This is a genomic window from Streptomyces sp. NPDC093221, from assembly GCF_044753885.1.
GTDB lineage: Bacteria > Actinomycetota > Actinomycetes > Streptomycetales > Streptomycetaceae > Actinacidiphila.
The window spans coordinates 362718-475218 of sequence record NZ_JBIVOA010000005.1; the positions used below are offsets into that span (position 1 = coordinate 362718).

The 112501-nt window shown below is 72.4% G+C and carries 96 protein-coding genes, 3 tRNA genes and 2 pseudogenes (2 of these 101 only partly in view); 45 read left to right on the forward strand and 56 right to left on the reverse strand.

The genetic code is table 11. The annotated features are described in order from the left end of the window. Nucleotides 1-9: the 5' portion of an iron uptake transporter deferrochelatase/peroxidase subunit gene (gene efeB, locus ACIQCJ_RS21990; protein ID WP_355344867.1), read on the reverse strand. 1242 nt of this gene lie to the left of the window's left edge; 9 of the gene's 1251 nt are visible here — the first part of the coding sequence; it begins with the start codon at nucleotides 7-9; its stop codon lies beyond the left edge, outside the window. Between the two features lie 131 nt (nucleotides 10-140). Beyond that, nucleotides 141-2297, reverse strand: coding sequence for an iron uptake transporter permease EfeU (efeU, locus tag ACIQCJ_RS21995; RefSeq protein ID WP_402712275.1), 2157 nt, complete (start codon nucleotides 2295-2297; stop codon nucleotides 141-143). A 247-nt stretch (nucleotides 2298-2544) separates the two neighbouring features. Here efeU and ACIQCJ_RS22000 point away from each other — a divergent pair, with 247 nt between their 5' ends. From ACIQCJ_RS22000 to ACIQCJ_RS22010, 3 genes are all read left to right on the forward strand, one after another. Then, entirely contained in the window at nucleotides 2545-3351 is an 807-nt protein-coding gene (locus tag ACIQCJ_RS22000; protein WP_401304310.1) for an SDR family NAD(P)-dependent oxidoreductase, read from the forward strand. 236 nt (nucleotides 3352-3587) lie between these two features. Then, entirely contained in the window at nucleotides 3588-4556 is a 969-nt protein-coding gene (locus ACIQCJ_RS22005) for an SDR family oxidoreductase (RefSeq protein WP_401715264.1), read from the forward strand. 162 nt (nucleotides 4557-4718) lie between these two features. Then, nucleotides 4719-5561 carry a helix-turn-helix transcriptional regulator gene (locus tag ACIQCJ_RS22010; protein WP_402712276.1) on the forward strand — a complete coding sequence of 281 codons (843 nt, stop codon included), beginning with the start codon at nucleotides 4719-4721 and terminating at the stop codon, nucleotides 5559-5561. 68 nt (nucleotides 5562-5629) lie between these two features. On the opposite strand, the gene ACIQCJ_RS22015 is transcribed toward ACIQCJ_RS22010, so the two are convergent. After that, nucleotides 5630-5806, reverse strand: coding sequence for a hypothetical protein (locus ACIQCJ_RS22015; RefSeq protein ID WP_355344748.1), 177 nt, complete (start codon nucleotides 5804-5806; stop codon nucleotides 5630-5632). A gap of 507 nt (nucleotides 5807-6313) precedes the next feature. Here ACIQCJ_RS22015 and ACIQCJ_RS22020 point away from each other — a divergent pair. The 4 genes from ACIQCJ_RS22020 to ACIQCJ_RS22035 all read left to right on the forward strand — a co-directional run bounded on the left by ACIQCJ_RS22020 (nucleotide 6314) and on the right by ACIQCJ_RS22035 (nucleotide 8887). After that, nucleotides 6314-7426, forward strand: a complete 1113-nt coding sequence (locus tag ACIQCJ_RS22020) for a hypothetical protein (RefSeq protein WP_402712277.1) — start codon at nucleotides 6314-6316, stop codon at nucleotides 7424-7426. A 140-nt stretch (nucleotides 7427-7566) separates the two neighbouring features. Then, a complete protein-coding gene (locus ACIQCJ_RS22025; RefSeq protein ID WP_355344864.1) occupies nucleotides 7567-8007 on the forward strand; it encodes a phage holin family protein in 441 nt (146 codons plus the stop codon). Beyond that, on the forward strand, nucleotides 8004-8624 hold the full coding sequence (locus tag ACIQCJ_RS22030; RefSeq protein WP_402712278.1) for a DUF3618 domain-containing protein: 621 nt from the start codon (nucleotides 8004-8006) through the stop codon (nucleotides 8622-8624). The genes ACIQCJ_RS22025 and ACIQCJ_RS22030 overlap by 4 nt, the downstream gene beginning before the upstream one ends. Further along, nucleotides 8621-8887, forward strand: a complete 267-nt coding sequence (locus ACIQCJ_RS22035) for a DUF4235 domain-containing protein (RefSeq protein ID WP_355344736.1) — start codon at nucleotides 8621-8623, stop codon at nucleotides 8885-8887. Before ACIQCJ_RS22030 ends, ACIQCJ_RS22035 begins: the two co-directional genes overlap by 4 nt. A 237-nt stretch (nucleotides 8888-9124) precedes the next feature. Here the strand turns inward: ACIQCJ_RS22035 and ACIQCJ_RS22040 are convergent. The 3 genes from ACIQCJ_RS22040 to ACIQCJ_RS22050 form a co-directional block, all read right to left on the reverse strand. Further along, nucleotides 9125-9198, reverse strand: a tRNA-Ile gene (locus ACIQCJ_RS22040). A 156-nt stretch (nucleotides 9199-9354) separates the two neighbouring features. Then, nucleotides 9355-9427, reverse strand: a tRNA-Asn gene (locus tag ACIQCJ_RS22045). A 5-nt stretch (nucleotides 9428-9432) separates the two neighbouring features. Further along, a tRNA-Asn gene (locus tag ACIQCJ_RS22050) sits at nucleotides 9433-9505 on the reverse strand. A gap of 210 nt (nucleotides 9506-9715) precedes the next feature. Here ACIQCJ_RS22050 and ACIQCJ_RS22055 point away from each other — a divergent pair. The 5 genes from ACIQCJ_RS22055 (at nucleotide 9716) to ACIQCJ_RS22075 (ending at nucleotide 17498) form a co-directional block, all read left to right on the forward strand. Beyond that, nucleotides 9716-10015 (forward strand): YtxH domain-containing protein, encoded by a 300-nt coding sequence (locus ACIQCJ_RS22055; protein WP_355344861.1) that lies wholly within the window; start codon nucleotides 9716-9718, stop codon nucleotides 10013-10015. Nucleotides 10016-10131: 116 nt separating this feature from the next. Beyond that, nucleotides 10132-11577, forward strand: a complete 1446-nt coding sequence (locus tag ACIQCJ_RS22060) for an FGGY family carbohydrate kinase (protein WP_355344733.1) — start codon at nucleotides 10132-10134, stop codon at nucleotides 11575-11577. A 204-nt stretch (nucleotides 11578-11781) separates the two neighbouring features. Beyond that, complete coding sequence (locus ACIQCJ_RS22065) at nucleotides 11782-13515, forward strand: ABC transporter ATP-binding protein (protein WP_355344731.1); 1734 nt, start codon at nucleotides 11782-11784, stop codon at nucleotides 13513-13515. Between the two features lie 50 nt (nucleotides 13516-13565). Next, nucleotides 13566-15485 carry an ABC transporter ATP-binding protein gene (locus ACIQCJ_RS22070; protein ID WP_402712370.1) on the forward strand — a complete coding sequence of 640 codons (1920 nt, stop codon included), beginning with the start codon at nucleotides 13566-13568 and terminating at the stop codon, nucleotides 15483-15485. 207 nt (nucleotides 15486-15692) lie between these two features. Then, nucleotides 15693-17498, forward strand: coding sequence for a phosphatidylglycerol lysyltransferase domain-containing protein (locus tag ACIQCJ_RS22075; protein ID WP_402712371.1), 1806 nt, complete (start codon nucleotides 15693-15695; stop codon nucleotides 17496-17498). Nucleotides 17499-17526: 28 nt separating this feature from the next. Here ACIQCJ_RS22075 and ACIQCJ_RS22080 read toward each other — a convergent pair whose 3' ends face one another. Both ACIQCJ_RS22080 and dnaG read right to left on the reverse strand, forming a co-directional pair. Continuing rightward, nucleotides 17527-18705, reverse strand: coding sequence for a sigma-70 family RNA polymerase sigma factor (locus ACIQCJ_RS22080; protein WP_391160217.1), 1179 nt, complete (start codon nucleotides 18703-18705; stop codon nucleotides 17527-17529). Nucleotides 18706-18825: 120 nt separating this feature from the next. Next, nucleotides 18826-20769, reverse strand: coding sequence for a DNA primase (gene dnaG, locus ACIQCJ_RS22085; RefSeq protein ID WP_355344725.1), 1944 nt, complete (start codon nucleotides 20767-20769; stop codon nucleotides 18826-18828). Between the two features lie 151 nt (nucleotides 20770-20920). Here dnaG and ACIQCJ_RS22090 point away from each other — a divergent pair, with 151 nt between their 5' ends. Next, complete coding sequence (locus ACIQCJ_RS22090) at nucleotides 20921-22849, forward strand: glycoside hydrolase family 9 protein (protein ID WP_402712279.1); 1929 nt, start codon at nucleotides 20921-20923, stop codon at nucleotides 22847-22849. 36 nt (nucleotides 22850-22885) lie between these two features. Here ACIQCJ_RS22090 and ACIQCJ_RS22095 read toward each other — a convergent pair whose 3' ends face one another. The 4 genes from ACIQCJ_RS22095 to ACIQCJ_RS22110 all read right to left on the reverse strand — a co-directional run bounded on the left by ACIQCJ_RS22095 (nucleotide 22886) and on the right by ACIQCJ_RS22110 (nucleotide 27089). Beyond that, nucleotides 22886-23374, reverse strand: a complete 489-nt coding sequence (locus ACIQCJ_RS22095) for a GNAT family N-acetyltransferase (RefSeq protein ID WP_355344719.1) — start codon at nucleotides 23372-23374, stop codon at nucleotides 22886-22888. A 53-nt stretch (nucleotides 23375-23427) separates the two neighbouring features. Further along, nucleotides 23428-24690, reverse strand: a complete 1263-nt coding sequence (locus tag ACIQCJ_RS22100; RefSeq protein ID WP_355344716.1) for an FAD-dependent oxidoreductase — start codon at nucleotides 24688-24690, stop codon at nucleotides 23428-23430. A gap of 302 nt (nucleotides 24691-24992) precedes the next feature. Further along, nucleotides 24993-26243, reverse strand: a complete 1251-nt coding sequence (locus ACIQCJ_RS22105) for a deoxyguanosinetriphosphate triphosphohydrolase (RefSeq protein ID WP_402712372.1) — start codon at nucleotides 26241-26243, stop codon at nucleotides 24993-24995. 414 nt (nucleotides 26244-26657) lie between these two features. Further along, on the reverse strand, nucleotides 26658-27089 hold the full coding sequence (locus ACIQCJ_RS22110; RefSeq protein WP_402712280.1) for a gamma-glutamylcyclotransferase: 432 nt from the start codon (nucleotides 27087-27089) through the stop codon (nucleotides 26658-26660). A 140-nt stretch (nucleotides 27090-27229) separates the two neighbouring features. Here ACIQCJ_RS22110 and ACIQCJ_RS22115 point away from each other — a divergent pair, with 140 nt between their 5' ends. From ACIQCJ_RS22115 to ACIQCJ_RS22130, 4 genes and pseudogenes are all read left to right on the forward strand, one after another. After that, nucleotides 27230-27955, forward strand: coding sequence for an ElyC/SanA/YdcF family protein (locus tag ACIQCJ_RS22115; RefSeq protein ID WP_355344852.1), 726 nt, complete (start codon nucleotides 27230-27232; stop codon nucleotides 27953-27955). Nucleotides 27956-27959: 4 nt separating this feature from the next. Then, nucleotides 27960-28181 (forward strand): annotated as a pseudogene (locus tag ACIQCJ_RS22120) (nitrite reductase); the annotation flags it as partial. A 47-nt stretch (nucleotides 28182-28228) separates the two neighbouring features. Next, the gene (locus tag ACIQCJ_RS22125) at nucleotides 28229-28864 is read left to right on the forward strand and encodes a GntR family transcriptional regulator (protein WP_402712281.1); all 636 of its coding nucleotides are present in this window, start codon (nucleotides 28229-28231) and stop codon (nucleotides 28862-28864) included. 23 nt (nucleotides 28865-28887) lie between these two features. Next, nucleotides 28888-29370, forward strand: a complete 483-nt coding sequence (locus tag ACIQCJ_RS22130; RefSeq protein WP_391047407.1) for an OsmC family protein — start codon at nucleotides 28888-28890, stop codon at nucleotides 29368-29370. An 8-nt stretch (nucleotides 29371-29378) separates the two neighbouring features. Here ACIQCJ_RS22130 and ACIQCJ_RS22135 read toward each other — a convergent pair whose 3' ends face one another. Beyond that, nucleotides 29379-30098 carry a hypothetical protein gene (locus ACIQCJ_RS22135; protein WP_402712282.1) on the reverse strand — a complete coding sequence of 240 codons (720 nt, stop codon included), beginning with the start codon at nucleotides 30096-30098 and terminating at the stop codon, nucleotides 29379-29381. A gap of 238 nt (nucleotides 30099-30336) precedes the next feature. Here ACIQCJ_RS22135 and ACIQCJ_RS22140 point away from each other — a divergent pair, with 238 nt between their 5' ends. The 6 genes from ACIQCJ_RS22140 to ACIQCJ_RS22165 all read left to right on the forward strand — a co-directional run bounded on the left by ACIQCJ_RS22140 (nucleotide 30337) and on the right by ACIQCJ_RS22165 (nucleotide 36971). Then, on the forward strand, nucleotides 30337-31446 hold the full coding sequence (locus ACIQCJ_RS22140) for a LacI family DNA-binding transcriptional regulator (protein ID WP_355344695.1): 1110 nt from the start codon (nucleotides 30337-30339) through the stop codon (nucleotides 31444-31446). A gap of 283 nt (nucleotides 31447-31729) precedes the next feature. Next, entirely contained in the window at nucleotides 31730-33172 is a 1443-nt protein-coding gene (locus ACIQCJ_RS22145; RefSeq protein ID WP_402712283.1) for an endo-1,4-beta-xylanase, read from the forward strand. Nucleotides 33173-33415: 243 nt separating this feature from the next. After that, complete coding sequence (locus ACIQCJ_RS22150) at nucleotides 33416-34024, forward strand: isochorismatase family protein (RefSeq protein ID WP_391047414.1); 609 nt, start codon at nucleotides 33416-33418, stop codon at nucleotides 34022-34024. Continuing rightward, nucleotides 34021-34947 (forward strand): DJ-1/PfpI family protein, encoded by a 927-nt coding sequence (locus ACIQCJ_RS22155; protein ID WP_355344686.1) that lies wholly within the window; start codon nucleotides 34021-34023, stop codon nucleotides 34945-34947. Before ACIQCJ_RS22150 ends, ACIQCJ_RS22155 begins: the two co-directional genes overlap by 4 nt. Nucleotides 34948-35218: 271 nt before the next feature. Further along, entirely contained in the window at nucleotides 35219-36136 is a 918-nt protein-coding gene (locus tag ACIQCJ_RS22160) for an oxidoreductase (RefSeq protein ID WP_401853276.1), read from the forward strand. Nucleotides 36137-36248: 112 nt separating this feature from the next. Then, nucleotides 36249-36971: a DUF4230 domain-containing protein gene (locus ACIQCJ_RS22165; protein ID WP_402712284.1), complete on the forward strand. Its 723-nt coding sequence runs from the start codon at nucleotides 36249-36251 to the stop codon at nucleotides 36969-36971. 272 nt (nucleotides 36972-37243) lie between these two features. Here the strand turns inward: ACIQCJ_RS22165 and ppdK are convergent, their stop codons facing one another. Both ppdK and dusB read right to left on the reverse strand, forming a co-directional pair. Beyond that, nucleotides 37244-39967 carry a pyruvate, phosphate dikinase gene (gene ppdK / locus ACIQCJ_RS22170; RefSeq protein WP_355344623.1) on the reverse strand — a complete coding sequence of 908 codons (2724 nt, stop codon included), beginning with the start codon at nucleotides 39965-39967 and terminating at the stop codon, nucleotides 37244-37246. 412 nt (nucleotides 39968-40379) lie between these two features. Further along, nucleotides 40380-41537 (reverse strand): tRNA dihydrouridine synthase DusB, encoded by a 1158-nt coding sequence (gene dusB / locus ACIQCJ_RS22175; RefSeq protein ID WP_402712285.1) that lies wholly within the window; start codon nucleotides 41535-41537, stop codon nucleotides 40380-40382. Between the two features lie 154 nt (nucleotides 41538-41691). On the opposite strand from dusB, the gene ACIQCJ_RS22180 reads away from it, so the two are divergent. From ACIQCJ_RS22180 to ACIQCJ_RS22190, 3 genes are all read left to right on the forward strand, one after another. Continuing rightward, nucleotides 41692-43113: an MFS transporter gene (locus ACIQCJ_RS22180; protein ID WP_402712286.1), complete on the forward strand. Its 1422-nt coding sequence runs from the start codon at nucleotides 41692-41694 to the stop codon at nucleotides 43111-43113. After that, nucleotides 43110-43709 carry a MarR family winged helix-turn-helix transcriptional regulator gene (locus ACIQCJ_RS22185; RefSeq protein ID WP_402712287.1) on the forward strand — a complete coding sequence of 200 codons (600 nt, stop codon included), beginning with the start codon at nucleotides 43110-43112 and terminating at the stop codon, nucleotides 43707-43709. The genes ACIQCJ_RS22180 and ACIQCJ_RS22185 overlap by 4 nt, the downstream gene beginning before the upstream one ends. 121 nt (nucleotides 43710-43830) lie before the next feature. Next, the gene (locus ACIQCJ_RS22190) at nucleotides 43831-44646 is read left to right on the forward strand and encodes a DeoR/GlpR family DNA-binding transcription regulator (RefSeq protein WP_402712288.1); all 816 of its coding nucleotides are present in this window, start codon (nucleotides 43831-43833) and stop codon (nucleotides 44644-44646) included. A gap of 90 nt (nucleotides 44647-44736) precedes the next feature. Here the strand turns inward: ACIQCJ_RS22190 and ACIQCJ_RS22195 are convergent, their stop codons facing one another. The 13 genes from ACIQCJ_RS22195 to ACIQCJ_RS22255 all read right to left on the reverse strand — a co-directional run bounded on the left by ACIQCJ_RS22195 (nucleotide 44737) and on the right by ACIQCJ_RS22255 (nucleotide 61358). Next, nucleotides 44737-47652 carry an FAD-binding and (Fe-S)-binding domain-containing protein gene (locus ACIQCJ_RS22195; RefSeq protein WP_402712289.1) on the reverse strand — a complete coding sequence of 972 codons (2916 nt, stop codon included), beginning with the start codon at nucleotides 47650-47652 and terminating at the stop codon, nucleotides 44737-44739. Nucleotides 47653-47824: 172 nt separating this feature from the next. Beyond that, nucleotides 47825-48037: a hypothetical protein gene (locus ACIQCJ_RS22200; protein ID WP_402712290.1), complete on the reverse strand. Its 213-nt coding sequence runs from the start codon at nucleotides 48035-48037 to the stop codon at nucleotides 47825-47827. A 159-nt stretch (nucleotides 48038-48196) separates the two neighbouring features. Beyond that, nucleotides 48197-49657 (reverse strand): aldehyde dehydrogenase family protein, encoded by a 1461-nt coding sequence (locus ACIQCJ_RS22205; protein WP_402712291.1) that lies wholly within the window; start codon nucleotides 49655-49657, stop codon nucleotides 48197-48199. Nucleotides 49658-49840: 183 nt separating this feature from the next. After that, complete coding sequence (locus tag ACIQCJ_RS22210) at nucleotides 49841-50902, reverse strand: cyclase family protein (protein WP_402712292.1); 1062 nt, start codon at nucleotides 50900-50902, stop codon at nucleotides 49841-49843. Beyond that, nucleotides 50899-51930 (reverse strand): alcohol dehydrogenase catalytic domain-containing protein, encoded by a 1032-nt coding sequence (locus ACIQCJ_RS22215; protein WP_402712293.1) that lies wholly within the window; start codon nucleotides 51928-51930, stop codon nucleotides 50899-50901. Before ACIQCJ_RS22215 ends, ACIQCJ_RS22210 begins: the two co-directional genes overlap by 4 nt. Then, nucleotides 51930-52817 carry a shikimate dehydrogenase family protein gene (locus tag ACIQCJ_RS22220; protein ID WP_391047439.1) on the reverse strand — a complete coding sequence of 296 codons (888 nt, stop codon included), beginning with the start codon at nucleotides 52815-52817 and terminating at the stop codon, nucleotides 51930-51932. The genes ACIQCJ_RS22215 and ACIQCJ_RS22220 overlap by 1 nt, the downstream gene beginning before the upstream one ends. After that, nucleotides 52814-54271 carry an FGGY family carbohydrate kinase gene (locus ACIQCJ_RS22225; RefSeq protein ID WP_402712294.1) on the reverse strand — a complete coding sequence of 486 codons (1458 nt, stop codon included), beginning with the start codon at nucleotides 54269-54271 and terminating at the stop codon, nucleotides 52814-52816. Before ACIQCJ_RS22225 ends, ACIQCJ_RS22220 begins: the two co-directional genes overlap by 4 nt. Nucleotides 54272-54360: 89 nt before the next feature. Continuing rightward, nucleotides 54361-55305, reverse strand: a complete 945-nt coding sequence (locus ACIQCJ_RS22230) for a 2-deoxy-5-keto-D-gluconate 6-phosphate aldolase domain-containing protein (RefSeq protein WP_402712295.1) — start codon at nucleotides 55303-55305, stop codon at nucleotides 54361-54363. A 50-nt stretch (nucleotides 55306-55355) separates the two neighbouring features. After that, nucleotides 55356-56441, reverse strand: a complete 1086-nt coding sequence (locus ACIQCJ_RS22235; RefSeq protein ID WP_402712296.1) for an ABC transporter permease — start codon at nucleotides 56439-56441, stop codon at nucleotides 55356-55358. After that, nucleotides 56438-58012, reverse strand: coding sequence for a sugar ABC transporter ATP-binding protein (locus ACIQCJ_RS22240; RefSeq protein WP_402712297.1), 1575 nt, complete (start codon nucleotides 58010-58012; stop codon nucleotides 56438-56440). The genes ACIQCJ_RS22235 and ACIQCJ_RS22240 overlap by 4 nt, the downstream gene beginning before the upstream one ends. Beyond that, nucleotides 58009-59193 (reverse strand): sugar ABC transporter substrate-binding protein, encoded by a 1185-nt coding sequence (locus ACIQCJ_RS22245; protein ID WP_401853306.1) that lies wholly within the window; start codon nucleotides 59191-59193, stop codon nucleotides 58009-58011. Before ACIQCJ_RS22245 ends, ACIQCJ_RS22240 begins: the two co-directional genes overlap by 4 nt. Before the next feature lie 59 nt (nucleotides 59194-59252). Next, nucleotides 59253-60047 (reverse strand): DeoR family transcriptional regulator, encoded by a 795-nt coding sequence (locus ACIQCJ_RS22250; RefSeq protein ID WP_391047450.1) that lies wholly within the window; start codon nucleotides 60045-60047, stop codon nucleotides 59253-59255. Between the two features lie 372 nt (nucleotides 60048-60419). Beyond that, nucleotides 60420-61358 carry a helix-turn-helix transcriptional regulator gene (locus tag ACIQCJ_RS22255; RefSeq protein WP_402712298.1) on the reverse strand — a complete coding sequence of 313 codons (939 nt, stop codon included), beginning with the start codon at nucleotides 61356-61358 and terminating at the stop codon, nucleotides 60420-60422. A gap of 245 nt (nucleotides 61359-61603) precedes the next feature. Here ACIQCJ_RS22255 and ACIQCJ_RS22260 point away from each other — a divergent pair, with 245 nt between their 5' ends. The 3 genes from ACIQCJ_RS22260 to ACIQCJ_RS22270 all read left to right on the forward strand — a co-directional run bounded on the left by ACIQCJ_RS22260 (nucleotide 61604) and on the right by ACIQCJ_RS22270 (nucleotide 64984). Further along, nucleotides 61604-63082, forward strand: coding sequence for an MFS transporter (locus tag ACIQCJ_RS22260; protein ID WP_402712299.1), 1479 nt, complete (start codon nucleotides 61604-61606; stop codon nucleotides 63080-63082). Nucleotides 63083-63291: 209 nt separating this feature from the next. After that, nucleotides 63292-64293 (forward strand): aldo/keto reductase, encoded by a 1002-nt coding sequence (locus ACIQCJ_RS22265; protein ID WP_402712300.1) that lies wholly within the window; start codon nucleotides 63292-63294, stop codon nucleotides 64291-64293. Nucleotides 64294-64399: 106 nt separating this feature from the next. Beyond that, nucleotides 64400-64984: a TetR family transcriptional regulator gene (locus ACIQCJ_RS22270; protein WP_355344569.1), complete on the forward strand. Its 585-nt coding sequence runs from the start codon at nucleotides 64400-64402 to the stop codon at nucleotides 64982-64984. A gap of 76 nt (nucleotides 64985-65060) precedes the next feature. On the opposite strand, the gene ACIQCJ_RS22275 is transcribed toward ACIQCJ_RS22270, so the two are convergent. Continuing rightward, nucleotides 65061-66443: a glycine--tRNA ligase gene (locus ACIQCJ_RS22275; RefSeq protein ID WP_355344566.1), complete on the reverse strand. Its 1383-nt coding sequence runs from the start codon at nucleotides 66441-66443 to the stop codon at nucleotides 65061-65063. A 172-nt stretch (nucleotides 66444-66615) separates the two neighbouring features. On the opposite strand from ACIQCJ_RS22275, the gene ACIQCJ_RS22280 reads away from it, so the two are divergent. The 4 genes from ACIQCJ_RS22280 (at nucleotide 66616) to ACIQCJ_RS22295 (ending at nucleotide 69807) form a co-directional block, all read left to right on the forward strand. Beyond that, entirely contained in the window at nucleotides 66616-67605 is a 990-nt protein-coding gene (locus ACIQCJ_RS22280; protein WP_401304396.1) for a metal ABC transporter substrate-binding protein, read from the forward strand. Between the two features lie 14 nt (nucleotides 67606-67619). After that, complete coding sequence (locus ACIQCJ_RS22285; protein ID WP_402712301.1) at nucleotides 67620-68429, forward strand: metal ABC transporter ATP-binding protein; 810 nt, start codon at nucleotides 67620-67622, stop codon at nucleotides 68427-68429. Beyond that, nucleotides 68429-69328 (forward strand): metal ABC transporter permease, encoded by a 900-nt coding sequence (locus ACIQCJ_RS22290; RefSeq protein ID WP_355344557.1) that lies wholly within the window; start codon nucleotides 68429-68431, stop codon nucleotides 69326-69328. Before ACIQCJ_RS22285 ends, ACIQCJ_RS22290 begins: the two co-directional genes overlap by 1 nt. A gap of 65 nt (nucleotides 69329-69393) precedes the next feature. Further along, complete coding sequence (locus ACIQCJ_RS22295; protein ID WP_355344554.1) at nucleotides 69394-69807, forward strand: Fur family transcriptional regulator; 414 nt, start codon at nucleotides 69394-69396, stop codon at nucleotides 69805-69807. Between the two features lie 329 nt (nucleotides 69808-70136). Here the strand turns inward: ACIQCJ_RS22295 and ACIQCJ_RS22300 are convergent, their stop codons facing one another. From ACIQCJ_RS22300 to leuA, 6 genes are all read right to left on the reverse strand, one after another. After that, the gene (locus ACIQCJ_RS22300) at nucleotides 70137-70967 is read right to left on the reverse strand and encodes an isoprenyl transferase (RefSeq protein WP_188280782.1); all 831 of its coding nucleotides are present in this window, start codon (nucleotides 70965-70967) and stop codon (nucleotides 70137-70139) included. 29 nt (nucleotides 70968-70996) lie between these two features. Beyond that, the gene (gene recO, locus ACIQCJ_RS22305) at nucleotides 70997-71746 is read right to left on the reverse strand and encodes a DNA repair protein RecO (protein WP_355344550.1); all 750 of its coding nucleotides are present in this window, start codon (nucleotides 71744-71746) and stop codon (nucleotides 70997-70999) included. A 70-nt stretch (nucleotides 71747-71816) separates the two neighbouring features. Next, complete coding sequence (locus tag ACIQCJ_RS22310; RefSeq protein WP_355344548.1) at nucleotides 71817-72509, reverse strand: response regulator transcription factor; 693 nt, start codon at nucleotides 72507-72509, stop codon at nucleotides 71817-71819. Beyond that, complete coding sequence (locus tag ACIQCJ_RS22315) at nucleotides 72506-73729, reverse strand: sensor histidine kinase (RefSeq protein ID WP_402712373.1); 1224 nt, start codon at nucleotides 73727-73729, stop codon at nucleotides 72506-72508. Before ACIQCJ_RS22315 ends, ACIQCJ_RS22310 begins: the two co-directional genes overlap by 4 nt. Before the next feature lie 343 nt (nucleotides 73730-74072). Then, nucleotides 74073-74789, reverse strand: coding sequence for a TerB family tellurite resistance protein (locus tag ACIQCJ_RS22320; RefSeq protein WP_355344543.1), 717 nt, complete (start codon nucleotides 74787-74789; stop codon nucleotides 74073-74075). A 173-nt stretch (nucleotides 74790-74962) separates the two neighbouring features. After that, complete coding sequence (gene leuA / locus ACIQCJ_RS22325; protein WP_401853322.1) at nucleotides 74963-76726, reverse strand: 2-isopropylmalate synthase; 1764 nt, start codon at nucleotides 76724-76726, stop codon at nucleotides 74963-74965. A gap of 303 nt (nucleotides 76727-77029) precedes the next feature. Between leuA and ACIQCJ_RS22330 the strand changes: the two genes are divergently transcribed. Then, on the forward strand, nucleotides 77030-78148 hold the full coding sequence (locus ACIQCJ_RS22330) for a M4 family metallopeptidase (protein ID WP_402712302.1): 1119 nt from the start codon (nucleotides 77030-77032) through the stop codon (nucleotides 78146-78148). An 8-nt stretch (nucleotides 78149-78156) separates the two neighbouring features. Then, a complete protein-coding gene (locus ACIQCJ_RS22335; RefSeq protein ID WP_355344843.1) occupies nucleotides 78157-78420 on the forward strand; it encodes a protealysin inhibitor emfourin in 264 nt (87 codons plus the stop codon). Between the two features lie 175 nt (nucleotides 78421-78595). Here the strand turns inward: ACIQCJ_RS22335 and ACIQCJ_RS22340 are convergent, their stop codons facing one another. Continuing rightward, complete coding sequence (locus ACIQCJ_RS22340; protein ID WP_355344534.1) at nucleotides 78596-79411, reverse strand: transglycosylase SLT domain-containing protein; 816 nt, start codon at nucleotides 79409-79411, stop codon at nucleotides 78596-78598. 300 nt (nucleotides 79412-79711) lie between these two features. Then, nucleotides 79712-81187: a DHA2 family efflux MFS transporter permease subunit gene (locus ACIQCJ_RS22345; protein ID WP_391047476.1), complete on the reverse strand. Its 1476-nt coding sequence runs from the start codon at nucleotides 81185-81187 to the stop codon at nucleotides 79712-79714. A 177-nt stretch (nucleotides 81188-81364) separates the two neighbouring features. Here ACIQCJ_RS22345 and ACIQCJ_RS22350 point away from each other — a divergent pair, with 177 nt between their 5' ends. Further along, nucleotides 81365-82408 (forward strand): Lrp/AsnC family transcriptional regulator, encoded by a 1044-nt coding sequence (locus tag ACIQCJ_RS22350; protein ID WP_401715448.1) that lies wholly within the window; start codon nucleotides 81365-81367, stop codon nucleotides 82406-82408. A 47-nt stretch (nucleotides 82409-82455) separates the two neighbouring features. On the opposite strand, the gene era is transcribed toward ACIQCJ_RS22350, so the two are convergent. Then, on the reverse strand, nucleotides 82456-83397 hold the full coding sequence (gene era, locus ACIQCJ_RS22355; protein ID WP_355344525.1) for a GTPase Era: 942 nt from the start codon (nucleotides 83395-83397) through the stop codon (nucleotides 82456-82458). A 212-nt stretch (nucleotides 83398-83609) separates the two neighbouring features. Here era and ACIQCJ_RS22360 point away from each other — a divergent pair, with 212 nt between their 5' ends. Both ACIQCJ_RS22360 and ACIQCJ_RS22365 read left to right on the forward strand, forming a co-directional pair. Continuing rightward, on the forward strand, nucleotides 83610-84935 hold the full coding sequence (locus tag ACIQCJ_RS22360; RefSeq protein ID WP_391047480.1) for an ammonium transporter: 1326 nt from the start codon (nucleotides 83610-83612) through the stop codon (nucleotides 84933-84935). Then, nucleotides 84932-85270, forward strand: coding sequence for a P-II family nitrogen regulator (locus tag ACIQCJ_RS22365; RefSeq protein WP_355344523.1), 339 nt, complete (start codon nucleotides 84932-84934; stop codon nucleotides 85268-85270). Before ACIQCJ_RS22360 ends, ACIQCJ_RS22365 begins: the two co-directional genes overlap by 4 nt. Before the next feature lie 68 nt (nucleotides 85271-85338). On the opposite strand, the gene ACIQCJ_RS22370 is transcribed toward ACIQCJ_RS22365, so the two are convergent. Then, nucleotides 85339-85689, reverse strand: a complete 351-nt coding sequence (locus ACIQCJ_RS22370) for a cytidine deaminase (RefSeq protein ID WP_355344520.1) — start codon at nucleotides 85687-85689, stop codon at nucleotides 85339-85341. A 139-nt stretch (nucleotides 85690-85828) separates the two neighbouring features. Between ACIQCJ_RS22370 and ACIQCJ_RS22375 the strand changes: the two genes are divergently transcribed. After that, a complete protein-coding gene (locus ACIQCJ_RS22375) occupies nucleotides 85829-86023 on the forward strand; it encodes a hypothetical protein (RefSeq protein ID WP_355344517.1) in 195 nt (64 codons plus the stop codon). Nucleotides 86024-86246: 223 nt separating this feature from the next. On the opposite strand, the gene ACIQCJ_RS22380 is transcribed toward ACIQCJ_RS22375, so the two are convergent. Continuing rightward, nucleotides 86247-87071, reverse strand: a complete 825-nt coding sequence (locus ACIQCJ_RS22380; protein ID WP_401715844.1) for a helix-turn-helix transcriptional regulator — start codon at nucleotides 87069-87071, stop codon at nucleotides 86247-86249. 163 nt (nucleotides 87072-87234) lie between these two features. Between ACIQCJ_RS22380 and ACIQCJ_RS22385 the strand changes: the two genes are divergently transcribed. Next, complete coding sequence (locus ACIQCJ_RS22385) at nucleotides 87235-88716, forward strand: MFS transporter (protein WP_391047484.1); 1482 nt, start codon at nucleotides 87235-87237, stop codon at nucleotides 88714-88716. 11 nt (nucleotides 88717-88727) lie between these two features. Here ACIQCJ_RS22385 and ACIQCJ_RS22390 read toward each other — a convergent pair whose 3' ends face one another. Beyond that, nucleotides 88728-89081 (reverse strand): YybH family protein, encoded by a 354-nt coding sequence (locus ACIQCJ_RS22390; protein WP_402712303.1) that lies wholly within the window; start codon nucleotides 89079-89081, stop codon nucleotides 88728-88730. A gap of 107 nt (nucleotides 89082-89188) precedes the next feature. Here ACIQCJ_RS22390 and ACIQCJ_RS22395 point away from each other — a divergent pair, with 107 nt between their 5' ends. Then, the gene (locus ACIQCJ_RS22395) at nucleotides 89189-90085 is read left to right on the forward strand and encodes a LysR family transcriptional regulator (protein ID WP_402712304.1); all 897 of its coding nucleotides are present in this window, start codon (nucleotides 89189-89191) and stop codon (nucleotides 90083-90085) included. A gap of 116 nt (nucleotides 90086-90201) precedes the next feature. Here the strand turns inward: ACIQCJ_RS22395 and ACIQCJ_RS22400 are convergent, their stop codons facing one another. The 4 genes from ACIQCJ_RS22400 to ACIQCJ_RS22415 all read right to left on the reverse strand — a co-directional run bounded on the left by ACIQCJ_RS22400 (nucleotide 90202) and on the right by ACIQCJ_RS22415 (nucleotide 95483). After that, a complete protein-coding gene (locus tag ACIQCJ_RS22400) occupies nucleotides 90202-91494 on the reverse strand; it encodes a CNNM domain-containing protein (protein WP_391047492.1) in 1293 nt (430 codons plus the stop codon). A 19-nt stretch (nucleotides 91495-91513) separates the two neighbouring features. Then, a complete protein-coding gene (ybeY, locus tag ACIQCJ_RS22405; RefSeq protein ID WP_355344834.1) occupies nucleotides 91514-92008 on the reverse strand; it encodes an rRNA maturation RNase YbeY in 495 nt (164 codons plus the stop codon). A gap of 13 nt (nucleotides 92009-92021) precedes the next feature. Beyond that, complete coding sequence (locus ACIQCJ_RS22410) at nucleotides 92022-94145, reverse strand: PhoH family protein (RefSeq protein WP_402712305.1); 2124 nt, start codon at nucleotides 94143-94145, stop codon at nucleotides 92022-92024. A 207-nt stretch (nucleotides 94146-94352) separates the two neighbouring features. Next, complete coding sequence (locus tag ACIQCJ_RS22415) at nucleotides 94353-95483, reverse strand: PfkB family carbohydrate kinase (protein WP_391047496.1); 1131 nt, start codon at nucleotides 95481-95483, stop codon at nucleotides 94353-94355. A 153-nt stretch (nucleotides 95484-95636) separates the two neighbouring features. Between ACIQCJ_RS22415 and ACIQCJ_RS22420 the strand changes: the two genes are divergently transcribed. Together ACIQCJ_RS22420 and ACIQCJ_RS22425 are read left to right on the forward strand one after the other, a co-directional pair. After that, nucleotides 95637-96950 (forward strand): 6-phospho-beta-glucosidase, encoded by a 1314-nt coding sequence (locus tag ACIQCJ_RS22420; protein WP_402712306.1) that lies wholly within the window; start codon nucleotides 95637-95639, stop codon nucleotides 96948-96950. A 213-nt stretch (nucleotides 96951-97163) separates the two neighbouring features. After that, nucleotides 97164-97964: an HAD family acid phosphatase gene (locus tag ACIQCJ_RS22425; protein ID WP_401304435.1), complete on the forward strand. Its 801-nt coding sequence runs from the start codon at nucleotides 97164-97166 to the stop codon at nucleotides 97962-97964. A 14-nt stretch (nucleotides 97965-97978) separates the two neighbouring features. Here ACIQCJ_RS22425 and ACIQCJ_RS22430 read toward each other — a convergent pair whose 3' ends face one another. From ACIQCJ_RS22430 to ACIQCJ_RS22440, 3 genes are read right to left on the reverse strand one after another with little or no spacing between them, the layout of a single operon-like run. Beyond that, nucleotides 97979-98992, reverse strand: a complete 1014-nt coding sequence (locus ACIQCJ_RS22430; protein ID WP_355344496.1) for an adenosine deaminase — start codon at nucleotides 98990-98992, stop codon at nucleotides 97979-97981. Between the two features lie 29 nt (nucleotides 98993-99021). Next, the gene (locus ACIQCJ_RS22435) at nucleotides 99022-99927 is read right to left on the reverse strand and encodes a ribonuclease Z (protein WP_391160282.1); all 906 of its coding nucleotides are present in this window, start codon (nucleotides 99925-99927) and stop codon (nucleotides 99022-99024) included. Nucleotides 99928-99937: 10 nt separating this feature from the next. Continuing rightward, nucleotides 99938-100294: a histidine triad nucleotide-binding protein gene (locus tag ACIQCJ_RS22440; protein ID WP_355344491.1), complete on the reverse strand. Its 357-nt coding sequence runs from the start codon at nucleotides 100292-100294 to the stop codon at nucleotides 99938-99940. Nucleotides 100295-100912: 618 nt separating this feature from the next. On the opposite strand from ACIQCJ_RS22440, the gene ACIQCJ_RS22445 reads away from it, so the two are divergent. Further along, nucleotides 100913-101938 carry a hypothetical protein gene (locus tag ACIQCJ_RS22445; protein ID WP_402712307.1) on the forward strand — a complete coding sequence of 342 codons (1026 nt, stop codon included), beginning with the start codon at nucleotides 100913-100915 and terminating at the stop codon, nucleotides 101936-101938. Nucleotides 101939-102135: 197 nt separating this feature from the next. Further along, nucleotides 102136-102690 carry a hypothetical protein gene (locus tag ACIQCJ_RS22450; RefSeq protein ID WP_402712308.1) on the forward strand — a complete coding sequence of 185 codons (555 nt, stop codon included), beginning with the start codon at nucleotides 102136-102138 and terminating at the stop codon, nucleotides 102688-102690. Nucleotides 102691-102696: 6 nt separating this feature from the next. Here ACIQCJ_RS22450 and ACIQCJ_RS22455 read toward each other — a convergent pair. The 8 genes and pseudogenes from ACIQCJ_RS22455 to hrcA all read right to left on the reverse strand — a co-directional run. Beyond that, nucleotides 102697-103499: pseudogene (locus ACIQCJ_RS22455) on the reverse strand (transposase); the annotation flags it as partial. A 154-nt stretch (nucleotides 103500-103653) separates the two neighbouring features. Continuing rightward, nucleotides 103654-104181 (reverse strand): NUDIX domain-containing protein, encoded by a 528-nt coding sequence (locus tag ACIQCJ_RS22460; RefSeq protein ID WP_402712309.1) that lies wholly within the window; start codon nucleotides 104179-104181, stop codon nucleotides 103654-103656. Between the two features lie 323 nt (nucleotides 104182-104504). After that, nucleotides 104505-107843: a S41 family peptidase gene (locus tag ACIQCJ_RS22465; protein WP_402712310.1), complete on the reverse strand. Its 3339-nt coding sequence runs from the start codon at nucleotides 107841-107843 to the stop codon at nucleotides 104505-104507. A gap of 22 nt (nucleotides 107844-107865) precedes the next feature. Continuing rightward, nucleotides 107866-108210: a hypothetical protein gene (locus ACIQCJ_RS22470; protein ID WP_402712311.1), complete on the reverse strand. Its 345-nt coding sequence runs from the start codon at nucleotides 108208-108210 to the stop codon at nucleotides 107866-107868. Between the two features lie 137 nt (nucleotides 108211-108347). Then, entirely contained in the window at nucleotides 108348-109082 is a 735-nt protein-coding gene (locus ACIQCJ_RS22475; protein ID WP_402712312.1) for a 16S rRNA (uracil(1498)-N(3))-methyltransferase, read from the reverse strand. Further along, nucleotides 109079-110143, reverse strand: a complete 1065-nt coding sequence (locus ACIQCJ_RS22480) for a nitronate monooxygenase (protein ID WP_391116785.1) — start codon at nucleotides 110141-110143, stop codon at nucleotides 109079-109081. Before ACIQCJ_RS22480 ends, ACIQCJ_RS22475 begins: the two co-directional genes overlap by 4 nt. 280 nt (nucleotides 110144-110423) lie before the next feature. Further along, nucleotides 110424-111557: a molecular chaperone DnaJ gene (dnaJ, locus tag ACIQCJ_RS22485; RefSeq protein ID WP_355348854.1), complete on the reverse strand. Its 1134-nt coding sequence runs from the start codon at nucleotides 111555-111557 to the stop codon at nucleotides 110424-110426. Continuing rightward, nucleotides 111558-112501: the 3' portion of a heat-inducible transcriptional repressor HrcA gene (hrcA, locus tag ACIQCJ_RS22490; RefSeq protein WP_355348857.1), read on the reverse strand. Its footprint extends 73 nt past the window's final position; only the last 944 of its 1017 coding nucleotides appear in the window; its start codon lies off the right edge, out of view — the gene reads right to left on this strand; it ends in the stop codon at nucleotides 111558-111560. It abuts the gene before it with no gap.

Here is a 112501-nt window from a genome sequence, read left to right on the forward strand (position 1 = left end):
CGCGCCCATCGGGCAGGTGCCGCCGCCCGCCGCGTCACCCCCGTAGCCCTCGTGGCCTTCGGGTCGGGTGGAGTCGGCGGGCATCTGCTGCTTCCCTTCGGGGAGTTGTTCGGGTCCTGGCGCCGTACGGTCCTCGCGCCTCATGCGGACTTCCGGATTTCGAGCAGGTCGGGGACGGGCGCGAGGTCTTCCAGGAGCTGACCGGTCGCGCCGTCGATCGTCGCGCGGGCCGCCGCGTCGAGCGAGCCGACCGGGGTCCAGGCGGCGCCCTTGTGCGCGCCGTCGAGCAGCCTCTGGAGGCGGGCGATGTCCGCGTCGATCAGGGCCAGTTGCCGCGGGTCCCGCCGGGTGATCAGCGGCCGCAGCACCGTCAACAGCTCTTTCGTACCGGCCAGGTTGGCGTTCGCGGTCGCCAGATTCGTCCCGCTGCCCTCGTCGGTGTCGCCGGTCAGCTCGAACTGGAGGGTGTTCTCCAGGATCTCGTGGCTGCGCAGCGGCAGGTCGGACGGGTCGAAGTCCTGCGTGGGGAACGCCTTGCGCAGGCCCGCCACGTCGGCGCCGAGCCGGACGGCGAGCGGCTTGAGCGAGGCCGCGGACTCGCCGTGCCACAGCCCGTACTCGATGCGGTGGAAGCCGGTGAAGGACGGGTCCTTCTCACCGCCCGGCAGCCCGTCCTTGCGGCCATTGATCTTCGCGTCGAAGTCGGCGAAGGTCCCGTAGGCGGCGCCGAGCGCGGAGTACGTGTCGTGCGCGGTGAGCCAGTCGGCGCGCGCCGCGGTGAGGTCGCCCGCCGCGAGGTCGGCCGTCAGTGTGCCGGTCTGGCCGACCAGCGTGCCGAGCCCGCTGTTCACATAGGCGCGGTACGACGCGAGCGGCGGCTGGAGTTCGGACGCGGCCAGCGGCAGGACGGCCTTGGTGGTACTGCCGCCGGAGACCCGTACGGACGCCGAGGTGACCGCCTTGCCGCTGGTCGGCACACAGCGCCAGGCGTATTCGCCGCTGCCGACGGTGGCGACCAGGTCGCGGGTGGTGCCGGGGGCCAGGCCCTCGATCTCGCCGTAGACGGCGTTGGTGGCGGGGTTGATCAGATAGACCTCGGACGCCTTGTCGCCGGTGTTGCGCATCGAGAAGGTCCGGCGGCCGGGCTGGGGGGCGCTGAAGCCCTTGCCGCACTCGGTCGGCGAGACGGCGACGGTCTGCGCTCCCGCGGGCTTGCCGTCGCCGAAGGCCACGACCAGGCCGCCGATCACGGCGGGGATCGCGACGACGGCGGCCGGGAGCAGCCATACGGGACGGGAGCGGGTGCGGGCGGGCGCCGCCGTGACAGCGGGCACAGGGGCGGGGGCCGGTGCGGAAGCGGGGTCCGGTGCGGAAGCGGGGGCCGGTGCGGAAGCGGGGGCCGGTGCGGAAGCGGGCGCCGTCTCCGCCGCCGTCGGCTCGGCCGCCGGTGCCTCGGCCGCCTTCTTGGACACGGGCGCGGGCGCGGGCTTGCGCAGGCCGCGTACGAACAGCGTCATAACGATCGCGAGGTAGCCGACGTAGGCGGCGACCTGGAGCCAGGTCATGGCCGGGGTGAGGTTGAGGACGCCCTGGAGGAGGGCGGCGTACCAGGAACCGGCGTCGATGTGCGCGCTGAGGTCGAAGGCGTACGCCGTCTTCCCGGCGATCACGCCGCCCTCCTGGAGGTCGCGCAGGCCGTAGCCGAGGACGCCCGAGGCGATGACGATCAGGACGGCGCCGGTCGCGGTGAAGAAGCGGCTCAGATTGATCTTGAGCACCCGCCGGTACAGGCCCCAGCAGAGCCCCGCGGCCAGCACCAGGCCGATCGCGGCGCCGGCCAGCGGGCCGCCGGACTCCCCCGCGGCGCGGGCGGTGGTCCACAGGAAGAGCGCGGTCTCCAGGCCCTCGCGGCCGACCGCGAGGAAGGACGTGAGGATCAGCATGCCGCCGCCCATGGCGAGCGCGGCCGTCACCTTCTCCCGGATCTCACCGGACAGATTGCGGGCCGAGCGGCGCATCCAGAAGACCATCGCGGTGACGAAGGCGACGGCCACGACGCTGAGCGTGCCGCCGAACGCCTCCTGCGCGGTCGCCGACAGATTCGCGGCGGTGAAGGTGAGGACCGCCCCGAAGCTCATCGACAGGGCGATGGCGGCCAGGACGCCCGTCCACACCTGCGGGAGCCGGGACTTGGCGTCGCCGCGCACCAGGGTGGCCACCAGGATCGAGACGATCAGCCCGGCTTCGAGACCTTCCCTGAGTCCGATCAGGAAGCTCGGAAACGCGTCGTCCCACATCGATGTTCGTCCTCCCGGACCCGTGCTTAGGTGTGCCTGGCCTGACTTAGGCATACCTATCCTGCGGATCGGGGCCCGCGAAGTCTCTATGCTCCGGTTCCGTATTGGGTAAAAAGGACACCACGTGACACCGGATGACACCGGATGTGCGCGGGCCGCGCGGGCCGCTCCCCGCTCAAGGTGGGATCGGCGATCCCTGGACAAGTGGGGCCTTCATCCGGCCGTCGCCGCCGCCCACGCTGGAGTCATGACCACGCACACGGACACGACCACCGGCACGACTACGGACAGCACCGCACCGGCCAGGATCGCGATCGTCACCGGCGCCAACCGCGGGCTCGGCCGCGCCACCGCGCTGCGGCTCGCCGCGGACGGCGTCGATCCGATCATCACCTTCCGGTCGCACGAGGACGAGGCGGCGGCCGTGGTCGCCGAGGCGAGGGCGCTCGGCCGCACCGCGTACGCGCTCCGCCTGGACACCGCCCGGACCGCCGGATTCGCGGACTTCGCCGACGAGGTGCGGCGGCTGCTCAAGGAGGGCTGGGGGCGGTCGGACTTCGACTACCTCGTCAACAACGCGGGCTCCGCCGTGACGGAACCCTTCCTCGAAGCCACCGAGGAAGGCTTCGACACGATGCTGAACGTCCACTTCAAGGGCGTCTACTTCCTCACCCAGCGGCTGGTCCCGCTGCTCGCCGACGGCGGCCGGATCGTCAACCTCTCCACCGGGCTGACCCGCTTCACCAGCGAGGGACTGTCGGCGTACGCGTCGATGAAGGGCGCCGTGGAGGTGTTCACCCGCTATCTGGCCAAGGAGCTGGGCCCGCGCGGCATCACCGTGAACGCCGTCGCGCCCGGCCCCACCGGCACCGACTTCGGCGGGGGCTTCATGCGGGACGACGAAGGCGTCAGGGCCGCGCTCTCCGGCCAGGCAGCGCTCGGCCGGGTCGGGACCGCCGAGGACATCGGCGGGGTGATCGCCGCGGTGCTGTCCGACGGGACCGGGTGGATCACGGGACAGCGGATCGAGGCGTCGGGCGGGTTCCTGCTCTGACCCGACGGGTTCCCGCTCTGACCCGATGGGTTCCCGCTCTGACCCGGCGGGTTCCCGCTCCAGCCGGGCGGGTTGCTCCTCCGACCGGGCGGTTCCCTCGCCCGCCGCACGGGATACGTATCCGCACGCCGTCCCTTTGTGTTCCTCCCCACCCCTCCCCCTCCGCTGGAAAGCACTCGCCCGCCCCCGCGAATGCGGCATCGCCCGCCCCCACTCACCGTCAGGAGCGAACCGTCATGACACGTAAGAACGCACTGGACACCGCGGTGCCCGATCTCAGCGGAAAACTCGCCGTCGTCACGGGCGGGAGCGACGGGATCGGGCGGGGGCTCGGCGGGCGGCTGGCGCGGGCGGGCGCGGAGGTCGTGCTGCCGGTGCGGAACGCGGCGAAGGGCGCGGCGGCCGTGGAGCGGATCAGGGCCGAGGTGCCCGGCGCGCGGGTGTCGACGCGGGAGCTTGACCTGGCGTCGCTGGAGTCGGTCGCCGCGCTCGGCCGGACGCTGGTCGCCGAGGGCAGGCCGGTCGACATCCTCGTCAACAACGCGGCGGTGATGACCCCGGCGACCCGGCAGACCTCCGCGGACGGCCTGGAGTTGCAGTTCGCGACGAATCACCTCGGGCACTTCGCGCTGACCGCGCATCTGCTCCCGCTGCTGCGCGCCGCGGGCGGCGCGCGGGTGGCGACCCAGTCGAGCATCGGCGCCCGCCAGGGGGCGCTGGCCTGGGACGACCTCCAGGCGGAGCGCGGCTACGCGCCGATGAAGGTCTACAGCCAGTCGAAGCTGGCGGTGCTGATGTTCGGCCTGGAACTGCACCGGCGCAGCGTCGCGGGCGGCTGGGGCATCACCAGCACCCTCGCGCATCCGGGCCTGACCTCGACCAATCTCCAGACGGCCGGGCCGAATCTGGGCCGCGCGAAGCGGACGACCTGGATGGACCGTGCCTTCCGCTGGCAGTCCAGGCTCGGGCTGTTCGTGCAGACCGTGGACGACGGGCTGCGGCCGGTGCTGTACGCGGCGACCGCGCCGGGGGCGGTCGGCGGCGCCTTCTACGGCCCCGGCGGCCTCGGGCATCTGACCGGCCCCGTGGTGGAGCAGCCGCTGTACCGGTCGGCGCGGAGCGAGGAGGAGGCGCGGCGGGTCTGGCAGGTGTCGGAGGAGCTGGCCGGGGTGCGCTTCCCGGACGACGTGGCCGCCGAGAGCTGAGCCGCGGACGTACGGGGGGAAGCCGTGGCCGTGCGGGCGGGAGGGCGCGGACGTACAGGCGGGAGGGCGCGGACGTACAGGCGGGAGACCGGGACCGGACAGGCGGGAGACCGGGGACGTACAGGCGGAAGACCGCGACCGGACAGGCGGGAGACTGGGGTCATGGACCGAGAACAGCTGGCGGACTTCCTGCGCACCCGGCGTGAGGCGCTGCAACCCGAGGACGTGGGGCTGCCGCGCGGGCCGCGGCGGCGTACGCGGGGGCTGCGGCGCGAGGAGGTCGCCGCGCTGTCCGGCATGTCGACCGACTACTACAGCCGGATCGAGCAGGCCCGCGGCCCGCAGCCGTCCGCGCCGATGCTGGGCGCCATCGCGCGCGGCCTGCATCTCTCGCTCGACGAGCGCGACCACCTCTTCCGGATGGCGGGGCACAGCGCCCCGGAGCGCGGATCGGGCAGCGACCACGTCAGCCCCGGCCTGATGCGGATTCTCGGGCGTCTGGACGACACTCCCGCGCAGGTCATGACGGATCTCGGCGAGACGCTGACGCAGACCCGGATGGCGCTCGCCCTGCTGGGCGACGAGACCGGGCACACCGGGATGGCCCGCAGCTTCGGCTACCGCTGGTTCACCGACCCCGTCACCCGCCGCATCTACCCCGAGGCCGACCACCCCACCCACAGCCGGATCTTCACCGCCGGGCTGCGCGAGACGCTTTCCCGCCAGGGCCCCGGCTCGCGGGCCGCCGCCCTCGTCGACGCCCTGCTCCCCGTGAGCCCCGAATTCGCCACCCTCTGGAGCGCCCACGAGATCGGCGTCCGCCACCCCGACGACCTCAAACGGATCCGTCACCCCGAGGTCGGCATCCTCCACCTGCACTGCCAGGTCCTCCAGGACCCCGCCCAGTCCCAGACCCTCCTGGTCTTCACCGCCACCCCCGGCACCGACTCCTACGAGAAGCTCCAGCTGCTGTCGTCGCTGGGCGAGCGCGGCGCGACGGCGTAGTCAGGGAGTCACGTACGGGTACGTCACGTACGGGTACGGGTACGGTCCCGTACCGCCGCGGTCCGGGGTCAGACCTGTTCCGACTCGCCTTCCACCGCGAGCTGCCACTCCGCCTGGAGGCGGGCCAGTTCCGTCAGCTCGTCCGGGGTCCACGAGGTGCGACCCGCGCTGAGCCGACGTATCCGGGCATTGAGCTCGGCCGCGTCGGCGAACGCGGAATCGGGAGCCGGAGGCGTGCTGGGCATGGGCGCAAACATATCCACGATCCGATAAACGCCCGGTATACGCCGAGCCCATCCCCCGGACCCCCCGGGTGTAATCCATCCCACTCCGGGGCAGACGCGCGGCCGGCCCCTCCGCGCCCCCGGACGGCGCCTCTCAGCGCCGGTCGGCCCTCGGTCGGCGGCGGCCCGGCAGGGGCACCGAGGCCAGGGCGGGTGAGCCGCGCGGACACGGGGCTCGTTGGCCAGGTTTTTACGTTCCGCCGGGACGGCGTTCCGGATCATGGCCGCCCCGGCCTCGCGAGCCCGAACCGGACCTGCGGGGGCCCGCATGAGGCGGCGGCGCCGGGCCGTACTCCGCTTGCCGGGCCGGAGGACAACGGCGGGCGGACCGGGGGCGGTCGCGGTCTTGTCGGCCGCCGGGGCCCGGCCTAGCGTCGGGGCCTCATCCACTCGTCACGCGTTCGGTACGCCGACCACGGGGTCCGTCGTGCCGCGTGACGGGGTGCGAAGCCGAGGAGCGTGGCCGTCATGCCCGCCGAACACGTCACGCACAGCGCCGGAACCGGACCCAGCCGCCGGGGGCTGCTGCGCGCGGGGGCGGGCCTCACGGCCGCCGGGGCGCTCGGCGCGGCCGGAGTCCTCGCCGCCGCGGGACCGGCCGCCGCCGACCTGCCGGTCACCCCGCCCTTCTCGCTGGAGGGCGGCGGGGACCAGGTGTTCTGGCGCAAGCCGCTGCACGAGACGTCCTGGGCCATGCAGTCCTTCGCCTACGACAACGTCAACGGCCACATCTACTTCGCCCAGCACCGCCCCGGGGACAACGAGAACGAATCCGACGACGGGGACCCGTCAAAGGCGCACATCCACTACGGCGACATCTGGATCGTCCGCACCGACCTGGCGGGCAACGTGCTCGGCACCATGGCGCTGCACCAGTTCGGCCACGGCTCCTCGATGGCCGTCGAACCCACCGGCGCCGGTTCCGCGCCGTACCTGTGGATCGAGGGCGACAACTACAACGTCGCCAAGGGGGCGTACGAGGACAGCGGCTACCGGCTCACCCGGTTCCGTTACACCGAGGGCATCACCCTCACCTACGGCAACCCGTCGGTGATCCCGATCCAGGACCGTACGCCCACCATCACCACCTACGCGGGCCTGCCCCGCCCCGCGATCGACCCCGTCAACAACATGCTGCTGGTCCGCTACGCCACCCAGTCCACCTCGCCCAACCCCTGGCGGCTGGTGGTCTTCCCGCTGGCGGACGCGGTGGCGGGGCGGCTCTCCCAGGACGACAGGAAGGCCGAACGCGCGCTGCCCACCAACGCCCAACTGAAGATCCCGGACGACGCCGCCTTCCAGGGCGTCACCCTGTACGGCGAGTACGCCTACCTCCTCTACGGCAGGTCGGGCGGCCCGTCCTACCTCGCCGCCGTGAGCATGAACGACGCCGGGGGCGGGCACGGCGAGGTCTTCCACACCACCGCGGGGGCGACGATCCCGGGCCGCGAGCCGCAGGGCTGCGCGATCTGGGTGGCCGACGGCCAGCCCCGCCTCGCCTTCGGCTTCTCCGGCAAGACCGGCACCACGACCGACCCCAGCTTCGACGCGAGCCTCTTCTACAAGAACACCTTCGCCTGAGGGTGCCCGCGCCTTCCCTGTACGTCCCCCGCCCGAGCCGAACCGATGTGCCTGGCACGCGGCCGCCTGCCGAAGCGCGTGTGCGCCCGTCCGGCCCGGGTAGCCGGGCGCGTAGGAGACGGAAGGACCGGTGAGTGGTGATGGATCCCGTCGGAACTCGGGCGGCAGGGGACGGCTCCGGAGCGGCGGACGGCTCGGGCGAGCCGTCGGTCGGTGAGCTGGTGTCGCGCGCGACACAGCAGATGTCGCAGCTCGTGCGCGAGGAAATGCGGCTCGCCCAGGCCGAGATGGCCCAGAAGGGCAAACGGTTCGGCATGGGCGGCGGGCTGTTCGGCGGTGCGGGGCTGCTGGCCTTCATCGGTCTGGAGGCGCTGGCCGCCACGGCGGTCGCGGCGCTCGCCCTCACGTTCTCGGTGTGGCTGTCGGCGCTGATCGTCGCGGTGGCGCTGCTGGCGCTCGCCGCCACGCTGGCGCTGGCGGGGAAGAAGGAAGTGAGCCGCGCGACGCCGCCGGCTCCCGAGCAGGCGATCGCCGGTGTCAAGGCCGATGTCGCCACCATCAAGGAAAAGACGAAGCGATGACCATCGACCCGCATGACGAGAAGGACCCGTCCACCCCCGAGGAACTGCGCGCCCAGGTGGAGAGCACCCGTGAGCAGCTCGGCGAGACGGTGGAGGAACTGGCCGCCAAGGCCGACGTGAAGGCCCGCGCCAAGGACAAGGCCGCCGACATCAAGGACGAGGTCGGCGACAAGGCCGCCGAGGCGAAGGACAAGGCCGCCGAGGTCAAGGACAAGGTCGGCGACAAGGCCGCCGAGGTCAAGGACAAGGTCCAGAGCAAGGTCACCGAGCTGAAGGACCGCGCCCAGACCACGAAGGACGAGGCCCAGGACACCGCTCAGGACACGGCGGCCGACGCGTCGGCCTCGGCCCGGGCGAAGGCGGCCGAAGTCGGCGCGCTGGTCCGTGACAAGACGCCGGAACCGGTGCGGGAGAAGGCCGCCGCCGCCTCGGCCAAGATCGCTGAGGGCACCGCGGCGGTGGCCGCCAAGGTCAGCGAGAAGACCCCCGAGCCGCTGGCCGAGAAGACCCAGCAGGCCGCCGACGCCGTCAAGCGCCGCCCCGGCGCGGCCGTCGCCGCGGCGATCGGCGCCGCCGTGGTGTTCTTCACCGTCCGCTGGAAGAGGGGCCGCAAGTGAACGCCGCGAAGATCGTCTACCGCCCGGTCGGCCTGCTGCTCAGCGTGGCCAGTGGCGCGTTGGCCGGAGCCGCCTTCAAGCAGACGTGGAAGGTGGTCGGGCACGACGACGACACCCCGGACGCGCTGGACGAGGAGCGCGCCTGGAAGGAGGTCCTGATCGCGGCCGCGCTGCACGGGCTGATCTTCGCCGTCGTGAAGGCGGCGGTCAGCCGGAGCGGCGCCACCGCCACCCGGCGGCTCACCGGCACCTGGCCGGCCTGACCCGCGCCCCGCGCCCCGCGCACGCGGAAAGCGGGGCCGCGCCGCGCGGTCTCACGCCGATCAGCCCTGTCCCCCGCCGAGTTGTGCCACGAGGCCGCCAGGGCGACCTCACCCGGCCCCGTCAAGGACGTGCCGCGGACGCCACTCGGACGGATGCTCGCGCGGGGGGTGTCGGCACCATGATCGCCGCCCCCGGAGACCGTCCGCGAAGTGCCGGCTTCGCGGCACGGCGCAGGGTGGGGCGGGTGGGACTCGAACCCACGACCGACGGATTATGAGTCCGCTGCTCTAACCGGCTGAGCTACCGCCCCGTACGGTGCGCCTCGCGCGCCGTCTGCCGCAGCATAGCTGCTCATACGATCTGTCGCCCTCGCGGGTCACAGACGCGTCATTGGGTGGACTCGCGGGGGCGGGGAGTTGGTTCCCCGGGACATGAAAAAGGACCCCAACGGGGTCCTGATCCGGCGCTCCCCCGACTGGACTCGAACCAGTAACCTGCCGGTTAACAGCCGGCTGCTCTGCCAATTGAGCTACAGGGGACCGAGCTCCCCCGACTGGACTCGAACCAGTAACCTGCCGGTTAACAGCCGGCTGCTCTGCCAATTGAGCTACAGGGGATCGCTCTGCGTGCACCGAATGCACTCGTCAGGGTGTCCCCGGACGGCGCGCGTTCGCTGCGACACATACATTAGCGCAAGTGAGGGGGTGCTCCGCCAACCAGTTGCGCCAGGGTTGTCACCCGGGTGCACAGGGTAGGCGCGCAGCACACGGCACCTTGGCCCGACTTGTCCTATGCCTGACGTGTCCGACGGAAAGAGGGTGGAGCCCATGCGCTACCGGCTGACGTTCATCAGTGGAGCCGTCGTCGGCTATGTGCTCGGCGCGCGCGCCGGGCGCGAGCGGTACGAGCAGTTGCGCAAGAGCGCGCAGCGCGTCGCGCAGAACCCGGCGGTGCGCAACGCGGCGGAGAGCGCCGCGCAGACCGGCAGGAACGCCGCGGTGAAGGCCGCGGACACGGTGACGGCGAAGGTCGGCGACCGGCTGCCGGAGTCGGTGACCGAGCGGGTGAAGGCACTGCGCGACCGCAGCGCGCCGCCCGAGGACGACTGGGGCACCTCCAACACCTGAGGAAGGGCATCCCCGCCCGCATCCCGCCCGCACCCCGCCCGTTTCTCGAACACCTGACGCAACCTGATGCACAGCTGTCACCCCGCACCCGCCCCCCGTGGGGCATCATCTCGTCCATGGGGAAAGTCGCGGGCATAGACAGCTCCACCACCGGTACGACCGTCGTCGTGTGCGACAGCGAGACCGGGGCGGTACTCAGGCAGGGCCATGCGCCGCACCCTCTGGACGACGGCGAGAAGCCGACCGAGATCGACCCGCAGGCGTGGCTGCTGTCGCTGGGCGAGGCGGCCAAGGACGGCGTCCTCGAAGGGGTGCAGGCGATAGGCATCTCCGGGCAGCAGCACGGGCTGCTGGCCCTGGACGCGGGCGGGGTGGCCGTACGCCCGGCGCTGCTGCGCGGCGACAAGCGGGCGCAGGCGCAGGCCGTGGACCTCACCGACGAACTGGGCGGGGCGGCCGGGTGGGCCGAGGCGGTCGGCTCGGTGCCGCAGGCCGCGTATCCGGTGGCGAAGCTGCGCTGGATCGCGCAGCACGAACCGCAGACGGCCACGCGCATAGCGCAGGTGATGCTCCCGCACGACTGGCTGGTGTGGCAGTTGCTGGGGCGGCCCGCGCGCCGTACGACCGACCGCGGCGACGCCTCGGGCACCGGCTACTGGTCGGCGGCCACCGGCGAGTACCGCACGGATCTGGTCGAGCGGGCGCTCGGCCACCAGGTGGCGCTCCCCGACGTACTGGCCCCCGCCGAACCCGCGGGACAGACCCCCGAGGGCCTGCTGATCTCCGCGGGCACCGGCGACAACATGGCCGCCGCCCTGGGCCTGGGCCTCGGCCCCGGCGACGCGGTGGTCTCCCTGGGCGCGGCCGGCACCGTCTTCGCCGTGCACCACGAGGCGCTGAAGGACCCGACGGGTACGGTCACCGCCTTCGCCGACGCGACCGGCCGCCATCTGCCGGTGGTGCAGGTGCGCAACGCCGTCCGTACGCTGCGCGGCACCGCCGATCTGCTCGGCACCGACCTGGCCGGGCTGTCCGAACTGGCGCTCCAGTCCACGCCCGGCGCGTACGGACTGGTGCTGCTGCCGTATCTGGAGGGCGAGCGGACGCCCGATCTGCCGCACACCGCGGGGACGCTGGCCGGGCTGCGGCGCGACTCGATGAAGCCGGAGCACCTGGCGCGGGCCGCCTTCGAGGGCATGCTGTGCGGGCTGACGGACGCGCTGGACGTGCTGCGCAACAAGGGCGTCGAGGTGCGCCGGGTGTTCCTGCTGGGCGCGGCGGGCGAGCTGCCCGCGGTGCGCGCCATCGCGCCCGCGCTGTTCGGCACGCAGGTCGTCGTCCCGCCGGCCGCCGAGTACGCGGCGCTGGGCGCGGCGCGGCAGGCCGCCTGGTCGCTGGGCGCGGTGCTCGGCTCGCAGTCGCAGACCGAGCCGCCGCCGTGGGCCGAGGCGGCCACGCAACTGCTGGAGCCGGGCGACGACTCGGCCGTGGGGTCAGCGGTGCGTCAGCAGTACGTCGCGGTGCGCGAGCAGACTCACCCGGGGGCCTTTGCCTCGCTTTAATCCCATCTCGCTTTAATCCCATGCGGCCCGGCGGTGTCGGAAGATAAGATCCTCCGCCGATCAAGACGGGCAAAGGGCGGGCAAAGCTCGGCGGGCCGGGGCAACGTCCCCTCCCCCGCGCTGCGTCTCCGTACGCGCCTTCCGCCGCCTGCGTACGTCCCGCCGGGTACGCGGCACCCGTACCGCCGACACCGAGGTTTCAGTGTGCTGATCAGACTCCTGCGGGCCCACCTGGGCCCGTACAAGCGACCCATCGGTCTCTTGGTACTGCTCCAACTCGTCCAGACCATAGCCACGCTCTACCTGCCCACGCTCAACGCCGACATCATCGACAACGGGGTGGTGAAGGGCGACACCGGCTACATCGTGGGGCTGGGCGGCGTCATGATCGGGGTGACCGTCGTCCAGGTCTGCTGCGCGATCGGCGCGGTCTTCTTCGGCGCCCGGACCTCGATGGCGGTCGGCCGTGACATCCGCGCGTCGGTCTTCGACCGGGTGCAGAGCTTCTCGGCCCGCGAGGTCGGGCAGTTCGGGGCGCCGTCGCTGATCACCCGCACCACCAATGACGTGCAGCAGGTGCAGATGCTGGTGCTGCTGACGTTCACGCTGATGGTGTCCGCGCCGATCATGTGCGTCGGCGGCATCATCATGGCGCTCGGCCAGGACGTGCCGCTGTCGTCTCTGCTACTGGCCGTGGTGCCGCTGCTCGGCATCGTGATCAGCCTGATCATCCGCAGGATGCGCCCGCTGTTCCGCACGATGCAGACCCGCGTGGACACCGTGAACCGGGTGCTGCGCGAGCAGATCACCGGCATCCGCGTGATCCGCGCCTTCGTCAAGGACGACTACGAGCAGCGCCGCTTCGCCGAGGCCAACGACAGTCTGACCGATGTGTCGCTGGCCACCGGAAAGCTGATGGCGCTGATGTTCCCGCTGGTGATGGGCGTGGTGAACATCTCCAGCGTCGCCGTGCTGTGGTTCGGCGCGCACCGCATCGACAGCGGCGGGATGCAGATCGGCGCCCTGACGGCGTTCCTGAGCTATCTGATGCAGATCCTGATGTCGGTCATGATGGCCACCTTCATGTTCATGATGGTGCCGCGCGCCGAGGTCTGCGCCGAGCGCATCGAGGAGGTGCTGGGCACCGAGTCCAGCGTCGTCCCGCCGACCGCGCCCGTGCTGACCCTGCGCCGCCACGGCGACCTGGAGCTGACCGGCGTGGAGTTCGCCTACCCCGGCGCGGAGGCGGCCGTCCTGCGCGGGGTCGACCTGGTCGCCAGGCCCGGTGAGGTGACCGCGATCATCGGCTCCACCGGCAGCGGCAAGTCGACGCTGCTCGGCCTGATCCCGCGGCTGTACGACGCGACGGGCGGCCGGGTGCTGGTCGACGGCGAGGACGTCGCGGAGCTGGCCCCCGCGCTGCTGGCCGAGACCGTCGGCCTCGTACCGCAGAAGCCGTATCTGTTCTCCGGCACCGTCGCGACCAACCTGCGGTACGGCAAACCGGACGCCACCGACGAGGAGCTGTGGCACGCGCTGGAGGTGGCGCAGGCCAAGGACTTCGTGGAGCGGCTCGACGGCGGGCTCGACGCGCCCATCGCGCAGGGCGGCAGCAATGTCTCCGGCGGGCAGCGGCAGCGCCTGGCCATCGCGCGGGTCCTGGTCCGCAAGCCGGAGATCTACCTCTTCGACGACTCCTTCTCGGCGCTGGACTACGCGACGGACGCGGCGCTGCGCCGCGCGCTGCTGCACGAGACCGCCGCCGCGACCGTGCTGATCGTCGCCCAGCGGGTGTCCACCATCCGTGACGCGGACCGGATCGTCGTCCTGGACGAGGGCCGGGTCGTCGGCACCGGCACGCACACCGAGCTGATGACCGACAACGAGACCTACCGGGAGATCGTCCTGTCCCAGCTCACGGAAGCCGAGGCCGCCTGATGAGCGACGACGAGCACAAGCCCGCCGCCGCGCAGCGCCCGCCGCGGCCGATGGGCGGGCCCGCGCGCTTCATGAGCGGCGGCCCGGTCGAGAAGCCGATGGACTTCGGCGGGTCGCTGAAGCGGCTGCTGGGTCTGATGCGTCCCGACCGTTTCCTGCTCTGCCTGGTGCTGGTCCTCGGCACGGCGAGCGTCGCGCTCGCGGTGACCGGGCCGCGCATCCTCGGTCACGCCACCGACCTGATCTTCGCCGGGGTGATCGGACGGCGGTTCCCCGGCGGCACCAAGCAGCAGGCGCTCGACACGCTGCGCGCGCACGGTGACGGCCGGGTCGCCGACATGCTCAAGGGCATCGGTTTCACGCCGGGCCAGGGCATGGACTTCGACGCCATCGGCAAGGTGCTGCTGGTGGTCCTCGCGGTGTACGTGGCCGCGGCCGTCTTCAGCGTCTTCCAGATGCGCACCGCGACCAAGGTGATCAACCGGGCGATGTTCCGGATGCGCTCCGACGTCGAGGACAAGCTGGCGAAGCTGCCGCTGTCGTACTTCGACCGGCAGCCGCGCGGCGAGGTGCTGAGCCGGGCCACCAACGACATCGACAACATCGGCCAGACGATGCAGCAGACCATGGGCCAGCTGGTGAACTCGCTGCTGACCATCGTGGGCGTGCTGGCCATGATGTTCTGGATCTCCTGGCTGCTGGCGCTGATCGCGCTGGTCACCGTGCCGCTGACGCTGCTGGTGGCCACGCGGGTCGGCAAGCGCGCGCAGCCGCAGTTCATCCAGCAGTGGAAGACCACCGGCAAGCTCAACGCGCACATCGAGGAGATGTACACCGGCCACTCGCTGGTGAAGGTCTTCGGGCGCGCGGAGGAGTCGGCGGCGGCCTTCGAGGAGCAGAACGAGGCGCTGTACCGCTCGGGCTTCAAGGCGCAGTTCATCTCCGGCACGATCCAGCCGATGATGATGTTCATCGGCAATCTGAACTACGTGCTGGTGGCCGTCGTCGGTGGCCTGCGGGTCGCGTCGGGCGCGCTGTCCATCGGTGACGTCCAGGCGTTCGTGCAGTACTCGCGGCAGTTCAGCCAGCCGCTGACGCAGGTGGCGAGCATGTCGAACCTGATCCAGTCCGGCATCGCGTCGGCCGAGCGGGTCTTCGAACTCCTCGACGCCGAGGAGCAGTCGGCGGAGCCGGCGAAGCGGGACGTCCCCCGGGTGCCGGTGCGGGGCCGGGTAGCGTTGGAGGACGTGAGCTTCCGCTACGACCCGGACAAGCCGCTGATCGACCACCTGTCGCTGAAGGTGGAGCCGGGCCACACCGTCGCGATCGTCGGCCCGACCGGCGCGGGCAAGACCACGCTGGTCAATCTGCTGATGCGGTTCTACGAGGTGTCCGGCGGCCGGATCACCCTGGACGGCACCGATGTGGCCACGCTCTCCCGCGAGGAGCTGCGCTCCTCGATCGGCATGGTCCTCCAGGACACCTGGCTGTTCGGCGGCACGATCGCGGAGAACATCGGCTACGGCAGCGAGGGGGCGACCGCCGAGCAGATCGAGGAGGCGGCGCGCGCCGCGCACGCGGACCGCTTCATCCGCACGCTGCCCGAGGGCTACGACACGGTGATCGACGACGAGGGCGCGGGGGTCAGCGCGGGTGAGAAACAACTCATCACCATCGCGCGGGCGTTCCTGTCCGATCCGACGATCCTGGTACTGGACGAGGCGACCAGCTCCGTCGACACCCGTACCGAGGTGCTGATCCAGCGGGCGATGGCCAAGCTCAGCCACGGCCGTACCAGCTTCGTGATCGCGCACCGGCTGTCCACGATCCGCGACGCCGACGTCATCTTGGTGATGGAGTCCGGCGCGATCGTCGAACAGGGCACGCACGAGGAGCTGTTGGCGGCCAAGGGCGCGTACGCGCGGTTGTACGCGGCGCAGTTCGCGCAGGCCGTGGCGGAGGTCGACTGAGGTACGAGGGCCGGCCGGGACGGGTGTTCCGTCCCGGCCGACCGGCCGGAGCGGGGGGCCGGAAAACCCGAGGAGCCAGCGGGTACGGCGGCGCGCGGCGTTGGTAGCCTGTGCCGCCGTACCTCCGGAAGGGCAGAAGTGATGAGCAGCGCCACCACCGCGGCGTCGGTCGCGGGTACCGGCACGCGGGCGGGTACGAGTACCCGTATGGGTACGAGCACGGATTCGGGTACGGGTACGAGTACGGCCGAGGGGCCGCGGCAGGGGCGACCGGGCGGTTCCGACCCGGTGCGCTGCCCCGCGCGGCGCGAGACCTCGACGCTGGCGCGGCGCAGCGCGCGGGTGCCGATCTGGTACCTGCGGGTGATCGGCGTCGTCGATCTGCTGTCCGCCGTGTCCCTGACGATCCGTCAGGAGATGTCGAACCACAACACCGGTGAGCTGTTCACGCCGTTCATGCTCTTCGCGGGCTTCGGCTCGGCCGCCGCGACGCTCTTCATGGCCATGATGCTGGCCCGCCACAAGCGCGTGGCCTGGATCGTCTTCATGGCGCTGTGCGGCGGCTACGCGGCCCTGTCGGTGTGGGCGCTGTGCTACGACGACCTGCGACGGCACCCGTTCAACTGGGTCTCCACCGCGCTCACTTTGACCGTGCTGTGCTTCGGCGCGCTCGGCCGCCGCGAATTCCACGGCAAGGGCGACCGCACCAACCCGCAGCTCGCGCTCGCCGTCCTCGGCGTCGGCGCGCTGCTGTCGGTCCTGGTCGGCACCACCCTGGTCACGGCCGTCGGCCCGGAGCGCGCCAGCGTCGGCGACCGCGTCTGGTACGTGGCGCTGCGGCTGACGACCCTGAGCCGCGACTCCGACATCGAGCCGAATCTGCACATCAGCCCGTGGGTCAGCAGCGGCCTCAACCTGGCGGGCCTCGGCCTGCTGCTCGCCGTGCTCTACGCGCTCTTCCGCTCCCCGCGCGGCCGGGACCTCCAGAGCCGCGACGACGAGGACCGGCTGCGCGAACTGCTCGCCCGGCACGGCGCCCGCGACTCGCTCGGCTACTTCGCGCTGCGCCGCGACAAGTCCGTCATCTTCTCGCCCAGCGGCAAGGCCGCCGTCGCCTACCGCGTGGTCGGCGGTGTGGCCCTGGCCTCCGGCGACCCGATCGGCGACGTCGAGGCATGGCCGGGCGCCATCGACGCCTGGCTGGTGGAGACCCGCGACCACGCCTGGATCCCCGCGGTGATGGGCGCCAGCGAGGAGGGCGGCACCGTCTACGCCCGGCACGGCCTGGACGCGCTGGAACTGGGCGACGAAGCCATCGTGGAGACCGACGAGTTCACCCTGGACGGCCGGGCGATGCGCGGCGTGCGGCAGGCGTACAACCGGGTGCGGCGCGCCGGTTACACCACCCGTATCCGGCGGCACCGCGACATCCCGGCCGACGAGACGGCCGCGCTGATCGAGGCGGCGGACCGCTGGCGGGACGGCGCCACCGAGCGCGGCTTCTCGATGGCGCTCGGCAGGCTCGGCGACCCGGCCGACGGCGACTGCGTGATGACCGAATGCCTCGACGGCGAGGGCGAGTTGAAGGCGCTGCTCAGCTTCGTGCCGTGGGGCCCGAAGGGGCTGTCGCTGGACTTGATGCGGCGCGACCGGGACAGCGAGAACGGCCTGGTCGAGTTCATGGTCCTCGACCTGATCGAACGCGCCGCCGACGTCGGCGTGGAGCGGGTGTCGCTCAACTTCGCGATGTTCCGGTCGGTGTTCGAGGACGGCGCCCGGCTGGGCGCGGGCCCGGTGCTGCGGCTGTGGCGCTCGGCCCTGATGTTCTTCTCCCGCTGGTGGCAACTGGAGTCGCTGTACCGCGCGAACGCCAAGTACCGGCCCATCTGGGAGCCGCGCTTCCTGCTCTTCGCCAAGAGCGCGCATCTGCCGCGGATCGGGCTGGCGAGCGCGCGCGCCGAGGGGTTCGTGGTGGCGCCGAGGCCGCTGGCGCGGCTGCGCAGGGACGGCTAGGGCCTGGGGGGCTCCGCCGCGGGGGGTCTCAGTCGAGGTAGCCGCGGAGCTGGTCGGCGAAGGCGTGGTCGCGGAGCTTGTTGAGGGTCTTGGACTCGATCTGGCGGATGCGTTCGCGGGTCACGCCGAAGATGCGGCCGATCTCCTCCAGGGTGCGGGGGCGGCCGTCGGCGAGGCCGTAGCGGAGCTGGACGACCTTGCGCTCGCGCTCGCCGAGCGTGGACAGCACCGCTTCCAGGTGCTCGCGCAGCAGCAGGAAGGCCGCGGACTCCACGGGCGAGGCGGCGTCGCCGTCCTCGATGAGGTCGCCGAGCGCGACGTCCTCCTCCTCGCCGACCGGCGCGTGCAGCGACACCGGCTCCTGGGCCAGCCGCAGCACCTCGCTGACCCGCTCCTCCGGCAGGTCGAGCTGGGCGGCGACCTCCTCGGTGCTCGGCTCGTAGCCGCGCTCCTGGAGCAGCCGCCGCTGCACCCGCACCACCCGGTTGATCAGCTCCACCACGTGCACGGGGACCCGTATCGTCCTGGCCTGGTCGGCCAGCGCCCGCGACATCGCCTGGCGGATCCACCAGGTCGCGTACGTCGAGAACTTGTAGCCGCGCGCGTAGTCGAACTTCTCCACCGCCCGGATCAGCCCGAGATTGCCCTCCTGGACCAGGTCGAGCATGGTCAGGCCGCGGCCGATGTACCGCTTGGCGACCGAGACGACCAGCCGCAGATTGGCCTCGATGAGGCGGCGCTTGGCCATCCGGCCGAGCACCACCAGGCGGTCGAGGTCGACGGCGAGCTGCGAGTCCAGGTCGGGAAAGGCGCCGAGCTTCTCCTCGGCGAAGAGTCCGGCCTCCACCCGGCGGGCCAGGTCCACCTCTTCGGCCGCCGTGAGCAGCGGGATACGGCCGATCTCGCGCAGATACTGCCGGAAGAGGTCGGCGGACGGGCCCGCGGACTCCTCGCGCGGCGGCCGTACCGGCACCGCGTCCTCGTCGTCCCGCTCGTCGGTGACCACGCGTTGCTCCGGCACCCGCGACCCCGTGAGGTTCCCTGGCGGTTCCGCCTGGGGCTCCATCGCCACCACCTCGGCCGCGGTCGTGAGGGTCTGGATCTGGGTGTGGATCTGGGTCTGGGTCTGCACGGAAGCGACCTCCAGAAGTGAGCGCGTCCTCGGGCTCGCAGCGCGTCTTGCCGGACAGGCCCTGGGCGCCGTCACCCAGTGTGGCCCACGACGCGGCTCCGCTACGAGGGGCGTGCGCTCCCTTTTTCACACAAGGTCACCGCTCAGGTCCGTGCGGTGACGCAAGGCATATGCCCGGGCGTACGCCCGCGGCGGTTACAGCCCCGCCGCGCCCTGTTCGCGCAGCCGCTGGCCGTACTGCTGGAGCGCCCACAGCTCGCCCAGCGACGCGGTGACCTCGGGCGAGTCCTGCGGGACGCCCTGGGCGGCAAACCGCGCCTGCGTGGCGTGCACCTGGGCCACGCGCCGCTCCACCGCGTTGATCCGCACCCGGACCAGCACCTCGCCCGCGTAGAACTCGGGCGACTTGTGCATCACCGGCTCGACGGCCAGTTCGGTGACCATCATCCGTACGGTGTCGTCGGGCGCGGCCTCGCGGACCCGTACGAGATAGTCGCCGTCGGCCGCCTCGACGCCGCCCGCCTCGGCGATCACCCGGCGCACGGCGGCGTAGGGCGGTCCGGTGAACTCGTCCTCGCCGTACGCGTCGAAGGCCGGGGAGACCAGCTTCGGGTACTGGAGGGCGAGCTTGAGCAGCTCGCGCTCGACGCGGTGGGCGGGGCTGCGCAGGTCCAGGCGGGGGCCGCGCGGCGCGTTCTGCGCGGGGACGCCGGAGGACTGCCGGTCGCCGCCCGCGTACGGACCACCCTGGCCCTGGCGGCCGTACTGCGGGCGGTTGTCGGTGCTGCCGCCGCCCGCCGCGCGGGCCCTGGCCATCGCGCGGACCCGGCGGATGATCGACTGCTCCTCGGACTGCGTGCCGATCCCGGCCATGCCGACCAGCCGGATCGCGTAACGGTCGCGCAGCGCCTGGTTCTTGATCGCGGCGACCACGGCGACCCCCGCGTCCACGGCCGCGACCCGGCCCTCGTCGGTGTCCAGGTTGTAGCGGGACACGATGGAGCGCAGCGCGAAGGCGAACAGCGGGGTGCGGCCGTCGATCAGCCGCTGGATGGCCGCGTCGCCCTCGGCGAGCCGCAGTTCGCACGGGTCCATCCCGCCGGGCGTGATCGCGATCGACGTCTCGGCGGCGAATTTCTGGTCGTCCTCGAACGCCCGCAGCGCGGCCTTCTGGCCCGCCTCGTCGCCGTCGAAGGTGAAGACCACCTCGGCGGTCGAATTGTCCATCAGCAGCCGGCGCAGGATCTTGATGTGGTCGCCGCCGAAGGAGGTGCCGCAGGTGGCGATGGCCGTGGTGACCCCGGCGAGATGGCAGGCCATCACGTCGGTGTACCCCTCGACGACCACCGCCCGCCCGGTCTTGGCGATCTCCTTCTTGGCCAGGTCGATGCCGTACAGCACCTGGGACTTCTTGTAGAGCGGCGTCTCGGAGGTGTTCAGGTACTTCGGCCCCTGGTCGTCCTCGCGCAGCTTGCGCGCGCCGAAGCCGATCACCTCGCCGGTGATGTCCCGGATCGGCCAGATCAGCCGCCCCCTGAAGCGGTCGATCGCCCCGCCCCTGCGGCTCTCGGAGGCCAGCCCCGCGGTGATCAGCTCCTTGTCGGTGAAGCCCTTCCCCCGCAGATACCGCACCAGGTGGTCCCACCCGGCGGGCGCGTACCCCACCCCGAAGTGCTCCGCCGCCGCCTGGTCGAAGCCGCGCTCGGCCAGGAACCTCCGGCCGATCTCCGCCTCCGCCCCGCCCAGTTGCTCCACATAGAACTGCGCGGCGGCCTTGTGCGCCTCGACCAGCCGGATCCGCTCGCCCTGCTGCCGCCCGGGGACATGGCTGCCCTCCTCGTACCGCAGCGTGATCCCGGCCTGCCCGGCCAAGCGCTCGACGGCCTCGGTGAACGACAGATGGTCGAGCTTCATGACGAACGCGAGGGTGTCCCCGCCTTCCCCGCAGCCGAAGCAGTGGTAGAGGCCCTTGGAGGGGCTGACCTGGAAGGAGGGGGATTTCTCGTCGTGGAAGGGGCACAGGCCCTTGAGATTGCCGCCGCCGGCGTTTTTGAGCTGGAGGTATTCGGAGACGACGGCGTCGATCGGGACCGCGTCCCGTACCGCCTTCACGTCTTCGTCTCTGATCCTGCCCGCCACTCGCGCAAGTCTACGGCGCTGGTGGGACAGCGGAGCGCCGGGCGGTGGGTGGCGACGAAGGTCTTGACCCGGGCGGGGGTGAGGACTAGCTTCGCCAATCGTTAGGAACCTTTCCTATTGGGGTTCCGAAGTCGTGGGGAGACACAGCCGCATGCCCGAGCTTCGCAGAAGGCCGCTCCGCAGATGGACCACCGCCGCGGCGACGGCTGTCACCGCGACCGCCGTGCTGGCGGCGCTGTCGCTGGCGGGCGGCGCGGACACCGCCCAGGCCGCGACCACCGGCGAGGTCCGGGTGAACCAGGTCGGCTACGCGGGAAGCGGCGCCAAAGAAGCGTTCCTGCTGGCCAAGAGCGCGGTCGGCGAGGCGTCGTGGAAGCTGGTCGGCCGCGGCGGCCGGGTCGTCGCGCACGGCAGCACGGGGGCGAGCCTGGGCCGCTGGAACAGCGCGTATCCGGCCGTCTACCTGATCGACTTCAGCGCGGTGCGCACGCCCGGCACCTACCGGCTGGTGGTCGGCGGCACCGCCACCGCCTCCTCCCCCGCCTTCACCATCGGCTCGGCGAAGGCCGTCTTCGGCCGTCCCGCCGCCGACGCCACCGCCTTCTTCCAGGCCCAGCGCGACGGCGCGAGGACGATCCCCGGGCAGCTGCGGCGCAAGCCGTCGCATCTCAACGACGCGCACACCGCCGTCTACGCGTGGCCGTCGTTCACCGACCCCGACGGCGACACGATCAAGGCCACCCCGAAGAAGATCGCGGGCGCGGCCCCGGTGGACGTCTCCGGCGGCTGGTTCGACGCGGGCGACTACCTGAAGTTCACCGAGACCACCTCGTACGCCGTCGCCGCGCTCCAGATCGCCGCCCGGCAGACCGGCGCGGGCCCCGCCTCGGCTCTCGGCGGCGAGGCGCAGCACGGCCTGGACTGGCTCGACAAGATGTGGGACGGCACAACGAAGACGCTGTACATCCAGGTCGGCCTCGGCTCCGGTACGGACAGCGGCAGCGTCGTCGGCGACCACGACGTATGGCGGCTGCCGGAGAAGGACGACAAGGACTCCGCGCACCCGTTCCTGAAGAACCGCCCGGTGTTCAGGGCGGGCGCCCCCGGCGCGAAGCTCAGCCCCAACCAGGCGGGCCGGCTCGCCGCCGACTTCGCGCTCGCCGCCCAGCGGTACGCGGCCACCGCGCCCGCCAAGGCCCGCGCGTATCTGAACACCGCGGCGCAGATCTACGGCCTGGCCGACACGCGCCCTGGCACGCTCGTCACCACCGTGCCGTACGGCTACTACCCCGAGACGAGCTGGAAGGACGATCTGGCCTTCGGCGGGGCCGAGTTGGCGCTGGCGGCGCAGCGGCTGCACGACCGGCGCGGCGCGGACTGGCTGAAGCAGGCGGCGAGTTGGGCGAAGGCGCACCAGAGCGACGCGGGCGCGGACACGCTGAACATGTACGACACCAGCGCGCTCGCCGACCTCGACCTGGCGCGGGCGATCAGGGCGGCCGGGCACCCGCGCGGCCTCGCGGTGACGTACGCCGACCTGGTCGGTTACGTGAAGGGCCAGATCGCCGCCGGGCAACGGCGGGCGGCGGCTGACCCGTTCCACGCGGGCGCGGTCTACGACGACTTCGACGCGGACTCGCACACGCTGGGTCTCGCGGCCACCACGCGGCTGTACCGCTCGGTGACCGGCGACACCTCGTTCGACCGCTTCGCGGTGCAGCAACTCGACTGGCTGCTGGGGGCGAACGCCTGGGGCACGTCCTTCATGGTCGGCCAGGGGCAGACCTTCCCGCGCTGCACGGCGGGCGAGTTGGGCAACCTCGCGGGGAGCCTGACCGGTTCACGACCGCTGGAGGTGGGCGCGATCGTCAACGGGCCCAACGGCGCGGAGCAGTTCAGCGACGGCCTCGGCGACTACCTGGACGGCATGCGGCCGTGCCCGCCCGGCGGCGCGGACCCGTACAGCGCCTTCAACGGGCGCGGCAGCCGGTACGTGGACGACGTGCGGTCGTGGCAGAGCTCGGAGCCGGCGCTGGACATGGACGCGTCGGGGCTGCTGGCCTTCTACCTGTCGAAGTAGCGTTCGGGGACAGGCGGAGAGGCGCTGGGCGACGGCCTACGCGGGACCCCGCGCGAGGTCCTTGGTGACGAACACGTAGTGCGGGCCGATCGGTTCCACGACGAATTCCTCGCCGATCGCCGTGAAGCCGAAGTGCTCGTAGAAACCGGCGGCGGACGTACGGCCGTTGCACCAGGCCAGTTCGGCGCCGCGGGCCGCGGCCTCGCGCAGTCCCGCGATCAGGGCCGCGCCGCCGAACCCCTGGCCGCGGACCTCGGGCGCGCTGCCCATGCCGCGGAAGCGGTACGCGGACGCCCCGGCCGTATCCGCGTCCGCGAGGGCGTCGTCCCCCGACAGCGGCTCGGGGAAGAAGGTGGCGCAGCCCCGTACCGCGCCTTCCTCGTCGTAGGCGGCGATGTGGAACGTGCCGTCGCGCGAGTCCTCCGGATAGACGGCGGTCTCGCGCGGCAGGCCGGTCCGCAGCACCGCCCAGCGCAGGGCGAAGATCTCCTCGACGGGCACGACGGCGGTACGGGTGACGGGCACGGCGGGGTGTCCCTTCCTGGTCGGTCCGGCCGGTCCAGGAAGGAAGCTCCTGGTCAGTCCAGGAACGAGGTTAGTGGCACCGCCGGGTCGGACAGCCGCTCGGGGTCGACCGCGCGGCCGGAGCGGATGAGCTGCTGGATCGGCTCGGTGACGTCCCACACATTGACGTTCATCCCCGCCAGCACCCGCCCCTCGTTCAGCCAGAAGGCGATGAACTGCCGCTTGCCCACATCGCCGCGGCACACCACCTGGTCGTACGAGCCGGGCGCCGCGTTCCCCGAGAACTCCATGCCCAGGTCGTACTGGTCGGAGAAGAAGTACGGAACCCGGTCGTACGACACCGGGCGGCCGAGCATGGCGCGGGCCGCGGCGGGGCCGCCGTTCAGCGCGTTCGCCCAGTGCTCGACGCGCAACCGGCCGCCGAGCAGCGGGTGTTCGGCGTTGGCGACGTCGCCCGCGGCGAAGATGTCGGGGTTCGAGGTGCGCAGCGAGGCGTCCACGGCGATGCCGCCGCCCTCGGCCGGGTCGACCAGGTCGAGTCCCGCGCTCTCGGCCAGCGCGGTGCGCGGGGCGGCGCCGATCGCGGCGAGCACGTCGTGCGCCGGGTGCTCCTCGCCGTCGTCGGTGAGGGCGGCGAGCACCATGCCGTCCTGGCCGGTGATCTCGGTGAGCCGGGCGCCGAAGTGGAAGCGGACGCCGTGCTCGGCGTGCAGGTCGGTGAAGACCGCGCCCAGTTCGGGGCCGAGCACCGAGTGCAGCGGGGTCGGCGCGGACTCCACGACGGTGACCTCAGCGCCGTAGCCGCGGGCCGCGGCGGCGACCTCCAGGCCGATCCAGCCCGCGCCCGCCACCACCAGGTGGCCGTTCTCCCGGCCGAGGCTGGTCAGCACGTGCTTGAGCCGGTCGGCGTGCGCGAGCCTGCGCAGGTGGTGCACCCCGGCCAGGTCGGTGCCCGGGATGTCCAGGCGGCGCGGCTCGGAGCCGGTGGCGAGCAGCAGCTTGTCGTACATCAGCGTCGTGCCGTCGCCGAGGCGGACGAATTTGGCGGCCGGGTCCAGGTGCACGACCGGCTGGCCCAGGTGCAGCTCGATGTCGTGCTCGGCGTACCAGGAGGTGTTCTGCACGAAGACCGAGTCGCGCTCGTCGGCGCCGGTCAGATAGCCCTTGGACAGGGGCGGGCGTTCATAGGGGTGGTCGCGCTCGTCGCCGATCAGTATCACCCGGCCGGTGAAACCCTCGGCCCGGAGCGTTTCGGCCGCCTTCGCCCCGGCGAGCCCTGCTCCGACGATCACGAAGGTTTCGTGTGCGTCCACCACGGTGGCCCTCCAGGCGGGTCGGCGATCGGTACGTGTGCGAGCGTACGTGTACGTGTCGTGCGGTGCTGCGTGCGTGGTGCTTGTGCGTGGTGCTTGTGCGTTCTGTTCGTGCGTCGTGCGGTGCGTCTGAGGGCGCGTCGTGCTCGTGCGTCCTGCTTGTGCGTACATACGAGCGTCCCGCACGTCAGGGCCGTCCGGAAGAGCGCCGCGCCGTCCATCCCCTCGTGCTTCTTCTGCCCAGTGGGCATCCGGCCATATGCCGGGCGGGTATCCCGGCGTACCGGACGCCCCGTTTCCGGCGGTTACGCGTGCAGCCGGGCGTGCAGGGCGGTGGCCGCCGCGTCGGTGAGGGAGGCGATCTGGTCGACGACGGCGCGGCGGCGGGCGCGGTCGTCGGGGGCGGCGTCGAAGATCCCGCGGAACTGCGGGTCAAGGCCCTCGGGGGCACGCGCCAGCAGCCGCTGCGCCAGCTCGCCGATCACCACGCGCTGCTCGGCCCGGCGCTTGGCCTGCGCGGCGCGCTGCATGACGTACCGGTCGGCGACCGCCTTGAGAACGGCGCATTCGAGCCGCTGCTCGCGCGGCACGACCAGCTCCGCGCGGTAGCGGGTGAGGCGGCCGGTGCCGTAGCGCTCGCGGGTGGCGCTCTCGGCCGCCAGGCAGAAGCGGCCGATGAGCTGGGAGGCGGCGTCCTTGAGCCGCGCCTGGGCGAGGGCGGTGCCGTCGTAGCCGTGCGGCCACCAGGGTTGGTCGAGCAGCCGGTCGAGGGCCGCGGCCAGCTCGGCCGGGTCGGTGCCGGGCGGCACATAGCGGGCGGCGGCGCAGCCGAACACCTCGGCGCGCTCGGGGGCGGAGGTCAGCGCGCCGGGGTCGATGTGCCCGGCCTGGAGGCCGTCCTCCACGTCGTGCACCGAATACGCGACGTCGTCGGCCCAGTCCATGACCTGCGCCTCGAAGCACTGGCGGCCGTCGGGCGCGTCCTTCCGGAGCCAGCCGAAGACCGGCAGGTCGTCCTCGTACGCGCCGAATTTGGGGCTGCCGGGCGTGGTGGGGTGGCCGCCGCGCGCCCACGGGTACTTGGTCGCCGCGTCCAGCGCGGCGCGGGTGAGATTGAGGCCGACGCTGACCAGCGCGTCGCCGCCCGCCGGGTCCGGCACGAATTTCTTCGGCTCGATCCGGGTCAGCAGCCGCAGGCTCTGCGCGTTGCCCTCGAACCCGCCGCAGTCCTCGGCGAATTCGGCCAGGACCAGCTCGCCGTTGTGCCCGAACGGCGGGTGCCCGAGGTCGTGCGCCAGGCACGCCGTCTCCACCAGGTCGGGGTCGCAGCCGAGCGCCGCGCCCAGTTCCCTGCCGACCTGCGCGCACTCCAGCGAGTGCGTCAGCCGGGTGCGCGGGCTGGTGTCGATCGCCGCCGCGCTGTTGACGCCCGGGTCCACGACCTGTGTCTTCCCGGCCAGCCTGCGCAGCGCCGCCGAGTGCAGCACCCGCGCCCGGTCGCGCTGGAACGCCGTACGGCCCGGCCTCTTGTCCGGTTCCGCGACATACCGCTCCATATCGGCCTCGCCGTAGGGCCCGTACCGCTCGTACGGGCCCAGGTGCGCGGATGCCGCCCGCTGTGACCGGTCCTTCTCTTCCATACCCGTGACGGTAACCGGCCCCGGTGACCGGCGGCGTACGCGCGGGTGGCGGACCGGGCGCGCGACCGGCGCCCGGGCCGCCGTGGCCCGCGCTGACCTGCCCCGACGGCGGGCGTCGGCGCCCAGGAGCGTTCCGTCGTAGCGGAGGGCTTCGTCGTACCGGCGCAGTACGAGCTCGGCCATCACGTCGTGCGCGCCGAGCGGGGCCGCGGCGATCCAGGGCGCGGCGGCCGAGGTCTGCGCGGCGAAGCGGCCGGGTGCGGTGAAGTACGAGGCGCGCGCCGGATTGCCTCGTCGTTCGCGCGGGCGCGACAGCCGGTTGCGGTGCTCTCACCCGGCCGCGGGTCCGCTGTGAAGCCACCGGCCGCCGGAGACCCGCTCGCCGGAGAGCAGCAGCTCACGGGCGGTGCGGTCGGCCGCGAAGTACACCCAGGCGGGGGCCGGTCCGCCCGCCGTGCGCACGTGCGTACGGCGGCGCTCGTAGAGGTTGGCGGGGGCGCCCGGCGCGTACTCCTCCAGCCGGTCGAGGTCGGCGAGGACGTCCGCGTACGCCTCGGGGCCGACCGCCGCCAGCGCCCCGTGGACGACGCCCTCGCCCGCCGGGTCGGGGACGGCGTACGGGTAGCCGGGGCCGTGGAAGAGCAGCGCGCCGGGCAGTTCGGCCGGTGTCCAGGTCCGGGCCCGGCCGCGCAGCACGCCGTGGTTGCGCCTGCCGGGCAGCAGCGTGCCGTAGAGGAAGAAGGGGAGGCGGGGGTCGGTCACGCGGGCGCTCCGGGGGCGTTGTCAGTGGCGGGTCTTACTGTGATCCATAACGCAACCGGGCGGGGGTGTCCGGCGTCGGTCACGGAGGGGGCACGGGTCGGCGAGGGGCGGGGGCGATGGCGGGTCAGGGGGTGGACGGTATGACGTGGGCGCGGACGTGGGGGGCGCGGGTCCGGGGGTGGAAGCCGTCATGGGCGCGGTTGCCGCGCACGCGGCGGGGGTGGCGGCGGCTGCTGCGGTGGAGCGTGGCCGTGTGCGTGCTGGCTCTGCTGCCCGCGACGTGGCTGCGGCTGGCCGACGGCGGGCGCGTCCGCACGCTTGCCGACGTGCCGAAGGAGCCGGTGGCCGTGGTCTTCGGCGCCGGGCTCTGGGACGGTAAGCCGTCGCCGTATCTGGCGCACCGGCTGGACGCGGCGGCGACGCTGTACCGGACGGGCCGGATACGCGTGGTGCTGGTCACCGGCGACAACAGCCGCACGTCGTACAACGAGCCGGGTGCCATGCGCACCTACCTGGCCGCGCACGGCGTGCCCGCCGACAAGGTCGTCCTGGACTACGCGGGCTTCGACACCTGGGACTCGTGCAGCCGCGCCAAGCGCGTCTTCGGGGTCGACCGGGCCGTCCTGGTCAGCCAGGACTTCCACATACGCAGGGCCCTGGCGCTCTGCGAGGCCGCCGGGATCGACGCCTACGGGATCGCCGTCGACGAGCCGCACGACGCCACCTGGTACGCGGGCGGCGTACGGGAGTTGCTGGCCGCGGGCAAGGCGGCGGCGGACGTGGTGATTCGCCCGAACCCGCACTTCCTGGGGCCGCGCGAGCCGGGGGTCGCACGCGCCCTCACCGCGGGCGGGGCCGTGCGCTGAGGCGGACGGGCCGGAGGTGGTGGAGCGGACGGCGTTCCCGGTGAACCGGGGGGCGTTGTGCGGCGAGGGCCGCGCCTCGACGGAGGTGCTGTCCACGGCGGTGCGGCTGACCGGGCCGCTGGTACGGGGCGCGGACGGCGAGTCGGCGCCCGCGAGCTGGGAGGAGGCGCTGGACCGGGTCGCGGCGGGGCCGCTGCGGGTCCGGGCGGAGAAGCACGCCCCGGCCTTCTGCATGCATTGCATGCAATGCATGCAGAAGCTAGCCTCGGCCGTGTGCAGCAGACCGATGCCGCCCGCGTGCGGCTGCGTGACCTGATCCTGGACGGCGCCTACGCGCCGGGCCAGCGGCTCACCGAGACCGAGGTCGCGCTGTCGCTGGAGATGAGCAGGACGCCGGTGCGCGAGGCGTTCCGCGCGCTGGTCGCCGACGGGCTGGTCCACTCGGCGGGGCGCGGTGTGCGGGTGGTCGCGCTGGACGCGGAGGCGCTGCGCCACGCCTACCAGGTGCGGGCCGCCCTGGAGGCGCTCACCGCCGAGCTGGCCGCCGGGCGCCAGGCCGAGGGCCGGATCGCCCCCGCCGACCTGGCCGAGCTGGTCCGCGAGGCGGACCGTACGGAAGAGGCCACGCTGGCCGGGCGCCTCGCCGAGGCCGTCGCCCACAACCGCCGCTTCCACGGCCGGATCGCCGTACTCGCCGCGAACCCCGTGGCGCTCGCCTCGCTCGACCGGCTGTGGGACCAGATCCTCGTCTCCACCCGCGCCTCCCTCGACCCGCCCCACCGGCCCGCCCAGGTCAACGCCCAGCACCGGGAGCTGCTGGCCGCGATCACCGGGGGCCGGGCGCGCGAGGCGGCCGAGGCGGCCCGCCGCCACGTTCTGGACACCTGCGGCGCCCGATTCACCGACTGAGCGACCCGAAGGGACATCGAGCCATGCCGTCAGCCCGTCAGCACTCCTACGAGACCGAGGTCGTCTGGACCGGCAACCGCGGCACGGGCACCAGCTCCTACCGCGACTACGACCGTACGCACGAGGTCACCGCGGCCGGACTCCCCGCCATCTCCGGCTCCGCCGACCGCGCCTTCCGCGGTGACGCCGACCGCTGGAACCCCGAGCAGTTGCTCCTCGCCGCGCTCTCCCAGTGCCACCTGCTGTCGTACCTCCACGTCTGCGCCGTCAACGGCGTGGTCGTCACCGGCTACACCGACCACGCGACCGGCACGATGCGGGAGACCGGCGACGGCGGCGGCCACTTCACCGAAGCCGTGCTCCGGCCCGCCGTCGAGGTCGCCTCCCCCGCGATGGCCGCCGCCGCCCAGGCCCTCCACGAGGAGGCCCAACGGCTGTGCTTCATCGCCAACTCGGTGAACTTCCCGGTGCGGCACGAGCCGTCGGTGACGGTCTCGGCCCCATGAGCGTCCGGTTACGCGCCCGGTGCGGTGCCGGGTTCGGTCTCGGGGTCGTCGTCCCCGTCCCCGTCCCCGTCCGCTTCGGCGTCGCCGACCGTCAGCGTCCTCGTCACGTAGCTGTAGCCGTCCTCGTCCTCGGGGTCCTCGTCCTGCGGCCACAGGCGGACGGCCCGGCCGCCCGCCGCCCGGATCGCCGCGCCGTCCAGTTCCACCGACGCTTCACGCACCCCTGCGTCGAGCCACGAGGTGAAGACGGTCACCGGGCCGTCCGGCGGCAGCGGATACGTCCAGAAGCTCGCCTCCCATGTCAGACCGCTGCCGCCGCCGCCCTGGCTGATCAGGCGGATCGCCTCCGTGTCGTCGTCGCCCGGCCAGGGCACCGGCATCCCGCCCTGCGTCGCGACTCGTCGGCCGTCCGCGTACCGCAGGCCGAGCCGCAGATTGCTCTGCGGCTCGGGCGGACGCAGCGGGTTGGACCGGCCGTCGAGGGGATTGCCCAACCAGGCTCCGTTGGCCGGGGTCCTTCGCAGGACCGCGCGCAGGTGGAACACGAAGCCGTTGGGGTACGCCCGCAGCCCGCCGATCCAGACCGCCGCCCGGTCCGAGCGCAGCAGCACCACGTCACCCGGCACCGACGCGGGAAGCACGTAGACGGACCGTTCCCACGGGGGACGCGGCCGGGGCTCCGGCTCCGGCGCGGTCGGCGGTTCTGGCACGTCCTGGAAGAAGCTCATCCCGTCACCGTCGCACTCTCCCTCCCCCTGCCGCCCGCCCGGAATCGGCCATGCCACCCCCGTTTCCGGCCGCGCGGCGTCACGGCTGGCCGTGCGGCTCCCCGCGCCCCGCGGGGCACAGGCAAGCGGTGAGGGACCACACGGAGAATGATTCGAGTCGGTTACCGATTGTTGCCGGGAAAACAGGGGGCACCCCGGGGTCGGACGGATGGGGCGGCGGCGGGCTACGATCGCAGGCATGAGCGCCGCAGACGTACCGTCCAGGACAGCCGACCAGCCCGACACGCCGTCGAACGGCGCGGCGGGAGCGGCGGGCCGCGCGAGCGCGGGCGGAAACGCGGGCGGCAGCGCCGGCGCGGCCACCCTCGCCGAGATCGCCCGGGCCGCGGGCGTCTCGGCTCCGACTGTTTCGAAGGTGCTCAACGGCCGCGGCGATGTCGCGCCCGCCACGCGGAGCAGGGTGGAGGAGCTGCTGCGCCTCCACGGCTACCAGCGGCGGCGCGGCAACGCGCAGCCCGCGCCGCTGCTCGACCTGGTCTTCCACGAGCTGGAGAGCGCGTGGGCGATGGAGGTCATCCGGGGTGTGGAGAACGTGGCGCGGGTCGAGGGCCTGAGCGTGGTGCTCTCGGAGTCGGCGGGCCGCCTGAGCCCCGGTCAGACGTGGGTGGACGGGGTGCTGGCCCGGCGTCCGACCGGCGTCATCCTCGTACTGTCCGGGCTCGACCCGGCCCAGCGGGCGCAGCTCACCAGCCGGGACATCCCGTTCGTGGTGATGGACCCGGCGGGCGACCCCGGCGAGGACGTGCCCGCGATCGGGGCGACCAACTGGCAGGGCGGGGTGGCCGCCACCCGGCACCTGCTGGAGCTGGGGCACCGGCGGATCGGTGTGATCGGCGGCCCGGCGGGGATGATGTGCAGCCGGGCCAGGATCGACGGGTACCGCGCCGCGCTGGAGACCGCGGGGGTCGCCTTCGACCCGGCGCTGGTCAGGGCGGGCGACTTCCACCACGAGGCCGGTTACACCGCGGGACTCGAACTGCTGCGGCTGCCGGAGCGGCCCACCGCCGTCTTCACCGGCAACGACCTCCAGGCGCTCGGACTGTACGAGGCGGCGCGCGAGCTGGGGCTGAGCATTCCGGGCGACGTGAGCGTGATCGGCTTCGACGACCTGCCGCTGTCGCGCTGGATCAGCCCGCCGCTGACCACGGTCAGGCAGCCGCTGACCGAGATGGCGGAGGCCGCCGCCCGGCTAGTGCTCGACCTGAGCCGCGGCAAGCAGCCGAGCACCCTGCGGGTGGATCTGGCGACCCGGCTGGTCGAGCGCAGCAGCACGCAGTCCCCCGCCTAGGCGTCCTCGCACCCCCGCGCGCTCACCCACCCGCGAGCCCGCACACTCACACGCCCGCACGCCCGCACGCCCGCACGCCGAGGCGTACGCGCACCGCCCCGTCCGAAGTGCGGTGATTGCCGGGGGTGTTGACGGCCGGGTGGGGTGCCCGTAGGGTCTGCGCCGCAGTCGGAATTCGTATCGAAACATTCGATGCGTTCCTCCCTCGTCCCACGCGCATCGCTCGCAACCACGCGTACCGAACTGCCTGCTCCAATCCCCCACTTGGAAGAGGTATTCACACATGTTCTCCAAGCGAGCCCTCAGATCCGCCATCGGCGGATCCGGCGCGGCGCTGCTGGCGGCGACGGCGGCGCTGATCGCCGCCACCGTGCCGTCGGCGCACGCCGCGGACCCGCCGCTGCGCGACCTGGCCGCGGCCAAGGGCATCTACATGGGCACCGCCCTGACCGCGAGCGAGGCCACAGGCACCAGCGGGCCCATCGCGGGCGCCCAGTTCGGCATGGTCACTCCCGGCAACGAGATGAAGTGGGACACCGTCGAGCCGAGCCGCGGCACGTACAACTGGGCGCCGGGCGACTCGATCGTCAACTTCGCGCAGGCGCACAACATGCAGGTCCGCGGCCACAATCTGGTGTGGCACAGCCAGCTCCCCAACTGGCTGACCTCCGGCAGCTTCAGCAACACCGAGCTGCACAACATCCTGATCAAGCACGTCACCGACGAGGCCACGCACTACAAGGGCAAGGTCGTCCACTGGGACGTGGTCAACGAGCCGTTCAACGAGGACGGCACCTTCCGCCAGGACCTCTGGTACAACCAGCTCGGCTCGTCGTACATCGCGGACGCGTTCACGGCCGCCCGCGCCGCCGACCCGGGCGCCAAGCTCTACCTCAACGACTACAACGTCGAGGGCACGGGCCCCAAGAGCGACGGCATGTACAACCTGGTCAAGTCGCTGAAGCAGCAGGGCGTTCCGATCGACGGCGTCGGCTTCCAGGCGCACCTGATCCTCGGCCAGGTGCCGTCGACCTTCAAGGCCAACCTCCAGCGCTTCGCCGACCTCGGCGTGGACGTGGCCATCACTGAGCTGGACATCCGGATGCAGACCCCGTCGGACGCCGCCAGGCTCCAGCAGCAGGCCAATGACTACACCTCGGTGGTCAACGCCTGCCTGGGCGTGTCGCGTTGTGTGGGCATCACGGTGTGGGGCGTCTCCGACGCGACCTCGTGGATCCCGGGCGTCTTCCCCGGCCAGGGCGCGGCTCTGCTGTACGACGACAACTACCAGCCCAAGCCCGCCTACACCGCGGTCCGTACGGCGCTCGGCGGCAGCACGACCACCACACCGCCGACCACACCGCCCACCACGCCCCCGACCACTCCGCCCACCACACCGCCCGGCGGTGGCGGCTGCGCGGTGACATACGGGGTCAACCAGTGGAACACCGGCTTCACCGCGAATCTGACGGTGAAGAACAACGGCTCCGCGCCGGTCAACGGCTGGACGCTGAAGTGGACTTTCGCGCCGGGCCAGACGGTCACGCAGGCGTGGAACGCGACGGTCACCCAGAGCGGCACCGCGGCGACGGCCACGAATCTGTCCTACAACGGGACGATCGCGGCAGGCGGCACGGTGGACTTCGGCTTCAACGCCAACTGGTCGGGCAGTAACCCGAAGCCGACCGGCTTCACTCTCAACGGCGCCGCCTGCACGGTGAGTTGAGAGCCGGGCGAGCGGGCGGCTACTCCTCGACGACCGGATGCACCGGCACCGCCACCGCGTCGTCGTCGAGACACTGCCCGCTCGCCGAACGCGGCGATGTCGAGGGGCGGGGCGGCGTCGGGCGGTCCGCGGGCGAGTCCGACGCGGGGGCGTACCCCGGTGCCCCGCCGCGTGACCGGATCGTTCCGCAGCGGGGCATGATCGGGTCTACCCGCGGGCCCGCGCCAGAGGCACGATCGAGTCATGGCTGACAACACGAACCCCGCGAGCGCGACCGCGCTCATCGTCATCGACGTCCAGGAGTCCTTCCGGCAGCGGGAGAGCTGGCAGGCCGCGTCCGACCCCGACGTGGCCACGCGGGTGGCGCGGCTGGTCGACTACGCCCGCGAGCAGGGGCACCCGGTGATCTGGGTGCTGCACTCCGAGCCGGGCTCGAACACGGTCTTCGACCCGGAGAGCGGCCACGTACGGCTGATCGACGGGCTGACCCGCGCCGAGGGCGAGCCGCTGCTCGTCAAGACCGCGCACAACGCCTTCACGACCACGAATCTCCAGCAGATCCTCACCGCGCGCGGCATCCGCTCGCTGATCACCTGCGGCATCCGCACCGAGCAGTGCGTGGAGACCACGACGCGGCTGGCCTCCGACCTCGGCTACGACGTCACCTTCGTGGTGGACGCGACCGCCACCGAGCCGATCGAGCACCGCGACGCGCCGGCGGGCCGCCCGCTCGCCGAGGTGCTGGCCGACCCGCGCACGCTGCTCCCGGCGGACATCATCGCGCGCACCGAGTACGCTCTCGCGGGCCGCTTCGCCACCGTCTCGACCGTCAAGGAGCTGACCGGATCGTGACCCGGGTCGTCTTCCTGCTCGTGCCCCACCTGCATCTGCTCGACCTCGCGGGTCCCGCCCAGGTGTTCTCGACGGCCGCCGACTACGGCCTCGGGTACCGGCTGGACTACGTCGCCGAGCGGGAAGACGTCCCCACCGCCCAAGGGGTCGCGCTGCGCGCGGCCACCGAGCCGCCCGCGCTGACGGCCGACGACCTGATCGTCGTACCGGGCTGGCGGGCCCACACGCTGCACGAGAACGGCGCGCTCACACCCGCGACCCTGGAGTGGCTGCGCGCGCACCACGCGGGCGGCGGCACCGTCGCCAGCGTGTGCGCGGGGGCGGACGCGCTCGGCCGGGCCGGGCTGCTCGACGGCCGCCGCTGCACCACCCACCACGACGTGCAGGACGAACTCGCCCGCGACTATCCGCGGGCCACCGTCGTACGCGACGTCCTCTACGTCGTGGACGACCGCGTCGTCAGCTCCGCCGGGATCGCCAGCGGCATCGACCTCGCGCTGCACCTGGTCGCCGTCCGCCACGGGCCGGGCGCCGCAGCCCGCGTCGCCCGGCAGATGGTCGTCTACGCCCGGCGCAACGGCGACGAGCTCCAGACCAGCGCCATGCTCCGGCACCGCGGGCACCTCAGCGACGCCGTGCACCGGGCCCAGGATCTGATCGACGCCCGCTTCGCCCACCACCTCGCCCTCGCCGACCTCGCCGCCTCCACCGGGCTCAGCGAGCGCACCCTCACGCGGCGCTTCACCGCCTCCACCGGGCTCACGCCGCTCCGCTACCAACAGGAGCTGCGCATCGAGCGCGCCGAGCATCTCATCGGGCAGGGGGCCACGCTCGAAGCCGCGGCCCGCGCCGTTGGTTTCCAGGACGCCCGCATGCTCCGGCGCCTCCGCGCCCGTCGGCGCCCGGACCTCGCCTCCGCGTGAGGCGGTGGCCCCTTTCGCGCTGGCCTTGCGCACGGCTCGTGCCCCGTCGGAGCGCGGGGAACTGCGCGGCCCTCCCCCACCGGCCGGTGGTCCGGGACCAACCGAACTGCCCCGCCGGGGCGGGTGGTGACCTGCGGGAGCGCGGTGGTTGGTCGCGCAGTTCCCCGCGCCCCTTAAAAGATCAGCCCACCACCCACCGCAGAGGAACCGTCCAGGACGGGACCCTACGCCCTACCCTGACGGGTAGTCAGGTGCGAGGGAGGGGGACGTCATGAGCTGGACGGCGGAGAGCGTTCCGGACCAGTCCGGAAGGACGGCCGTGGTGACGGGCGCGAACACCGGCATCGGTTACTGCACGGCCAGGGAACTGGCCCGCCGCGGCGCCCGCGTGACGCTGGCGTGCCGGGACGCGGAGCGCGCGACGGCGGCGCTGAAGCGCCTCCAGGCCGAAGTGCCCAACGCCCAGGCGGTGTTCAGGCCGCTGGACCTGGCCGACCTGGGAAGCGTGCGGGCGTTCGCGGAGGCGTACGAGGAGCCGTCGCTGGACCTGCTGGTCAACAACGCCGGGGTGATGGCACTGCCGTACGGCCTGACGTACGACGGCTTCGAGAAGCAGTTCGGGGTGAACCACCTGGGGCACTTCGCACTGACGGGCCTGCTGCTGCCCCGGCTGCGGGCGGCGGACCGCGGGGCCCGGATCGTCGTGGTGTCGAGCGTGGCCCACGTGCTGGCCGGGGTGCGTCTCGGCGACCTCAACGCGACCCGCGGGTACCGCCGTTGGACGGCGTACGGCCAGTCGAAGAGCGCGAATCTGCTCTTCGTGCACGAGCTGTCGCGGCGGCTCGCGGCGGCCGGTTCGGGGATCGTGGCCGCGGCGGCGCACCCCGGTTACGCGGCGACGGACCTGCACACGCGCGGGGCGCTGATGGAGGGCCGCAAGGGCGTGGAGCGTGTCTACGTCTTCGGCAACCGACTGCTGGCGCAGTCGGCCGAGCGCGGGGCGCTGCCCACGCTCTACGCGGCGACGGCGCCCGGTGTCGCCCCCGACTCCTTCACCGGCCCGCGCGCGCCGGGCCTGCGCGGCGCGCCCGCCCGCGCCTGGCGGCTGCCCAGGACCCGTGACGACGTGACCGGCGAGCTGCTGTGGGAGGCGTCGGAGCGGCTGACGGGGGTCACGTACGCCCTGTGAGCCGCCGGGCGCGACCCCGGACCGGCCGTACCAACTCACCTATGTCGAGCGCACGTTCGGCTCATGGAATCGCCGAGCGCGGGTACCCGGCACTTCAGGAGGTGACGCGGTCATGGCGATCAGTGGTGCTGCGGGACGTATGCCCTGGTGGGCGCGGACAGCTATCGGAGTGGTCGTACTCGCGCTGCTGTTCCTGTTGCTCGGCAAGGCCAATCTGCTGCCCGGTATACCGAATCCGTTCGCGGAGAAGGACAAGGACCGCAGCGGTCCCGTCCTGTTGAAGTCCATCCAGGACATGAACCGCTTCGAGGGCGCGAGCGGCAACTTCGAGGTCGTCGTCGACCTGGAGAAGGACGCCAAATTCCTGCCGTCCGCGGTGCGCGGCAAGCGCACGCTGTACGTCGGCGCGGGCAGCGTCGACGCGTACGTCGATCTCGGTTCCGTCGGCAACGACGCGGTGAAGGTCTCCGCCGACCGCAAGTCCGCGACGATCCGCCTGCCGCACGCGGCACTTGAGCGGACCTCGCTGGACACCAAGCATTCCTACGTCGTCTCGCAGCAGCGCGGCTTCTTCGACCGGATCGGCGACTTCTTCGGCGACAATCCGGGCAACGCCCAGCAGCTCAACGAGCTGGCCGCGCAGAAGATCCAGGACGCCGCCAAGCAGACCGAGTTGGGCGCGCGGGCCGAGACCAACACCAAATTCATGCTGGAGCACCTGCTGACCTCGCTCGGCTTCGAGCACGTGAACGTCGACTTCGGCCCGCCCCCGAAGACCGCCCCGACGCCCAGCGGCAGCGCGACCCCCACCACGGCCAGCCCCACGTCCTCCTGACCCCGTCTCAGACAGTCGCCAGGGCCGCACCGCTACGGTGCGGCCCTGGCGACCTTCTTTGTGCTCATCGCGGGTGCGCGCCTCGGATCGTGGGCGTGGGACGCCGCGGCGCCGGCATGGCCGGGCCGTGCCCCGGCGTACGTGAAAGCGCCGGGGGCGGCGCTTCCGCACGAAGCGTCGCCCCCGGCGGGGTGGGGTCGGGAACGGGTCGCCGGTCGGTGAGGGTGCCCCCAGGGCAAGGGGCGTCCGGCGGCGGTCCGGGCCCGGCCCGGTCAGGTGGTCGGCGTGGGGGGACGGGCGGCGGCGCGGCCGGCCTCCAGGCGGGCGACGGGGATGCGGAAGGGCGAGCAGGAGACGTAGTCGAGCCCGACATCGTGGAAGAAGTGGACGGACTCGGGGTCGCCGCCGTGCTCGCCGCAGATGCCGAGCTTGAGGCCGGGGCGGGTGGCACGGCCGGCCTCGCAGGCGGAGCGGACCAGCGCGCCGACGCCGTCGCGGTCGATGGTCTCGAACGGGGAGACGCCGAAGATGCCCTTCTCCAGGTAGGCGGTGAAGAAGGACGCCTCGACGTCGTCGCGGGAGAAGCCCCACACGGTCTGGGTGAGGTCGTTGGTGCCGAAGGAGAAGAACTCGGCGGCCTCCGCGATCTGACCGGCCGTCAGCGCGGCGCGCGGCAGCTCGATCATCGTGCCGATGGCCATGCCGAGCGAGGCGCCGGTGGCCGCCTCGACCTCGGCGATGACGCGGTCGGCCTCCTCGCGGACGATCTCCAATTCCTGCACGGTGCCGACCAGCGGGATCATCACCTCGGGGCGCGGGTCGCCCTTGACGGACTTGCGGTGCGCCGCCGCCTCCGCGATGGCCCGTACCTGCATGGCGAACAGGCCGGGGATGACCAGGCCGAGGCGTACGCCGCGCAGGCCCAGCATCGGGTTCTGCTCATGGAGCTTGTGGACGGCCTGGAGCAGCCGCAGGTCGTTCTCGTTGGCGTCCCTGCGGGACTCGGCGAGCGCGACCCGTACCGACAACTCCGTGATGTCGGGCAGGAATTCGTGCAGCGGCGGGTCCAGCAGCCGTACGGTCACCGGCAGTCCGTCCATCGACTCGAACAGCTCGATGAAGTCGGCCTTTTGCAGCGGCAGCAGCGCGCCGAGCGCCTCTTCCCGCTCGGTGTCGGTGTCGGCGAGGACCAGTCGCTCGACCAGCTCGCGGCGCTCGCCGAGGAACATGTGCTCGGTACGGCACAGGCCGATGCCCTGCGCGCCGAAGCGGCGGGCGCGGTTGGCGTCCTCGGCGTTGTCGGCGTTGGCGCGTACTTGCAGCCGGCGGACCCGGTCGGCGTACGCCATGATCCGGTGCACCGCCTGGACGAGTCCGTCGGCCTCGTCGGCCCCCGCGTGCATGCGGCCCTCGAAGTACTCGACCACCGGGGACGGTACGACGGGCACCTCGCCGACGTACACCTTGCCCGAGGAGCCGTCGATCGAGATGAGGTCGCCCTCCTCTATCACCACGCCCCCCGGCGCGGTCAGCCGTCGCCGCTTGGTGTCGACCTCCAGCTCCTCGGCGCCGCACACGCAGGTCTTGCCCATCCCGCGGGCGACGACGGCGGCGTGCGAGGTCTTGCCGCCGCGGCTGGTGAGGATGCCCTCGGCGGCGATCATGCCGTTGAGGTCGTCGGGGTTGGTCTCGCGGCGGATCAGGATGACCTTCTCGCCGGACCGCGACCACTTGACGGCGGTGTACGAGTCGAAGACCGCCTTGCCGACGGCGGCGCCGGGCGAGGCCGCGATGCCCCAGCCGATCCGGCGTACGTTCCCGCTGTCGGCGACCGTGTCGTCGAAGCGCGGGAACATGAGCTGCGCCAACTGCGCGCCGTTGACCCGTTGCAGCGCCTCCGCCTCGCTGATCAGGCCCTGGTCGACGAGCTGGGTGGCGATTCTGAAGGCCGCCGCCGCGGTCCGCTTGCCGACCCGGGTCTGGAGCATCCACAGCTTGCCGCGCTCGATGGTGAACTCGATGTCGCACAGGTCGCGGTAGTGCGTCTCCAGCGTCTCCATGATCGAGATGAGCTGGTCGTACGACGCCTTGTCGATGCCTTCGAGGTCGGCGAGCGGCACGGTGTTGCGGATACCGGCGACGACGTCCTCGCCCTGGGCGTTCTGCAAATAGTCGCCGTACGTGCCCTGGTGGCCACTGGCCGGGTCGCGGGTGAAGGCGACGCCGGTGCCGGAGTCAGGGCCGAGGTTGCCGAAGACCATCGAGCAGACGGTGACGGCGGTGCCCAGGTCGCCGGGGATACGTTCCTGGCGGCGGTAGAGCTTGGCGCGCTCGGTGTTCCAGGAGTCGAAGACCGCGCGCACGGCGAGGTCCATCTGCTCGCGCGGCTCCTGCGGGAAGTCCCGGCCGGCCTCCTTGGCGACGATCGCCTTGAAGTCGTCCACGAGCTGTCGCAGATCGGCCGCGTCCAGACCGAGGTCGCTGTCCGCGCCCTTGTGCCGCTTGGCCTCGTCCAGCGCGTCCTCGAAGAGGTCGCCGTCCACACCGAGCACGGTCTTGCCGAACATCTGCACAAGACGCCGGTAGGAGTCCCACGCGAAGCGCTCGTTGCCCGCCTGCTGGGCGAGCCCGGCGACCGACGCGTCGGACAGGCCGATGTTGAGGACGGTGTCCATCATGCCGGGCATGGAGAACTTCGCGCCCGAGCGGACCGAGACCAGCAGCGGGTCGTCCGGCTGGCCGAGCTTCTTGCCCATCCGCTGCTCCAGCGCGTCGAGGTGCGCACTCACCTCGTCGCGCAGCGCGGAGGGTTCCGCGCCGGTTTCCAGATAGACCCTGCACGCCTCGGTGGTGATGGTGAAACCCGGAGGGACGGGCAGGCCGAGGTTGGTCATCTCGGCGAGGTTCGCTCCCTTGCCGCCGAGCAGGTCCTTGAGGTCTTTGTTGCCCTCAGTGAAGTCGTAGACGAACTTCTGCTTCTTCTGTCGTGCCGACACGGGACTCGACTCCTCGCGACCGGGATGCCCTGACGGCGGGGAGCGTACCCAGGTCGAAGGCGCCGCAGTGCGTCCATGACCTCGACACACGGCGGTAACCGCCCGTCTGCCGGTGTCTCCGGGGCGGGGGGCCCGCCGGCCGGTGTTCGCACTCCGTTCACGAGTCGAACGGACGGTTTCACTCCGGTGGTCGCTTCGGCGACTCGGTCTACGGAGCGTCACGTGGCGCCGTGCCGCGTGGACACAGCGGGGGTGGCACCGCGTGCCATGCTTTCGGAAGGTGCGACACCCCTCTTCGCGCTCGTTTGAGCGCAAGCCCTATCAACCGTGGCGCGAATCACGCCTCGCGTCTCACATGCTGGACGGCGGCCAGGGCCCGCTCCGGCCGTGGGCGGCCGGCGTTCCCGGACGGTTAGCCGCCCGAGGTGTCGGATTCGGCGTCCTCCGTGAGCACGGCGCAGTCGTACGGGTCGTTGAGCCAGCCGTCCGGGAGGACGACCCGCTTGCCGGGGGCGGTACGGCCGCGCGGGCCGTCGGCGTGCGCGGGCCAGGACTGGGTGAGGTCGAGACCGCCGAGGTGCTCGTCCATCTCGGCCAGCGACGAGGCCGTGGCCAGCGCCCGGCGCGCGTCCGAGCCGACCGAGAAGCCCTTGGTGTACCAGGGCACGTGCTTGCGGAAGTCGACGACACCGCGTGCCTCGTCCCCAATCCACTCCCCCAGCAGCTCCGCGTGCCGCCGCATCACCCGCGCGACCTGCCCGAAGTCGGGGGTGGCGGGCGCGGCGCCGCCCTCGAAGGCGGCGACCAGGTCGCCGAAGAGCCAGGGCCGCCCGAGGCACCCCCGGCCGACCACGACACCGTCGCAGCCGGTCTCCCGCATCATCCGTACCGCGTCGTCCGCGCACCAGATGTCGCCGTTGCCGAGCACCGGGATCTCGGGCACGTGCTCCTTGAGCCGCGCGATGGCGTCCCAGTCGGCGGTGCCGCCGTAGTGCTGGGCGGCGGTGCGGCCGTGCAGCGCGACCGCCGTCACGCCCTCCTCGACCGCGATCCGGCCCGCGTCGAGATACGTGAGGTGGTCGTCGTCGATGCCCTTGCGCATCTTGATGGTGACCGGCAGGTCGCCCGCGTTGCCGACCGCCTCGCGCAGGATCGCCCGCAGCAGATTGCGCTTGAACGGCAGCGCGGACCCGCCGCCCTTGCGGGTCACCTTCGGCACCGGGCAGCCGAAGTTGAGGTCGATGTGGTCGGCCAGATCCTCGTCCACGATCATCCGCACGGCCTTGCCGACGGTCGCCGGGTCGACACCGTAGAGCTGGATGGAGCGCGGTGTCTCCGAGGCGTCGAAGTGGATGAGGTGCATGGTCTTCTCATTGCGCTCGACCAGCGCGCGCGTCGTGATCATCTCGCTGACGAACAGCCCCTTCCCGCCACTGAACTCGCGGCAGAGCGTGCGGAAGGGCGCGTTGGTGATGCCCGCCATCGGGGCGAGCACGACCGGCGGCCACACGGCGTGCGGGCCGATCCGGAGGGTTTCCGGGCGGGTGAGCGTGGCGGCGTCAGCGGTCATGCCGTCCATTGTCGCGTACTCGCGCACGGCCCTCGGCCGAGATTGGTTGTACGATCAAAATGATTCTGGTCGTACAATCGTTGGTGTCAGCACCTATGCCGCCGCCCCCGTACCGGCGACGAGCGCCAAGAACCGACAAGAGGAGCCCGGACGCATGCCTGAGCTGACGCACCGGCGTCGGATGCTCATCCTGGGGATCTGCTGCATGAGCCTGCTGATCGTCAGCCTGGACAACACGATCCTGAACGTGGCGCTGCCGTCGATGAGGCGGGACTTCCACGCCTCCGTCTCCGGCCTCCAGTGGACGATCGACGCGTATCTGGTGGTGATCGCCTCACTGCTGCTGCTCTCCGGCTCCACCGCCGACCGGCTCGGCCGGAAGAAGATCTTCCGGATCGGGCTGGTCTTCTTCACGCTCGGTTCGCTGCTGTGCAGCCTCGCGCCCGGTCTCGGCTGGCTGATCGCCTTCCGGATGATCCAGGCGGTCGGCGGCTCCATGCTCAACCCGGTGGCGATGTCGATCATCACCAACACCTTCACCGACGCCCGCGAACGGGCCCGCGCCATCGGCGTGTGGGGCGGTGTCGTCGGGATCAGCATGGCGGCCGGACCGATCGTCGGCGGCGCGCTGGTGGAGACCGTCGGCTGGCGGTCGATCTTCTGGATCAACCTGCCGGTGGGCGTGCTCGCCCTGATCCTCACCTCGCGCTACATCCCCGAGTCCCGCGCGCCCCGGCCGCGCCGCGTCGACCCGGTCGGCCAGGTGCTGGTCATCGCGCTGCTGGGCTCGCTCACCTACGGCATCATCGAGGGCTCGGGCGCGGGCTGGACCTCCCCGCTGATCGTCGGCTGCTTCGTCGTCACGGTGCTCGCGCTGCTCGGCCTGACGCGGTACGAGAAGCGGCGCACCGACCCGCTGATCGACGTGCGCTTCTTCCGCAGCGCGCCCTTCAGCGGCGCGACCCTCATCGCGGTCAGCGGCTTCGCCGCGCTCGGCGGCTTCCTCTTCCTCAACACCCTCTACCTCCAGGACGACCGGGGCCTGTCCGCCCTCGACGCCGGGCTCTACATGCTGCCGATGGCCGTGATGTGCCTGGTCTTCGCGCCGCTGTCCGGGCGGCTGGTCGCCTCGCGCGGCCCGCGCCTGCCGCTGATGCTCGCCGGTCTCACCATGACGGCCAGCGGCGTGATCTTCGCGGTGCTGGACGCCGAGTCCTCCAACGCCCTGCTGTTCACCTCCTACGTCCTGTTCGGCATCGGCTTCGGCCTGGTCAACGCCCCGATCACCAACACCGCCGTGTCCGGCATGCCCCGCGCCCAGGCCGGGGTCGCGGCGGCCGTGGCGTCCACCAGCCGCCAGATCGGCCAGTCGCTGGGCGTCGCCGTGATCGGCGCCGCGCTGGCCGCCGGAATGCCGACCACCGCCTGGTGGATCATCTCGGGCTGCGGCGCCTCCGTCCTGCTCATCGGTACGCTCACCACCGGACGCTGGGCCCGCGGTACGGCCGAACGCGCGGCCGATCTGCTCGTGCCCGAAGAAGACGACACCCCCCGAATCCCGGTGAGCACCTCATGACGACGACGCCAGAAGCCACGAGTTCCGTCGGTACGGTCTCCGGTCCTACGGTCTCCGCCGGTCGTACGGCCTCCGCCGACGCTGTCTCCGTTGACGCTGTCTCGGCCGACGCTGTCACCGTTGACGCTGTCTCCGGCGGCGGGGAAACCGGCCGTACGGACGCGGCCGGCCCGGCGGACGCGGCCGATGCCACCGCGGAGCGGATCTGGCGCAATCTGCGCACCTACGTACTGGAGCGCAACGAGCGCCGCAAGGAGACCTCGGAAGCGCTGGGCATGAGCTTCTTCCGGGTCAAGGTGCTGCGCCGGGTCGCCGCTTCTCCCGCCCGGCTCAGCGAGTTGGCGGCCGAGCTCTCCTCCGACCGCCCGTACACGACGCTGGTGGTGGACGACCTCGCCAAGCGCGGTCTGGTCGAGCGGCACGAACACCCCGCGGACCGGCGCTCCAAGATCGTGACGGCCACCGCCGAGGGCCACGCCGCCGCGGATCGCGCCAACGCCATCATGGGCGCCCCGCCGGAGTCGCTGAGCGCTCTGTCGGCCGCCGATCTGACGGCGCTCGACCGCATCGTGGCGGCCCTGGCGGCCCAGGACTGAGCCCGCCTCGACCACCGCTTCGACCGCGGCTTCAGCCGCCGCCGCGGCCACCGTTTCAGCCGCCGCCTCGACCGGCCGGCTGTCCCTGTCCCCGAGGGGGTGATGGTCTAAGGTCTGGACGGTGACGCCAGAAGCCGATGACCGCGCTGCCGAGGAGGCCAGGCCCGCGTTCCCCACCGAGCGCCGACGGGCCCTGGTGGAACTGCTCAGGGAGCGGCGCAGGCTGACCGTCGTGGAGATCTCGGAGCGGTTCCAGGTCACCGCGGAGACGGTGCGCAGGGACCTGGTGGAGCTGGAGCAGACCGGCGCGCTGCGCCGGGTGCACGGCGGCGCGATCCTGCTGGACAACGAGCACGGCATCCCCGGTCTCGCCCAGCGCACCCGGATCATGGCCGAGGAGAAGACGGCGATCGGCGCGGCGGCGCTCGCGCACATGCCGACCGGCGGCGCGGTGCTCATCGACGCGGGCAGCACCACCGGACGGCTCGCCGATCTCTACGCAGGCGGGCCGCAGTTGGTGGTGATGACCAACTCACTGCCCATCGCCGTCACGATGACCGGCAAGCCGGGCGCGGCCGTCTACACGACCGGCGGGCGCGTCCGCAACGACACGCTCGCCGAGGTCGAGATGCTGACGCTGCGGGCGCTGGACGAGGTAAAGGTCGACGTCGCGTTCCTGGGCACCTCGGGGATAACGGTGGACCACGGCTTCTCCACCTCGGACGTCTCCGAGAGCGCCGTCAAGCGGACGATGATGGCCTCCGCCCGGCGGGTCGTGGTGCTGTGCGACCACTCGAAGATCGGCACCGCGCTGTTCTCCCGTTTCGCGCCCGTGGACGGCCCCGACCTGCTGATCACCGACTCGGGAATCAGCGCCACGCAGCTCGCGGCACTGCGCGGCGCCGGCCTTGAGGTGCAGGTGGCCGAGCCGGTCTGACGTCGTCACGGCGTCGCCCGCACAGCCGTCGCCCGCCGAACCGTCGCCCGCTCAACCGTCGCCCCCCTGACCGTCCCCCCCTTAACCGTCTTAACCGTCGTCGCCGTCCTTCACCGCCCGGCCGTCGGACTCGTCGAGCGCGGACGCGAGCAGTTGGGCCAGGTGGACCGCTCCGGCGCCGGCCGCGAGGTCGTCGATCTGGGTGCGGCAGGAGAATCCGTCGGCCAGCACCGGGCCGGTGCGCTCCGCCGTCTCCAGCGCGGGCAGCAGGGCGGTCCGCGCGACGGCCACCGAGACGTCGTAATGGCCGCGCTCCACACCGAAGTTGCCCGCGAGTCCGCAGCAGCCGCCGACCGCCGTGACGTCGGCGCCCGCCGTGCGCAGCAGTTCCTCGTCCGCCCGCCAGCCCATCACCGCCCGCTGGTGGCAGTGCGGTTGGGCGACGGTCCGGACGCCCGACAGGTCCGGGGGGCTCCAGCCGGGCGTACGGCTCAGCAACTCGGCCAGGGTGACGGTGAGATCGGCCACCCGCCGCGCCCTGGGGTCGTCGGGCAGCAGCTCGACGCCGTCCCGGCGCAGCACGGACGTGCACGACGGTTCGAGGCCGACGATGGGCACACCGTCGGCGACGGCCGGTTCAAGTGCCGTGTACGTACGGCGCAGTTGTCGGCGTGCGCCGTCGAGCTGGCCGGTGGAGATCCAGGTCAGCCCGCAGCAGACCTGACGGCCGGTCAACTCGACGGCGTATCCGGCCCGTTCCAGTACGCGAACGGCCGCCGTGCCGACCTCGGGCGAGAACGACTGGGTGAAGCTGTCCACCCACAGCAGCACGCGGGGGCGGGACGGGCGCGGGCCTCGGGCCTCGCGGTCGGCGCGGGCGTCGCGGGCGTCGCGGTCGGCGCGGAAGGACGCCCGGAAGGTGCGGCGGGCGAAGCGGGGCAGCCCGCGCCGTCCGTCGATTCCGCCGAGCCGCTTGACCAGCGCGCCGACCCACCGGTTGCCGAGCAGCGCGTTGCTGACACCGGCCAGCCGGGTGGCGAGCCCGGCGGTGCGCGGCAGCCAGCCCAGCGAGTAGTGCGTCACCGGGCGGAGCCTGCGCCGGTAGCGCTGGTGCAGCACCTCCGCCTTGTACGTGGCCATGTCGACGCCCGCCGGGCAGTCGCTCGAACACGCCTTGCACGACAGGCACAGGTCCAGTGCCTCGTGCACCGCCGGGTCGGCCCAGCCGCCGTCCACCAGGTCGCCCCTGATCATCTCCTGGAGCAGCCGGGCCCGGCCGCGGGTGGAGTGCCGCTCCTCCCCCGTCGCGAGGTACGACGGGCACATCGCGCCGCCCGAGGTCGTGAGGTCGGCGCGGCACTTGCCGACCCCGACGCAGCGGTGGACGGCGCGGGTGAGGTCGCCGGAGTCGTGCGGGTACGCGAACGCGCCGGTGACGACGGGCAGTTGCGGCCGGACCCGCAGGTCGGCGTCGAGCGGCGCCGGGTCGACCAGCACACCGGGGTTGAGCAGGGCGCCGGGGTCCCAGACCGCCTTGACCGCGGCGGCGGCGCCCAGCGCGGCGGGCGAGTACATCCGGGCGAGCAGTTCGCCGCGGGCGCGGCCGTCGCCGTGCTCGCCCGACATCGAGCCGCCGTGCGCGGCCACCAGGTCGGCGGCGTCCTCGAGGAACGCCCGCATCCGGGCCGCGCCGCCCTCGTCCCGCAGACCGAAGTCGAAGCGGCCGTGCACACAGCCGTCGCCGAAGTGCCCGTACAGCAGGCCGTCGTAGTGGTGCTGCCCGAGCAGCGCGTCCAGGTCCCGCAGGTAGGCCCCGAGCCGTTCCGGCGGTACGGCGGCGTCCTCCCAGCCGGGCCAAGCGTCGGCCCCGCCGGGCGTGCGGCCCGCCAGGCCCACCCCGTCGGTACGAATCCGCCACAGCGCGGCGATCCGGCCCGGGTCGGTCACCACCTGGCCGTCCACCGCGCCGGACGCGGCCAGTACGGCGCGGGCAGCGTGCTCCGCCTCCGCGAGGCTCGCGCCGCCGGTCTCCACCAGCAGCCAGCCCGCGCCGCGCGGCAGCGCGGGCACGGCGGCGGCCCCCTTACGGCGGACCACGACCTCGACCAGCCGCCGGTCCATGCCCTCGACGGCCAGCGGGCCCAGGGCCACCAGCGCCGGGGTCGCGTCGGCGGCGGAGGGCATGTCGGGGAAGCCGAGCACCGCGAGCGCGCGGGCCGCGGGCGCGGGCACCAGCCGTACGGTGGCGTCGAGCACCAGCGCCAGGGTGCCTTCCGAGCCGACGAGCGAACTCATCACGTCGAAGCCGCGCTCGGGCAGCAGCGCGTCCAGCGCGTAGCCGGACGCCTGGCGCGGGAAGCGGCCGTACTCGGTCCGCAGGACGGCCAGGTGCGCGTCGGCCGTCTGCCGCAGCCGGGTGTTCAACTCCGCGTCCGACGTACCGTGCTGATCGGCCGTCACCTGGCGGCCGTCGGCCAGCAGCAGCCGGGCGGACACCACATTGTCACGGGTGTTGCCCCAGGCCACGGCGTGCGCGCCGCAGGCGTTGTTGCCGATCATCCCGCCGATGGTGCAGCGGTCCGCGGTCGACGGGTCGGGTCCGAGCAGCAGGCCGTGCGGCGCGGCCTCGCGCTGGAGGCGGGCCTGGACGGTACCGGCGCCCACGGTCGCGGTACGGCGCTCGGGGTCGATCTCGGCGACCGCGTCGAGCGCGGTGAGGTCGAGGACGACGCCGGGGCCGATCGCGTTGCCCGCGACCGAGGTTCCGGCGCCGCGTGCCACCACGGACAGCCCGAGCCGGTGGCAGTGGGCGACGGTGTCGACGGCGTGCGCCGCCGACTCCGCGCGCACCACGGCGACCGGGGGCACCCGGTAGTTGGACGCGTCGGAGGAGTACAGCGCACGGGTGCCCGCGTCCAACCGCACGCTGGGGCCGAGCAGTTCGCGCAGGCGGCCGGCGCCGCCCGCCGCGTCGCCCGGCCCGTGGGGTGCGTTCGGCTTGTCCATCGCGTTCGTTCCGTTCCTGTCGTCGCTTCCCCGCCGCGTCCGGACGGCGGGGCCACGAGGTCGTCGCCGCGAGGTCGTGTCCCGCCGCCGTCACCACGACGGCGGCACCCCGCGGCCGGCGGGGCGTCGGTACCGGTCCCGCCCACCTCTTCGGCGCCGCCCGGCGACCCCGTCACGCGGCGGAGTCCCGGTCGGCGGCGAGGTGCCCGCGCCGGTCGTCGGGCGGGCCGTCCTCGTAGTAGACCGCCTCGGCCGGGCAGACCGGCTCCCACGCGCCGCGGTCCACCCGCTCGTCCGAGTGGATGTACGGCGCCCGCGCGCCGTCGCCTGCGCGGTCGGCCGGGCGTTTTCGCCGGTGCGCGCCGTGTCGGGCGCGGCGGCGCACGCGCGTCCGGTCATTCGTTGGCCAGGTCATTCGTTGGCCAGGTCACTCGTTGGCCAGGACATCGGGCCGACCGGCCGCTCCCCCCTTGGTGCGGCCGGTCGGCCTCCCCCCGGGCCCGCGGACGTGGCGGCTTCCCCTCCGCGTCCGCCCGCGGGCCGGTCATGACGCGCTGCCGGGCGCTGACGCCTGGTACACGCTCTTGGTCCAGGTGAAGAAGTCCACGGCGGTCTGTCCCTGCTCGCGGTAGGTGTTGGTGGAGGAGTCGCCGACCCCGCCGAAGGGGACGTTCAGCTCGACCCCGCTGGTCGGCCGGTTCACCTTGATCACTCCGGCCCGCACCTCGGAGCTGAACCGGTGCACGGTGTCCAGGTCGTTGGTGACCACACCGGCCGTCAGGCCGAAGCGGGAGTCGTTGACCAGGTCGATGGCCTGGTCGAGGCCCGTGGCGTCGAGCACCGCGACCACCGGGCCGAAGACCTCCTCCTGGGCGACGGTGTCGGCGGGCCGCACGCCGGTCAGCACCGTGGGGCCGAACAGCAGGCCGTCCGGGTCCGCGCCGCCGACCACGGTCCTGGCCCCCTCGGCCAGGGCCTTGTCCACGTAGCCCAGATCGGTGGCGAGTTGGGCGGCGCTGACCACAGGGCCCATCCGTACGCCGTCGGTCAGTCCGTCGCCGGGCCGGTAGGCCGCGGCCTCCTCCCGCAGGGCGTCGAGGAAGGCGTCCTTGACGCCCGGCAGGCAGATCACCCGGCTGGTCGCGGTGCACGCCTGGCCGGTGAGGCCGAAGCCGCCCGCGGCGACGATGCGCGCGGCCACCGCGGCGTCGGCGTCGTCGCAGACCACGACGGCGTTCTTGCCGCCGAGTTCGAGCTGCACCCGGATGCGGCGCGGCGCGGCGGCGGTGTAGATGCCCGCGCCGACGCCCACCGAGCCGGTGAAGGTGACCGCGTCGATCCGCGGCGACGCGACGAGTTGGGCGCCGATCCGGGCGCCGGAGCCGGTCAGCAGGGTGAACACCCCGTCGGGCAGGCCGGCTTCCTGGAGCACCCTGGCCAGGTGCCAGGCGCCCGCGGGGGCTATCTGGGCGGGTTTGAGCACCACCGCGTTGCCGCTGACCAGGGCGGGCGCGGACTTCCAGGCGGGGATGGCGATCGGGAAGTTCCAGGGGGTGATGACCGCGACCGCGCCCAGCGGTTCGCGTCGGCTGTAGACCAGGTCGGTGCCCGCGGCCGAGGGGTACGTCGTGCCGCCGATCCGCCAGCCCTCGCTGCCGTAGAAGCGCAAAATGTCGGCGGCCCGCGCGACCTCGCCGCGCGCCTCCGCGAGGGTCTTGCCCTCCTCGCGGGTGATGTCCCGGGCGGCCTCGTCCGCACGGTCGTCGAGGAGCGCGGCGGCCCGCTCCAGAATCCGGCCGCGGGCGGGGGCCGGGGTGCGTCCCCAGTCGCGGGCGGCGGCGTGAGCGGCGTCCAGCGCGCGCTCCACGGTGGCGGCGTCGAGGTCCGCGCTGAGGCTGACCCGCTGACCGGGGACGGCCGGATTGTCCCGTACCGCCGTCGGGGCGCCGGTCCATCGCCCGCCCACCAGGGACTGAATCTCCAGGACGTCCATGCTGTCGGTCATCTCCTGTGGTTCTCAAGGCCGTTGGGGCCGTCGGAAGTCGTCGGTGGCATCGGGTCGTCGGTGACGTCGGATCGTCGGTGACGTCGGGTCCTCGGTGGCGTCCGATCGTCGGTGGCGTCGGGTGCTCGGTGGCCCCGGTGGCCCCGGCGCCGTCAGCTCCTTCGGGTCGTACGGGTCCCCGCGTCACTTCAGCGCGAGAGCGTTGGCGGTGGAGCCCGCCGCGCCGGTGAGGTGGAGCGGGGCCGCGGTGAACAGCCCCTCGTGGACGCCGTCCTGGGCGCAGTCCTCGGCCAGGGCCGCGAGGTCGAACAACTCGCCCACCGCGAGCCCCAGTTCGGCGATCAGCGTGTGGTGCAGGAAGGTCTCGGGCCCGCTCATGTCGAACGGCATGGCCTCCACCGCGGGGCAGTCGGCCGCGACCGCGGACAGCTCCAGGCCGCGCAGCCACCGTCTGGTCTCCTGATCGACGGCCAGGCCCGGCGAGGCGAAGAAGCCCTCCGCCGCCAGCGCCTCGCGCGCCGCCCGGTCCAGCCCCTCGTACCAGCGCGTCCAGCCGAAGTGCAGCAACAGGACGTCGCCGGGCCGCGGTTGGGTGCCCTGCGCGGCGAGCGCGGCCGTCACGTCGGCCGCGGTGTAGGCGACCCGGCGGGAGCAGTCGCCGCCGTGCCGCCCATGTCCGACCAGGTCGGCCAGGACGAAGCGGCCCGCGATGCCGCGCCGCGCCCAGTGCTCGATGCCCAGCGGCCCCGCCGCCGCCGCGATGTCGGCGGCCCGGTGGCCGCCGTAATAGGTGCCGTCGGGGCCGCGCACGTGCGCCAGCCCGTCCCACTGCGAGGACCCCTGCGGGTAGAAGGAGTCGAGGCGGTCGTCGAAGCCGTTGCCGAGGTCGATACGGGTGTGGGTGTGGCGGCCCCTGCCGAGGATCGGCGGGTCGGGCAGGGCCAGGTCCCAGTTGAGCGAGAAGACCCGGCCCCGGGTCACCAGCGCGGCGGCGTCCCTGACCCGCTCGGGCGTCTGCCGCGCCACGGCGCCCAGTTCGCCGACGACGGCCTCGGCGGTGCCGGTGGTGCCGGTGGTGCCAGTGAGGGCCGACGTACCGGAAGCCGAGTCGTGCACGGCCGACGTACCCGAAGCCGAGTCGTGCACGGCCGACGCACCGGAAACCCCGGCCGTCGAAGCCGAGGCCGCACCGGATGTCCCGTCCTCCCGGCCCCCGTCGGGCTCCTCGCCCCGCGTGCCGGTCATGACGCGTCCACCGAGATCATGGCCTTCATGGCCACCTTGCCCGCCGCCGCGTCGGCCAGCGCCTTCGGCCCCTCCTCCAGCGCGTAGTGGTCGGAGACCAGGTCGTCGACCTCGACCGCGCCGCTGGAGACCAGCTCGATGGCGCGCGGCCAGGTGTGGGCGTAGCGGTGGACGGTGGTGAGGGTGAGTTCGCGGTAGCGGATCAGGGTGGACGACAGCGTGATCGTCGGCGCGGCGGGCACTCCGACCAGTACGGCCCGGCCGCGCGGCCGCAGCCGGGTCATCCCGTCGTCCAGCGCGGTGGGCGCGCCCGAGCACTCCAAGTAGCAGTCGAGGTCGGCGGCCACGTCCTGGAAGGCGGTGCCGGGGTCGGCGCCGACGTGAGCGGTCTCCACGCCGGGCGTGGAGTGCGCGAGCCGGGCCAGTCGGCGCTCGTCGACGTCCGCGACGATCACCCGGCCCGCCTTCTCGGCCAGGGCCACTCGCGCCACCAGGGTGCCGATCGGGCCCGCGCCCGCGATGAGCACCTGCTCGCCGGGGAGTACGGCGGCCCGTCCGACGGCCCATACTGCCACCGACAGCGGTTCGAGCAGGGCCGCCCGGGTCGCGGTCATCGCGGCGGGGACGGCGTGCACCGCGCGGCGCGGCAGCACCACCCGCTCGCGCGCCAGCCCGGCGTGCGGCGGCATCCCGAGGAAGCGCATCCGCGCGCACAGGTTGTACGTACCGGCCAGGCACTCGCGGCACCGGCCGCACCACAGGCCGGGTTCGACGGCGACCAGGTCGCCGGGGGCGAGGTCGGTCACCCGGTCACCGGTCTCCAGGACGGTGCCGGACGCCTCGTGGCCGAGCACGTGCGGCCCGGTGAGCCGGAAGGCGCCGATCCGCCCGTGCGCGTAGAAGTGGGTGTCCGAGCCGCAGAGGCCGACCCGCGCGACCGCGACGCGTACGTCGTCGGCGCCGAGCGCTTCCTCGTCGGTCTCGCCGAGCGCCGCGTCATGGGCGCCCCGCAGGGTGAGAGCACGCATCACGCCACCTCCGCGGCATCGCTCGCGTGCGCGAGCGGATCGGCGAGGTCCGGCGGATCGGGTTCGCCGGAGGGTTCGAGGGTCGGTTCGAGGCCGAGGAAGTCCGCGGTCGGCCCGAGTTGGTGGAGGAGCATGTGGACGCCGGGCACGACCGTGCATCCCGCGCGCCGCGCGTGGTCGAGCAGCCGGGTCCTGGCGGGCTTCATGATGATGTCGCTGACGGCCGTGGCGGGGCTGAGCGCGGCGAGGTCGACGGGCAGCGGATCGGCGGCGCGCATGCCGACCGAGGTGGTGTTGACCAGGACGTCGACGTCGGCGGCGGAGTCCCGCTCGCGCACCTCGCAGCGCACGGCCGGGTAGTGGCGGCCGACCTGCTCGGCCAGGGCGACGGCGCGGGCGGTGGTCCGGTTGCGGACGGCCAGGTGCGAGACGCCCGCGGCGGCCAGCGCCATGGCGACGGCGCGCGCGCTGCCGCCCGCGCCGAGCAGCAGCACCCGCGCGCCCTCCAGCCGCACCCCGTGCGCGCGCAGCCCCGCGACCAGGCCGGGGCCGTCGTACTGCCCGCCGAGCAGCCGCCCGTCGGGCAGCCTGCGGATGACGTTGCTCGCCCCGGCCCTGACGGCGTCCTCGGTGAGGTCGTCGAGGAGCCCGGCGATGTGCTCCTTGTGCGGCATGGTGACCCCGATGCCCGCCAGGTTCTTCCAGGCGCGCGCCGCGGCGACCGCCTGCGCCAGGTCCTCGACCCCGACCTGGTACGGCACCACGGCCGCGTCGATGCCGCGCTGGCGGAAGAAGCGGTTCATCACCTCGGGCGTGCGCACATGGGCCACCGGGTCGGCGAAGTGCGCGTAGATCCGGGTGTGCCCGGTGATGGGGTGGGACGTCATGATGCGGTGAACTCCGTCCAGTCGTCGATCCAGGTGCCGAGGTCGGGGATGAGTCCGCAGGCCAGCGCCGCCATCCGGGCGGCGCCGCAGGCGCCGGCCTCGGCGCCGACGGGCAGCCGGACCGAGCCGAGCACGCGGGCGCGGACGGCCCTGATGTAGCCGGACGTGTACCAGCCGCCCGCGGCGATCAGCGCGTTGCCGGGGCCGCCGAGCGCGTCGAGCAGGCCGATCGCGTCGCGGCAGCGCCAGGAGGTCAGTTCGACCAGGACGGCCCACGCCTCGGCGTCCGGCAGTCCGTGGAGGGCGGCCACCACGGCGGCCGGGTCGAGCGGGGCCATCGGCCGGGCCGCGCTGCCGAGGGTGACGGCGAATTCGGCCGCGCGGCCGGTCGCGGGCAGGCGGGCCGCGGCCCTGCCGAGCGCGTCGACGTCGGCGAGGGTCCGTTCGGTGCCGAGCCGGTCGTCGAGCAGGGCGCGCAGCAGGCGTCCGGTGCCGAGGACGCCGAAGAGGTAGTCGCGGCCGGGGACGATGTGCGGACCGCGCTCGAATCCGGCGGCCACCGCCCGGGTCAGCGGGCCGGGGTCCTTGGCGGCGGGCCGGGAGCGGATCAGCGCCTCCCCGGTGCCGAGGCTGTCGAAGCAGTCGTCGGGGTGTACGGCCCCGGCGCCGATCGCGCCCGCCAGGTGGTCGTGGCCCGCGACGGTGACGACCGCGCCGCCGACCAGCGGCAGACCGGCCCGCGCGGTGCCGGTGGGCGACCCGGCGGGCAGCAGTTCCGGCATCGCGGCGGGGTCGAGCCCCGCCCGGTCCACGCCGTGCTTCCACCACTCGCGGGCGGTCACGTCCATGAAGCCGCTGCGCGCGGCGAGCGACCACTCGGCGGTGGCCCGGCCGCCCGCCCAATGGGCGGCCCACTCCGGTACGTTCAGCCAGCTCACGGCCTTGCCTGTCGGGCCGGACCTCGTGCCGGAAGCGGTGGACGTAACCGTCCGGGGCCCGGCGGACGACGCCGACCGTCCGTCCAGTCGGGGCAGCAGCCACGCCACCTTGACGGCCGAGGCGCGGGTGGTGGGCCGCAGGCCGGTGGTGGCGGTGAAGCCGTCGCCCTGTTCGGCGAGGAGAGCGGCCAGTTCGTCCGCCCCGCTGGTGTCGAACCAGGCCACGGCCGGTGCGACGGGTGTGCCGTCGGCGGCGAGCGCGTACCCCGCCTCGGCCATGCCCGCGAAGCCGACGGCGAGCGCGTGGCGGCCGGGCAGGCGGTCGGCGAGCTGCCGGAAGAGGCCGTCCAGCGCGCCGGACAGGTCCTCGTGCCCGAGCACCGTCGTCCCGGCGGCGAGCCGCCACGGGGTGTCGGCCCTGACCACCGCCAGCTCGTGGCCGCGCTCGTCGGTGGCGCACACCTTCACCGTGGTGGTGCCGATGTCCACGCCGACGACGCATGCCGTCCTTGCCATCACAGCCTCCTCAGCCGAAGATCCGGAATCCGCCGCTTTGTCCTGTCTACCGGTCGCGCGCCCGTCCGTACGGCCACGGCACGGTCCGGTCAGCGCGCCGCGCTCGGCACGTCCTCTCCGAGCGAGTACGCGGTGACCAGCCGTCGCAGCCGGCCGGCGATCGAGGCGACCACCTGCTCCTCGTCGAGGTCCCCACGGAGATAGCCGTCGAAGGCGTCGATCCACAGGCTGCGACCGATGGCGAAGCCGATGTAGCCGTCCACCCCGCGGATCTGCCGCACCCACTCCTCGACCGCGTCCATGTCCGCGCCGCCGCCGAGCAGCACCAGGGAGGTCGGGTACGGCGCCCCGGCCCGGCAGTGGCCGGCGACCACCGCGTAGTCGGCCTCGGCGGCCAGCGGCTCCAGCTTCCACACGTGCGGCCACACGCCCGCGTCCTGGTACTCCGAGACCGTCCGCAGCAGCAGTTCCGTGTGGTGCGCGCGCTGCCAGCGCTCCTTGTCGCCGCCTTCCGCGGCGAGTTGCGCGTCGGTCGGCGGGACCAGCATCTCCAGCATGAAGGGCCGCCGGTTGGCCTGGCACCAGTCGAGCACCTGGCGGGCGCGGGCGGTCTGCCGGGCCCTGCGCCCGGCGGGCAGTTCGGGGTTGTGCACGATGAGCGCCTTGACCATGTCCGGGCCGAGCGCGTCCAGGCGGGCGGCGAAGTCGTCACCGCCGGTGAGGACGAACTCGCCGGTGTTGATGTCGAAGACCGGGGACCGGCTCTCCTCGACGGGCAGCACCAGGCAGCAACCGGCCTCCCGTACGCGGGGGATGGTCCGTTCGCCGTACTCCTCGTCTATCAGCACCCCGAGGTTGGCCGGGTCGGTGCCGCCTTCGGCGATCGTGCGGACCAGCGCGTCGAAGGCCAGGTCCTTCACCCGGCCGAACGCCTCCCGGCGTTCGGCGGCCGGCACCGCGTCACCGAACAGCCCGCGCATCACCGCCCGGTGGTCCATGGCCAGGACCAGGAGCGGATGGGGGACGTCAGTCATCGTGTGTCCTTTCGAGAGGGGGTGGGGCAGCGGCCGACCGGACGGGCGGGTCATGCCGGACCCCGGCGTTCACCGGTCCTGCGGCGGGCGACGAAGCGCGCGGCGAGGACGGCGACCAGCAGGGCGAGGCCGTTGAAGAGCGGCTGCACCCAGAACGGGACGCCGAGCAGGCTCAAGCCGTTGAAACCGACGGCGAGCAGCAGGATCGCGACGATCACACCGGGCACGTTGTAGAAGCCCGGACGGTAGGTGGTGACGCCCAGGAACGCGGCGGCGTAGGCGGGCAGCAGCAGGTCGGGGCCGAGACTGGGGGTCACGGAACCGGCCTGGCCGAGCTGGAGCACGGCGGCCAGCGAGACCAGCCCGCCGGCGCAGCCGAAGGCGAGGATCTTGTACCGGCCGGTGCGCACACCGGCCAGGAACGCCACGCGCTCGGAGCCGCCGATCGCGTACAGCCGGGCGCCGACCGGGGTGTGCTGGAGCAGGTAGAAGCAGATGACGGCCACGATCGCGACGATCCACACCGCCCAGGCGACCTGCACCGCGTAGCCGCGGCCGAGGGTCTTGGCCAGGCCGGGAACGGTGGTGAGGATGGCGCCGTTGCTGAGCATCAGGGTCATCGCGGAGAGCACGATTCCCATGCCCAGGGTCGCGATGAACGAGTTGATGCCGAACACCACGTTGAGCACACCGTTCCAGGCACCGGCCACCACCCCGCAGCCGGCCATCGCGAGGAACACCGCGGTCACCGGCCAGCCCTGGCCGGTCAGATAGGCGCCGAGCATCGCGCAGAAGCCGAGCAGATAGCCGACCGACAGGTCGAACTCGCCGACGATCAGCGGGAAGAGCACCGCCAGCGTCATCAGCGCGATCACGGACTGGCTGACCAGCAGCGAGGTCCAGTTCTGCCGGGTGGCGAAGTTGGGGGTGGCCATGCTGAACACCACGATCAGCACCACCAGCAGCACGATCTGGGCGTAGCGCTGGATGAGGGCTTCGCCGATCGTACGCAGGAGGCCGGCGCCGTGGGACCGCCCGGCAACCGGCTGCCGGTCGGCGGCCGGTTGCCGGTCGGCGGTCACGGTGCCCCCGGTCAGAGCGTCGGGCTTCGCTGTGTCGAGATCTTCTCTGCTCATCTCGGACCGTCCTCCTGTGGACTCGCCACGATCCTGGCCAGCTTGACGGGGTTGTCGGGGACGGGGATCTCCTGCGCCCCGGCGCCGGGGCGCAGCACCACCATCCGGTCGCAGTACGCGGTGAGCTGCTCGAACTCCGAGGAGAACAGGACCGCGCCCATGCCCTGGTCCACGCGTTTCCTGACCGCTTCGAACATCAGGAGCCGCGCGCCCGGGTCGACGCCGTTGGTCGGTTCGTCGAGCACCAGGACCTTCGGGTCGGTCGACAGCCACTTGCCGAGCAGCACCTTCTGCTGGTTGCCGCCGCTGAGGCTGCCGAGGGAGGCGGAGGGGTCGCGCGGCCGTACGTCGAGTTCGCGGATCACCCGGCCGATCGCCTCGCGCAGCGCCGACCCGCGGTGCCAGAAGCGGCGCAGCGAGGGGAGCGCGATGTTGTCGGCGACGCTCAGGACGGCGACGCCGCCGTGCGAGAGCCGGTCCCTGGGCAGCAGCGCCACGCCCTGCCTGCGGGCGGTGGAAGCGGTCCAGGCGCGGGTGGGTTCGAACCCCCGCAAGCGGACGGTGCCCGAGCGGGGCGGCACGCCGCCCGCGAGGAGATACGGCAGTTCGTCCACGCCGGAGTCGGGCAGGCCGGTGACGCCGACGATCTCGCCCGCGCGGATGTCGAGGTCCAGCGGGTCGAGCCGGTGGCCGGTCAGCCCGCGGATCTCCATCAGAGTCCGGTCCGCGCCGTCCACGGGCGGCGCCCCCGCGCCGTACGCCTCGCGGGAGCCGGGGGCGGCGGGCTCCTTGCGGTGCCCGGCCCCGGCCGCCTGCTCGGCGGCCAGCCGCTGCTCAGGGAGCATGTACTCGATGATCCGGGCCGCGCTGACCTCGGCGGACGGTCCCTCGTACTGCGTACGACCGGCCGCCAGCACGGTGAGGCGGTCGGCGTACTGGGTGATCTCGCCGATCCGGTGGGTGACCATGAGGACCGCCGTGCCCCGGTCGGCGAGCCTGCGGACCAGGCCGAGGACCTGCTCCGCGTCGTCCTGCCGCAGCGAGGCGGTGACCTCGTCGAGGACGAGGATGCGGCTGCCCTGTCCGGTGGCGACGGCGAGGGACACCATCGCCCGGTCGGCGGGGCCGAGTTCGGCGCAGGTGGTACGGGCGTCGACCGGCACCTCGTGCTCGTCGAGCAGCCGCTGCGCGCGCCGTACCAGCGCCCGGTGGCTGAGCCCGAGGGCGGGGACGCCCTCGAAGCCGCCGAGCAGCGCGACGCAGTCCGCGACCCTGAGCGTGTCGACCAGCGGCGCCTCCTGGTGGACGACGCCGACGCCCGCCGCGCGGGAGTCTATCGGCGACGACCACTCCTGCGGGGCGCCGTCCACCAGCAGGTGGCCGCTGTCCGGGCCGAACACCCCGCTCATGATCTTGATCAGGGTGGACTTGCCCGAGCCGTTCGCCCCGGCCAGCGCGTGCACCGCGCCGGGGACCAGGCCGAGTGAGACGTCCCACAGGGCCTGGGTGGCACCGAAGGTCTTGCACAGCGAGCGCGCCGCCATGACCTCATCGGTTGCCCGGGTGGTCACTTCGTGCCCCAGAGCTTGTGGTACTCGGCGGCGACGTCGAACGGCAGCTTCCACTGGTCGTTGTTGCCGATCATGTTGTCCTTGGTGAGCAGGACCGTGATCGCGCCCTCGTTGGCCGGTTCGACGGCGGGCTGCTTCTGCACCGTGCGGATCATCTGGTCGACGGTCGCGTAGCCGTACAGCGAGGGGATCTCGATGACGGTCGCGCCCTGGATGTCGCCCTCGCGGATGAACTGCCGGTTGATCGGGTCGCCGACCGCGCTGACCAGCTTGACCTTGGCGCCGAGACCGGCCTGCCTGATCGCGTTGACCTCCGCCGCGGCGGCGGCGTCGAAGCCGGTGTAGACGTAGGTGGCGTTCGCGTGCTGCTGGAGGGTCGAGACGGTACGGGTGCCCAGGGCGCCCGAGGCGATCTCGTCGGTGGTGAAGTTGACCGGCTTGAGCACCTTGCACGCCGCGCACTTCTTCATCTCGGCGACGAAGGCGTTGTACGTGACCGTGTTGGACAGGTACTCGCTGGTGATGACCGGCTGGACCACGGCGGTGCCCTTGGAGTCGGCGATCACCCAGTCCGCCTGCATCCGGCCGTTGGCGCCGTAGTCGGGTGCCACGTCGAGGTCGAAGTCGATCTGGCCGGGCTCCAGTTCGGGCTTGGGGTTGGGGGAGCCGGTGCCGTTGTTCATCGAGATCACCGGAATCCCGGCCTTCTTGGCTGCCTCCAGGCCCTGCTGGACGAGCTTGGAGTCGATGGAGACCGTGGCGATCACATCGGCCCGGTTGGAGACGGCGTTGAGGATCATGTTGTTCTGGGTACGGGCGTTGGACTGGCCGTCGTAGATCGTGGGCTTCCAGCCGAGGGTCTTCACGATGCCCTTGACCGCTTCGGCGGGGGTGTTGCAGCCGCCGATGGCGACACCGCACGGGATGATCGCGACCTTGATGTCCTTGGGCACGGTGACCGGCTTGTCGGTCGGTCCCGCGAAGGACTCGGGACCCTTCTGCGCGGCCTGCACCGCGGTGACGAACTGGCTGACGTCCTGGCTCTGCCCGGAGTCGGCCGCGCCGCTGTCACCGCCGGAGCCGTCGTTGGAGGGCGCGCACGCGGTGGCGAGCCCGAGCCCGATGCACGCGGCAGCGATGACCGCTGCCCTCGCCCTTGACGTGAGGACTGTGGAAGGCATACCTCGCTCCTTTGCGGTGGTACACGTCGCCGTGGCGGCGGTGTCTGCGGGATCGCTTGTCATGGGATCGGAACCACTTCGATCGCCAGCCCGGAGGACTCCAGGGCCCGCAGCAGTTCCGGTGGGGCGTCGGCGTCGGTGATCAGGAGATCGGGCTGGGAGGTGTCGGCGAACCGGGCGAAGTGGTCCTTGCCGATCTTGCTGCTGTCGCAGAGGACGACGGTCCGCTTGGCGGCGCGGATCATCGCCTCCTTGACCGCGGCCTCGGCCGGGTCGGGGGTGGAGAAGCCGTGCCGGGGCGAGACCCCGTAGGTGCCGATGAAGGCGACGTCGACGTGGACGCGCGCGATGGCGCCGAGCGCGGGGGCGTCGACCTCGGCCAGGGTGTTGGCCCGGACGCGGCCGCCGAGGGTGTGGACGCTGAGTCCTTGCTTGCCCGCGAGCGCGATCGCCGCCTGGAGGCTGTTGGTCATGACGACCAGCGAGGGACCGCCGGGAAATATCTCGGCCATGCGGCCGGTGGTGGTCCCGGCGTCGATGATCACCGCGCCCTCGTCGGGCATGTGCTTGACCGCGGCGTGGGCGATCAGGTCTTTCGCCACCGCCATCAGCCGCCTGCGCGACTGGAGGTCGGGGACGAGGTGCTCACGGTCGAGGAGGATCGCTCCGCCGTGCACCCGCTGGACGAGACCGCGGCGCTCCAGCAGCACCAGATCGCGGCGGATAGTCTCCGACGTCACCTCCAGCCGGTCGGCCGCGGCGACGACTTCGAGCCGCCCGTTGGCCTTGAGCTGGTCGAGCAGCGCTCGCCGACGTTCCTCCGCGAAGTGCGCGGATGTGCCGTTAACGCTCATCGCGGGCCCTTCCGTGCCAACCTCACTTTTGCTTCGTGTGGAATTCATACCTGTATCCACGCAATGCCACAAGAGGCTGCGCGAGGAAGAGTGTCCGAATGAGACATTCCGTGGCCGATGAGCGACTAAATATGACGACAGAGTGACAAGTTGATCACTCTGAGGAGCAGGAAGCGGGCATTCCCTCCCATAGGCTCCCTATGGAAACGCCACACCCGGCATGGGTCTGTGTGGATATTCCAAATCTGCAGACGCGTCCGGCCCCCCGTGCCGAGGAGGCACGGGGGGCCGGAGGGGGGCCGGAAGGGGGGCCGGAAGGGGGGCCGGAAAGCGGATCTGCCGGCGGCCGGAAGGCCGGGGCTCGCTCGCGGATCAGCCCGCGATCGGCTGCCGCTCCTGCGCGGAGACCAGCGCGTGCAGCCGGTTGAGGCGCTCGCGGGTGAGGTCGTCGGCCGGGGTGTACGTGGTCAGGCGGGGGCCCTGCTGCGGGCCGAGCCACAGGTGGGTGAAGTCGAAGGAGAGCAGGCCGACTTCGGGGTTCAGATAGCGCTTGATGTGGCCGTCGGGCTGGAGCACCTCGTGCCGTTCCCACATCTCGCGGAAGTCGGGCGAGCTCTGCTGGAGCCGCTTGAGCAGCTCGCGCCAGGCGGGCTCCGCCAGGTGCTGGGCCATCGAGACGCGGAATTTGGCGGCCATCAGCCGGATGCTCTCCTCGCGGTCGACCATCCGCTCGCGCCACAGCGGGTCGGTGAACGACAGCCACATGACGTTGCGGTCCTCGACGGGCAGCGCGTCCAGGTCGCTGACCAGCCTGCCATAGGTGCGGTTGTACGCGATCACGTCGTACCGGCTGTTGACGACCGCGGCGGGCAGCGGCGCGAGCTGGTCGACCATGGCGAGCAGCGCGGGTGACATGCCGGGGCATTCCAGGTGCGGGTGCGGGTCGGCGGTCCCGGCGAGGGTGAACAGGTGCTTGCGCTCGTTGTGGTCGAGCATCAGGGCGCGCGCGATGGCGTCGGCGACCTGCCCGGAGACCTGGATCTCCCGCGCCTGCTCCAGCCACGTGTACCAGGTGACCCCGACGGCGGCGAGCTGTGCGACCTCCTCGCGGCGCAGTCCGGGCGTCCGGCGCCGACGGCCGGGCGGCAGCCCGACCTGGTCCGGCGAGATCCGCTCCCGGCGGCTGCGCAGAAAGGACGCCAGCTCCTGGCGGCGGCTCTCCGCGGCGGCGGCCTCGGGCACATCGGCCCCGGAGACGTCCAGCGAGACGTTCCCCTGACCCAGCGGGGCGGCAGCCGAGTCCGGCGACACGGTCCCCGTCCCCGCGGGAAAGGGGACCGAATCCGGGGAAACGGCGCCCGAATCCGGGGTGACAGTGCCCGGGCCCGGGGTCACGGTGCTCGGCGGGAAAGCGCTGGCGTCTGCGGTCATATTCCCAGAGTGCCCGATCCGGCAGCCGGTTGCCAGGTGGTGCGTATACCTGGATAAACGCTCTCTGGTACCACCCTGAGAACGGGTCCAGTGTGGACCATGTGACCGACCGAATGGAACCCACCATGACCTCCCGGGCTCAGGTGCTCCCCCGCGTGACCCGCATCGGGGCGCCCGCCCGGAACTCTTCCGTCCCCACCCGCTCGCACTCCCCCGCCCCGGCCCCCGGCCTGAGCTCCCTCGGCCTGCTGACCGTGCTGCTCGGCGCGGCGCTGCCGATGGTGGACTTCTTCATCGTCAACGTGGCCCTGCCCACCATCGACCGCGACCTGCACGCCGGACCCGCGGTCCTGGAGATGGTCGTCGCGGGCTACGGCGTCGCCTACGCGGTGCTGCTCGTGCTCGGCGGGCGGCTCGGCGACATGTTCGGCCGCCGCAATCTCTTCCTGTGGGGCCTCGGCCTGTTCGCCGTGACCTCGCTGGCCTGCGGTGTCGCCCCCTCCGCCTGGACCCTGGTGGCGGCCCGCGTCGCCCAGGGCGCCGCCTCCGCGCTGCTGCTGCCGCAGGCGCTGGCCACCATCCAGTCCGCGACCTCGGGCGGTGCCCGCGGCAAGGCGCTGAGCTACTACGGCGCGACCGCGGGCATCGCCAGCGTCGTCGGCCAGGTGCTCGGCGGTGTGCTGGTCTCCGCGGACATCGCGGGCAGCGGTTGGCGGGCGATCTTCCTGGTGAACGTGCCGGTGGCGGCCGTCGCGCTGGCGCTGGCGCTGAAGTCGGTGCCGGAGACGCGGTCCGCGCACCCGGCCCGTATCGACAAGCCCGGCACCGCACTGCTCGCGGTCACGCTGGTCACCCTGCTGCTGCCGCTCACCGAGGGCCGGGCGGCCGGCTGGCCGCTGTGGTCGTGGGTGCTGCTCGCGGTCTTCCCGCTCGCCGCGGCGGCCTTCGTGGCGGTCGAGCGGCGCGGTGAGCGCGACGGCGGCAATCCGCTGATCCCGCCGTCGCTGCTGCGCATCCACAGCGTGCGCAGCGGTCTGCTGCTCATCGTGCCCTTCTGCCTCGGCTTCGGCGGCTTCATGTTCGTCGTGGCGGTGGCCATGCAGGACGGGCTGCGCTTCGGGGCGCTGGAGGCGGGGGCCGCGCTGGCCCCGCTGTGCGCCGCCTTCTTCGCCGCCTCGCTGCTCGGTCCGCGGATGGTGGCCCGCTTCGGCCGCCGTGTGGTGACCGCGGGCTCGCTGGTCCAGGGCGTCGGCCTGGTGGCGCTGGCCGCGACCTTCCACTACGGCGGCACGGGTCTGAGCATCGCGGAGCTGGCGCCGAGCATGGCCGTGATCGGCTTCGGCCAGGGCTTCGTCCTGCCGGTGGTGCTCCGGATCGTGCTCAGCGAGGTGCCGGCCGCGCAGGCCGGGGTCGGCAGCGGTGCGATGGCGACCACCCAGCAGTCCAGCCTCGCGCTGGGCGTGGCCACTCTCGGCACGCTGTTCCTGACCCTGTCCGGTTCGATCGGTGTACGGGACGCCCTGGTCTGGGCGCTGGTCGCGCAGCTCGCGTCGGTGGTCGCGACGGTCGCGCTGAGCACCCGGCTGCCGCGCAGAATCGTCTAGCGACGGGCACCTCGGCCCGAAGTCCCCGCCCCGAACCGGCCCCGGTCCGCGCCCCCGAGAGGACCGGCCCACCGCCCCGGGCCGAGGACGGCCCCCGGGGGCACGGCCGCACGACATATGGACTGACAGATGTTGATATCTGTCAGTCCACATGTGACGGTGGGAACGCACACCCGTCCCGCCGACGACCCCGAAGGGGACCCCCACCGATGCGCACCCGCACCCTCGGCACCACAGGACCCGTCGTCTCCGCCCTCGGCCTCGGCTGCATGGGCATGTCCGGCGCGTACGGCGCCTCCGACGACGCCGAGTCCGTCGCCACCATCCACGCCGCGCTGGACGCGGGCGTGACCCTGCTCGACACCGGCGACTTCTACGGCATGGGCCTGAACGAACTGCTGATCCGCGACGCCCTGCGGGCCCGCCCCGGCAGCCGCGACCAGGCCGTCATCAGCGTCAAATTCGGCGCGCTGCGCGATGTCGAGGGCGGCTTCGGCGGCTACGACGGCCGCCCGGTCGCGATCCGCAACTTCCTCGCGTACTCCCTGAACCGGCTCGGCACCGACCACATCGACATCTACCGGATCGCCCGCGTCGACCCGGACGTGCCGATCGAGGAGACCGTCGGCGCCATCGCCGAGCTGGTCCAGGCCGGGCACGTCCGGCACATCGGGCTGTCCGAGGTCGGCGCGGAGACGCTGCGCAGGGCCGCCTCCGTCGCCCCGATCGCCGACCTCCAGATCGAGTACAGCCTCTTCTCGCGCGGCATCGAGGACCGGATTCTGCCCACCGCCCGCGATCTCGGCATCGGCGTGACGGCGTACGGCGTGCTCTCGCGCGGGCTGCTCAGCGGCCACTGGGCCCGGGGCAGCGGCACGGAGGCGGGCGACTTCCGCAGCTACAACCCGCGCTTTTCCGGGGAGAATCTGGAGCGCAACCTCGGCCTGGTCGAGGCGCTGCGCGAGGTCGCGGACGGCAAGGGCGTCACGGTCGCGCAGGCCGCCATCGCCTGGGTGCTGTCCCGCGGCGACGACATCGTGCCGCTGATCGGCGCCCGCCGCAGGGACCGGCTCACCGAGGCGCTTTCCGCGCTCGACCTGACGCTGGACGCCGCGGCCATCGCCGACATCGAGCGGGCCGTCCCGGCCGCGGAGGTCGCGGGCACCCGCTACGACCCCCGGCAGATGAACCATCTGGACAGCGAGCGCTGAGCCGGCGGCGCCCTGCCGCACACTGGACGGCGACGGCCCCGGCGATCACGGCGGCCGTCGCCGTCGCAGAAGCCGTGTCCCGACCCGCCGAAAGGCCGCCTCTCCCATGCCGCCGGAGCCCCTGACCCGTGACCGCGTCCTCGAAGCCACCGAGGACGTGCTGCGCCGCTACGGCCCCGCGAAGGCCACGGTGGTCGATGTGGCGCGGGCGCTCGGGGTCAGCCACGGCAGCGTCTACCGGCACTTCCGCAGCAAGGCGGAGCTGCGCGAGGCGGTCACCCAGAAGTGGCTGGCCGAGGCGCACGCGGCGCTCGCGGACATCGCCGCGGAGGACGGGCCGGCGCCCGAGCGGCTGCCGCGCTGGCTCGCCGAACTCTTCGCGGCCAAGCGGCGCAAGGCCGGGCTCGACCCGGAACTCTTCGCCACCTTCCAGGCGTTGGCGCGCGACAACAGCGGCGCCGTCAGCCGCCACGTGCAGGAGACGATCGACCAGCTCGCCGGGATCGTCGCGGACGGCGTCAGGCGCGGTGAGTTCGCCCCCTGCGACCGGGCGGCCACCGCCCGCGCCGTCTGGGACGCCACCTGCCGCTTCCACGACCCGGCGCACGCGGCCGAGTGGACCCTGCCGGGCGTCGACGCCGAGTTCACGGCGGTGTGCGAGCTGGTGCTGCGCGGACTGCGCGCGGACTGACGCACGGGACGACGAGGGCGGGGCCGCGCGATCCGGTCCGTCCGGCTCGCGCGGCCCCGCCCGTGTGCAACCGGCGTCAGCAGCCCAGCAGTCGGCTGCCCAGGTAGGTCTCCACCTGGTCGAGCGACACGCGCTCCTGCTTCATCGTGTCGCGCTCGCGGACCGTCACCGCGTTGTCCTCGAGCGTGTCGAAGTCGACGGTCACGCAGAACGGCGTGCCGATCTCGTCCTGGCGGCGGTAGCGGCGGCCGATGGCGCCCGCGTCGTCGAACTCGATGTTCCAGTTGGCGCGCAGGGCGGTGGCCAGGCCCTTGGCCTTCGGGGACAGCTCGGGGTTGCGGGAGAGCGGCAGGACGGCGACCTTGACCGGCGCGAGGCGCGGGTCGAGCCGCATCACGGTGCGCTTCTCCATGACGCCCTTGGCGTTGGGCGCCTCGTCCTCGTTGTACGCGTCGAGCATGAAGGCCAGCATCGCGCGGTTGACACCCGCCGCGGGCTCGATGACGTACGGGAACCAGCGCTCGCCCGCCTCCTGGTCGAAGTAGGAGAGGTCCTGGCCGGACGCCTTGGAGTGCGAGGAGAGATCGTAGTCGGTGCGGTTGGCGACGCCCTCCAGCTCACTGAACTCCTGGCCGCCGAAGTTGAAGCGGTACTCGATGTCGGCGGTGCGCTTGGAGTAGTGGGAGAGCTTCTCCTTGGGGTGGTCGAACCACCGGATGTTCTCCTCCCGGATGCCCAGGCCCGTGTACCAGTTCCAGCGCTCCTGCATCCAGTACTCGTGCCACTTCTCGTCCTCGCCGGGCTTGACGAAGAACTCCATCTCCATCTGCTCGAACTCGCGGGTGCGGAAGATGAAGTTGCCCGGCGTGATCTCGTTGCGGAACGACTTGCCCATCTGGGCGATGCCGAACGGCGGCTTCTTGCGCGAAGTGGTCTGCACCTGGGCGAAGTTGGTGAAGATGCCCTGCGCGGTCTCGGGCCGCAGGTACGCCACCGAGCCCGCGTCCTGGGTCGGGCCGAGGTGGGTCTGGAGCATGCCGGAGAACTGCTTGGGCTCGGTGAAGGCGCCCTTGGTGCCGCAGTGCGGGCAGTTGATGTCGGCGAGGCCGTTGGCCGGGGGCTTGCCGTGCTTGGCCTCGTACGCCTCCTCCAGGTGGTCCGCGCGGTAGCGCTTGTGACAGGAGGTGCACTCGGTGAGCGGGTCGGAGAACGTGGCGACGTGGCCGGAGGCCACCCAGACCTCGGGGGCGAGGATCACCGACGAGTCGATTCCCACCACGTCCTCACGGGAGGTCACCATGGCGCGCCACCACTGGCGCTTGATGTTCTCCTTCAGCTCGACGCCCAGCGGCCCGTAGTCCCAGGCGGCCTTGGAGCCGCCGTAGATCTCACTGCTCGGGAAAACGAAGCCACGGCGCTTGCTCAGGCTGACGATGGTGTCGATCTTGTCGGCGGCCACGGTGCTCTCTTCAGTACGACGAAGCGGTCAGTTGCCTCAGATTACCGGCGGGTGCGGTCCCCTTATCAAATCCGTTCCGGAACCCGGCTCCAGGAACCCGGCCGGGAGCGGATCGCGGACCCCGCCCTACGGATATTGACAATCGTTTCCACCTCAGATGAAAATGACAGTCATGAACATCCATCGCCGCCCGATATCCGCCGTCTCCGTCGCCGCCGCGGCCGTGCTCGGCCTGCTGGCACTGTCGGCCTGCTCCGGCGCCGACGCCTCCGAGAACACCTCGGGTGATTCCAAGAGCGGCGGAAAACTCAAGGTCACGGCCGCTTTCTACCCGCTGGAGTACCTGGCGGCGCAGATCGGCGCCGACCATGTCGCGGTGACCGACCTCACCAAGCCGGGCGTGGAGCCGCACGACCTGGAGCTGACGCCGAAGGAGACCGGCAGGCTCGGCCAGTCCGATGTGATCGTCTACCTCAAGGGCCTCCAGCCCGCCGTGGACGACGCCGTGAAGCTCTCCGGCGTCAAGCACAAGGTCGACGCCGCGTCGCTGACCACCCTGGAGTCCCACGGCACCGAGGTGGACGGCACGCACCACACGACCGGCGACAACGGCACCGGCGGCGGCAGCGAGGAAGGCGCGGGCGCCGACCCGCACATCTGGCTGGACCCGGTGAAATACGCCGAGGTCGCCAAGGGCGTCGGCAAGGCGCTGGAGCAGGCCGACCCGGCGAACGCGGCGGCGTACGGCAAGAACACCGACGCGCTGGTCGCCCGGCTCACCGCCCTGGACACCGCATTCCGCGACGGCCTGAAGAACCGCGCCTCCGACACCTTCGTCACCACGCACGCCGCCTTCGGCTACCTCGCCGAGCGGTACGGGCTGGTCGAGGAGGCCATCAACGGCATCGACCCGGAGAGCGAGCCCAGCGCGGCGCGGGTCAAGGCGCTGCACGACCTGGTGAAGAGCAAGCACGTGTCGACCGTCTTCTTCGAGACGCTGGTCAGCGACGCCACCGCGAAGACCCTCGCGGGCGACCTGAGGCTGCGCACCGACGTCCTCGACCCGATCGAGGGCATCACCGACAAGTCCAAGGGCACCGACTACTTCCAGGTGCAGCGGAGCAATCTGACGGCCCTGCGCGCGGCGCTCGGCGCGAAGTGACGGAGGTCACCGCCATGGACCAGCAAGCCGTCGAAGCGGCCGGGGACACCGGCGCGGTCACGGACCCGGTCATCGCGCTCAGCGGCGCCACCGCCACCCTCGGCGCTCGCCCCGTACTGCGCGGCATCGACCTGACCGTCGGGCGCGGCGAGGTCGTGGCGCTCCTCGGCGCCAACGGCTCGGGCAAGTCCACGGCGGTGCGCGCGGTCATCGGCCAGGTGCCGCTGACCGGCGGCTCGCTGGAGCTGTTCGGTACGCCGCTGCGCCGCTTCCGGCAGTGGGCGCGTATCGGGTACGTGCCGCAGCGCACCACGGCGGCCGGCGGCGTGCCCGCGACCGTACGCGAGGTGGTCTCGGCCGGGCGGCTGGCCCGTACCCGGCTGCGGCCGATGCGCCGCGCCGACCGGGCGGCCGTGGACCGGGCCATCGCCGTCGTCGACCTCACCGACCGCGCGGGCGACTCCGTGGACGCGCTCTCCGGCGGCCAGCACCAGCGGGTGCTGATCGCCCGCGCGCTGGCCGGGGAGCCGGACCTGCTCATCATGGACGAGCCGATGGCGGGCGTGGACCTCGACAGCCAGCGCATCCTCGCGGCGACCCTGCGCGCCCAGGTCGCGGCGGGCACCACCGTCCTGCTGGTCCTGCACGAACTGGGGCCGCTGGAACCGCTGATCGACCACGCGGTCGTGCTGCGCGACGGCTGCGTGACGTACGAGGGCGCGCCGCCGCGGGCACTGGGACAGCACGCCCTGCCGGGCCACGACCACGTACACCCGCACGCGGACGCCTCGGCCGCGCCGGTCAGGACGGGACTGCTGAGCTGATGGAATTCCTCGACTACGCCTTCATGCAACGGGCCCTGATCGCCGCCGCGCTGGTCGGCCTCACCGCGCCGGCCATCGGGATCTACCTCGTGCAGCGACGGCAGGCCCTGATGGGCGACGGTATCGGCCATGTCGCGCTGACCGGCGTCGGCCTCGGCTTCCTCCTCCAGTCCAACCCGGTCTGGATGGCCACCGCCGTCTCGGTGGCGGGCGCCGTCGCGATGGAGCTGATCCGCTGGTACGGCAAGACGCGCGGCGACATCGCGCTGGCCATGCTCTTCTACGGCGGCATGGCGGGCGGTGTGATGCTGACGAGCCTCGCGCCGAACGGCTCCAACGCCAACCTGGAGACGTACCTGTTCGGTTCGATCACCACCGTCTCGCCGTCCGACATCACCACGATGTGCCTGCTGGCGGGCTTCGTCATGCTGGTGACCGTGGGCCTGCGGCGGCAGCTCTTCGCGGTGTCGCAGGACGAGGAGTTCGCGCGGGTCACCGGGCTGCCGGTGCGGCTGCTGAATCTGCTGGTCGCGGTCACGGCCGCGCTCACCGTCACGGTCGCGATGCGCGTGGTCGGGCTGCTGCTGGTCAGCGCGCTGATGGTGATCCCCGTCGCGGCGGCGCAGCAGGTCACCCGCAGCTTCCTGGTCACCTTCGTCAGCGCGGTGGCCATCGGCGTCACCGTGACACTGTCCGGCACCGTCACCTCGTACTACGTGGACGTGCCGTCCGGTGCGACGATCGTCCTGATCACCATCGGGCTCTTCATCGTGCTCACCGCGCTCGCCACTCCGCTGGCCAGGAAACGCGCCAGGCGGGCCGCTGCGGAGCGGGAACGGTGCACCCTGGAGGTGGAGGTGCCCGCCGCCCGCGGCGCCGCCGACGAGGTACCCGCCTGAACGGAACGGCCTGGCACAATGGGCCGTCCGGACAGGTGCACGAAGCGACCCAGAAGGAGGCACCGGTGACCACCCATCCCGTACGTGGCCGCTCCACCCGGCAACGGGCCGCCGTGTCGGCCGCTCTCTCGGAGGTCGACGAATTCCGCAGCGCGCAGGATCTGCACGACATTCTGAAGCACCGCGGCGACTCCGTCGGGCTCACCACGGTCTACCGGACCCTTCAGTCGCTGGCCGACGCGGGCGAGATCGATGTCCTCCGGACCGGTGAGGGCGAGTCCGTCTACCGCCGCTGCTCCGGCGGCGGCCACCACCACCACCTCGTCTGCCGCGTCTGCGGCAAGGCCGTCGAGGTCGAGGGGCCCGCCGTCGAGAAGTGGGCCGACGCCGTCGCCGCCGAGCACGGCTTCGCCGATGTCGCCCACACCATGGAGATCTTCGGCACCTGCTCCGACTGCGTCGAGCACCCCCAGCCCTAGCCCACCCCCAAGGGCCTCCCCCGCCCTTCCCCGACCCCGCCCGGACGGCTCTTCCACCGGGGCGCCGGCCACGTGTCTTCAGGGGCGCGGGGAACTGCGCGCTCAGCCCCCAACGGTGGCGCGCCTTTGAGAACCGGCCCCAGCGGGGCAGTTGCTGTGTGTTTTCGGGCGAAAGCCTGGTGGGGGCTGGTCGCGCAGTTCCCCGCGCCCCTAAAAGCAGGCCCTGCGCAAGGGCACCCGGCGGCCGGAAAGATCGGGCCGCCGTCCAGGGCGGAGGAACCGTCCGGGGGCGGCCCCGGGAAGGATCGGGTCACCCCGCCCGGGAGGGGCTAGGCGCGTTGGTCGCCGGCGAGCTGGGCCTCGTTGGGGATGGCCCCGCCGAAGCGACGGTCGCGCGAGGCGTATTCGACGCAGGCCCGCCACAGATCGCGCCGGTCGAAATCGGGCCACAGCACGTCCTGGAAGACCATCTCGGCGTAACTGCTCTGCCAGAGCAGATAGTTGGAGGTGCGCTGCTCACCGCTGGGACGCAGGAAGAGATCCACGTCGGGCATGTCGGCGTAGTAGAGATACTTGGCGAAGGTCTTCTCGTTGACCTTGGACGGGTCGAGCCGCCCGTCGGCGACATCACGGGCGATGGCCTGCGCCGCATCGGCGATCTCGGCGCGCCCCCCGTAGTTGACGCAGAAATACAGCGTCATCGCGTCATTGTCGACGGTCTGCTCCTGGGCGACCTGGAGCTCCTGCACGACGGACTTCCACATCTTGGGCATGCGCCCGACCCACCGGATGCGGATGCCGAGTTCGTCCATCTCGTCGCGGCGCCGCCGGATCACGTCCCGGTTGAAGTTCATCAGGAAGCGCACCTCCTCGGGCGAGCGCTTCCAGTTCTCGGTCGAGAAGGCGTACAGCGAGAGGTTCTTGACGCCGATCTCCAGGCAGCCCTTCAGCACGTCCAGGACGACGCCCTCGCCGACCCGGTGGCCCTCGGTGCGCGGCAGGCCGCGCTCCTTGGCCCAGCGGCCGTTGCCGTCCATGACGACGGCCACGTGCTTGGGCACCAGCTCGCTCTGGAGCTTCGGCGGACGCGCCCCCGACGGGTGCGGGTCGGGTGTCCGGTACGAGCTTCGGGAACGGGCCAGAATCCCGTGACGTGCCATGGTGGTACTTCTCCTCATGCCTTCTCGGCTCAGGTCTTCTCGACGAACCGCAGGGAGCGCAGTCCGCGCTCCAGGTGCCACTGGAGGTAGGCCGCCACCAGCCCGCTGCCCTCACGGCAGTGGCGCGGCTCGCAGGCGTCCGCGGTCTCCCAGTCGCCGCCCAGCAGCGCGCCGAGCAGTTCCAGTGACTCCCGTGAGGGTACGACGCTTCCCGGCACCCGGCAGTCGCCGCAGACGACTCCTCCCGCCCCGACCGAAAAGAACCGGTTGGGACCGGTCATACCGCATTTGGCACAGTCGTCGAAGCTGGGCGCGTATCCGTTGACGGCCAGCGACCGCAGCAGGAAGGCGTCGAGCACCAGCCGCGGCTCGTGGTCGCCCGCCGCGAGCGTCCGCAGCGCGCCGACCAGCAGCAGATACTGCTGCACGGCGGGCTCGCCCTCGTGGTCGGTGAAGCGCTCCGCGGTCTCCAGCATCGCGGTGCCCGCGGTGTAGCGGTCGTAGTCGGTGACGATCGAGCCGCCGTACGGCGCGATCGTCTCGCCCTGTGTGCACAGCGGCAGACCGCGGCCGACCAGTTCCCCGCCGCGGACGAAGAACTGCACGTCGACGTGGCTGAACGGCTCCAGGCGCGCGCCGAACTTCGACTTCGTCCTGCGCACACCGCGGGCCACCGCCCGTACCCGTCCGTGCCGCCGGGTGAGCAGCGTGATGATCCGGTCCGCCTCACCCAGCTTCTGGGTGCGCAGCACGATGCCGTCGTCGCGGAACAGACTCATGGGCCCATTCTCGCGTACGGCGGGAGCGGTACGGCGACGGACGGCCGACCGGCCGCCGCCGGGCCCCGGCTCAGCGGTCGGCGCCGGGCGCGACCAGGCCGGACTCGTAGGCGGTGATGACGAGTTGGGCGCGGTCGCGGGCGCCGAGCTTGCCCATGATCCGGCTCACGTGCGTCTTGGCGGTGAGCGGGCTCAGGCCCAGCGCCTCACCGGTCTCCGCGTTGTTCAGACCGCGCGCGACCAGCGTGAGGACTTCGCGCTCGCGCTCGGACAGCCCGCCGAGCCCGGCCGGGGCCGGGGCGCTGACCAGCGGCCGGTCCGGCAGCCGCAGCACCCGGGCGATCAGCCGGGCGGTGGGGCCGGGCGACAGCAGCGAGTCCCCGGCCGCCACGGTACGGATCGCGTCCAGCAGCTCCGCGGGCCTGGTGTCCTTGACCAGGAAGCCGGACGCGCCCGCGCGCAGCGCCGACACCACGTGCTGGTCGTCGTCGTAGGTGGTCAGTACGAGGATGCGCACACCCGCCAGGTCGTCGTCGGCGGCGATCCGCCGGGTGGCCTCGATGCCGTCGAGCTCCGGCATGCGGATGTCCATCACGATGACGTCGGCGCGGGCGCTGCGGGCCTGCTCGACCGCCTCCAGGCCGTTCGCCGCCTGCCCGACCACCTCCATGTCGCGGGCGGACTCCACCAGCATCGCGAACGCGGCCCGCACCAGCGTCTGGTCGTCGGCGAGCAGCACGCGGATCGGCGGCGGCGAGGTCATCTGTGGTCTCCCTGGTGATCGACGGTGAGCGGCAGCACGGCGCTGACCGTGAAGCCCGTACGGTCCTGGCGCGGCCCCGCGGTGAGGGTGCCGCCGACGCTGCGGGCGCGCTCGCGCATCCCGGCGATGCCGAAGCCCTCGGTACGCCCCTCGGCGCGGTTCGCGGGCGCGGGGCCGCCGCAGGAGCCGTCGTCCTCGATCAGCAGGTGCAGGGCCGTCTCCCGGCGGTCCACCCGTACGGTGATCAGCGGGCTCGGCACCCCCGCGTGCCGTACCGCGTTGGTGAGCGACTCCTGGACGATCCGGAAGGCCGCGGCGCCCACCGCGGGCGGCACCGGCGCGACGCCCACGGCGTCACCCAGGTCCACCCTGGCCCCCGCCGCCTCGGCGGCCTTGGCGAGCGCCGGTATCCCCGCGAGGTCGGGCAGCGGGCCGTCGCCGTCCGCGCGCAGCACCCGCAGCGTGGTCCGCAGCTCGGCGCGGGCCTCCCGGCAGGTGTCGGCGATCGTGTCGAGCGCGGCGGCCACCGCCGTACGGTCGAGCCGGTCGGGGTCGGCGACCAGGATGTGCGCGGCCACCGACGTCTGCACGCCGATCAGGGTGATGCTGTGCGCGAGCAGGTCGTGCAGGTCGCGGGCGATCCGCAGCCGCTCCTCCGCGACCCGGCGGGCCGCCTCCTCCTCGCGGGTGCGCTCGGCGCGCTCGGCCCGCCCGACGATCGCGGCCACGTAGTTGCGGTGCATCCGCACCACCTCGCCCGCCACCGCGACCGCGACGATCCAGCCGGCGCTCTTGAGCATGTCGGTGCCCGCGTGCGGCGCGCTGATCGTCGACATGATGGCCGCCATCAGCGCGATCACCGTCGGCAGCAGCAGGAACGTACGCAGGGGCGGCCCCGCGACCGCCAGCGCGTACAGCGCCACCATGCTCGACGGGATCGGCGCCACCTGGATGTTCTCCAGGTAGTGGTACGGCGCCACGAACGCCAGCATCCCGAGCATGCACACCAGCGGCGAACGCCGCCGCCACACCAGCACCAGCGCGCTGCCCACCAGCAGCGCCCAGCCCGCCAGGTCCGGCCGCCCGCTGGCCGGCTCCTCCGGCAGACAGCACGCCAGGAGCGCCTCCACGGCGAACACGAGCGCGGCGAACGCCACGTCGGCGGGGGCGACCCGCGGTCCCGGCGCCGCCGGGATGCGCGGGGCGCGCAGAAGGTCCATGGTGAGCGCCACGGACCCATCCTCCCGGACGCGGGGTGCGCCGAGCCAGGTCACGGGGTCGCGGCGGGGCGCAGACGGGCCAGCGGTACGGCCCTGAGCCGCGGTACCGCCCACGGACGTGTGGTGACGTTCATGGGCTCCTCCGAAAGCCGAGGTCTTCTCCTACCGTCAGCTTCCTCCGCCGGGCTCGGCTTCCTCGTCCCGCCCAGGACCGATCCGGGGGCTACTCCCCCAGGAGTACGCCCCTCTTCGCGCAGGGCCTGTGCCCTGCCAGGGGCGCTGGGGGGGCACCTTGAGGACAGGCCCTGCGCGCCAGGGCGCCCACGCGCGGGCGGACCGCAGGTCAGAGGGCCGCGGCGGCTCCGGCGAGGAGGCGGTCGATGTCGGTGAGGGGCAGGGAGAGACAGCGGCCGACGGCTTCGAGGACTTCGCGTTCCGCAGGAAGGTAGGGCCCGTCGGCGAGGGCGATGTGCGCGCCCTGGAGGAGAACCCGCTCGCGCCCGAGCGGGTCGAGGTGGTCGGCCAGCGGCTCGAGCGCCTCGTGGAGCTCGATGGACAGCCAGCTCCCGCACCCGTCGACCTCGTCGGCGAAGGAGTCGGGCCCGAGGGGGGCACCCCCCGAGCCCGAGGCGCCGTACCGGCCCTCGTCGGCGACGATGGCGGCGAGCAGCCCGAGCAACTGGTCCTCGGTGCAGTCGGAGAACCCGGCGGAGCGCACGGCGCCGACGGCGGCCTCGCGGGCCGGGCGGCCGGTGGCGCCGCCCGCGGTGAGGACGGCGAGCGCGATGGTGTGCACGGCGTCCCGCAGCATCGCGGAGAAGCGGGTGGTGGTGGGCCGCAGCAGGACGTCGGAGGCGTACTGCCGGTGGCAGGCGGTGCACTCGATGACGGTGCCCGCGGGGCCCCGGCGCAGGACCGGCACATTGAGCACGGTCAGTCTGCGGGTGCCGGTTCTGCGGTGGTAGGCACGGTCGCCGCCGCAATCAGGGCAGAAGAACTCACCGTCGTCCTCGGTGTGCCACGCCGTTCGCACACCCCAGATACACAGCCTCAGCTTCATCACGCTGCACCCTCCGGCCGTTCGGCAACGCTGCCGCACTGCCGTGATGTTAGCCACAGTCGGCGGTCGCAGTCAGTACCGCGTAAGGGGCAATTGCCTTGCGAGGGTGCTCGAACCGGTCCGCCCGGGGGTTTTCGCCCCTCGGACGGACCGGGTGAACCGGGTCAATCCCGTCAGCGCGCGGCCCGGTTGACGGCCGAGACCAGCGCCTGCAACGACGCGCGGGTGGTGTTGGGGTCGACGCCGATCCCCCACAGCACCTTTCCGTCGATCGCGCACTCGATGTACGAGGCGGCCCGCGCGGAGGCGCCCTCGCTCATGGTGTGCTCGGAGTAGTCCAGGACGCGGGCGTCGATGCCCACCCCGGCCAGCGCGTCGACGAAGGCCGAGATCGGGCCGTTGCCCGTACCGCTCAGGGTGGTCTCGACGCCGTCGACCACGGCCTCGACGGTGAGGGCGTCGGTGCCGTCGCTGGAGGTGGACGTCTGGGCGGAGCGCAGGGCGACCCGGCCCCACGGGTTGTCGCTGGTGGGCAGGTACTCGTCCTGGAAGACCGACCAGATCTGCGCGGGGGTGACCTCGCCGCCCTCGCTGTCGGTCTTGGCCTGGATGATCCGGGAGAACTCGATCTGCATCCGCCGCGGCAGGTCCAGCTTGTGGCCGTTCTTCAGCACGTACGCGACGCCGCCCTTGCCGGACTGCGAGTTGACGCGGATGACGGCCTCGTACGAGCGGCCGACGTCCTTGGGGTCGATCGGCAGGTACGGCACCGCCCACTCGATGTCGTCGACGGTCTTGCCCTCGGCGGCGGCGGTGGCCTCCATCGCCTCGAAGCCCTTCTTGATGGCGTCCTGGTGGGAGCCGGAGAAGGAGGTGTAGACCAGGTCGCCCGCGTAGGGGTGGCGCGGGTGGACCTCCATCTGGTTGCAGTACTCGGCGGTACGACGGATCTCGTCGATCTGCGAGAAGTCGATCTGCGGGTCGACGCCCTGGCTGAACAGGTTCATGCCCAGCGTCACCAGGTCGACGTTGCCGGTGCGCTCGCCCTGCCCGAACAGGCAGCCCTCGACCCGGTCCGCGCCGGCCATGAGCGCCAGTTCGGCGGCGGCCACGGCCGTACCGCGGTCGTTGTGCGGGTGCACGGACAGGCACACGTACTCGCGGCGGGACAGGTTCCGCGACATCCACTCGAAGCGGTCGGCGTGCGTGGAGGGGGTGGAACGCTCCACGGTGGCGGGCAGGTTGAGGATGATCTCGCGGCCCGGCTCGGGCTGCCAGACGTCCATCACGCCCTCGCAGACCTCCAGGGCGAAGTCCAGCTCGGTGTCGGTGAAGATCTCCGGGCTGTACTGGTAGCCGAAGACGGTGTCGTCGCCCAGGATCTTCTCGGCGTACTCCATCACCAGCCGGGTGCCGTCCACCGCGATCGCCTTGACCTGGTCACGGCTGCCGCGGAAGACGACGCGGCGGAAGACCGGCGCGGTCGCGTTGTACAGGTGGACGGTGGCGCGGGGTACGCCGCGCAGGGCCTCGACGGTGCGCTCGATCAGTTCCTCGCGCGCCTGGGTCAGGACGGAGACCGTCACGTCCTCGGGGATCGCGTCGCCCTCGATCAGGGAGCGTACGAAGTCGAAGTCGGTCTGGCCCGAGGACGGGAAGCCGATCTCGATCTCCTTGTAGCCCATGCGGACCAGCAGGTCGAACATCTCGCGCTTGCGGGTGGGCGACATGGGGTCGATCAGCGCCTGGTTGCCGTCGCGCAGGTCCGTGGAGAGCCAGCGGGGCGCCTGGGTGATGCGGGCGTTCGGCCAGGTGCGGTCGGCGATGTCCACGGCCTCGTAGTGGCCGTACTTGTGGACCGGCATCACGCTGGGGCGCTGGCGCGCGGTGGCCGTGGTGATGGGCGTGGGACGGCCGACGCGATTGGGGGTTGTCATGGGGCTCTGGCTCCTCGGGGGTCCGGCTGAGTGTCGGCCGACGGCGATGGCACGCCTGAACTCCGCGGGGAGGGGGTCGGCCTACGACTACAGGCCCTCGCCGCGGCAGCTAAGGAGAAGCAGCCCGAAACGCATGATGGGACGACCATAACCGAGGCGGACGGAATCACGTAGCCGGTACGAAGATCCTCTCAGCATGCAAGATGCACGGTTCTGTCCACTCAAACCATGATCCTTCGCTCCTTTTCGTCAATCATCGTCGCAACCCGTGACAGCGACTGTGACGCGTGCCACATTGCCGCCATGACTGCCACGCATGCGCCCAACGCCGTCTTCTGCACGATCGTGCCGCCGCACGTGCTCGACAAGCTGTCCCGTTCCGAGGACTCCGGGGTCTCGGGACCCGCCCGCCGCACCCTGGAGCAGGACGCGCTGCAACGCACCAGGCGCCGCCTGACCACGGTGATCGGCGCCACCGCCGTCACCGGGGCCGCCGCCTCCGACCAGCCGCGACGGACCGTTCACGACGCCAAGCACCAGGACACGCTGCCGGGGCGCAAGGTGCGCGCCGAGGGAGCCAAGCCGTCCAAGGACGCGAGCGTCAACCGGGCGTACGACGCGCTCGGCGCGACCTTCGAGACGTATCTGAAGGCGTACGGGCGTCACTCGATCGACGACGCGGGCCTGCCGCTGGTGGCCAGCGTCCACTACCTCCAGGGCTACAACAACGCCTTCTGGAACGGCCAGCAGATGGTCTTCGGGGACGGCGACGGCGAGATCTTCCTGGACTTCACCCTTCCGCTGGACGTGATCGGCCACGAGTTGACGCACGGCGTCACCCAGTACAGCGCCAACCTGGACTATTTCGGGCAGTCCGGCGCGCTCAACGAGTCCGTCTCCGATGTCTTCGGCAGCCTCATCAAGCAGTTCACACTCGGGCAGAGCGCGGAGCAGGCCGACTGGCTGATCGGCGCCGGGCTGCTCGCACCGGGCGTCGACGGCCACGCGCTGCGCTCGATGAAGGAGCCCGGCACCGCCTACGACGACCCGCGGCTCGGCAAGGACCCGCAGCCCGGCACGATGGACGGCTACGTCCCCACCTCGCGCGACAACGGCGGCGTGCACATCAACTCGGGCATCCCCAACCACGCCTTCTACCTCCTGGCGGCCGAGCTGGGGGGCAACGCCTGGGAGCAGGCCGGGCAGATCTGGTACGACACCCTCACCGGCGGCTCGCTGTCGCCGCACGCCCAGTTCGCGGACTTCGCCGCGGCCACCGCCGCGGCGGCCAAGGCCCGCTACGGTGAAGGCGAGCAGCACCAGGCGGTGCTCTCGTCCTGGTCCCAGGTGGGCGTCGCTCCGGCCGCCGCCCCCGCGGCCGAGGTCCCCCGCCAGCAGCCCGGCCAGCCGCAGGAGGCGTGACACAGCCCATGCGTATCGAGGTGGTCCGCTCCGGCGGCTTCGCGGGCATCCCCCGCCACGCCGCCCTCGACACGGCGGGCCGCCCCGACGCGGGCCGCCTCACCTCCCTGGCCGAGGCCGTCCTGGCCGCTCCGCCGCCCTCGGGCCCCCCGGTCCCCGACGGCTTCACCTACGCCATCACCGCCGACGGCCGCACCGCCCACTGCGCCGACCCCCACCTGACCCCCGCCCAACGCGAATTGATCGAGGCGGTCCTGGGCGAGGGCGCATAGGCCGCCCCCGTCCGAAGACCTGGAATCCCGGTGACCGACCCGCTGCTTCTCACGGGCGTCGGGGCGCCGGGACACCTGGCCGACCGGACCGGCGGGCGCCGCTGACGCCGGAAGGGCGGCGGGGCCGTGGGGCCTCGCCGCCCCTCCGGGGTGCGGTGGGTGGTGAAGTGCGCGATCAGTACGCGGAATTCACGTTGTCCATCGAGCCGTAGCGGTCGGCCGCGTAGTTGCAGGCGGCGGTGATGTTGGCGACCGGGTCGTAGATGTCCCACGAAGTACCGGACACGTGGTAGGTCTTGAAGGTCGGGTCGATCACCTGGAGCAGGCCCTTGGAGGGAATGCCGTTCCGGGCATTGATGTCCCAGTTGTTGATGGCCTTCGGGTTACCGCTGGACTCGCGGATGATGTTCTTGTGAATCCCGTTGTAGCTGGCGGGAATTCCCTTGGAGTGCAGGATGTCCAGCGACTGCTTGATCCAGCCGTCGAGGTTGTTCGAGTAGGACTTGGCGGCGGCCTTCACGGGCGTGGCGGCGGCGGCCTTCTTCGGCGCGGCGACGGGGGCGCGCTTGGTCGAGCGGTTCGCGGCGGACTTCTGCTTCGCGCGGTCGGCGGCGTCGGCCGCGGCCTTCTTCTTGGCCGCCTCGGCGTCCGCCTTCTTCTTCGCGGCGTCGGCCTGCTTGGCGGCCTCGGCCTTCTTCGCCGCGTTGGCCTGGTCGGTCTTCTTCTGCGCGGCGTCCCTGATGGACTTCTGCGACGCGAGGCCGGTCTGCGCGTTCAGGTCCTTGACCTGCGTACCGGTGGAGACCGAGAACCCGGCCGGGTTGCTCGCCGCGGTCGCCGAACCGGCACCTGCGGTCGCTTCCAGACCGGTCACGGTCAGCACGACCGCGGCAGCGGCGACAGCGCCGGCGGCCGTGATCTTGTGCTTCTTCGGCATCCGGTTGAACGCGGTGAACGTAGGGAGCTTCTTCGGGATCGTGGGGAGCTGCATTCGGGAATTACCTCTTCCTCCGTAGCGGACCAGTGAATTGTTAGAGGCGGGCAATTCAGAGGTCAAAGACCCCGTCTACGGATTGCATTCGTAGACGGGGTCGGGAGGAGGCGTTTTCCCGTCAATACGGGAGGCGCGGTGTACTAAGCGGCTTCGTATGTGACCTGCGTCCTATCGAGGGGATCACAAAGGGGTGCCCCCTCTGTCGCGGTGCGTGAAAGAGGGGGCACTTTGTGTGTCCGTCATATGTGGCGCCGGTCACTCAAAAGCGGGTGAATCGGGTGAAGCGGTCGTCGGCCGTCATTTCAGGCCGGTGGCGACCTCCTCCACCGCGCTGACCTGGGGCTTTCCCTCAGCCTCGGCCGAGGCGTCACCGTCGGCGGCCGGAGCGGGAGCAGAGGCGGCAGCGGCGGGGCGGAGCGTGGCCAGGACGAGCACGGCTCCGGCCAGCGCGGCGACCGCCGCGTAAAGGGAAATGCGGTCCAGGCCCGAGGCGTATCCGGCCCGCAGCGAGCCGCCGCCCGCGGTCGTGTCGCGCAGCCGCGAGGTGAAGACGGCGCCGAATACCGCGATGCCGAGCGTCATTCCGAGCTGACGGAAGGTGTTGACGGCGGCGCCCGCCATGCCCGCGCGCTGCGGGGGCACGGCCTCCACGGCGGCCGAGACCAGGACGGGGGTGGCCAGCCCCGCGCCCACACCGACGATCGCCAGGCCCGCGAAGAGGGCGGACTGCCCGGACGAGGCGTGCACGGACAGCCACAGCGCCGCGCAGCCCGCCGCGATCAGGACGAGACCGCCGGCGATCGGCAGCCGGGGCGCGACGCGGTGCATGTGCCGGCCCGCGACGGCCGCGGCCAGGAAGGACGCCCCGGCCAGCGGCATCAGGGCCAGACCGCCGCGGATCGGGCTGAGGCCGAGGACGTTCTGGAGCCACAGCGAGAGGTAGACCAGGCCGCTGAAGGCCGCCGCCTGGTAGAGCAGGGCGCCGCCGAGCAGGCCGGAGAAGCTGGCACGGCGCAGCAGCGCCAGGTCGAGCATGGGGTGCGCGGACCTGGCCTCGGCGACGACGAAGCCGACGACGGCCAGGGCGGCGACCGCGAAGGCGGTCAGGGTCAGCGACTCGGTCCAGCCGTGCTCGCCGCCGCGGATCAGCGCGTACGTGAGCGAGGCCGCCGCGAGGGTGAAGGCGGCGGCGCCCGGCAGGTCCAGGCGTCCGGCGCCGCGCCGCCCGGCGGGCAGCACCTTCAGGGTGAGCGCGACGGCGACGACCGCGATCGGCAGGTTGACCAGGAAGATCGCCTGCCAGCCGAAGCCCTGGGTCAGCAGGCCGCCGAGGATGGGCCCGGCAGCGGCGGCGGCGCCGTTGACCGCGCCCCAGACGCCGAAGGCGGTGCCGCGGTCGCGGCCGTGGTAGGTCGCGGACACCAGCGCGGCCGAGGTGGCGAACATCGCGGCGCCGCCCACGCCCTGCACGGCCCGCGCGGTGATCAGCGCGGCGGTGTTCGGCGACAGGGCCGCCGCCAGCGAGGCGAGGGCGAAGACGACGAGCCCGGCCGCGTAGATCCGCCGGTGTCCGAAGAGGTCGGCGAGCGAGCCCGCCACCATCAGCAGGGCGGCGAGGGCGAGCGCGTAGATGTCCATCACCCACTGCAAGGAGGTGAAGGACGCGTCGAGGTCGGACGCCATGCTCGGCAGGGCGACGTTCACGATGGTGACGTCGACCAGCAGGATGAAGGCGCCCAGGCAGATCGCCACGAGGGGCAGCCATTTGCGCATGGGTGGAACTCCGTTCGGGAGCGGACCTCGCGGGCCTGGCGGACCTCATGGGGTCCGCGAGTCCGGCGGATCGTGCGAATCGTGGGGTGCAGCGGTTCCCACGATCCGTGACGGCCGGTCCGCGCCACAGTCAGCGACACCTTGGCGGCGGAATCCGACATCCTCTAGCCTTGCCCGATGGAATCCGACACGACATGGGACATGCTGGAGGGACTCGACGAGCTGGACCACCGGGTCGTGCACGCCCTCCAGATCGACGGCCGGGCGCCGTTCCGCCGGATCGGCGAGGTGCTCGGCGTCTCCGACCAGACCGTGGCCCGCCGCTACGGCCGCCTCCGCTCCAGCGGACTGCTGCGGGTGGTGGGCCTGACCGACCCGCACCGGATCGGTGTGACGCCGTGGTTCGTACGGGTGCGGTGCACGCCGGACGCGGCGGCCTCGGTCAGCGAGGCACTGGCCCGGCGTACCGACACCCGCTGGGTCAGCCTCATCTCGGGCGGCACCGAGATCTTCTGCCTGGTGCAGGCCGCGCTCCCCCAGGGGGACGACTCGCTGCTGCTCCAGAAGCTGCCGCGCACACCGCGCGTGGTGCAGGTGACCGCGCAGGCGATGCTGCACGTCTTCTTCGGGCAGGATCTGAGCCCGGTGACCAAGGCGGGCTGGCTGAGCCCGGACGAGGCGCGGGCGCTGGTCGTGGCGGACGCGCAGGCCCCGGCCCCGGAGAGCACGGCGCCGTATCCGCTGGCCCCCGACGACCAGCCGCTGCTCGACGCGCTCGCGGTGGACGGCCGGACGCCCGCCGCCGAACTGGCCGAGGTCACCGGCTGGTCGCAGACGACGGTACGGCGGCGCATGTCGGAACTGCGGGCGGCCGGGGTCCTCTACTACGACCTGGACTTCGACCGGCGCGCGCTCCAGCCCGCGCTGCGGACGGGGCTGTGGCTGGAGGTCGAGCCCGCCCGTCTGGCCGAGGTGGGGGCGGCGCTCGCCGCCCACCACGAGATCGCCTTCGCGGCGGCGACCACCGGCACGGCCAACGTCTACGCCTCCGTGAACTGCCAGGACGCCAGCGCGCTCTACCGCTATCTGACCGGGCCCGTCGCCGAGCTGCCCGGCATCCGGCGCACCGAGACCTCACCCCTGCACCGCACGATCAAGGGCGCGAGCCCCCTGCCCGCCCCCAGTGCCAGGACCCGCCTGGCGGACGCCGACCGCACCTGACCCGCCGCGGGCGGCCCACGGTCGGCGAACCGCGAGCCGGCCGCGGATCAGAAGCCGAGCTTGCGGAGCTGCTTCGGGTCGCGCTGCCAGTCCTTGGCGACCTTCACGTGGAGGTCGAGGAAGACCGGGGTGCCCAGCAGGGCCTCGATCTGGGTGCGGGACTTCATGCCGACCTCCTTCAGGCGGGCGCCCTTGGGGCCGATGATGATGCCCTTCTGGCTGGGCCGCTCGATGTAGAGGTTGGCGTGGATGTCGAGCAGCGGCCGGTTCTCGGGGCGGCCCTCGCGCGGCAGCATCTCCTCGACGACGACCGCGATGGAGTGCGGCAGTTCGTCGCGTACGCCTTCGAGCGCGGCCTCGCGGATCAGCTCGGCGACCATGACCTGCTCGGGCTCGTCGGTGAGGTCGCCCTCGGGGTAGAGCAGCGGGCCCTCCGGCAGCAGCGGCACCAGCAGGTCGGCCAGCAGCTCGACCTGGTCGCCGCCGGTCGCGGAGACCGGCACGATCTCGGCCCACTCGATGCCGATGTCGCGGCCGAGCTTGTCCACGGCGAGCAGCTGCTCGCGCAGCGTCTGTCCGTCGACCAGGTCGGTCTTGGTGACGATGGCGACCTTCGGCGTCTTCTTGATCCCGGCCAGCTCGCGCGCGATGAAGGTGTCGCCGGGGCCGAGCTTCTGGTCGGCGGGCAGGCAGAAGCCGATCACGTCGACCTCCGACCAGGTGGTGCGCACCACGTCGTTGAGCCGCTCGCCGAGCAGCGTGCGCGGCTTGTGCAGCCCCGGGGTGTCGACCAGCACGAGCTGGGCGTCCGGCCGGTGCACGATGCCGCGCACGGTGTGCCGGGTGGTCTGCGGCCGGTTGGAGGTGATCGCCACCTTCTGGCCGACCAGAGCGTTCGTGAGGGTGGACTTCCCGGCGTTGGGGCGGCCGACGAAACAGGCGAAACCGGACCGGTGCGGGGTGTCTGCGGGCTGGGTACGAGCGCTCATGCGCCCATTCTCCCCGAAGACGGGGGTGCCTGAGTCCGCCCCCGCCCGTACGGCACCCGCCGGGGCCCTTCTCCGGCGGCCCGCGGGTGACGGCACGGTGATCCGCCGGAAACCCTCGCGCAACACGAAACACGGCGGAAACACGTATGCCCACAACCGGAAATACGCGCCCGTGACGCTCTTCCCCAGCCGTCCATGGAAGGGACTCCCCCGTGCTGCTCCTGTCCGCCGGTCAACCCGCGGTCGACGCGGGCGACACCGCCTGGCTGCTGGCCGCCACCGCGCTGGTCCTGCTGATGACCCCCGGCCTCGCGCTCTTCTACGGCGGCATGGTCCGCAGCAAGAGCGTCCTCAACATGTTCATGATGAGTTTCGTGTCGATCGCGCTGGTCACCGTGGTCTGGCTGACCGCCGGTTACACCCTCGCCTTCGGCCCCGACGCCGGCGGCCTCGGCCTGATCGGCGGCCTGGACCACCTCGGGATGCACGGCATCACCCCGACGACCGTCACCGGCCATGTGCCGACCCTGCTCTTCGCCGCCTTCCAGCTCACCTTCGCGATCGTCACCGCCGCGCTGATCAGCGGCGCCGTCGCGGACCGCGCGCGGTTCGGCGCGTGGGTGGTGTTCGTCCTGGTGTGGACGCTGGCCGTATACGTACCCGTCGCGCACTGGGTGTTCGGCACCGGCGGGTGGATCGTCGGCGAACTGGGCGCGCTGGACTTCGCGGGCGGCACCGTCGTGGAGGTGTGCTCGGGCTCCTCCGGGCTCGCGCTGGCGATCGTGCTCGGGCCCCGGCTCGGCTTCCGCAAGGACTCGATGCGCCCGCACAACCTGCCGCTGGTGCTGCTCGGCGCGGGCCTGCTCTGGTTCGGCTGGTTCGGCTTCAACGCCGGGTCCGCGCTCGGCGCCAACGGCCTGGCCGCCGCCGCCTTCGTCAACACCCAGGCGGCGGGCTGCGCCGGGCTGCTCGGCTGGCTGCTGGTCGAGAAGCGCAGGGACGGGCACGCCACCACCCTGGGCGCCGCGTCCGGCGCGGTCGCCGGTCTCGTCGCCATCACCCCGTCCTGCGGCAGCGTCGACATGGTGGGCGCGCTGGTCGTCGGGCTCTGCGCCGGGGTGCTCTGCTCGTACGCCGTGAGCTGGAAGTTCCGCTGGGGCGTGGACGACTCGCTCGACGTGGTCGGCGTCCACCTCGTCGGCGGCGTGGTCGGCACCCTGCTCATCGGCCTGCTCGCCACCGCCACCATGACCGGCGGCCCCGAGGGCCTGCTGTACGGCGGCGGCCTCGGCCAGCTCGGCAGACAGGCGGTCGCGGTCGCGGCGGTCGGGGCGTACGCCTTCGCCGTGACGTACGGCATCGGGCGGGCGATCGACCGGCTGATGGGCTTCCGGGCGAGCGAGGAGGAGGAACGGACCGGCCTCGACCTGACCGTGCACGCCGAGACCGCCTACGATCACGGCGTACTGACGCACGGCACGTCGCTCCCCGCGCACAAGGCCGCTGCTCACGTCCCGGACAGGAGCACCCTCGGATGAAGCTGGTCACCGCGGTCATCAAGCCGTTCAAACTGGACGACGTGAAGACCGCACTCCAGGAGATGGGCGTGCACGGCCTCACCGTCACCGAGGCCAGCGGCTACGGGCGCCAGCGCGGCCACACCGAGGTCTACCGCGGCGCCGAGTACCGGGTCGACCTCGTCCCCAAGGCCCGGGTGGAGGTGCTGGTCGAGGACGCCGACGTCGAGGCCGTCATCGAGACGCTCGTGGCCGCGGCCCGCACCGGCAAGATCGGTGACGGCAAGGTGTGGGCGGTGCCGGTCGAGACGGCCGTACGGGTCAGGACCGGGGAGCGCGGACCCGACGCGCTCTAGCGTGCGTCCCGGCGCGCCGGACAGGCCCCAGGGCCTGTCCGGCGGATCACGAACGGCCCCTTCGACCCCTAGCCCGCGGTGACCGTGCTCCGGACCGTGCCGTCCGGGGCCGCGAGGATCACCGGCGTGGCCGGGCCGCCCAGGTCCCCGACGACGGCGCGGTCCCGGTCCGCGGCGGCGGTCTCCGCCGTGACCACGACGGCCGCCTCCAGCGAGGTCGCCCCGCTCGCCACCGCCATCGCCACCGCCGTCTGGAGCGCGCTGAGATTCAGCGACGCCAGCGCCACGGGGCCCGCCACATAGGTCCGGCCCATCTCGTCCCGTACCGCCGCGCCTTCCGGCGCGCCGTTACGGGCACGGACCGACCGGGCCAACGTGATGAGTTTCCGGTCTTCCGGGTCCACGGTCGCATCGCTCATGCGCCGACCTTATCCGCCGCCCCGCACGCGCCTTCGCGGAGGTGGCCCCCGGTGTCGTCACCCTGGGTGGCCGAAGATGCGCGGACAGCGAACCGCCCTTAGCGTGGGTCGTGCAGTCCTCCTCGTCTGAGGTGATTCGATGCTTCTGCACCTGCCCTTCGTCATCGTCCTCGCCGTCGCGGCCTTCTTCCTGAAGCGGAAGGGCTCGATGAAGGCGACCCACGCTCTCGTCTGCGGTGCCTTCGGGTTCTATCTGGCGGACACGAGCCTGGCCACGTCGATCCAGGCGGCCAGCGCCAACCTGGTCTCGATGATCGGCACCTTCGGCACCTGAGGTCCCGAGAGCCTGAGAGCCCGAGAGCCTGAGGTCCCGAGTGCCCGAGAGCCCGAGGTCCCGAGTGCCCGAGAGCCTGAGGTCCCGAGTGCCCGAGAGCCCGAGGTCCCGAGAGCCCGGGTGCCCGAGAGCCCGAGTGCCCGAGAGCCCGAGTGCCCGAGACCCCGGCGATCCGGACCCGTCCGGGGGACCCGCGGGCCCGGAAATCCTCAGGCCCCCGCGGTCAGCTCGCCCGCTCGTCCACCGAGCGGAACGACCCGCGCCGCTGCTCCGGTGACGCCAGCCACTGGAGCTTGGCGGCCGTTTCGGTGTCCGGCAGCGGATTGTGCATCACGATGGTGAGGTCGGGGCGGGCCGGGATGCGCAGTTGGGTGCTCTCGAAGTGGAGGTCGCCCACGAGCGGGTGGCTCAGCTCCTTGACGAGCTGGCCGCTGGGCTGGACGTCGCCGAGCGCCCACAGCTCGGCGAATTCCGTGCTGACCGCCGCCAGTTCGGAGACGATCCGGTGGAAGCCCTCGTCGTCCGGGTACTCCGAGGCGGCGGCACGGTACTGGGCGACGATGGTCGCCGCCAGCGTCGCGTGCCGGTCGGCGCGGCCCCGGTAGACGGGGTCAGTGAAGAAGCTGACCAGGCAGTTCGTGTCGCGCGCGGTGAAGGCGAAGGTCTGCCGGGCCGGCTCGTTGAACGCCAGGATGTTCCAGTAGGCGTCCATGATGTGCGCGGGGAACGGCGACCAGGACTCGATCAGCCGGTAGAGCCCCTCGCAGAAGTCGGCGTCGGGCACCGCTTCCGGCAGCGGCGGATTGAGCCCGGCGAGCACGTACAGATGGCGCCGCTCCGGACCGGTCAGGCGCAGCACGCGCGCGACCGCGTCGAGGACCTGCGGGGAGACGGTGATGTCGCGTCCCTGTTCGAGCCACTGGTACCAGGACGCGCCGACCCCGGCCAGCACGGCGACCTCCTCGCGGCGCAGCCCCGGTGTGCGGCGCCGGGCGCCGCCGTCCGGGAGTCCGGCCTGCGCGGGCGAGATCCGGGCCCTGCGGGCCATCAGGAAGTCCCGCAGTTCCCGGCGGCGGTGCGGCTTCGACGACAACGGCGCGGACACGGTCTGTTCCACTCGCTCCCCCTCGGCCTGCGGCCTGGCTGGTGGTCCGGCCACCAGCATAAAGGGCGGCTCCCCACCGGCCCGTGGATCGCCGGAAGGTGGTCGCATGGCAACCGACACCACCGCGTCCCCTTCGAGCACGTCCGCCTCGGGCCCCGGCACGGGCCCCGCCTCGGGCCCCGCCTCGGGCACGACGGGCGCCCTGCGCGCCCCGGCTCCCCAACACCTCGGCATCCGCGCCAAACTGGTGCTCCTCGTGCTCTGCGCCGCCCAGTTCATGATCTCCCTGGACTTCTCCATCCTGAACGTGTCGCTGCCCGTCCTCGGCTCCGACCTCGGTATGAGCAGGGCCAATCTCCAGTGGGCGGTGACCGCCTTCGCGCTGCCGTCCGGCGGATTCCTGCTGCTCTTCGGCCGGATCGCCGACCTGTACGGGCGGCGCCGGCTGTTCCTGACCGGTCTCGCGGTCTTCGCCGCCGCCTCACTGCTGGCCACCCTCGCCTGGAACCCGGCGGCCTTCCTGGCCGCGCGGGCCGTGCAGGGCCTGGGCGCGGCGGCCGTGGTGCCGACCGGCATGTCGCTGCTGACCACGACCTTCCCCGAAGGGCCGCTGCGGGAGCGGGCGTTGGGGATCAGCGGCACGCTGCTGTCGCTGGGCTTCACCATCGGCATGGTGATGGGCGGCACGCTCACCGACGCCTTCGGCTGGCGGTCCACGATGGCGCTGCTGGCCGCCGCGGGCGTCCTCGTCCTGGCCGCCGCGCCCGCGCTGCTCACCGAGTCGCGGCACCCGCGCCGCCCGCGGATCGACGTACCCGGCGCGGTCACCGTGACCGGCGGGCTGCTCGCGGTGATCTACGCGCTGTCCACGGCCGCGCAGCGCGGCTTCGGCGGCGCCGACGTGATCGCCGCCCTGGTGCTGGGCGTCGCGCTGCTGGCCGCCTTCGTGGCGGTGGAGTCGCGGGCCGCCGAGCCGCTGGTGTCGCTGCCGATGCTGCGCCGACGCACGGTGGCCTGGGGCAATCTGGCCGGGCTCGCCACCTTCTCGATGATGAGCACGGTGGTCTTCCTGCTCACCCTCTACCTCCAGGAGATCCGCGGCCTGTCGGCGTTCCGCACCGGCCTGGTCTTCGGTGTCCAGGGCGTGGCCGCGGCCGTCACGGGGATGACCGCGGCGCGGGTGATCGGCCGGATCGGCACCCGCGGCACGCTGCTGGCCGGTCTGGTCGTGCAGGGCGCGCTGACCGCCGTGCTGGTCCTGCTCGGCCCCGGCTCCTCCGGCACGTGGCTGGCGATGGCCGGGGTCACGCTGGCGTGCGTCGGCCACCTGTGGGTGATCGTCTCGTACGGGATCACCGCGACGTCCGGGCTGCCGGACCACGAACAGGGCCTGGCCACCGGACTGGTGACGAGCAGTCAGCAGATCGGTCTGACGGTCGGCATCCCGCTGCTCTCCGCGCTGGCGTCCAGCCGGGCGCACCTGCTGTCCGGTATCCACCTGGCGCTGGCGGTGGACGCGGCCGTACTGCTCGCGGTGGCGGTCATGGTCGCGGTGGGGCTCGGCCGCGGCCGTACCGCCGGGGTCTGAGCGGCCAGGGCTCAGCTCTCCGGGCGGTCCAGGACGCGCAGCCAGCGGCCGTCCGGCTGGCGGCGGGCGACCTGGACCCGGCCGCCCGTGCCGTCCTTCGGGCGGGTGGAGGTCAGCGCGAGGTCACCGCTGATCAGGGTGGGCAGCGGCTCCTCGACCTCGAAGACCGGCTTGGCGGCGAGCAGCCCCGCGTACAGCTCGCGCAGCGCCGCCGTGCCCCGCGACGGGCGGTCGATCGGGAAGGCGACCACCGCGTCCGGTTCGAAGAGCTCCAGAATCCCTTCCAGGTCACCGGAATTGACCCGCTCCACGAACAGCCGGGCGATGTCCTCCGGGTGGGTGGCGTAAGCGCGGTTCTCGGTCATGGTGTGGCGCTCCCTCGTGTGCTCCTCGGTTCCCCCGCTGTCCATTCTCGACGGCCCCCGTCCATAAGTCCAAGATCTGGATCTTCTGCGAGCTAGCATGTCCGGTTATGGAACTGCGGCAGCTCGAATACTTCGTGACGGTGGCCGACGAGGCGGGATTCACCCGGGCGGCGACCGCCTTGCACGTGGCGCAACCGGGGATCAGCGCGCAGGTCAGACAGCTCGAACGGGAGCTGGGGCAGCCGCTGTTCGACCGCTCGGGCCGTACCGTGCGGCTCACCGAGGCCGGGCGCGCGGTGCTGCCGTACGCGCGGGCCGCGCTCGACGCCGTCGCCGGGGCGCGGCTGGCGGCGCAGGAGCTGACCGGGCTGGTACGCGGCCGGGTCGCGATCGGCACCGTCACCTCGCTGGGCGCCGACATGGACGTGCCGGGGATGCTCGCCGGTTTCCACGACGCGTATCCGGGCGTGGAGATCACGCTCGGCGAGGACACCTCGGACCGGCTGCTGGCCGGGCTGCGCGCCGGGCGCTACGACCTGGCCTTCGCCGGGATCGCCGGGGAACCGCCCGAGGGCATCGGGACGCAGACGGTGATCGACGACGCGCTGGTGGCGGCCGTCGCGCCCGGCGACCCGCTGGCCGGGCGCCGGGCCATGCCCGTCAAGGCGCTCGACGGGCGGCCCCTGATCGTCCTGCCCACCGGCACCGGGCTGCGGGCCGCCGTCGACACCGCGTGCGCGGCGGCGGGCTTCACGCCCCGGATCGCCTTCGAGGCGGGCAACCCGGAAGTCCTCGCCGCCCTCGCGGAGCGCGGCCTCGGCGTCGCGCTCCTGCCGGCCGGTCTCGCCGCCTCACGCCCCGGCCTGCGCGTCCTGCCGCTGACCCGGCCCGCGGTCCGCTCCCGGCTGGCGCTGGCCTGGCGGGAGCACGCGGGCGCGTCCCCCGCCGCCAAGGCGTTCCTCGCCCACGCCCGCCGCTTCCTCGCCGAGCGCACCCGCCCCTGACCGGCCGACCGTCCTCAGGAGCCCGGGGGTCTCAGGGCCCGGGGGTTTCAGGAGCCCGGGGGTTTCAGGAGGCCGACCGTCCTCAGGAGCCCGGGGGTCTCAGGAGGCCGGGGGTCTCAGGAGGCCGGGACCTCCGCGACCGGGTCGACCCGGACGGTGTGGATACGGTTGCGGCGGCCCGCGGGCGCCTCGGCCGTCAGCCGCAGCGCGGCCGTACCGCGGTCGCCCGACCCGTCCTCCGGCAGCGGCACCACCGTGGTGGCACCGGGGATCGGGACCCGGCCGAGGGACTTGGCGAGCAGCCCGCCCACCGTCTCGACGTCGTCGTCGTCGAGTTCCACCCCGTACAGGTCACCGAGGTCGCCGATGTCCAGGCGGGCCGTGACGCGGTACGAGCCCTCGCCCAACTCCTCGACCGGGGGCGTCTCGCGGTCGTACTCGTCGGTGATCTCGCCGACGATCTCCTCCAGGATGTCCTCGATGGTGACGATCCCGGCGGTCCCGCCGTACTCGTCGATCACCACGGCCACGTGGTTGCGCTCCTGCTGCATCTCGCGCAGCAGGTCCCCGGCGTTCTTGGTGTCGGGCACGAAGGACGCGGGCCTGATCAGCGTCGAGACCGGCTCGGACTCCGACTCCCGGTTGATGTGCACCCGGCGCGCCAGGTCCTTGAGGTAGACGAAGCCGACGACGTCGTCCTCGCTCTCCCCGGTCACCGGGATACGGGAGAAGCCGCTGCGCAGCGCCAGCGTCATGGCCTGACGGATCGTCTTGAACCGTTCGATCATGACCAGTTCGGGCCGCGGCACCATCACCTCGCGGACGATGGTGTCGCCCAGTTCGAAGACCGAGTGCACCATGCGGCGCTCCTCGTCCTCGATCAGCGACTCGGACTCCGCGAGGTCCACCATCGCGCGCAGCTCGGCCTCGCTCGCGAACGGGCCGCGCTTGAAGCCCTTGCCGGGCGTCACCGCGTTGCCCAGCAGGATCAGCAGCCCCGGCACCGGGCCCATGACGCGGGCCAGCGGCAGCAGGACGTACGAGGCGGCGGTCGCGGTGTTCATCGGGTGCTGGCGGCCGATGGTGCGCGGTGAGACGCCGACGGCCACGTACGACACGAGCACCATGACGCCGATCGCGACGGCGAGGACTTCCCAGGTGCTGTCGAAGTGCCGGTCGCACACGACGGTGATCAGGACGGCCGCGGCCGTCTCGCAGCCGACCCGCAGCAGCAGGGCGACATTGAGGTAGCGGGTCGGGTCGGAGGCCACGGCCAGCAGATTGGCGGCGCCCTTGCGGCCGGAACGCAGCGCGTCCTCGGCGCGGAAGCGGGACACGCGGGCGATGGCGGTCTCGGCGCAGGCGGCGAGCCAGGCGACGACGACCAGGACAACAGCGGAGACGATCATGCGGAAGTCACCGTCGGCGTCAGTGGGTGGTGGGCGCGGGCGACGGGCCCTCGGCCCCTTGCTCGTCGCGCCAGCCGTCCAGAATGGCCTTCTGTAGACCGAACATCTCGGCCTTCTCGTCGGCTTCCTCGTGGTCGTAGCCCAGCAGGTGGAGGACGCCGTGGACGGTGAGCAGTTGCAGTTCCTCGTCCATGGAGTGCTTCGTCGGCGCCTCCTCCGCCTGCTTCTTGGCGACCTCGGGGCAGAGCACGATGTCGCCGAGCAGCCCCTGCGACGGCTCCTCGTCCTCTTTCCCCGGACGCAGCTCGTCCATCGGGAAGGACATGACATCCGTCGGCCCCGGCAGGTCCATCCACTGCATGTGGAGCTGCTCCATGGCGTCGGCGTCCACCACGATCACCGACAGTTCGGAGAGCGGGTGGATTCGCATGCGCTGAAGGGCGTAGCGGGCGGCGTCCAGGACCGCCCGCTCGTCGATCTCCCAGCCGGACTCGTTGTTGACGTCGATCGCCATGATGGTGAAGTGGTTACTTTCCGTTGGCACCGGTCGCGCCGGCGATGCTGTCGTCGTAGCGCTCGTAGGCGTCCACGATGCGTCCGACCAGCTTATGGCGCACCACGTCCGTGCTCGTCAGCCGGGAGAAGTGGATGTCCTCGATATCGGTGAGGATGTCCTGGATCTGCCGCAGCCCGCTCTTCGTCCCGTTCGGCAGGTCGACCTGCGTCACGTCACCGGTGATGACGATCTTCGAGTCGAAGCCGAGCCGGGTGAGGAACATCTTCATCTGCTCGGCGCTGGTGTTCTGCGCCTCGTCGAGGATGATGAACGCGTCATTGAGCGTGTTGTGCGTCAGCAGATAGTCCTCGGTGACGTAGAGCGAGTCGGCCGCCGCCACCTGGATGCACACCGCTTCCTCACGGCCCGCGGGCTCGATGCTGTCGATGAACCGCATGGGGCGGCCACCCCCGCCGGCCGCGTCATACGTGTCGCGCTTGCGGGCCAGCCGAAAGGGCTCGATGCCCTCGGGGAGCCGGATGTCGATGATGTGGGCGTCCCGGCGGTGCTGGATGTCCCGTCCCCCGGCCCTTCCGGGCTTCCGACCCTCGGCCGCACGTCGACGGGTGTACGCGACTCCGCCGAGCGACTGGACCAGCGCGATGACATCGTCCCTGAGCAGGATCGATGTCGTCGTGTACTGGATACGGCAGGTGCGATCCGACTGAGTGACCGGCCCTCCGTCGGAGTCCAGCAGACCCTGGAGCAGGGCCAGCCGGATCTCGGCGGAGTTGTTGAGATAACCGTCCGGCACGAACTTCGAGCCCGACGTGTTGCCGAGGAGGTCAAGGGTGCGCAGCGCCGCGGTCACCGGGTTCACGGTGGTGATGACATCGCCGGGTGTCCTGACACGGTTGAGCGTGTAGTCAGGCCCGCCCTTGTGCCGGACGGTCACGCCGGGCAACGCCGCTTCCAGAGCGGTGACGAGTTCCGGGTCGGCGGTGGCGAACGACGGTGTGGTGGAGCCGGTGAGGCACCCGTCTCCGAGCAGGAGACCGAGGGCGTACGGGTCCATCGGGACGTCGCGCTCCGGGAAGCACACCGGCGCCGTGAGCAACGGAAGCTCATACCGGCGGGCGTGGGCCGCGCGGAGGCTGCCGATCATCTCCTTGGTCTCCAGGACTCGCCACGGCTTGTCGCGGCGCTTGTCCGAAGCCGTCCTGACCGTCCACAAGTGGTCCCCGCAGGCCAGTGTCGAAGCCCCGTCCTGGGCCGTGACACGGTAGATGTCCTTCTCGCCCTGCGGGTAGACACCGAGAACCGGGGTCGGTTCGCCGTCGGATCCGACGACGAGGTCACCGACCTGGAGGTCGCCGATCGGACGCCAACCGTCCGGTGTCAGCACCTTCGTGAAGACCGGCTGCGCCCTGCCGCGCATGTATGCCAGCGGGGCGACCTCGATCGTGCCCGCTGCCATCAGGCGGGGGATGGAGTCGGCGTCGAGCATGTCGTGCAGGGCGTCGTAGAGCGGGCGCAGGTACGGGTCGATCTTCTCGTAGAGGGTGCCGGGCAGGAAGCCGAGGCGTTCGCCGGCCTCGACCGCGGGGCGGGTGAGGATGATCCGGCTGACCTGCTTGGACTGGAGGGCCTGGACGGCCTTGGCCATGGCCAGGTAGGTCTTGCCGGTGCCCGCGGGGCCGATGCCGAAGACGATGGTGTGGGTGTCGATCGCGTCCACGTACCGCTTCTGGTTGAGCGTCTTGGGGCGGATCGTGCGGCCGCGGCTGGACAGGATGTTCTGCGTGAGGACCTGGGCAGGCGTCTCCGCGTCCGGGTCGACCGCCGTGCCGTTGGCCCTGAGCATGGCGATGGAGCGTTCCACCCCGTCCTCGGTCATCGGCTGGCCGGTGCGCAGCACCAGCATCATCTCGTCGAAGAGCCGCTGGACCAGGGCCACCTCGGGGGCTTCGCCGACGGCGCTGATCTCGTTGCCTCGGACGTGGATGTCGACGGCCGGGAACGCCTGCTCGATCACGCGGAGGAGAGCGTCTCCCGATCCCAGGACGGTCACCATGGGGTGCTTGGCCGGTACGACGAAGTGGGCGCGCGCCTGCTGCGGCGGCTGCGGCTGCTGCTTGGTCGGTGTCTGAGTCATGGGCCGGCGCTAGGGCCTGCTCATCCCGCTTTCTGCTGATCGGCAGGCCCGGAGGGGCCTGGGGGTTCCAAGCGTACGACGCCGCGCCGCGCCCGCCGAGGGGATTTGGCGGTGTGCCCGCGGCGGAAGGGGCACGGGGAGCCGCGTGGGCAGGGGCGCGGGCGAGGGTCCGGGCGGGGGCGCGGGGAGCGGCCCGCGGGCCGGGGCTCAGGCGGGGCGGAAGCCGACGGTGGGGACGGCGCGGCGCAGCGGCCAGGGCCGGGGGTCGGTGGGCAGCAGGGCGTCGAGGAAGGCGTAGCGGCCGAGCGGGGAGGCGGGGTCGCAGGGGCCCGGGTCCGCGGCGGCCCGCGCCCGCGCCTTCGTCTGCTGCCACCAGGCGGCGATCTCGGCCCAGCCGGGCGCGGACAGCGAGCCGCCGAACTCCTGCACGGACAGCGCCGCGCACAGCGACGCGAAGGCCAGCCGGTCGGCCAGCGGCCAGGCGGCGAGCGTGCCGGTCACGAATCCGGCGACGAAGACGTCGCCCGCGCCCGTGGGGTCCAGGGCCTCCACGATCAGGGCGGGCACCTCGGCCGTCTCTCCGCTGCCGGAGTCCACGGCGAAGGCGCCCTCGGAGCCGAGGGTCACCACCGCGAGCGGCACCCGTTCGGCCAGGGCCCTGGCGGCCTCGCGCGGGCAGGCCGTCCGGGTGTACCGCATGGCCTCCTCGGCGTTCGGCAGAAACGCGGCGCAGTGCCGTAGCCCATCCAGGTCTGCCGGGTCCCAGCGGCCGGTCTCGTCCCAGCCGACGTCCGCGAAGACCTTCGTCCCCGAGGCGGCCGCGGCCCCGATCCACTCCTGGTCCCGCTCCTGGTCGCCCGCCCTGCCGTGGTGCCCGAGCGATGCCACCGCCGCCCGCGCGGGCGGCGGGCAGGCGGGCACCGACTCCTGCGCGGGCGGCGCCTCGTGCCCGTGGCTGACCATCGTCCGCTCGCCCTCGTACGCCATCGACACCGTCACCGGCGAGTGCCAGCCGGGGATGCGCCGCGACGGCGCCAGGTCGATGCCCTCGCCCGACGACAGGCTGTCCCAGCAGTAGTCGCCGTACACGTCGTCCCCGAACGCCGCCGCCAGCGTCGTCCGCAGCCCGAGCCTCGCCAGCGCCGTCGCCATGTTCGCGATCCCGCCGGGGCTCGAACCCATCCCCCGCGCCCACGACTCGGTGCCGCGTACGGGCGCGCTGTCCAGTCCCGTGAAGATGATGTCCAGGAACACGGTGCCGGTCAGGTAGACGTCGGTCGCCGGGTCGCCCGCCGCGCGGAGCGTGCCGAGGGGGTCGAGAACGGGCATGTCGTCCATCCCGTCACTGTGCCACGGCGTCCGCGCCCGGGGCTGCACGTACCGCCACCTGATGTCGGTTGACGCACCGCGGGGCCGGTGGGCGCGGCGAGCCCCCGCCGGGGGAAGATCCGGGGGACGACATCAGCCAGGCAGGACGGAAGGTCACCGCGCATGCGCCTGACGATTCTGGGAGGCGGCGGCTTCCGCGTCCCCCTCGTGTACCGAGCCCTGCTCGACGACCCCACGGTCAGTGACGTCGTGCTGTACGACACGGACCCGCGGCGGCTGCGGGTGATCACGGCGGTGCTGGCGACGATGCCGGGCGGGCCGCCGGTGCGGGCGACGACGGACCTGGACGACGCCCTGCGCGGAGCGCGGTTCGTCTTCTCGGCGATCCGCGTCGGCGGCACCGCGGGCCGCGTCTCGGACGAGCGGGTGCCGCTGGCCGAGGGCGTGCTGGGCCAGGAGACGGTCGGCGCGGGCGGGGTGCTGTACGGGCTGCGGACGCTGCCGGTCGCGACGGCGGTGGCGGAACGGGTCAAGGCGGTGGCGCCGGACGCGTGGGTCATCAACTTCACGAATCCGGCCGGGATGGTGACCGAGGCGATGAGCCGGGTGCTGGGCCCGCGGGTGATCGGGATCTGCGACTCGCCGGTGGGGCTGGTGCGGCGGGCGGCGCGGGCGGCGGGCGCGGACCCGGACGGACCGGGCTTCGGCTACGACTACGTGGGCCTCAACCACCTCGGCTGGCTGCGGAAGTTGACGGTCGACGGTACGGACCTGCTGCCGGGCCTGCTGGCCGACCCGGCGGCACTCGGCACCTTCGAGGAGGGCCGGCTCTTCGGCCCCGAGTGGCTGGTCGCGCTGGGCTCGCTGCCCAACGAGTATCTGCACTACTACTACTTCCGGCGCGAGTCGCTGGCCGCGGTGCGCGCCGCGGACGCCACGCGCGGTGAGTTCCTGGACCGGCAGCAGGGCGCGTTCTTCGTCGCGGCCGATGAACAGCCGGGCCGGGCAAAGGAGTTGTGGGAGCGGACCCGGCGGGAGCGCGAGGAGACGTACATGGCGGACAGCCGTGCCGCGTCCGGCGGTTGGGAGCGCGACCCGCACGATCTGGACGGCGGCGGTTACGACCGGGTGGCGCTCGCGCTGATGCGGGCCATCGCGCGGGACGAGCGGACGACGCTGATCCTCAATGTGCCGGGCGGCGGGGCGGTGCCGTTCCTCGACCCGGAGGCCGTGGTCGAAGTGCCGTGCGAGGTCGGGGCGTTCGGGGCGAGGCCGCTGCCGGTGGCGGCGCCGGACGAGCACCAGGCGGGGCTGATGCTGGAGCTGAAGGCCGTGGAGCGGGCGGCGATCGAGGCGGCGGCCACCGGTTCGCGCCGGGCCGCGCTGCGGGCGCTCGCGCTGCACCCGCTGGTGGACTCCCCGGCGGTCGCGGCGCGAATCCTGGCGGCGGCGCTCCCCGACGACGGCCGACGCTGACGGGCGGGCGCCCGGCCGGCCCCATCCGGGCCGCCCGGCCGATCCGGCCGATCCGGCCCGCCCGGCGCAACGGCCTCTGAACTGCGGGTTAACTCAAGGGAAACGAGTTGACGGAACCCGCGCTCGGTGCCACGCGCGTAGACCTCCCTTGACCAGCCAGGATCGACGGGTCTAGGTTCACCGGCACCAACCGAGCGTTGAAGGAGCACCGTCATGCCCCGAGCCCGACTCTCCGCCCGCACCCGCACCTTGGCCGTCGCCGTGGTCGCGGCGTCGCTGGGCGCCACGGTCTACGGAGTCGGCGTCGCCGGCGCCCACGATTCCGTGCCGCGCAGCGACAAGCAGATCCCCAACCTCACCGACGTGGTCAGTGAGATCAAGGCGTACTACGGCGACACCGTGGACGCCTCGGGCGAGCACTTCGCGTCGCCGAGCAGCAACTACGCCAAGCAGGTCGCGGGCATCGAGGCCAAGGCCAAGCAGTATCTGGCCCACGAGGTCGGCCACGGAGGCCACGGCGGCCACGCGGCCAAGCCCGCCATCGTGCTGGACGTCGACGACACCAGCCTGAACACGTACAACTACGAGCTGGAGGTGGGCTTCGCCTACACGCCCGCCAGCAACTCGGCGTACATCGCGAACAAGAACATGGACGCCGTCTTCGGCATGGAGAAGCTGACCAACTGGGCGGCGGACCAGGGCATCACGGTCTTCTGGGTCACCGGCCGCCCGGAGGCCCAGCGCGCCGACACCGTACGGAATCTGGCCGCCGTCGGCTACAAGCCGGCCGCCGACGCCGCGCACCTCTACCTGAAGAACGCGGCCAGCCCGCCGTCGTACCTGCCGTGCGGCTCGACGTGCACGACCATCGAGTACAAGTCCGGTACCCGCAAGCACATCGAGTCGCTCGGCTACAACATCGTCGGCAACTTCGGCGACCAGTACAGCGACCTGACCGGCGGCTACGCGGACAAGTCCTTCAAGCTGCCGAACCCGATGTACTTCCTGCCGTAGGACGCGAAGAGGCGTCAGCCGAACGCGTACGCCTCCACCTCGGCCAGGCACGCCGCCCTGCGCGGCTCGTCGTGGTCGAGGAAGGCGGCGAGGAACGAATTGCGGGCCAGGGTGCGCTCGTCCTCCTCGGTGAGAGCGAGGGCGGCGCGCACCGCCGCGAAGTTGTCGTCCGCGTAGCCGCCGAAGTAGGCGGGGTCGTCGGAGTTGACGGTGACGCGCAGGCCCTCCGCGAGCATGCGCGGCAGCGGGTGGGCGGCCAGTGAACCGACGCAGCGCAGCCGGACGTTGGACAGCGGGCAGACCGTCAGCGGCACCTGTTCGCGGACCAGCCTGGCCACCAGCGCCGGGTCCTCAAGGCAGCGGATGCCATGGTCGATCCGCTCCACGCCCAGCACGTCGAGGGCCTCGCCGATGTACGCGGGCGGCCCCTCCTCCCCCGCGTGCGCGACCCGCCGCAGCCCGGCCGCCGCAGCCCGCTCGTACACCTCGCGGAACTTCGCGGGCGGGTGCCCGACCTCCGCCGAGTCCAGGCCGACGCCGGTGATGAGGCCGGGGCCGGCGCCCGAGCCGAAGTACGGGCGCGCCGCCTCGAAGGTGTCCAGCGCCGACCGCTCGGACTCGTCCCGCAGGAAGCACATGATCAGGCCGCCGCTGATCCCGTGCCGCCGCCCCTCGCGCTCCAGCGCCCCGGCCAGGCCCTCCACGACCGTCCCGATCGGCACCCCGCGCGCGATGTGCGCCTGCGGGTCGAAGAACACCTCCGCGTGCCGTACGCCCTGCTCCGCCGCCCGCGCCAGATACGCGCCCATCAGCTCGGCGAAGTCCTCCTCCGTGCGCAGGACGGCCATCAGCGCGTAGTACAGGTCGAGGAAGGACTGGAGGTCGGTGAAGGAGTACGCCTGCCGCAGCGCCTGGGCCGTCGGGTACGGCAGCGCGACCCGGTTGCGCGCGGCGAGCTCGAAGGCCAGCTCGGGCTCCAGGGTGCCCTCGATGTGCAGGTGCAGTTCGGCCTTGGGGATGGGGGGCATGGCGGGGTTCGCTTTCAGGGGGTTCGGGCTCAGCGGCGGCGCGGGACCGGGACGCGGATCAGGTCGTGGGCGACGGTCAGCTCGCCCTGGTAACCGGCCGTCCTCGCCTGCCGTTCGAAGACGGCCGGATCGCCGTAGCGCTGCGAGAAGTGGGTGAGGACGAGGTGCCGTACGCCCGCGTCCCGTGCGACGGCGGCGGCCTGACCGGCCGTCAGATGGCCGTAGTCGGCGGCCAGTCCCGCGTCCTCGTCCAGGAAGGTCGACTCGATGACCAGCAGGTCGCAGCCCTCGGCGAGGGCGTGGACCCCGTCGCACAGCCGGGTGTCCATGACGAAGGCGAAGCGCTGGCCGCGCCGCACCTCGCTGACCTGGTCGAGCGTGACGCCGTTGAGACCGCCGTCGCGTTGCAGCCGGGCGATGTCGGGACCCGCGACACCGTGCTCGGCCAGCCGCTCGGGGAGCATCCGGCGGCCGTCGGGTTCGACGAGCCGGTAGCCGTACGACTCGACCGGGTGGGAGAGCCGGCGCGCCTCCAGCGTGAAGGCGGGGGTCGTGGCGAGCACCCCGTCGGCCGCGACCGGTGCCTCGCGCAGGTCGGCGGCCTCGTGGTAGGCGGTGGCGTACCGCAGCCGCTCGAAGAAGCGCTGCCCACTGGCCGGGTAGTGCGCGGTGACCGGGTGCGGGACGCGGTCGAGGCTGATCCGCTGGAGCACACCCGCCAGGCCCAGCGAGTGGTCGCCGTGGAAGTGCGTGACGCAGATCCGGGTGAGGTCGTGCGCCGCGACGCCCGCGTGCAGCATCTGCCGCTGGGTGCCCTCGCCGGGATCGAAGAGGATCGCCTCGCCGTCCCAGCGCAGGACGTACCCGTTGTGATTGCGGTGCCGGGTCGGCACCTGGCTGGCGGTGCCGAGGACGACCAGTTCGCGTACCGACAAAGGCCGGACCTCAGACCAGCCGCTGGAGGTCGCGCCCGCCGAGCACGTGGGCGTGCGCGTGGAAGACGGTCTGTCCGGCGCCGGGGCCGGTGTTGAAGACGATCCGGTAGCCCGTCGTGTCGACCTTCTCCTGCGCCGCGACCTCGCCCGCCTCGCGCAGCACGTCGGCGGCCACCAGGGGTTCGGCCGCCGCCAGGGCGGCGCCGTCCGGGTAGTGCACGCGGGGGATCACCAGGACGTGGGTCGGGGCCTGGGGGCTGATGTCGCGGAAGGCGACGGTGGTCTCGGTCTCACGCACGATCGTCGCGGGGATTTCGCCGGCCACGATCTTGCAGAACAGGCAGTTGGCCTGCGGCTCTCCCGCCATGGTGGCGGCCCCCTTTTCGTACGGATACGGGTCGTGTGCATGCTATCCGCCGCTTGTGGGTCGCCGCTGTGCGGCTTGTCTTTCCCGCCCGCCCGCCCACCCGTGCGGGTGCTTTCTTCGTCTGCGGGTGCCGCCCGTGCCTGGTCGGTCCCGGCCCGGGGCACCTCCTCGGGCGACGAACCTGCGGCCACCTCCACTCGCTTCTGCCCTTGCCCGTTCGTCCCCCTGCGGGGGCACCCCGCACCGACCCCTCCGGTCCATCGGCGCCCGCCTGCCGGTGGGGGTTGCCGGGGAGGGGGGTGGGCTCGGGTACGTCGGCGTCCCACGGTCCGGTGGGGGTGGGCCGAGGGGGTGGGTGGGATCCCGAGCTCTGTGGATGCAGCTCCCGGCCGGGTTTGCGGCGCGCCAAGGTATCTCATAGCACCCGAATGGAAGTGGTACGTGGCGACGAATCACGCGCGTGGACGGACAGCCACGCGGCGATCGTGGACCTGTTCGCGGGCCATCTTCCGGCGGCGGACCGGCGGTAGGGCTTCTCCCGGGTGGCGCCCGTGCCGGAGCTCTTCGTGGGGCGGGCCACGAAGGCCATTGTCAGAGGAGATTGGCAAGATTGCGGCCATGAATGTCACTCCCGTCACTCCGCCACGGCCGATCGACGTTGTCGCGGTCTTTCCCGAACTGGCCCCACTGGCCCGCACGGCGACCCGCCTGCACCCCCGTCCCGGTGCGCCGACGCGGCACGACAGCTCGATCGGCGGGCCGCTGCTGTGGCCCGCCGACGAGCCGTGGCCGTACTGCGAGGAACCGCATGTGGTGGACGGCGTCAACCCGGTCCGGTCCCCAGCGGATCTGCGGCAGGAACGCCGGATCTTCGCCGGCGCGTACGGCCGGGACCTGAACGCCGAGGAACGGGAAGCCCTTGAACGGATCCGGCCCCCTCGGACGCGTCCAGTGTGGCTGGCGGTCCAGTCGTACGACGGCCCCATAGAGATGCTGCCCGTCGCGCAACTGTACGCACGCGACGTGCCCGATCTGCGGCCGCCGGAGGGCAAGGACCTTCTGCAGGTGCTGTGGTGCCCCTTCGATCATCCGATCATGCCCAGGACCCTGCTCGTCTGGCGTTCGGCAGCCGCTGTCACCGACGTCCTCGACACGCCCCCCGAGCCGCCCGCAGTGCAGTTCGACGGCTATCTGCCGGAGCCGTGCGTGCTCGAACCGGAGCAGATCACCGAGTATCCCGACCATCTGGAGCTGAGCGAAGAACTGCGGGAGCGGATCAGGCAGTGGGACGTGCCGCAGGCGGCGGAGGAGGACATGGACCCGGACACGTACTACGACTGCGCGCTGTCCAACGCACCCGGCTGGAAGGTCGGCGGCTGGCCCGCCTGGGACTCCACCGACCCCGACCCGGAACGCTGCTCCGAGTGCGGTACTCGTATGGAGGTTCTGATGACCGTCGCCACGTTCGAGGAAGGGGACGACGCCGGGAACAGCTGGTCTCCGCACCCCCACCCCGGTGCCGGACCGTACCCGGGCCACCGCGGCTACAACGCGACCGGGGTCCAGATAGGCAGCGGCTACCGGCAGCATCTGTTCGTCTGCACGGCGAATGCCGAACATCCGCACATCGAGTTGATGACGTAGCCCGCCCGCAGCGTGCTGCCGGTGCGTCACCGCGGGGGCATACCAAGCGGGCCCCGTAATGGCAGGCTGCGGTCGTGAGAATCGCGAGAGACGACCAGCCAAGGCCGCTGTCGACATGCTGGCTCTACTGGATCGCCGTACCGACCGGGGACCAAGCGGGAGTCATTGCGTCCCTGGGCCTCACCCGGCCCGTACCCGTGACGTTCGCCGAGGCCGAGGCTGTCATCGACGAGGACGGCCACGGAGAGGCCGAGGACAATCCGGACGGACTGGCCCGGGTCTACGTGAGCCCCGAGATCGAGGGATGGACTCTGGTGATCGGCCCGTGGTGCGATCCGTGCAACACCGACAGAAGTGACGAGGTCCTGCGCCTGTGCGTCGACCTCAGCTCCCGCTACGGAGGGGCGCAGGCGTACTACTTCGGTACACAGAACGACGGCTCGGCCTGGCTGATCGCAGAGCACGGGGTGGTGGTGCGGCGCTACTGCGAGACCGGCCAGGTCGACGACGGACTCCTCACACTGGGGGAACCGCTTGTGCAGGAACGGGCGGAGCGGGAGCGGATGGGTCTGCCGCCCGTCTGGGAGGAGAGCGCGCGCAACGGTGATGCCGAGGAGGAGTGGAAGTGGCGTGCCTTCGACATGGCCGACGAGATCGCCTCGGCCCTGGGCGTCAATCCGCTCACGCTGACTGAGTCGATGCGCGTGCACGGCGTCGGTGTTCTTGCGGAGACACCTGCTCCAGTGCGCTGAGCGAGTTCAGCATTTCGCCGCGGTCCTTCTCCGTTTGGTGCCCTTCTCGTGGTGGGCAGGGCGGGCGTACGCCTCGCCGGTGGCCAGGACTCTGCCCACCTCGTAGCGGGCGGCGGGCCGCTGGTTCTTCGATCCCAGAGACAGGCCGGGCCCGGGGCGGGTGGGTTTCGGCGCCCGCGCTGGCGAGGGGGACTTCGTGCGGAGGTTCGGAACCAGCGTCGGACGCGGGCGGGGGTGAGCTTGTTCGGTTCCGCCGGCTTCTCCCAGGGGTGGCGGAGGTCGGCGACGAGCGGGCGGGCGAGGCGGAGCTGGCTGTGGGCGGCGATCACCAGCCAGGTCCAGCGGTCGGCCGCCGCCGAGTCGCGCAGGCGCGGACGCGTCCAGCCGAGCGTCTGCTTGAGCAGGCGGAACGTGTGCTCCAGGTCGAACCTCCGCAGGAACGACTGCCAGCAGCGGTCCACGTCGTTCGGGGCGGCGCCGGTGCGCGACCACCAGAGCCAGACCGGCCAGTTCACCCCGCCGCCGGGCAGCTCCTCGACGGCCAGCCGGATCACCGTGCCTTCGAGGAGCGGCAGCTCGCCGTCGTGGTCCAGCCAGGCCGCACGGCGGGTCAGGCGCGGGTGGAGGCGGTCCCAGGCCCGGGCGATGGCCGTGCCGTAGCGGCGGGTGGAGGTGGTGGTGACCGCTTGCTCATCACCCCAGGTGGCGGGGTTACCGAAGACGAACTCGCCACCGTGCTTGGGCGGCCGACCGCCGGCCGGGTTCGCCGCCGCGAACGCGTTCCTTCCACGACGGTCGGTAGACGAACGTGGGCACATCCTGAAGGTGCCCCACCGGCCCATGCCTGCGTTTCGTCACTCGGTAAGGCCCATTTCGTCGGTACCTCTGGGTGGGGTCCGGGCCCTGCGCGACTGGCCGTCCGCCCAGGGCAGGCGAGGGGTGCGGGCGGGGAGGGGTGGAGGGTTATGAGGGAGGACGGGGAACGGGTGGGGGTGTCGGGGGCCAGCCGTGGAGGGAGATGGCCAGGCCGCCGTCGAGGTAGGAGCGGAGGGCGAGGTCGGTGGACGGGACCATGGGGGTGGGGAGGTCGGTGACGGGCGTCCAGCGGACCTGGCTGTGCTTGCCGGGCTCGCGGTTCTCCGGCTGGCCGTGCCAGGTGCGGGTGGCGAAGACCACGGTGAGGAATCCGGCCGGGGACTCCACTCCCCACGCGCCGTGCACGACGTGAGCGAGGGTCAGGTCGCCGGGGTCGACGGTGAGGCCGGTCTCCTCGTGCAGCTCCCGGACGGCCGTGGCGGTGACCGGCTCCCCCGGGTCGCTCTTGCCGACCGGGAGGTCCCACATGCCCTGGCCGAATTTGGACCGCTCACCGCGCTGGAGCAGCAGGACCCGGTCGGCAACGGTGTCGTGGACGATGACGGCCGCGACGAGCAACGTCATGGAGTCGACAGCGGGCGGCAGCGCCGGGGGTCGGTCTCCAGGCTGGGACATCGAGGTTCCCTTCGTACGGACCGGCACGGACAGATGAGGCATGCGGGGACCTCGGGTCCTCCCCTCCTGGGCCCCCCTCCCCCGGCAACCCCCACCGGACAGGCGGACGCCGACGGACCGGGAGGGGACGGGCCGGGGTGCCCCCGCAGAAATGCGGTGACAGGGAGGGTGCCGGATACAGGAGAGCAGGTAGCCGCGTTTCGAGGAGGTGCCCCGGACCGGCACCGACCAGGCACAAGCGGCACCCGCAGACGGAGAAAGCACCCGCACGGGTGGGCGGGCGGGCAAAACCAGGCCCGAAGGGCCAACCACCGCCGACCCGATCAACCGCCCATACCCGGCAGCTCCGGCGGCCTCTTGGCCGGAGACTCCTCCAGCGCGGCAAGCGCCATGCCCACGGCAGTGTCAAGCTGCGGATCCCGCCCGCCAACCGAATCCTGCGGAGCGTGAACGACCTCGACGTCCGGATCAACCCCATGGTTCTCGACGCCCCAGCCGTACCCCTCCAACCAGAAGGCGTACTTCGGCTGCGTGACAGCCGTCCCGTCGACCAGGTGGTACCGGTTGTCGATGCCGATGACCCCGCCCCAGGTGCGGGTACCGACCACAGGCCCGATGCCGAGAGCCCGAATCGCGGCGTTGACGATATCCCCGTCGGACCCGGAGAACTCGTTGGCGACAGCCACAATCGGCCCCCGCGGGGCATCCTGCGGATAGCTGACCGGGTGCGCGTCGCGCGGCAGGTCCCAGCCGACGACCCGACGCGCCAGCTTTTCCACGACGAGCTGCGACGTATGGCCGCCGCGGTTCTCGCGGACGTCCACGACCAGGCCCTCGCGGGCGACCTCGACGCGCAGGTCGCGGTGGAGCTGCGCCCAGCCGCTGCCGACCATGTCGGGCACGTGCAGATAGCCCAGCCGCCCGCCGGACGCGCGGTGGACGTGGGCGCGGCGGTCGGCGACCCAGTCGTGGTAGCGCAGCGGTTCCTCGTCGGCGAGCGGTACGGCCACGACATGGCGTACGGGGCCGCCCGCGGCGGGGGCGACGGTCAGTTCCACCGGCTTGCCCGCGGTGCCGACCAGCAGCGGTCCCGGTCCCGTCACCGGGTCGACGCGGTGGCCGTCCACCGCCAGCAGGAGGTCGCCCGCGCGGACGGCGACGCCCGGCGCGGCCAGCGGGGAGCGGGCGTACGGGTCGGAGGATTCGCCGGGCAGCACCCGGTCGATCCGCCAACCGCCGTCTTCCGTACCGGAGATGTCCGCGCCGAGCAGACCCTGCCGGTGCAGCGGGTCGAAGTGGCCGCCGGACGGGATGACGTAGGCGTGCGAGGTGCCCAGCTCGCCGTGCAGCTCCCACAGCAGGTCGATCAGGTCGTCGTGGGTGGCGATCCGGTCGAGCAGCGGCCGGTAGCGCTCGCCCGCCGCTGCCCAGTCGACGCCGCCCATGTCGGCGCGCCAGAAGTTGTCGCGCATGAGCCGGTGCGTCTCGTCGTACATCTGCCGCCACTCGTCCTGCGGGCGGACGGTGACCCGGACCCGGGTCAGGTCGACGGTGACGGAGCCGCCGGATTCGTCGTCCGCGTCGGACTTGCTGTCGGCGGGCGTGATCCGCAGCCGCGATCCGTTGGTGAGCAGCACCTTGGCGCCGTCGCCGGTGACCGCGAAGGCGTCGGCGTCGTCGGCGATCTCCTCGATACGGAGCTGCGCCAGGTCGTACCGCTCCAGCACGGTGTGGGGCGGCTGGGCGTCCGGGGTGGCCAGGGCCGCGCCGAGCGCGCCGACCAGCGGGTGGCGCAGCCACAGCACACCGCCCTTGGCGGCGCGCAGCCCCGAGTAGTGCCCGGCCTCGACGGGGAAGGGCACGATCCGGTCGGCCAGGCCCTCCAGGTCGACGCGGGTGACGGGCGTACGCGGCCGGTCGTCCTTCTTGCCCTCGCCGCCGCTCTCCTTCCCCGCGCCGTCCTGCTCCTCCTTGGCCGGGCCGTCCTGGTCGTCCTCGTCGGCGTCGTACGGGCGGCCGTGGCGCTGCGGGCCGAACGGCGAGGGCGTCGTCGCGCACAGCGTGATCAGGTGCGGGCGGCAGGCGTTGGGGAAGGACAGGTCGAAGACGTGCGCGTCGTAGACCGGGTCGAAGGCGCGCTCGGACAGGAACGCCAGGTGGCGGCCGTCGGCGGTGAAGGCGGGCGCGAAGTCGTTGAACCGCAGCGGGGTCGCGTCGGCCACCGACAGGTCGGCGGTGGCGGCGATCTTCAACTGCCGCAGTTCGCCGGGGCCCGGCTGCGACCAGGCGAGCCAGGCCGAGTCGGGCGAGAAGGCGAGGCCGGACGCGTCGCCCGAGTCGCCCGCGATCACCTCGCGCACCTCGCCGGTCTGCGTCTCGACCAGCAGCACCCGGCCGTCGTGCGAGGCGACGGCGATGCGGTGGCCGTCCGGCGAGACCTCCATGTGCAGCACCCGGCCCAGGCGGCCCGCGGCGAGCCTGCGCGGCGCGGTGCCGGCCGGCAGGCCGACGGCGGGGGCGACCTCCAGGGCGTCCTCGCCGTCCGCGTCGGTGACCCACACCACCTGCTGCTCGCCGTCGGCGCCGCCCTGCCCGAACACCCGCGGCAGCCGGGTACGGACGCCGGGGTCGGCCGCCAACGCCCGTGCCGGGCCGCCGCGGTGGGTCAGCCAGTGCGTGGTGCCGCGGATCTCCAGGGCGCTGCCCCGGCCGGTGTGGTCGGGGCGCGCGTCCCCGAGGTACCGGGCGGCGCGTACGGGGTACGGCCGCAGGTCGGCGCGCTGGCCGCCGAGGCGTACCTCGATCTCGCGCGGTGCCGCGTCGGCGTCGGTCAGGTCGTCCAGCAGGTGGACGCGGCCCCCGGCCATGTACGCCACGCGGGCGCCGTCGGTGGCGGCCTGCCGGGCGTAGAAGCCGTCGATGCCGTCCGCGGGGGTGTGGCGGCGCAGGCCGGTGCCGTCGGGCAGGCTCGAATAGAGCGCTCCGGCGCCCTCGTGGTCGGACAGGAACGCGATGCGGTCGCCGACCCACATCGGGCACTCGATGTTGCCGTCGAGGTCCTGGTGCACCCGCTCGAAGGCGCCGTCGCCCGCGCGGTCGATCCACAACTTGCCCGCCGTGCCGCCGCGGTAGCGCTTCCAGTGCGCGGCTTCCCTGCTCATCGTCGGCGACTGGATCAGCACCGCGCCGTCCGGGCCGTACGCGAGATCGCCGACCGGGCCGTACGGCAGGGTCCGTGCGGGCCCGCCGTCCAGCGGCACCGCCCGCGCCCATGTCCGCCGCGAGGACGCCTCGCCGTACGGCGTGACCGCGACCAGCTCGCCGTCCAGCGTCCACGTCCGCACGGCCGTCCGTACGTTGCCCCAGTACGTCAACCGGCTGGCCAGGCCGCCCTCCAGGGGCGCGGCGTGCACCTCGGGCGCCCCGTCCCTGGTCGACGTCCACGCCACCCACTCGCCGTCGGGCGAGACCCTGGGCCGTCCGACCGGCATGTTGTCCGCGCTCACCCGCCACGCCCGGCCGCCGTCCAGCGGCGCGACCCACACGTCGTCCTCGGCGGCGAACGCGAGGAAGTCGCCGTGCGGGTGCGGGTGTCGGAGGTAGGAGGGCTGCGGCGCGCTCGGGCGCGGCTGCCGCGTCACGTGCTGGTCGTGGTCGGTCACCACGCCAGCCTAGCGACGGCGATCATGTCTTCGCCGAGCAGTTTCCGAGACCTCGTACGTCGAAGACGGTCTTCTTTCCGACCACCGCGGTCAGGTGGCCCTGGACGCACTTGTCGTCCAACTGCTTGGTCACCGTGCCCTTTACGGTGATCTTCTCGTCGTGGTCGGTCCGGCCGAGGCAGTCGACGTCGTCCTCGGTCCTGCCCGTCGTCGCGCTGCACGACAGCCAACTCACGTCGATATCGTCCTTCTTGAGCGCCCGCGTCGCCAACTGGTCGGTCGTCGCCGACACCGCGCTCGCCCCCAGCCCGTCCGCCGGGTCGCATCCGCTGATCGTCATCGCCATCAGGGCGGCCGTCACGGCCATCCCCCCGGCTCCCCATGTCCCCATTCGTCCCATCCCCCCAACCTCCGCCCGCGACCGCCCTCCCGTAAATCCCCCGAAGGCAGGACCTTCCCCTTACGGGTGGCTGCCCCGCCCGTAAGGCCGGGTGGGTCGGAAGGTCAGGACCAGCGGCCGGTGCGGGCGAGGAGGACGGAGGCGGCGGCCACCCCGGCGGTGGAGGTGCGCAGGACGGTGGGGCCCAGGCGATAGGCGGTGGCGGCGAGCGTGGCGATCTCCTCGGCGGAGACCCCGCCTTCCGGCCCGACGACGAGCACGACGGACCCGGACGCGGGCAGCGCGGCGGAGGCCAGCGCGGCCGAGCCCTCCTCATGGAGGACCCCGGCGAATTCGGCGCCGGCCAACAGCCCGGCGACCTGACGGGTCGTCATCAGGTCCGCCACGGAGGGAAACCGCAGGCGCCGCGCCTGCTTGGCGGCCTCCCGCGCGGTGGACCGCCACTTCGCCAGGGCCTTGGCGCCCCGGTCACCGCGCCACTGGGTGACACAGCGGGCCGCCGCCCAGGGAACGACGGCGTCGACCCCGGCCTCCGTCATGGTCTCGACGGCCAGCTCCCCGCGGTCCCCCTTGGGCAGCGCCTGGACGACGGTGATCCGCACGGCGGGCTCGGGTTCGACCCGCGTCTCGCGTACCTCGACGTCGAGCACGTCCTTGCCGGAGACGGCGGCGACCACCCCGTACGCACCGCGCCCGCCCCCGTCCGTGAGGACGATCGCCTCGCCGGGCGTGAGGCGGCGCACGGAGACCGCGTGCCGCCCCTCGGACCCGGTGAGGGTGACGGTGGACGGGGAGCCGTCCAGCGCGGCGGGTTCGACCAGGAAGACGGGGGCCGTCATGCGAGCGCCTCCCGGGCGGCGTGGAGTTCTTCGACGAGGAGTTCGACCAGGCGCCCGGCGGAGACGTCACGGGCCAGCCGGTGACCCTGACCGGCCCACAGGGCCATGCCCTGCGGATCGCCCGCCGCGGCGGCGGCCTTGCGCAGCCCGGAGGTGAGGTGGTGGATCTGCGGGTATCCGGGCGGCGCGTACGGCCCGTGCTCGCGGATGAAGCGGTTGAGCAGCCCGCGCGCGGGCCGCCCGGAGAAGGCGCGGGTCAGTTCGGTGCGGGCGAAGACCGGATCGGTGACGGCCCGCTTGTGCAGCGGACTCGCCCCGGACTCCGGGCAGACCAGGAACGCCGTGCCGAGCTGCGCCGCGTCCGCGCCCGCCGCGAGCACCGCCGCGACCTGCCCGCCGCGCATGAGCCCGCCCGCCGCGATCAGCGGCAGCTGCACGGCCTCGCGTACCTGCGGCACCAGCGACAGCAGCCCGAAACCCGCGCCGTCGAGCTGCGGGTCGTCGCGGTGGGTGCCCTGGTGGCCGCCCGCCTCCACGCCCTGGACGCACACCGCGTCCGCCCCCGACCACTGGGCGGCCAGCGCCTCGGACGGCGAGGTCACCGTCACGACGGTGTACGTACCGGCCTTCGCGAAGGCGTCGAGCACCGAGCGCTCCGGGCACCCGAAGGTGAAGCTCACCATCGGCACCGGGTCCTCCAGCAGGATCGCGACCTTCGCGTCGTACGCGTCGTCGGTCCCGCTGTCCGGGTCGCCCAGCGGCGTCCCGTACCAGGCGGACTCCCCCGCCAGCTGCTCGGCGTACACCGCGACCGCGGACGGATCGGCCGTCGCGGGCTGCGGCATGAAGAGATTCACCCCGAACGGGTGCGAGCTGAGATGCCGGACCTGCCGGATCTCCTCGTACATCGCCTCGGAGGTCTTGTACCCGGCGGCCAGAAAGCCCAGGCCGCCCGCCGCCCCCACGGCCGCGGCGAGCTGCGGATTCGACGCGCCTCCGGCCATCGGCGCCTGAATGATCGGATACGCCGAGAACGACGAGAGATCGGTCAACGCGGACATGCCGTTCATCGTGCCATGCCGCCTCCCGGCAAGGTGCGGTACCCCGTGCGGGGCGCGGCCCCCGCGTCCGCCTCACGTGAGGCGGTGCCTCGTTTTTCAGGGGCGCGGGCAACCGCGCGACAAGCCCCCGCCGGGCCGGTGGTCCGAGGACATACCGATCCACCCCTCTGGGGCCGGTGGTGACCCGCGGGAGCCATTCGGCCGGTCCGCGGTTCCCCGCGCCCCTGAAAAGACCGGCTCACCCCCCGCAGGGGGCACCCTCGTGCGGAGCGCGGGCCCGCTACCGCCCGTTGAAGGCGTCCTTCAGACGGGAGAAGAGGCCCTGCTGGCCCGGCGCGAACTGCCCCAGGGGCCGCTCCTCGCCGCGCAGCACGGCGAGCTGCCGCAGCAGATTCTCCTGCTCGGCGTCGAGCTTGCTGGGGGTGAGGACTTCGACGTGCACGACGAGGTCGCCGCGCCCGCCGCCGCGCAGGTGCGTGACACCGCGCTGGTGGAGCGGGATGGACTGGCCGGACTGCGTGCCGGGCCTGATGTCGATCTCCTCCAGGCCGTCCAGCGTCTCCAGCGGGCACTTGGTGCCGAGGGACGCGGCCGTCATCGGGATGGTGACCGTGCAGTGCAGGTCGTCGCCGCGCCGCTGGAAGACCGGGTGCGGGACCTCGCGGATCTCGACGTAGAGGTCACCGGCCGGGCCGCCGCCGGGGCCGACCTCGCCCTCGCCCGCGAGCTGGATACGTGTGCCGTTGTCGACACCCGCGGGGATCTTGACGGTGAGCGTACGGCGGGAGCGGACCCGGCCGTCGCCCGCGCACTCGGGGCAGGGGGTGGGCACGACGGTGCCGAAGCCCTGGCACTGCGGGCAGGGCCTGGACGTCATGACCTGGCCGAGGAAGGACCGGGTGACCTGGGAGACCTCGCCGCGACCGCGGCACATGTCGCAGGTCTGCGCGGCGGTGCCGGGCGCGGCCCCCTCGCCGTTGCAGGTGCCGCAGGTCACGGCGGTGTCGACCTGGATGTCCTTGGTGGTGCCGAACGCGGCCTCGTCCAGCTCGATCTCCAGCCGGATCATCGCGTCCTGGCCGCGCCGGGTGCGCGAGCGCGGCCCGCGCTGCTGCGACTGCCCGAAGAAGGCGTCCATGATGTCGCTGAAGTTGCCGAAGCCCGCGCCGAAGCCGCCCGCGCCGCCTCCGCCACCGGCGGCCAGCGGATCGCCGCCGAGGTCGTAGACCTGCTTCTTCTGCGGATCGGAGAGCACCTCGTAGGCGGCGTTGATCTCCTTGAACCGCTCCTGCGTCTTGGGGTCCGGATTGACGTCCGGGTGCAGCTCACGGGCGAGCCGGCGGAACGCCTTCTTGATCTCGTCCGGGCCTGCGTCGCGGCGCACGCCGAGAACGGCGTAGTAGTCCGTGGCCACTTACGACTCCGCCAGGATCTGTCCGACGTAACGTGCCACTGCGCGTACCGCTCCCATCGTTCCGGGGTAGTCCATGCGGGTCGGTCCGACCACGCCGAGTTTGGCGACTGCCTCGTCGCCCGAACCGTAGCCGACCGCCACCACCGAAGTGGAATTGAGCCCCTCGTGAAAATTCTCATGACCGATCCGTACGGTCATGCCCGAATCCTTGGCCTCGCCGAGCAGTTTGAGGAGCACCATCTGCTCTTCGAGGGCTTCGAGCACCGGCCGGATCGTCAGCGGGAAGTCGTGGTTGAACCGGGTGAGATTCGCCGCGCCGCCGAGCATGATCCGCTCCTCGGTCTCCTCGACGAGCGTTTCGAGGAGCGTGGCGAGCACGGCGGTGACCGCGGGGCGGTCGTCCGGGTCGAAGCCGTCCGGCAGGTCCTGGACCAGCGGGGGCACGTCCGCGAAGCGGCGGCCGACGACCCGGCTGTTGAGCCGGGCGCGCAGGTCGCCGAGCACGGTCTCGCCGATCGGCGCGGAGCAGTCGATGAGCCGCTGTTCGACGCGGCCGGTGTCGGTGATCAGCACGAGCATCACGCGGGCGGGCGCCAGCGGCAGCAGTTCCACGTGCCGGACCGACGAGCGGGTCAGCGACGGGTACTGCACGACGGCGACCTGCCGGGTGAGCTGCGCGAGCAGCCGTACCGTACGGCCCACGACGTCGTCGAGGTCGACCGCGCCGTCCAGGAAGTTCTGGATCGCGCGGCGCTCGGCCGACGACAGCGGTTTGACGCCCGCGAGCTTGTCGACGAAGAGCCGGTAGCCCTTGTCGGTGGGAATGCGGCCAGCGCTGGTGTGCGGCTGGGCGATGTATCCCTCGTCCTCCAGGACCGCCATGTCGTTGCGCACGGTGGCGGGCGAGACGCCCAGCCGGTGCCGTTCGGTGAGCGCCTTGGAGC

Coding starts and splice junctions, on each gene's coding strand:
- efeU (WP_402712275.1), bottom strand. CDS start 2,297: ATGTGGGACGACGCGTTTCCGAGCTTCCTGATCGGACTCAGGGAAGGT.
- ACIQCJ_RS22000 (WP_401304310.1), top strand. CDS start 2,545: ATGACCACGCACACGGACACGACCACCGGCACGACTACGGACAGCACC.
- ACIQCJ_RS22005 (WP_401715264.1), top strand. CDS start 3,588: ATGACACGTAAGAACGCACTGGACACCGCGGTGCCCGATCTCAGCGGA.
- ACIQCJ_RS22010 (WP_402712276.1), top strand. CDS start 4,719: ATGGACCGAGAACAGCTGGCGGACTTCCTGCGCACCCGGCGTGAGGCG.
- ACIQCJ_RS22015 (WP_355344748.1), bottom strand. CDS start 5,806: ATGCCCAGCACGCCTCCGGCTCCCGATTCCGCGTTCGCCGACGCGGCC.
- ACIQCJ_RS22020 (WP_402712277.1), top strand. CDS start 6,314: ATGCCCGCCGAACACGTCACGCACAGCGCCGGAACCGGACCCAGCCGC.
- ACIQCJ_RS22025 (WP_355344864.1), top strand. CDS start 7,567: ATGGATCCCGTCGGAACTCGGGCGGCAGGGGACGGCTCCGGAGCGGCG.
- ACIQCJ_RS22030 (WP_402712278.1), top strand. CDS start 8,004: ATGACCATCGACCCGCATGACGAGAAGGACCCGTCCACCCCCGAGGAA.
- ACIQCJ_RS22055 (WP_355344861.1), top strand. CDS start 9,716: ATGCGCTACCGGCTGACGTTCATCAGTGGAGCCGTCGTCGGCTATGTG.
- ACIQCJ_RS22060 (WP_355344733.1), top strand. CDS start 10,132: ATGGGGAAAGTCGCGGGCATAGACAGCTCCACCACCGGTACGACCGTC.
- ACIQCJ_RS22070 (WP_402712370.1), top strand. CDS start 13,566: ATGGGCGGGCCCGCGCGCTTCATGAGCGGCGGCCCGGTCGAGAAGCCG.
- ACIQCJ_RS22075 (WP_402712371.1), top strand. CDS start 15,693: ATGGGTACGAGCACGGATTCGGGTACGGGTACGAGTACGGCCGAGGGG.
- ACIQCJ_RS22090 (WP_402712279.1), top strand. CDS start 20,921: ATGCCCGAGCTTCGCAGAAGGCCGCTCCGCAGATGGACCACCGCCGCG.
- ACIQCJ_RS22105 (WP_402712372.1), bottom strand. CDS start 26,243: ATGGAGCGGTATGTCGCGGAACCGGACAAGAGGCCGGGCCGTACGGCG.
- ACIQCJ_RS22115 (WP_355344852.1), top strand. CDS start 27,230: ATGACGTGGGCGCGGACGTGGGGGGCGCGGGTCCGGGGGTGGAAGCCG.
- ACIQCJ_RS22130 (WP_391047407.1), top strand. CDS start 28,888: ATGCCGTCAGCCCGTCAGCACTCCTACGAGACCGAGGTCGTCTGGACC.
- ACIQCJ_RS22135 (WP_402712282.1), bottom strand. CDS start 30,098: ATGAGCTTCTTCCAGGACGTGCCAGAACCGCCGACCGCGCCGGAGCCG.
- ACIQCJ_RS22140 (WP_355344695.1), top strand. CDS start 30,337: ATGAGCGCCGCAGACGTACCGTCCAGGACAGCCGACCAGCCCGACACG.
- ACIQCJ_RS22145 (WP_402712283.1), top strand. CDS start 31,730: ATGTTCTCCAAGCGAGCCCTCAGATCCGCCATCGGCGGATCCGGCGCG.
- ACIQCJ_RS22150 (WP_391047414.1), top strand. CDS start 33,416: ATGGCTGACAACACGAACCCCGCGAGCGCGACCGCGCTCATCGTCATC.
- ACIQCJ_RS22160 (WP_401853276.1), top strand. CDS start 35,219: ATGAGCTGGACGGCGGAGAGCGTTCCGGACCAGTCCGGAAGGACGGCC.
- ACIQCJ_RS22165 (WP_402712284.1), top strand. CDS start 36,249: ATGGCGATCAGTGGTGCTGCGGGACGTATGCCCTGGTGGGCGCGGACA.
- dusB (WP_402712285.1), bottom strand. CDS start 41,537: ATGACCGCTGACGCCGCCACGCTCACCCGCCCGGAAACCCTCCGGATC.
- ACIQCJ_RS22180 (WP_402712286.1), top strand. CDS start 41,692: ATGCCTGAGCTGACGCACCGGCGTCGGATGCTCATCCTGGGGATCTGC.
- ACIQCJ_RS22185 (WP_402712287.1), top strand. CDS start 43,110: ATGACGACGACGCCAGAAGCCACGAGTTCCGTCGGTACGGTCTCCGGT.
- ACIQCJ_RS22195 (WP_402712289.1), bottom strand. CDS start 47,652: ATGGACAAGCCGAACGCACCCCACGGGCCGGGCGACGCGGCGGGCGGC.
- ACIQCJ_RS22205 (WP_402712291.1), bottom strand. CDS start 49,657: ATGACCGACAGCATGGACGTCCTGGAGATTCAGTCCCTGGTGGGCGGG.
- ACIQCJ_RS22210 (WP_402712292.1), bottom strand. CDS start 50,902: ATGACCGGCACGCGGGGCGAGGAGCCCGACGGGGGCCGGGAGGACGGG.
- ACIQCJ_RS22215 (WP_402712293.1), bottom strand. CDS start 51,930: ATGCGTGCTCTCACCCTGCGGGGCGCCCATGACGCGGCGCTCGGCGAG.
- ACIQCJ_RS22220 (WP_391047439.1), bottom strand. CDS start 52,817: ATGACGTCCCACCCCATCACCGGGCACACCCGGATCTACGCGCACTTC.
- ACIQCJ_RS22225 (WP_402712294.1), bottom strand. CDS start 54,271: ATGGCAAGGACGGCATGCGTCGTCGGCGTGGACATCGGCACCACCACG.
- ACIQCJ_RS22230 (WP_402712295.1), bottom strand. CDS start 55,305: ATGACTGACGTCCCCCATCCGCTCCTGGTCCTGGCCATGGACCACCGG.
- ACIQCJ_RS22235 (WP_402712296.1), bottom strand. CDS start 56,441: ATGAGCAGAGAAGATCTCGACACAGCGAAGCCCGACGCTCTGACCGGG.
- ACIQCJ_RS22245 (WP_401853306.1), bottom strand. CDS start 59,193: ATGCCTTCCACAGTCCTCACGTCAAGGGCGAGGGCAGCGGTCATCGCT.
- ACIQCJ_RS22250 (WP_391047450.1), bottom strand. CDS start 60,047: ATGAGCGTTAACGGCACATCCGCGCACTTCGCGGAGGAACGTCGGCGA.
- ACIQCJ_RS22260 (WP_402712299.1), top strand. CDS start 61,604: ATGACCTCCCGGGCTCAGGTGCTCCCCCGCGTGACCCGCATCGGGGCG.
- ACIQCJ_RS22265 (WP_402712300.1), top strand. CDS start 63,292: ATGCGCACCCGCACCCTCGGCACCACAGGACCCGTCGTCTCCGCCCTC.
- ACIQCJ_RS22270 (WP_355344569.1), top strand. CDS start 64,400: ATGCCGCCGGAGCCCCTGACCCGTGACCGCGTCCTCGAAGCCACCGAG.
- ACIQCJ_RS22280 (WP_401304396.1), top strand. CDS start 66,616: ATGAACATCCATCGCCGCCCGATATCCGCCGTCTCCGTCGCCGCCGCG.
- ACIQCJ_RS22285 (WP_402712301.1), top strand. CDS start 67,620: ATGGACCAGCAAGCCGTCGAAGCGGCCGGGGACACCGGCGCGGTCACG.
- ACIQCJ_RS22290 (WP_355344557.1), top strand. CDS start 68,429: ATGGAATTCCTCGACTACGCCTTCATGCAACGGGCCCTGATCGCCGCC.
- ACIQCJ_RS22300 (WP_188280782.1), bottom strand. CDS start 70,967: ATGGCACGTCACGGGATTCTGGCCCGTTCCCGAAGCTCGTACCGGACA.
- recO (WP_355344550.1), bottom strand. CDS start 71,746: ATGAGTCTGTTCCGCGACGACGGCATCGTGCTGCGCACCCAGAAGCTG.
- ACIQCJ_RS22310 (WP_355344548.1), bottom strand. CDS start 72,509: ATGACCTCGCCGCCGCCGATCCGCGTGCTGCTCGCCGACGACCAGACG.
- ACIQCJ_RS22315 (WP_402712373.1), bottom strand. CDS start 73,729: ATGGACCTTCTGCGCGCCCCGCGCATCCCGGCGGCGCCGGGACCGCGG.
- ACIQCJ_RS22320 (WP_355344543.1), bottom strand. CDS start 74,789: ATGAAGCTGAGGCTGTGTATCTGGGGTGTGCGAACGGCGTGGCACACC.
- leuA (WP_401853322.1), bottom strand. CDS start 76,726: ATGACAACCCCCAATCGCGTCGGCCGTCCCACGCCCATCACCACGGCC.
- ACIQCJ_RS22330 (WP_402712302.1), top strand. CDS start 77,030: ATGACTGCCACGCATGCGCCCAACGCCGTCTTCTGCACGATCGTGCCG.
- ACIQCJ_RS22335 (WP_355344843.1), top strand. CDS start 78,157: ATGCGTATCGAGGTGGTCCGCTCCGGCGGCTTCGCGGGCATCCCCCGC.
- ACIQCJ_RS22340 (WP_355344534.1), bottom strand. CDS start 79,411: ATGCAGCTCCCCACGATCCCGAAGAAGCTCCCTACGTTCACCGCGTTC.
- ACIQCJ_RS22345 (WP_391047476.1), bottom strand. CDS start 81,187: ATGCGCAAATGGCTGCCCCTCGTGGCGATCTGCCTGGGCGCCTTCATC.
- ACIQCJ_RS22350 (WP_401715448.1), top strand. CDS start 81,365: ATGGAATCCGACACGACATGGGACATGCTGGAGGGACTCGACGAGCTG.
- era (WP_355344525.1), bottom strand. CDS start 83,397: ATGAGCGCTCGTACCCAGCCCGCAGACACCCCGCACCGGTCCGGTTTC.
- ACIQCJ_RS22365 (WP_355344523.1), top strand. CDS start 84,932: ATGAAGCTGGTCACCGCGGTCATCAAGCCGTTCAAACTGGACGACGTG.
- ACIQCJ_RS22370 (WP_355344520.1), bottom strand. CDS start 85,689: ATGAGCGATGCGACCGTGGACCCGGAAGACCGGAAACTCATCACGTTG.
- ACIQCJ_RS22375 (WP_355344517.1), top strand. CDS start 85,829: ATGCTTCTGCACCTGCCCTTCGTCATCGTCCTCGCCGTCGCGGCCTTC.
- ACIQCJ_RS22380 (WP_401715844.1), bottom strand. CDS start 87,071: ATGGCCCGCAGGGCCCGGATCTCGCCCGCGCAGGCCGGACTCCCGGAC.
- ACIQCJ_RS22385 (WP_391047484.1), top strand. CDS start 87,235: ATGGCAACCGACACCACCGCGTCCCCTTCGAGCACGTCCGCCTCGGGC.
- ACIQCJ_RS22390 (WP_402712303.1), bottom strand. CDS start 89,081: ATGACCGAGAACCGCGCTTACGCCACCCACCCGGAGGACATCGCCCGG.
- ACIQCJ_RS22395 (WP_402712304.1), top strand. CDS start 89,189: ATGGAACTGCGGCAGCTCGAATACTTCGTGACGGTGGCCGACGAGGCG.
- ACIQCJ_RS22400 (WP_391047492.1), bottom strand. CDS start 91,494: ATGATCGTCTCCGCTGTTGTCCTGGTCGTCGTCGCCTGGCTCGCCGCC.
- ybeY (WP_355344834.1), bottom strand. CDS start 92,008: ATGGCGATCGACGTCAACAACGAGTCCGGCTGGGAGATCGACGAGCGG.
- ACIQCJ_RS22410 (WP_402712305.1), bottom strand. CDS start 94,145: ATGACTCAGACACCGACCAAGCAGCAGCCGCAGCCGCCGCAGCAGGCG.
- ACIQCJ_RS22415 (WP_391047496.1), bottom strand. CDS start 95,483: ATGGACGACATGCCCGTTCTCGACCCCCTCGGCACGCTCCGCGCGGCG.
- ACIQCJ_RS22420 (WP_402712306.1), top strand. CDS start 95,637: ATGCGCCTGACGATTCTGGGAGGCGGCGGCTTCCGCGTCCCCCTCGTG.
- ACIQCJ_RS22425 (WP_401304435.1), top strand. CDS start 97,164: ATGCCCCGAGCCCGACTCTCCGCCCGCACCCGCACCTTGGCCGTCGCC.
- ACIQCJ_RS22430 (WP_355344496.1), bottom strand. CDS start 98,992: ATGCCCCCCATCCCCAAGGCCGAACTGCACCTGCACATCGAGGGCACC.
- ACIQCJ_RS22440 (WP_355344491.1), bottom strand. CDS start 100,294: ATGGCGGGAGAGCCGCAGGCCAACTGCCTGTTCTGCAAGATCGTGGCC.
- ACIQCJ_RS22445 (WP_402712307.1), top strand. CDS start 100,913: ATGAATGTCACTCCCGTCACTCCGCCACGGCCGATCGACGTTGTCGCG.
- ACIQCJ_RS22460 (WP_402712309.1), bottom strand. CDS start 104,181: ATGTCCCAGCCTGGAGACCGACCCCCGGCGCTGCCGCCCGCTGTCGAC.
- ACIQCJ_RS22470 (WP_402712311.1), bottom strand. CDS start 108,210: ATGGCCGTGACGGCCGCCCTGATGGCGATGACGATCAGCGGATGCGAC.
- ACIQCJ_RS22475 (WP_402712312.1), bottom strand. CDS start 109,082: ATGACGGCCCCCGTCTTCCTGGTCGAACCCGCCGCGCTGGACGGCTCC.
- ACIQCJ_RS22480 (WP_391116785.1), bottom strand. CDS start 110,143: ATGTCCGCGTTGACCGATCTCTCGTCGTTCTCGGCGTATCCGATCATT.